Annotated in this window: 96 protein-coding genes and 2 pseudogenes (2 of these 98 cut by a window edge); 64 read left to right on the top strand and 34 right to left on the bottom strand. The window is 39.6% G+C overall.

Annotated features, from left to right (window positions below):
• A protein-coding gene (locus G4Y78_RS24915; RefSeq protein ID WP_163835578.1) for a calcium-binding protein crosses the window boundary here: on the top strand, nucleotides 1-3357 show its final stretch. 3390 nt of this gene lie to the left of the window's left edge; only the last 3357 of its 6747 coding nucleotides appear in the window; the start codon falls outside the window, past its left edge; it ends in the stop codon at nucleotides 3355-3357.
• A 200-nt stretch (nucleotides 3358-3557) separates the two neighbouring features.
• Here the strand turns inward: G4Y78_RS24915 and G4Y78_RS24910 are convergent, their stop codons facing one another.
• Complete coding sequence (locus G4Y78_RS24910; protein WP_163835577.1) at nucleotides 3558-3971, bottom strand: hypothetical protein; 414 nt, start codon at nucleotides 3969-3971, stop codon at nucleotides 3558-3560.
• A gap of 476 nt (nucleotides 3972-4447) precedes the next feature.
• On the opposite strand from G4Y78_RS24910, the gene G4Y78_RS24905 reads away from it, so the two are divergent.
• A complete protein-coding gene (locus tag G4Y78_RS24905) occupies nucleotides 4448-5155 on the top strand; it encodes an autoinducer binding domain-containing protein (protein ID WP_163835576.1) in 708 nt (235 codons plus the stop codon).
• 233 nt (nucleotides 5156-5388) lie between these two features.
• On the opposite strand, the gene G4Y78_RS24900 is transcribed toward G4Y78_RS24905, so the two are convergent.
• From G4Y78_RS24900 to G4Y78_RS24890, 3 genes are all read right to left on the bottom strand, one after another.
• Nucleotides 5389-6378, bottom strand: a complete 990-nt coding sequence (locus G4Y78_RS24900) for an ABC transporter substrate-binding protein (protein ID WP_163835575.1) — start codon at nucleotides 6376-6378, stop codon at nucleotides 5389-5391.
• A gap of 10 nt (nucleotides 6379-6388) precedes the next feature.
• Complete coding sequence (locus G4Y78_RS24895) at nucleotides 6389-7375, bottom strand: ABC transporter substrate-binding protein (protein ID WP_163835574.1); 987 nt, start codon at nucleotides 7373-7375, stop codon at nucleotides 6389-6391.
• 149 nt (nucleotides 7376-7524) lie between these two features.
• Entirely contained in the window at nucleotides 7525-8298 is a 774-nt protein-coding gene (locus G4Y78_RS24890; RefSeq protein ID WP_163835573.1) for a substrate-binding periplasmic protein, read from the bottom strand.
• A 238-nt stretch (nucleotides 8299-8536) separates the two neighbouring features.
• On the opposite strand from G4Y78_RS24890, the gene G4Y78_RS24885 reads away from it, so the two are divergent.
• Genes G4Y78_RS24885 through G4Y78_RS24875 form a run of 3 tightly spaced genes read left to right on the top strand, consistent with a single transcriptional unit; the run spans nucleotide 8537 to nucleotide 10059 of the window.
• Nucleotides 8537-9316, top strand: a complete 780-nt coding sequence (locus G4Y78_RS24885) for a substrate-binding periplasmic protein (protein WP_163835572.1) — start codon at nucleotides 8537-8539, stop codon at nucleotides 9314-9316.
• Nucleotides 9317-9328: 12 nt separating this feature from the next.
• Nucleotides 9329-9523: a hypothetical protein gene (locus G4Y78_RS24880; protein ID WP_163835571.1), complete on the top strand. Its 195-nt coding sequence runs from the start codon at nucleotides 9329-9331 to the stop codon at nucleotides 9521-9523.
• On the top strand, nucleotides 9520-10059 hold the full coding sequence (locus G4Y78_RS24875; RefSeq protein ID WP_163835570.1) for a hypothetical protein: 540 nt from the start codon (nucleotides 9520-9522) through the stop codon (nucleotides 10057-10059). Before G4Y78_RS24880 ends, G4Y78_RS24875 begins: the two co-directional genes overlap by 4 nt.
• 138 nt (nucleotides 10060-10197) lie before the next feature.
• Here the strand turns inward: G4Y78_RS24875 and G4Y78_RS24870 are convergent, their stop codons facing one another.
• The gene (locus G4Y78_RS24870; RefSeq protein WP_163835569.1) at nucleotides 10198-10572 is read right to left on the bottom strand and encodes a Ref family recombination enhancement nuclease; all 375 of its coding nucleotides are present in this window, start codon (nucleotides 10570-10572) and stop codon (nucleotides 10198-10200) included.
• A 466-nt stretch (nucleotides 10573-11038) separates the two neighbouring features.
• Between G4Y78_RS24870 and G4Y78_RS24865 the strand changes: the two genes are divergently transcribed.
• Nucleotides 11039-11842 (top strand): substrate-binding periplasmic protein, encoded by an 804-nt coding sequence (locus G4Y78_RS24865; RefSeq protein WP_163835568.1) that lies wholly within the window; start codon nucleotides 11039-11041, stop codon nucleotides 11840-11842.
• An 89-nt stretch (nucleotides 11843-11931) separates the two neighbouring features.
• Here the strand turns inward: G4Y78_RS24865 and G4Y78_RS24860 are convergent, their stop codons facing one another.
• The 4 genes from G4Y78_RS24860 to argE form a co-directional block, all read right to left on the bottom strand.
• A complete protein-coding gene (locus G4Y78_RS24860) occupies nucleotides 11932-12396 on the bottom strand; it encodes a hypothetical protein (RefSeq protein ID WP_163835567.1) in 465 nt (154 codons plus the stop codon).
• A gap of 131 nt (nucleotides 12397-12527) precedes the next feature.
• Nucleotides 12528-13301, bottom strand: a complete 774-nt coding sequence (locus tag G4Y78_RS24855; protein ID WP_163835566.1) for a substrate-binding periplasmic protein — start codon at nucleotides 13299-13301, stop codon at nucleotides 12528-12530.
• 116 nt (nucleotides 13302-13417) lie between these two features.
• Nucleotides 13418-14731 (bottom strand): amino-acid N-acetyltransferase, encoded by a 1314-nt coding sequence (argA, locus tag G4Y78_RS24850; protein WP_163835565.1) that lies wholly within the window; start codon nucleotides 14729-14731, stop codon nucleotides 13418-13420.
• A gap of 15 nt (nucleotides 14732-14746) precedes the next feature.
• Nucleotides 14747-15892, bottom strand: coding sequence for an acetylornithine deacetylase (argE, locus tag G4Y78_RS24845; protein ID WP_230425645.1), 1146 nt, complete (start codon nucleotides 15890-15892; stop codon nucleotides 14747-14749).
• 180 nt (nucleotides 15893-16072) lie between these two features.
• On the opposite strand from argE, the gene G4Y78_RS24840 reads away from it, so the two are divergent.
• The 3 genes from G4Y78_RS24840 to G4Y78_RS24830 all read left to right on the top strand — a co-directional run bounded on the left by G4Y78_RS24840 (nucleotide 16073) and on the right by G4Y78_RS24830 (nucleotide 20435).
• Nucleotides 16073-18295, top strand: a complete 2223-nt coding sequence (locus G4Y78_RS24840) for a heavy metal translocating P-type ATPase (protein WP_163835564.1) — start codon at nucleotides 16073-16075, stop codon at nucleotides 18293-18295.
• Entirely contained in the window at nucleotides 18292-18678 is a 387-nt protein-coding gene (gene cueR / locus G4Y78_RS24835) for a Cu(I)-responsive transcriptional regulator (protein WP_163835563.1), read from the top strand. The genes G4Y78_RS24840 and cueR overlap by 4 nt, the downstream gene beginning before the upstream one ends.
• Before the next feature lie 482 nt (nucleotides 18679-19160).
• On the top strand, nucleotides 19161-20435 hold the full coding sequence (locus tag G4Y78_RS24830) for a hemolysin family protein (RefSeq protein WP_163835562.1): 1275 nt from the start codon (nucleotides 19161-19163) through the stop codon (nucleotides 20433-20435).
• Between the two features lie 118 nt (nucleotides 20436-20553).
• Here the strand turns inward: G4Y78_RS24830 and G4Y78_RS24825 are convergent, their stop codons facing one another.
• The 3 genes and pseudogenes from G4Y78_RS24825 to G4Y78_RS24820 form a co-directional block, all read right to left on the bottom strand.
• On the bottom strand, nucleotides 20554-21876 hold the full coding sequence (locus G4Y78_RS24825; RefSeq protein ID WP_163835561.1) for a mechanosensitive ion channel family protein: 1323 nt from the start codon (nucleotides 21874-21876) through the stop codon (nucleotides 20554-20556).
• A gap of 44 nt (nucleotides 21877-21920) precedes the next feature.
• Nucleotides 21921-22223 (bottom strand): cation:proton antiporter regulatory subunit, encoded by a 303-nt coding sequence (locus G4Y78_RS31160; protein WP_230425778.1) that lies wholly within the window; start codon nucleotides 22221-22223, stop codon nucleotides 21921-21923.
• 66 nt (nucleotides 22224-22289) lie between these two features.
• Nucleotides 22290-23147: pseudogene (locus G4Y78_RS24820) on the bottom strand (ATP-grasp domain-containing protein); the annotation flags it as partial.
• A 433-nt stretch (nucleotides 23148-23580) separates the two neighbouring features.
• On the opposite strand from G4Y78_RS24820, the pseudogene G4Y78_RS24815 reads away from it, so the two are divergent.
• Nucleotides 23581-23787: pseudogene (locus G4Y78_RS24815) on the top strand (NADAR family protein); the annotation flags it as partial.
• 173 nt (nucleotides 23788-23960) lie between these two features.
• Nucleotides 23961-24374 carry a DUF4349 domain-containing protein gene (locus G4Y78_RS24810; protein WP_163836597.1) on the top strand — a complete coding sequence of 138 codons (414 nt, stop codon included), beginning with the start codon at nucleotides 23961-23963 and terminating at the stop codon, nucleotides 24372-24374.
• A 464-nt stretch (nucleotides 24375-24838) separates the two neighbouring features.
• Here the strand turns inward: G4Y78_RS24810 and G4Y78_RS24805 are convergent, their stop codons facing one another.
• Genes G4Y78_RS24805 through G4Y78_RS24795 form a run of 3 tightly spaced genes read right to left on the bottom strand, consistent with a single transcriptional unit; the run spans nucleotide 24839 to nucleotide 31151 of the window.
• On the bottom strand, nucleotides 24839-26020 hold the full coding sequence (locus tag G4Y78_RS24805; protein WP_222937581.1) for an RHS repeat-associated core domain-containing protein: 1182 nt from the start codon (nucleotides 26018-26020) through the stop codon (nucleotides 24839-24841).
• 5 nt (nucleotides 26021-26025) lie between these two features.
• Complete coding sequence (locus G4Y78_RS24800) at nucleotides 26026-27237, bottom strand: hypothetical protein (RefSeq protein ID WP_163835559.1); 1212 nt, start codon at nucleotides 27235-27237, stop codon at nucleotides 26026-26028.
• Between the two features lie 47 nt (nucleotides 27238-27284).
• Nucleotides 27285-31151 (bottom strand): RHS repeat domain-containing protein, encoded by a 3867-nt coding sequence (locus tag G4Y78_RS24795; protein WP_163835558.1) that lies wholly within the window; start codon nucleotides 31149-31151, stop codon nucleotides 27285-27287.
• A gap of 379 nt (nucleotides 31152-31530) precedes the next feature.
• Here G4Y78_RS24795 and G4Y78_RS24790 point away from each other — a divergent pair, with 379 nt between their 5' ends.
• From G4Y78_RS24790 to G4Y78_RS24780, 3 genes are all read left to right on the top strand, one after another.
• Nucleotides 31531-31746, top strand: coding sequence for a hypothetical protein (locus G4Y78_RS24790; RefSeq protein ID WP_163835557.1), 216 nt, complete (start codon nucleotides 31531-31533; stop codon nucleotides 31744-31746).
• 452 nt (nucleotides 31747-32198) lie between these two features.
• On the top strand, nucleotides 32199-32951 hold the full coding sequence (locus G4Y78_RS24785; protein WP_163835556.1) for an esterase-like activity of phytase family protein: 753 nt from the start codon (nucleotides 32199-32201) through the stop codon (nucleotides 32949-32951).
• A 104-nt stretch (nucleotides 32952-33055) separates the two neighbouring features.
• Nucleotides 33056-34267 carry a cation:proton antiporter gene (locus G4Y78_RS24780; RefSeq protein WP_163835555.1) on the top strand — a complete coding sequence of 404 codons (1212 nt, stop codon included), beginning with the start codon at nucleotides 33056-33058 and terminating at the stop codon, nucleotides 34265-34267.
• Between the two features lie 7 nt (nucleotides 34268-34274).
• On the opposite strand, the gene nhaD is transcribed toward G4Y78_RS24780, so the two are convergent.
• Entirely contained in the window at nucleotides 34275-35534 is a 1260-nt protein-coding gene (gene nhaD, locus G4Y78_RS24775) for a sodium:proton antiporter NhaD (RefSeq protein ID WP_163835554.1), read from the bottom strand.
• A gap of 144 nt (nucleotides 35535-35678) precedes the next feature.
• Nucleotides 35679-36584 (bottom strand): AraC family transcriptional regulator, encoded by a 906-nt coding sequence (locus G4Y78_RS24770; protein ID WP_163835553.1) that lies wholly within the window; start codon nucleotides 36582-36584, stop codon nucleotides 35679-35681.
• Between the two features lie 149 nt (nucleotides 36585-36733).
• On the opposite strand from G4Y78_RS24770, the gene G4Y78_RS24765 reads away from it, so the two are divergent.
• Nucleotides 36734-37147 (top strand): universal stress protein, encoded by a 414-nt coding sequence (locus G4Y78_RS24765; protein WP_163835552.1) that lies wholly within the window; start codon nucleotides 36734-36736, stop codon nucleotides 37145-37147.
• 78 nt (nucleotides 37148-37225) lie between these two features.
• Here the strand turns inward: G4Y78_RS24765 and G4Y78_RS24760 are convergent, their stop codons facing one another.
• Nucleotides 37226-38497, bottom strand: a complete 1272-nt coding sequence (locus G4Y78_RS24760) for an inorganic phosphate transporter (RefSeq protein WP_163835551.1) — start codon at nucleotides 38495-38497, stop codon at nucleotides 37226-37228.
• Between the two features lie 24 nt (nucleotides 38498-38521).
• Nucleotides 38522-39202, bottom strand: coding sequence for a TIGR00153 family protein (locus G4Y78_RS24755; RefSeq protein WP_163835550.1), 681 nt, complete (start codon nucleotides 39200-39202; stop codon nucleotides 38522-38524).
• 459 nt (nucleotides 39203-39661) lie between these two features.
• Between G4Y78_RS24755 and G4Y78_RS24750 the strand changes: the two genes are divergently transcribed.
• The 5 genes from G4Y78_RS24750 to G4Y78_RS24730 all read left to right on the top strand — a co-directional run bounded on the left by G4Y78_RS24750 (nucleotide 39662) and on the right by G4Y78_RS24730 (nucleotide 44893).
• Complete coding sequence (locus G4Y78_RS24750) at nucleotides 39662-40294, top strand: CYTH domain-containing protein (RefSeq protein ID WP_163835549.1); 633 nt, start codon at nucleotides 39662-39664, stop codon at nucleotides 40292-40294.
• 148 nt (nucleotides 40295-40442) lie between these two features.
• Nucleotides 40443-42233, top strand: coding sequence for a GspE/PulE family protein (locus G4Y78_RS24745; protein ID WP_163835548.1), 1791 nt, complete (start codon nucleotides 40443-40445; stop codon nucleotides 42231-42233).
• Nucleotides 42234-42363: 130 nt separating this feature from the next.
• Nucleotides 42364-43275 carry an SPFH domain-containing protein gene (locus G4Y78_RS24740; RefSeq protein WP_163835547.1) on the top strand — a complete coding sequence of 304 codons (912 nt, stop codon included), beginning with the start codon at nucleotides 42364-42366 and terminating at the stop codon, nucleotides 43273-43275.
• Between the two features lie 2 nt (nucleotides 43276-43277).
• Nucleotides 43278-43730 carry an NfeD family protein gene (locus G4Y78_RS24735; RefSeq protein WP_163835546.1) on the top strand — a complete coding sequence of 151 codons (453 nt, stop codon included), beginning with the start codon at nucleotides 43278-43280 and terminating at the stop codon, nucleotides 43728-43730.
• Between the two features lie 332 nt (nucleotides 43731-44062).
• Nucleotides 44063-44893 carry a tetratricopeptide repeat protein gene (locus G4Y78_RS24730; protein ID WP_163835545.1) on the top strand — a complete coding sequence of 277 codons (831 nt, stop codon included), beginning with the start codon at nucleotides 44063-44065 and terminating at the stop codon, nucleotides 44891-44893.
• Nucleotides 44894-45133: 240 nt separating this feature from the next.
• Here the strand turns inward: G4Y78_RS24730 and G4Y78_RS24725 are convergent, their stop codons facing one another.
• Nucleotides 45134-46618 carry a trypsin-like serine protease gene (locus G4Y78_RS24725; RefSeq protein WP_163835544.1) on the bottom strand — a complete coding sequence of 495 codons (1485 nt, stop codon included), beginning with the start codon at nucleotides 46616-46618 and terminating at the stop codon, nucleotides 45134-45136.
• An 849-nt stretch (nucleotides 46619-47467) separates the two neighbouring features.
• Here G4Y78_RS24725 and bamI (G4Y78_RS24720) point away from each other — a divergent pair.
• The 10 genes from bamI (G4Y78_RS24720) to G4Y78_RS24675 all read left to right on the top strand — a co-directional run bounded on the left by bamI (G4Y78_RS24720) (nucleotide 47468) and on the right by G4Y78_RS24675 (nucleotide 58483).
• A complete protein-coding gene (gene bamI / locus G4Y78_RS24720; RefSeq protein ID WP_163835543.1) occupies nucleotides 47468-48184 on the top strand; it encodes a biofilm-associated metzincin protease inhibitor BamI in 717 nt (238 codons plus the stop codon).
• Nucleotides 48185-48222: 38 nt separating this feature from the next.
• Nucleotides 48223-49998, top strand: a complete 1776-nt coding sequence (gene mep72, locus G4Y78_RS24715) for a biofilm-associated metzincin protease Mep72 (protein ID WP_163835542.1) — start codon at nucleotides 48223-48225, stop codon at nucleotides 49996-49998.
• 406 nt (nucleotides 49999-50404) lie between these two features.
• On the top strand, nucleotides 50405-50554 hold the full coding sequence (locus G4Y78_RS24710; RefSeq protein ID WP_163835541.1) for a hypothetical protein: 150 nt from the start codon (nucleotides 50405-50407) through the stop codon (nucleotides 50552-50554).
• Nucleotides 50555-51143: 589 nt separating this feature from the next.
• Nucleotides 51144-51938, top strand: a complete 795-nt coding sequence (locus G4Y78_RS24705; RefSeq protein WP_163835540.1) for a PleD family two-component system response regulator — start codon at nucleotides 51144-51146, stop codon at nucleotides 51936-51938.
• A 378-nt stretch (nucleotides 51939-52316) separates the two neighbouring features.
• Nucleotides 52317-52988 (top strand): biofilm-associated metzincin protease inhibitor BamI, encoded by a 672-nt coding sequence (bamI, locus tag G4Y78_RS24700; protein ID WP_163835539.1) that lies wholly within the window; start codon nucleotides 52317-52319, stop codon nucleotides 52986-52988.
• Between the two features lie 47 nt (nucleotides 52989-53035).
• Nucleotides 53036-55063: a carbohydrate binding domain-containing protein gene (locus G4Y78_RS24695; protein ID WP_163835538.1), complete on the top strand. Its 2028-nt coding sequence runs from the start codon at nucleotides 53036-53038 to the stop codon at nucleotides 55061-55063.
• 223 nt (nucleotides 55064-55286) lie between these two features.
• The gene (locus tag G4Y78_RS24690; RefSeq protein ID WP_163835537.1) at nucleotides 55287-55817 is read left to right on the top strand and encodes a hypothetical protein; all 531 of its coding nucleotides are present in this window, start codon (nucleotides 55287-55289) and stop codon (nucleotides 55815-55817) included.
• Nucleotides 55748-55903 (top strand): PepSY domain-containing protein, encoded by a 156-nt coding sequence (locus tag G4Y78_RS31805; RefSeq protein ID WP_408022079.1) that lies wholly within the window; start codon nucleotides 55748-55750, stop codon nucleotides 55901-55903. Before G4Y78_RS24690 ends, G4Y78_RS31805 begins: the two co-directional genes overlap by 70 nt.
• Nucleotides 55900-56709 (top strand): M4 family metallopeptidase, encoded by an 810-nt coding sequence (locus tag G4Y78_RS31580; RefSeq protein WP_163835535.1) that lies wholly within the window; start codon nucleotides 55900-55902, stop codon nucleotides 56707-56709. Before G4Y78_RS31805 ends, G4Y78_RS31580 begins: the two co-directional genes overlap by 4 nt.
• Nucleotides 56710-56887: 178 nt before the next feature.
• Nucleotides 56888-58483 carry a M20/M25/M40 family metallo-hydrolase gene (locus G4Y78_RS24675; RefSeq protein WP_163835534.1) on the top strand — a complete coding sequence of 532 codons (1596 nt, stop codon included), beginning with the start codon at nucleotides 56888-56890 and terminating at the stop codon, nucleotides 58481-58483.
• Nucleotides 58484-58597: 114 nt separating this feature from the next.
• On the opposite strand, the gene aceF is transcribed toward G4Y78_RS24675, so the two are convergent.
• Both aceF and aceE read right to left on the bottom strand, forming a co-directional pair.
• Nucleotides 58598-60193 (bottom strand): dihydrolipoyllysine-residue acetyltransferase, encoded by a 1596-nt coding sequence (gene aceF, locus G4Y78_RS24670; protein WP_163835533.1) that lies wholly within the window; start codon nucleotides 60191-60193, stop codon nucleotides 58598-58600.
• Between the two features lie 32 nt (nucleotides 60194-60225).
• Complete coding sequence (gene aceE, locus G4Y78_RS24665) at nucleotides 60226-62880, bottom strand: pyruvate dehydrogenase (acetyl-transferring), homodimeric type (protein WP_163836595.1); 2655 nt, start codon at nucleotides 62878-62880, stop codon at nucleotides 60226-60228.
• Nucleotides 62881-63342: 462 nt separating this feature from the next.
• Here aceE and glnE point away from each other — a divergent pair, with 462 nt between their 5' ends.
• The 19 genes from glnE to G4Y78_RS24570 all read left to right on the top strand — a co-directional run bounded on the left by glnE (nucleotide 63343) and on the right by G4Y78_RS24570 (nucleotide 85589).
• Nucleotides 63343-66288, top strand: coding sequence for a bifunctional [glutamate--ammonia ligase]-adenylyl-L-tyrosine phosphorylase/[glutamate--ammonia-ligase] adenylyltransferase (gene glnE / locus G4Y78_RS24660; protein ID WP_163835532.1), 2946 nt, complete (start codon nucleotides 63343-63345; stop codon nucleotides 66286-66288).
• Nucleotides 66289-66341: 53 nt separating this feature from the next.
• Nucleotides 66342-67265: a branched-chain amino acid transaminase gene (locus tag G4Y78_RS24655; protein ID WP_163835531.1), complete on the top strand. Its 924-nt coding sequence runs from the start codon at nucleotides 66342-66344 to the stop codon at nucleotides 67263-67265.
• Between the two features lie 94 nt (nucleotides 67266-67359).
• Nucleotides 67360-68415 (top strand): lipopolysaccharide heptosyltransferase II, encoded by a 1056-nt coding sequence (gene waaF / locus G4Y78_RS24650; protein WP_163835530.1) that lies wholly within the window; start codon nucleotides 67360-67362, stop codon nucleotides 68413-68415.
• Nucleotides 68412-69440, top strand: a complete 1029-nt coding sequence (gene waaC, locus G4Y78_RS24645) for a lipopolysaccharide heptosyltransferase I (RefSeq protein ID WP_163835529.1) — start codon at nucleotides 68412-68414, stop codon at nucleotides 69438-69440. Before waaF ends, waaC begins: the two co-directional genes overlap by 4 nt.
• A 6-nt stretch (nucleotides 69441-69446) precedes the next feature.
• Nucleotides 69447-70574, top strand: coding sequence for a glycosyltransferase family 4 protein (locus G4Y78_RS24640; protein WP_163835528.1), 1128 nt, complete (start codon nucleotides 69447-69449; stop codon nucleotides 70572-70574).
• Nucleotides 70571-71374, top strand: coding sequence for a lipopolysaccharide core heptose(I) kinase RfaP (gene rfaP, locus G4Y78_RS24635; RefSeq protein WP_163835527.1), 804 nt, complete (start codon nucleotides 70571-70573; stop codon nucleotides 71372-71374). The genes G4Y78_RS24640 and rfaP overlap by 4 nt, the downstream gene beginning before the upstream one ends.
• A 7-nt stretch (nucleotides 71375-71381) precedes the next feature.
• Nucleotides 71382-72176, top strand: a complete 795-nt coding sequence (locus tag G4Y78_RS24630) for a lipopolysaccharide kinase InaA family protein (RefSeq protein ID WP_163835526.1) — start codon at nucleotides 71382-71384, stop codon at nucleotides 72174-72176.
• A complete protein-coding gene (locus tag G4Y78_RS24625; RefSeq protein WP_163835525.1) occupies nucleotides 72177-73631 on the top strand; it encodes a lipopolysaccharide kinase InaA family protein in 1455 nt (484 codons plus the stop codon). It abuts the gene before it with no gap.
• 215 nt (nucleotides 73632-73846) lie between these two features.
• Nucleotides 73847-75595, top strand: a complete 1749-nt coding sequence (locus tag G4Y78_RS24620; RefSeq protein WP_163835524.1) for a carbamoyltransferase family protein — start codon at nucleotides 73847-73849, stop codon at nucleotides 75593-75595.
• A gap of 5 nt (nucleotides 75596-75600) precedes the next feature.
• Nucleotides 75601-76728, top strand: a complete 1128-nt coding sequence (locus G4Y78_RS24615; RefSeq protein ID WP_163835523.1) for a glycosyltransferase — start codon at nucleotides 75601-75603, stop codon at nucleotides 76726-76728.
• Nucleotides 76725-77624: a GNAT family N-acetyltransferase gene (locus tag G4Y78_RS24610; protein ID WP_163835522.1), complete on the top strand. Its 900-nt coding sequence runs from the start codon at nucleotides 76725-76727 to the stop codon at nucleotides 77622-77624. Before G4Y78_RS24615 ends, G4Y78_RS24610 begins: the two co-directional genes overlap by 4 nt.
• A 47-nt stretch (nucleotides 77625-77671) precedes the next feature.
• Nucleotides 77672-79063, top strand: a complete 1392-nt coding sequence (locus G4Y78_RS24605) for a PIG-L deacetylase family protein (protein WP_163835521.1) — start codon at nucleotides 77672-77674, stop codon at nucleotides 79061-79063.
• Nucleotides 79060-80016 carry a glycosyltransferase family protein gene (locus G4Y78_RS24600; protein WP_163835520.1) on the top strand — a complete coding sequence of 319 codons (957 nt, stop codon included), beginning with the start codon at nucleotides 79060-79062 and terminating at the stop codon, nucleotides 80014-80016. Before G4Y78_RS24605 ends, G4Y78_RS24600 begins: the two co-directional genes overlap by 4 nt.
• Nucleotides 80013-80879 (top strand): DUF6625 family protein, encoded by an 867-nt coding sequence (locus G4Y78_RS24595; protein ID WP_163835519.1) that lies wholly within the window; start codon nucleotides 80013-80015, stop codon nucleotides 80877-80879. Before G4Y78_RS24600 ends, G4Y78_RS24595 begins: the two co-directional genes overlap by 4 nt.
• Nucleotides 80872-81630: a glycosyltransferase family 2 protein gene (locus G4Y78_RS24590; RefSeq protein WP_163835518.1), complete on the top strand. Its 759-nt coding sequence runs from the start codon at nucleotides 80872-80874 to the stop codon at nucleotides 81628-81630. Before G4Y78_RS24595 ends, G4Y78_RS24590 begins: the two co-directional genes overlap by 8 nt.
• An 18-nt stretch (nucleotides 81631-81648) precedes the next feature.
• A complete protein-coding gene (locus G4Y78_RS24585; RefSeq protein WP_163835517.1) occupies nucleotides 81649-82863 on the top strand; it encodes an O-antigen ligase family protein in 1215 nt (404 codons plus the stop codon).
• 69 nt (nucleotides 82864-82932) lie between these two features.
• Nucleotides 82933-83892 (top strand): 6-hydroxymethylpterin diphosphokinase MptE-like protein, encoded by a 960-nt coding sequence (locus tag G4Y78_RS24580; RefSeq protein ID WP_163835516.1) that lies wholly within the window; start codon nucleotides 82933-82935, stop codon nucleotides 83890-83892.
• Between the two features lie 24 nt (nucleotides 83893-83916).
• A protein-coding gene (locus G4Y78_RS24575; protein ID WP_163835515.1) for an IS5 family transposase occupies nucleotides 83917-84692 on the top strand; the annotation gives its coding sequence in 2 pieces (ribosomal slippage) (nucleotides 83917-84232 and nucleotides 84232-84692; 777 coding nt in all).
• Between the two features lie 30 nt (nucleotides 84693-84722).
• The gene (locus G4Y78_RS24570) at nucleotides 84723-85589 is read left to right on the top strand and encodes a glycosyltransferase (RefSeq protein ID WP_163835514.1); all 867 of its coding nucleotides are present in this window, start codon (nucleotides 84723-84725) and stop codon (nucleotides 85587-85589) included.
• Here the strand turns inward: G4Y78_RS24570 and G4Y78_RS24565 are convergent.
• Entirely contained in the window at nucleotides 85525-86460 is a 936-nt protein-coding gene (locus G4Y78_RS24565; protein ID WP_163830705.1) for an IS1595 family transposase, read from the bottom strand. The two genes, G4Y78_RS24570 and G4Y78_RS24565, sit on opposite strands and share 65 nt — an antisense overlap.
• 305 nt (nucleotides 86461-86765) lie before the next feature.
• Between G4Y78_RS24565 and G4Y78_RS24560 the strand changes: the two genes are divergently transcribed.
• Nucleotides 86766-88067 carry an IS701 family transposase gene (locus tag G4Y78_RS24560; protein ID WP_163831647.1) on the top strand — a complete coding sequence of 434 codons (1302 nt, stop codon included), beginning with the start codon at nucleotides 86766-86768 and terminating at the stop codon, nucleotides 88065-88067.
• Between the two features lie 76 nt (nucleotides 88068-88143).
• On the opposite strand, the gene G4Y78_RS24555 is transcribed toward G4Y78_RS24560, so the two are convergent.
• Both G4Y78_RS24555 and G4Y78_RS24550 read right to left on the bottom strand, forming a co-directional pair.
• Nucleotides 88144-89088 (bottom strand): class I SAM-dependent methyltransferase, encoded by a 945-nt coding sequence (locus tag G4Y78_RS24555; protein WP_163835513.1) that lies wholly within the window; start codon nucleotides 89086-89088, stop codon nucleotides 88144-88146.
• A gap of 66 nt (nucleotides 89089-89154) precedes the next feature.
• A complete protein-coding gene (locus G4Y78_RS24550; protein ID WP_222937580.1) occupies nucleotides 89155-89823 on the bottom strand; it encodes a protein kinase family protein in 669 nt (222 codons plus the stop codon).
• Nucleotides 89824-90147: 324 nt separating this feature from the next.
• Here G4Y78_RS24550 and msbA point away from each other — a divergent pair, with 324 nt between their 5' ends.
• The gene (msbA, locus tag G4Y78_RS24545; protein ID WP_163835512.1) at nucleotides 90148-91911 is read left to right on the top strand and encodes a lipid A export permease/ATP-binding protein MsbA; all 1764 of its coding nucleotides are present in this window, start codon (nucleotides 90148-90150) and stop codon (nucleotides 91909-91911) included.
• Nucleotides 91912-91933: 22 nt separating this feature from the next.
• A complete protein-coding gene (hldE, locus tag G4Y78_RS24540; RefSeq protein WP_163835511.1) occupies nucleotides 91934-93361 on the top strand; it encodes a bifunctional D-glycero-beta-D-manno-heptose-7-phosphate kinase/D-glycero-beta-D-manno-heptose 1-phosphate adenylyltransferase HldE in 1428 nt (475 codons plus the stop codon).
• Between the two features lie 207 nt (nucleotides 93362-93568).
• Here the strand turns inward: hldE and G4Y78_RS24535 are convergent, their stop codons facing one another.
• Genes G4Y78_RS24535 through G4Y78_RS24525 form a run of 3 tightly spaced genes read right to left on the bottom strand, consistent with a single transcriptional unit; the run spans nucleotide 93569 to nucleotide 96462 of the window.
• Entirely contained in the window at nucleotides 93569-94450 is an 882-nt protein-coding gene (locus tag G4Y78_RS24535) for a hypothetical protein (RefSeq protein ID WP_163835510.1), read from the bottom strand.
• Entirely contained in the window at nucleotides 94443-95261 is an 819-nt protein-coding gene (locus G4Y78_RS24530) for an aldo/keto reductase (protein WP_163835509.1), read from the bottom strand. Before G4Y78_RS24530 ends, G4Y78_RS24535 begins: the two co-directional genes overlap by 8 nt.
• A complete protein-coding gene (locus G4Y78_RS24525; protein ID WP_163835508.1) occupies nucleotides 95254-96462 on the bottom strand; it encodes an FAD-dependent oxidoreductase in 1209 nt (402 codons plus the stop codon). Before G4Y78_RS24525 ends, G4Y78_RS24530 begins: the two co-directional genes overlap by 8 nt.
• 315 nt (nucleotides 96463-96777) lie before the next feature.
• Between G4Y78_RS24525 and waaA the strand changes: the two genes are divergently transcribed.
• Entirely contained in the window at nucleotides 96778-98058 is a 1281-nt protein-coding gene (gene waaA, locus G4Y78_RS24520) for a lipid IV(A) 3-deoxy-D-manno-octulosonic acid transferase (RefSeq protein WP_163835507.1), read from the top strand.
• A gap of 32 nt (nucleotides 98059-98090) precedes the next feature.
• Here the strand turns inward: waaA and G4Y78_RS24515 are convergent, their stop codons facing one another.
• Nucleotides 98091-99476 carry a TolC family outer membrane protein gene (locus tag G4Y78_RS24515; RefSeq protein ID WP_163835506.1) on the bottom strand — a complete coding sequence of 462 codons (1386 nt, stop codon included), beginning with the start codon at nucleotides 99474-99476 and terminating at the stop codon, nucleotides 98091-98093.
• 659 nt (nucleotides 99477-100135) lie between these two features.
• On the opposite strand from G4Y78_RS24515, the gene G4Y78_RS24510 reads away from it, so the two are divergent.
• The 5 genes from G4Y78_RS24510 (at nucleotide 100136) to G4Y78_RS24490 (ending at nucleotide 105022) form a co-directional block, all read left to right on the top strand.
• Nucleotides 100136-100579 (top strand): DUF1249 domain-containing protein, encoded by a 444-nt coding sequence (locus G4Y78_RS24510; RefSeq protein ID WP_163835505.1) that lies wholly within the window; start codon nucleotides 100136-100138, stop codon nucleotides 100577-100579.
• A gap of 295 nt (nucleotides 100580-100874) precedes the next feature.
• The gene (gene cpdA, locus G4Y78_RS24505; protein ID WP_230425776.1) at nucleotides 100875-101678 is read left to right on the top strand and encodes a 3',5'-cyclic-AMP phosphodiesterase; all 804 of its coding nucleotides are present in this window, start codon (nucleotides 100875-100877) and stop codon (nucleotides 101676-101678) included.
• A gap of 130 nt (nucleotides 101679-101808) precedes the next feature.
• On the top strand, nucleotides 101809-102438 hold the full coding sequence (locus G4Y78_RS24500) for a YqiA/YcfP family alpha/beta fold hydrolase (protein ID WP_163835503.1): 630 nt from the start codon (nucleotides 101809-101811) through the stop codon (nucleotides 102436-102438).
• A gap of 17 nt (nucleotides 102439-102455) precedes the next feature.
• A complete protein-coding gene (gene parE, locus G4Y78_RS24495; protein ID WP_163835502.1) occupies nucleotides 102456-104339 on the top strand; it encodes a DNA topoisomerase IV subunit B in 1884 nt (627 codons plus the stop codon).
• Between the two features lie 224 nt (nucleotides 104340-104563).
• Nucleotides 104564-105022, top strand: a complete 459-nt coding sequence (locus G4Y78_RS24490) for a hypothetical protein (protein ID WP_163835501.1) — start codon at nucleotides 104564-104566, stop codon at nucleotides 105020-105022.
• Nucleotides 105023-105180: 158 nt separating this feature from the next.
• Here G4Y78_RS24490 and G4Y78_RS24485 read toward each other — a convergent pair whose 3' ends face one another.
• Together G4Y78_RS24485 and G4Y78_RS24480 are read right to left on the bottom strand one after the other, a co-directional pair.
• Entirely contained in the window at nucleotides 105181-105951 is a 771-nt protein-coding gene (locus G4Y78_RS24485; protein WP_163835500.1) for a substrate-binding periplasmic protein, read from the bottom strand.
• A 218-nt stretch (nucleotides 105952-106169) separates the two neighbouring features.
• Nucleotides 106170-106571 carry a hypothetical protein gene (locus G4Y78_RS24480; RefSeq protein WP_163835499.1) on the bottom strand — a complete coding sequence of 134 codons (402 nt, stop codon included), beginning with the start codon at nucleotides 106569-106571 and terminating at the stop codon, nucleotides 106170-106172.
• A 1387-nt stretch (nucleotides 106572-107958) separates the two neighbouring features.
• Between G4Y78_RS24480 and G4Y78_RS24475 the strand changes: the two genes are divergently transcribed.
• Together G4Y78_RS24475 and G4Y78_RS24470 are read left to right on the top strand one after the other, a co-directional pair.
• Nucleotides 107959-108198, top strand: coding sequence for a hypothetical protein (locus tag G4Y78_RS24475; protein ID WP_163835498.1), 240 nt, complete (start codon nucleotides 107959-107961; stop codon nucleotides 108196-108198).
• On the top strand, nucleotides 108179-108355 hold the full coding sequence (locus G4Y78_RS24470; protein WP_163835497.1) for a PEP-CTERM sorting domain-containing protein: 177 nt from the start codon (nucleotides 108179-108181) through the stop codon (nucleotides 108353-108355). Before G4Y78_RS24475 ends, G4Y78_RS24470 begins: the two co-directional genes overlap by 20 nt.
• 18 nt (nucleotides 108356-108373) lie before the next feature.
• Here the strand turns inward: G4Y78_RS24470 and G4Y78_RS24465 are convergent, their stop codons facing one another.
• Nucleotides 108374-110845, bottom strand: a complete 2472-nt coding sequence (locus G4Y78_RS24465) for a DNA polymerase II (protein ID WP_163835496.1) — start codon at nucleotides 110843-110845, stop codon at nucleotides 108374-108376.
• 237 nt (nucleotides 110846-111082) lie between these two features.
• On the opposite strand from G4Y78_RS24465, the gene G4Y78_RS24460 reads away from it, so the two are divergent.
• Together G4Y78_RS24460 and G4Y78_RS24455 are read left to right on the top strand one after the other, a co-directional pair.
• Complete coding sequence (locus tag G4Y78_RS24460) at nucleotides 111083-111418, top strand: hypothetical protein (RefSeq protein ID WP_163835495.1); 336 nt, start codon at nucleotides 111083-111085, stop codon at nucleotides 111416-111418.
• Nucleotides 111419-111490: 72 nt separating this feature from the next.
• On the top strand, nucleotides 111491-112159 hold the full coding sequence (locus G4Y78_RS24455; RefSeq protein ID WP_163835494.1) for a class I SAM-dependent methyltransferase: 669 nt from the start codon (nucleotides 111491-111493) through the stop codon (nucleotides 112157-112159).
• Between the two features lie 49 nt (nucleotides 112160-112208).
• Here G4Y78_RS24455 and G4Y78_RS24450 read toward each other — a convergent pair whose 3' ends face one another.
• Nucleotides 112209-112535, bottom strand: a complete 327-nt coding sequence (locus G4Y78_RS24450) for a type 1 pili tip component (RefSeq protein WP_163835493.1) — start codon at nucleotides 112533-112535, stop codon at nucleotides 112209-112211.
• Between the two features lie 223 nt (nucleotides 112536-112758).
• Between G4Y78_RS24450 and G4Y78_RS24445 the strand changes: the two genes are divergently transcribed.
• Together G4Y78_RS24445 and G4Y78_RS24440 are read left to right on the top strand one after the other, a co-directional pair.
• A complete protein-coding gene (locus G4Y78_RS24445) occupies nucleotides 112759-113970 on the top strand; it encodes a BaiN/RdsA family NAD(P)/FAD-dependent oxidoreductase (RefSeq protein ID WP_163835492.1) in 1212 nt (403 codons plus the stop codon).
• A gap of 200 nt (nucleotides 113971-114170) precedes the next feature.
• A complete protein-coding gene (locus G4Y78_RS24440) occupies nucleotides 114171-115094 on the top strand; it encodes an MBL fold metallo-hydrolase (RefSeq protein WP_163835491.1) in 924 nt (307 codons plus the stop codon).
• A gap of 48 nt (nucleotides 115095-115142) precedes the next feature.
• Here the strand turns inward: G4Y78_RS24440 and pbpC are convergent, their stop codons facing one another.
• A protein-coding gene (gene pbpC, locus G4Y78_RS24435) for a penicillin-binding protein 1C (RefSeq protein WP_163835490.1) crosses the window boundary here: on the bottom strand, nucleotides 115143-115343 show its 3' portion. Its footprint extends 2097 nt past the window's final position; only the last 201 of its 2298 coding nucleotides appear in the window; its start codon lies beyond the right edge, outside the window — the gene reads right to left on this strand; its stop codon occupies nucleotides 115143-115145.

Below are 115343 nucleotides of genomic sequence, written 5' to 3'. Positions count from 1 at the left end.
AGTGATAATGGTGCTAATACTAAAGCTGAAGTATTGCGTCAACGAGCTGAAGCAGTTGTATTGCTTGATCAACAATTGCCATTATTAACAGAGTTAGATCAAAATTTAAGTAAAACAAACCATGCAATAGATGAGCTTAATGCCAGGCAGCAACGTTTATTTGGTACCCAGCAAGCGCCGAATACCCGGCTTAACAAATTAGCCAAAATCTTAAATGGTGTTAACACCCTGATGAGCCTTAGCCGTTTGCCAGGTAATGTTTATCAGACAGTTGATGCCTTTGCTAAAGGTGAAATTAAGCAGGGTGTGCAAAGTTTGGCTGATACTTTAACGGATAATCTGGATATTGCGTTAGATGTATTAGCCAATAGTACCCGTGTGCAAGCTGTATCCAGTCGCTTAGCCAGTGTTGCAGGCAAATTAGGCGCTGCAACCAATTTTGTTGGAGCTGGCTTAGGTATTTGGGCTGCAGTTGATAGCTTTAAAGCAGCAGGTAATGCAACTACGCATGCTGAAAAAGTTGACCATATTATAAATGGCTCTTTCGCTGTAGCTGGTGTAGTGGTTGCAGTAGCAACGGGGATAGCATCATTGGTAACAGCAGTCGCTGGACCCATTGGTGCAGCTATTGGACTGGCTATTGGAATTGCCCAAGGTATTTATAATGCGGTTAAAGTTAGGCAACAACTGTCTGAAGCAGGTATTAGTGGGTCTGATTTAGACCTGGCAGGTGCTGCGGTATTTTTTGGTTTTCCAGTACCAACACGAATTGCCAATAAAGCAGCAACGAACATCGGTACACGCCAATGGGAGGCTGCTCAACAACAGCGTCTAGAAGCATACGCTAAATTAGGTGTAGACAAGTTGGTTTATAGTTCACCTAAGGTATTTACTGCCTATGGAAATATTGGTGGTGTCAGTGAAGGCTATGATTACTATAATTTAACGCCAGCAGAATTAAGAGAATATCAACGAAAAAATCCAGGTGAAGTGGATAGTGGTTGGATGTTCCGCCAGGAGCCAAAAGCGGCTGAAGTGAAAAAACTGGATAGCTATGATGAAGAAAATGGTGTTACCTTAATTCAGCTAGGCAAAGGTTTTGATTGGGCCAGAGGGGATGCTAATCGAAGAAACATATTTTTGGTTGGCCATAACCAGGGTAATTTTGGGCGTCGATATTTTGGTGGTAATAAAGCCGATACTTTTGAAATTCGCTCACCGGATGCGTTTCCACATTTAGATGTCAATGATACGGTTAGAATTGATGGTGGAGCAGGGATTGATACCGTGTCGTTCCGTTCTATGTATGGTCAGAATGGAGTAAAAGTTAATTTAGAACCCACAGAATATCTCAATAATAAAGCAACAATTAAAATGCGTGATGGTCGTGAGCATACGTTTTTAATTGATAATATTGAAAATATTATTGGTAGTGAAAAGAATGATGAAATTTATGGTAATCGTCACTCAAATTTTTTACAGGGTTCAGAAGGTAACGATACATTAAATGGCTCTTATGGTGATGACCATTTAGTTGGTGGAACAGGCAGTGATTATTTAGAAGGCAGTGAAGGATCTGATAGCTATACAGTTACTGCTGATGACTGGTTAGTATCAGATGATCTGGATACCATTAATAACTACTCAGATTTAGGTTTAAAAACTTACCGAACAAGACTTGAGTATTTAGCTAATAACCCTGGTGCAACCGATGATGAAGCAATTCGTTATAGTATGAGTAATACGAGTGATGAGCTTTCAGTTGATCAGTTAATTACTAACTTTGGTGATTTCTCAGGTTATCAAGATGGTGGCCACTTAATGCTGTCAGTTAGCCGGGGTTGGCTAAATAGTTTACGGCTGGCTAAAAAACTTTTTACCAGCAAAGATGAATTTACTAGTGAAAAGTTAGCTTCGTTTGCTCAGGAGTTCGGTTTGCCACAAGGAAGGAGTAATCCACTCAATAACTTAACTGAAGTGTTAGATAACAGTAGTTCTCATTGGGATCTACTGCATTCAGATGCTTATAAAACAGTTTTAAATCAGCTGGAAAATACCCTGCCTGAACGAGTCGATGTATTAAAAATCGAGAACTATTATAAATCTGAACTTTACCAGCACTTACAGTTTAGAGACTTATTGGGCAATGCTTATATAGCAACAGCCAAAGGTAATCAAGTTGAGCTTGATACTATGGTATTGAAAACACCTGATTCAGGTGTTCATAAAGTAGAGTTAGATAAAAGACGGATCAGAGTTTTAGGTTCCAGTGACAGTACTCCTTTTAGCTTAGTTAGTTTATTGTCAAAAAAGCTGCTTAACGTAGTGGGCTCCAAAGCAGATGATAGTATTTATGGTAATGAGCTAGATAATGTCATTGATGGTGGTGCTGGGTTTGATCATCTTTCTGGTGGTGATGGTAATGATATTTTAATTGCTGGTGAAGATGGTGGTTTATTATCTGGTGGGCGGGGCAAAGACACTTATATTGTCGGTGCTAACCAAAACCAAGTCGTGTTAACGGGTTTCGAAACCACTAATAGAAAAGGTGTTGAGATAGCAAAAGATGACTTACGGGATACTCTTGAGTTGAATGCAGGTTATCAAGGATTCAGTAGTCAAATTAATGGAGGAAGTATTAGTGCTAGCTATCAAGGAACACAAATTGTTTTTGGTGGTGTTTATCAACAAGATTTAGCTAAGAGATTAGCTCTCGTTTTTTATGATAATAAAAATACTAAGCTTGGTCATCAGTATGGTGTACTTAGTCAGCAAGGAAAGCTATCACTAACAGAAATCGATTTTAGTCATAATGATGAAACTAATTACCAAATTAATTTAAATACCAATCGATATCAATGGGCAGAAGGAAGTGCTGAAATAATTAGTAAACATCAATCTGTTCATCGTGTTCAAACTGGAAATGGTAACGATACACTAGTCATTGGTGCCAATAAGGAAGTCACTCAAGCCAATTTAGGTGGTGGTCTGAATGTATTAGATATTCAAGGAAATAGCTCTATTGTGCATTTAACCCATCAGGCTGGTAATGGTTTAAGAGTGAACTGGCGAGGGCTTGAGTGGCAAAAGCTTAAAGTGCTTTACAAGGGGGGACAATTATCCTTACTTAATACGGCTACTGAAGACCAGGCAATAGTATTGGCTAATGCAAATGAGCTAAAATCTGAGCAAGTCACCATTCAAGATAAATCAGGTGAGAGCCATCAGCTTAATATTGATTTGTTAATTCAAACGGCAAGTCAAATGTCAACGGATGGGGCAAGTAGTAGCTTTTTAGCAAGTAATAGTGAGTTGGTAAATCACGACATAGTTGCTTCCTCTGGTTTGACTGGTTAGTAAACTTTTTATGCTGACTATAAAATACAGAAAACAAAGGGTTATACTTAATATCGTTTTTAGAGTTTGTTGTCATTGACCATCAAGGATAGTCGAAATGTAGTATATATAGGAGCACTCTGTTGCCTTTACCCCATTCATGACACAGCAAAGATGAATGGGGTATTTAATACTTATTAAGAAATAACTCTGATTTCCAATTAATGAACAGTTTTGTGCTCCATAATTACACCAACAGTTTGACGGTCTCCCTCTCGTGCCTCATAACCGGTAACTGAATAAAAAGGATACATTGCGCCAGTTGCACTGCTATCACCATTTACATAGTAGTGAAAAGCAGCAATGTTATTTTGACGAGCTAATCTAATAGCATCATCAAAATTACCTACATAAGCTGGCCAACCAAAACGTTTATCTGGCTTTCCTTGAAAGGCAACATGAGACAATACAAAGTAACGCCCAGTTGGTGTTGGTGTGCTTAAATTATTATTTTCAGTAATTTCATTTAGGTTTTCAGAGAGAGTATCTTCTTCAGATAGAGAGCTGGCACTTACACTTTGAACTGCTGCTAAAGATAAGCTTACAGCTGCAAATAATAGGGGTAGCTTTTTCATATTATTTTCTCTTGTTAAGTTAAATTATTAATTACGGTGTTTAGCTTAATTCAATTATTTACAATAAAAGGCCTTAGTAGATTACTCTAATATCACTGATACTATAAGTTATAGCTAATTAATTTCTACAATTTGTACAAATATGTATCTTACTACTACTTGCAATACTATTTCATTCTTGCCTTTAATTTGGAAGTGTAGTGAAGTTTCTAAAAAGAAAAACCCACATCTGTGGGTTGACGAATTCAATGAGTTTGTATCAAGCAGTGAAGCTGACTTTGGTTTGTTAATGTTTATATATGATAAAGTTTTTGTTTTATTTGTACTATGTTAATTGATCATAAAATTCATAAAAATTTAATAGAAGATCTACTGACATATACTTTTGTCTAAGGCCAAGAATCTGCTGGGTGTTATAAAATTTATCTAAATATTTATCAACTTTACAAAACTGATCATTAATAAAGAATGAGTCTATGAGTGAATTACATCCTCTATCATGGTTTGATGAGTTAGCTGCTATTAATGAGTACTCTGAAATTGAAGGCTGGTTATTCAAACAGTTAGAACAATATGGGTTTCCATTATTGCTGTTTGGGAACTTATCTAACCCAGGATCAGGAATGATAACTAACTTTCCTGATGAATGGATGCAGCGCTTTGCAAAAAAAGACTACATATATCAGGATGCCCCAGCTCAGCATTGCTTCAAATCTATTACACCAATTATATGGCAAGAAGCTTACGATATGCCTCAAGCAACTATTACAGCTAAAAAAATTCTTAATGAAGCAGAGAGTTTTGGCTTGAGAAACGGACTATCTATTCCAGTGGTTGCTAATAGTAACCGAAGTGTATTAAGTATTTGCTATGATGGGAAAAATATAGATTTTAGATATTTTATTTCAAAGTCTATTCTTACCTTAATAGGGTTGACTCAAACTTTTCAGTGGAAATTACTTAATAGCTTCTCGACAGAATTTTTTGATTTACCTAAGTTAAATAAGCGGCAGATAGATTGTTTACATTATTTGTCTAATGGATATACGAATAAAGAAATAGCTTCTTTTATGAAGCTATCTCATTACACAGTAACTGATATCATATGTGAGTTGCTAAAAGTTCTTAATGCTTCTAATAGAACAGAAGCAGTAATGCTGGCAATAAAGCAAGGAATTATTTGAACGTTGCAAACTAGGCTTGTATGGTTTTAATAGGTAATTTTGAATAACTATTAATAAGAAAGTTTGACATGCTTAAAATTTTATGAAAGATCTGTTTCTCGTATATTGGTAACTACTGGAGGCTAATGTAATGCATCTGCTGTAAATAGCAAGTGTTATAGTTTTAGTTAAAATAATAGGGAGTAATCATAAGTATATCGAAAACTCCCATAAGGTGCAGTATCAGTATCTTATTAGTCAATATATTCTGTTTTATCTGCAATATCTGGTGGTAATGTAAGCTTCCACTTATCAAGTAGTGCTTTACTGAATAAAAATTTACCTTTTTCACCAATAACAGGTCTAATATCAGTAGGGTTATCTCCCTTTAAAATACGTTTGGCAATGCCTGCAGCTTTTTCACCTTGACTATACCCTTCTAATACCATGCCACCTATGGCTTTATCTGTTCCGACAGTAAAACTCCAAAAGGCAAATAATGGAACAGGCGTATTTTGAGAAGTCCACTTGATCAGCGTTTCAGCATTGACGCTCTTGTTATCATTATCAATGAGAGTATGGTATAAGCCAATGATAATTGCATCAAAACCATCATTTTTCGCTGAATGAATAGTTGACTCCCATAAGTCTTTTTTACCTATCTGTTTTAATTCAACTTTTAAACCAGATATTTTTAGTGATGTTTTTCCTTTAAAAGCTTCTTCAACTGCGTGCATAGAAGTATTACCACTGTCAAACAAAACTAATATTTGCTTAGCTTTAGGCATTATTTTTTTGATTTCCACTACTGATTTTTTAAACAAAGGTCTTTCCAAAACACCTGTTATATTTTTACTGAGCTTCATCCTACGAGGATTGGAATTGATGCCTAAGTACACTACAGGTGTATCTGTGGTTGCAAATTTATCTGCTAGGAACTTTAAAGCATTGTCATCACCCAGAAACACGAGTTTTGGTTTTATGCTTTGATAAAATTGCCAGGCTTCGTCTGCTTTTTTCTGATAGTCTGACTTTGGAATACGTTTCGTATCCATTTGAAAGCGGTGAACTTTATATTCGCTGCCTTCAAAGTTCTTACTAATACCATTAACATAACTGGCATCCCAAGGGTATTCAGCATGATAACTTTCAATAATCAGTAAGTCAGTTTCAGCTGCTATTGAAACATTGAATGATAGTAAAGCTGAGGTGATGTATAGTGAAAAAGAATTTATTTTTTTCATAACGAAAGCCCTATTTAAGTAGAATTGAGTTTAATTTTATTGTTTCAGGAAGAGTTATTTTCCATTTTTTTAGTTGGGTTTTACTATAAATTAATTCACCTTTCTTGGGTATTTGAGGAAGAATATTTTCAGGTTTAGTACCATTTAATATATCTTTTGCAATTTTTGCTGCTGCATACCCTTGAGACCTACCTGTCATTACTAAACCGCCAATAGCTTTTTCTTTGCCTACTGCAAAATCCCAAAAAGCAAATAATGGTAATGTTGAATGGGTTGAAATCCAATGTATAACATCATTACTATTGACATGCTTTCCACTTTCATCATTCAGTGTAAAATAAAGACCGGGCCAGATAGCTTGATAACCTTTTTGTTTGGCTTGCCTTATACTTTCTTGCCAGTATTCAAAATTATTGGATATTAATAAATGAGTTTCTATATTGCCTATAGTTTGTACGGGTTTGTTTTGAAAAAAATCCTGCATAGTATGGTGAGATGTTGTGCTGTCATCGAATAACAAAAGTACTTTCTTCAAGTTAGGCAAAATTCTTTTGGCAGTAATTAGCGAACGCTTTAATAAGGGCCTTTCTAAAACACCTGTGATGTTTTTATATTTATAAATACCAGTATTTCTAGGGTTGGAGTTAATACCCAAATAGACAGCTGGATAATTTGTCTCACTTATTTTATGAGATAAATATTGGAGAGCATTATCATCTCCTAAAAAAATTAAAATAGGGTCAATAGCTTGTATTACCTTCCAGGCTTTATCTGCTCTTGCTGGGTATATGACAGGAGGAAGTCTTTTGGTATCCATTTGAAAGTGTTGGACTGTGAATTCAGGAAGGCTTTCAGAGATAGCCTTGACATAATCACGGCTCCATTTAAAACCTGAATGATAGCTTTCAATGATTAATATATCTCTACTGTCAGCAGATGGCTGGAGAGAATATAGCAATGATACTATCAGTAAAGATTGTATTAACCGATGTACCATGACATGGCTCTTCAGTGTATTATAGATATTCACTAGTAGAATAGAGTATAGGGTCATATTCATTGTCATAATTTATCATAAAAATATAAGATATATTCAAAAAAGTTATTTCGATTACAAGTAGAGGTCTGTTTAATAAAGTATTGAGATTAAGGGTTATTTTTAAGTTGGATGCTACGGTAGTTTTTTAAGATTGACTGATATGTTCCATCCTTTAAAATGGCTTGATATCCTTTATTAAAAGCATCAATTTTTTGTTTTACATTGGGAATTTTACGACTGAACATAACATACAATTTGTGAACATACAGTGGGGGGAGCATAAATTCAAGTTTTTCTTTTAAGTGTGGGTATTTCGTATTTATGTAGTAAATGCCTACATATTTGTCTAATGGGGCAAGGTCAATTCTTTTTAGTGCTATTTTTTGAAGATTTGTTGTTTCATCAGGTATTTCTATTTTATAAAGAAATTTAGCTTTATCAAATGCTGGTGAGTAGGCAATGTTAATTCCTATTCCTATTCTATAGGACTGTAAATCTCGTAAAGAGCGCCAGCTTATATTGTTTTTTACATGTTTAAAAAATACTATAGTGCTATCCATAAATGCATCGGAATAATAATATTTTTTTGCTCTTTCTTCTGTATAATAAGCAATTGGTGTTGCATCTATTCTACCTGCTTCAATTTCAATCATACATCTGGCCCAGGTATGAAAGTGAAATTTAACTTTGTAGCCAGATCGTTTATATGCTTCAACAACAATTTTGGAAACCAGTCCATAGTCAGGTAACTCTTCACCATAAAAAGGTTGCCACGGGCTACCTGCAACTGAGACTATTTTTTCTTCTTGTTGCGATCTGGCTTCACTTACCAGGCTTATGAGTAAGCCTACAAGAATAAAAATGTTGAGTAATCTAGGCATTAGACCTGTAACCGAAAACTAGTCATAGGGTGATTATACATGATGGACTGATAGGTATATGAATATTTATTCAGTTTATACGAGTATATTCACCATTAATAATATATTAATGTCTACTTCAATACAGTAATTACTATTTTTCTATTATAACAAAGTTATATACAAGCAATATGTGGTGTAAGTTAATTGTAGATATACTTTATAGATAATTATTCAAAACTGGTAATAAGGAGTTGTTATGTATAAGTTCATACTGGCGATGAATGTTGGGTTATCGTTATTATTCTCAACAGTCGTAAGCGCAGCACAGACTGTAAATGTTATGGCTGATGAAGCCTATCCTCCTTACTCTTACAAAAAAGATGGTAAAATGACAGGCATTTATACAGATGTGCTATCTATGATTTTTTCTAAAATGCCTGATTTTGAGGTAAAAATAGAGAGTGTTCCTTGGAAAAGAGGCCTAAAAGCTATGGAAGCAGGGGATGGCTTTGCACTTTATCCGCCATATAAACGTGAAGATAGGCCTTATATGGACTATACTGCCCCCATTTTAGCAGAAGAGTCTGCTGCTTACTGTACAGAAAAAATACTATCAAAATCAAGACCTAAGTGGCCTGACGATTATTATGGTCTAAATATAGGTAACAACTCTGGGTTTGCAGTGGGAGGGGCTGTTTTTGATAGGGCTGTTAAGGATGGCTTGATCAAAGTTAGTGAAGCAAAAGGAAATGATAAAAATTTATTAAAACTAATTAATGGAAGAATTGATTGTTATATAAACGATGCTTTATCAATTGAGTGGGAGCTAAATCGTCTTAAGCAGAAAGGAAAATACAAAGGTTCTGGTATTGTTAGAGGAGCAACTATTAGTGGTGAGTTTGGTTACCTGGGATTTACCAAAAAAGCAGATAAATACCCTTATTTGGAAAAATTTAAAGAGCAATATCATAATCAGTTAAAAGTAATGAGAGACAGTGGTGAAATAGATAAACTGATAGAAAAATATACTAAGTAGGGTGTGGCTTGAATGCACCTTTTTACATTTTGTTTGTGCTTTATTTTTTTAGGATTACAGGCTGAAGAAATAACAGAAATTATTTATCCTCCTCGCGAGTCAACAAATGATACTCGTGATAATGATATTGTAAGCTTTTTAGAAAAAATATTGAAAGTAACTGAAAATGATTATGGAAAATATAAAATGCGTCAGCAACTAGAATGAATGAAGCAAGGTATACTGAGCTTTTAGTAGAAGGGAAGTTGCTTACTCTAATTTGGACTAGTGTTACAGAAGATATAGAAAAACAATTGCTGCCAATTCGTATTCCAGTTAGAAAAGGTATATTAGGTTATCGTATATTTTTAATTAGAGTGCAAGATAAAGATAAATTTGAAGCTATATCCAACTTGAATCAACTAAAAAAAATGAAAGTAGGCCAGGGGCATTTCTGGAATGACGTAAAGGTTTTTAAGGCTAATGGTATTAAGGTTGTGACTGGATCAAATTATGAAGGTTTATTCGGAATGCTCTCTGAAGGGAGGTTTGACTATTTTTCTCGTGGCTTTAATGAAGCCCCAATAGAATATGAGGCAAGAAAGCATAAATATCCAAATTTACATATTGAGCAGAAGCTGCTTTTATATTATCCGTGGCCAAAGTTTTCTATGTTTCGCCAACTAATAAGAAAATCGCTGAGAGAGTTAAACATAGATTTGAAAAACTCATGGAAAATGGTGAATATGAAAAATGGTTTTTAAAACATAACAAAGCGGCCATAGATTGAGCAAATTTACATGGCCGCCGCTTGTTTAAGCTACATAATCCATTACTACCTACTACATTCCTCTTGATAAAAAGAGTTTGTGGTTTGATCCACTAAGTAGTGCTGATTAGCATTAGTCCCGATGGGTAACTCTATTTAGCCATTGTTTTAAACCGTAAGGCAATTGTACTTCAAAATGATCAAGAATTGTTAAACTTTGAATATATAGTTCATGTTGAGTGCCATAGCGTCTTTCGAAGTTTTCTTTAAATGGGTGAACAGCAAACCATTTCAGGCTTTCATGTCCCTCACCATGTTTATGATGACCTGAGCATAGTGGTAATACATACCAATGGCCATTATTTGACTTCTTACTATTAATATGGTGAATAGTTACCCAGTTTGAAAATGTACCTGCTTGGCGGCATGCTATACAACCAACGTATTCTACAAGTGCATAGTAAAAGTTTTTCTGCTCCTTATTGACTAAAGATGTTCTTGCTAACATAAGAATCTCCTATCGAAGGCTAATACCTTTGATATTGATTATTTAATGTATACCTTTCGTGAATGACTTTTGGGATTTATTTTCGTCGATCAATATCATTCACTTTTGATATATTGTTTTATTAAAAGCACATAGTTAATTTAATGGTTTTGATCAGCTTGATTATCTTACGCAACCTTAATGCCAAAAAAATAACCCTTATTTTTCAGCTGATTACTAGAAGAGTCAGCGGAAAGTGTTAAATAATTAGTCAGGGGGGCTGTGTTTTTTATTCTGAGATATTATTAAGTTAAATATTTATTTAAATAATATGTAATAATTGTTAATGCTGTGTTAGTTTGGTATAGGGTAAAAGCGAATAATTGAAATGCATCATCTTTATGAAAAGATGATAGTTTGCTATTAGGAGCTACACTAGAGATAAACAGAAATAATATGTTCTTATCACTGTTATCTTGGGTTCCTTATGAAAAATAATATAGTATCGCTATTTTTTAATTTTGTATTTTCTAGCATTTTATATGCAGAAGAAGTAAAAAAATCAGGAGAAATAGTTACTTTAACAACAGGCGACTGGCCACCATATGTATCTAAATCAAAATTGAAACATCAAGGTGTCATAGCTCGTATTGTTAAGGAAGCATTTGCTGAAGTAGGGGTTGTAGTTAAATTTGATTTTCAGCCGTGGAAACGATCAATGGAGACTGCGCGTGAAGGAAAAGCGGATGGAACGTTTATATGGAGTCGAAAACCTGAAAGGGAAAAAGACTTTTATTATTCTGAGCCACTGGGGGCTAGTGGTTACTGGTTTTTTCATCGTAAAGATCTGGTTATTCGTGGAAATAAATTTGATTGGAAAAACTGGGGTGACTTGAAAGGAATACAAATTGGAGCAACATTAGGTTATAATTATGGGCCTACTTTTTTTGCTGCAGAAAAGGCAGGAGAAATTAAGGTCAATTGGCTGCCTAAGGATAAGCAAAATATCGGAATGCTTATTAATAAGCGTATTCAGATTTTTCCACAAGATATTGATGCTGGTTATGAGCAAATTTTAACAAATTTTCCTCCAGCTGAGGCAAGTTTAGTTACGCATCATCCTAAAGAAGTTAAACCTGCTACCCCTTTTCATCTACTAATGGCTAAAGTGGTTAAAAAAAGTCCACAAATATTAAAGTTATTCAACAAAGGACTAACTGTATTGAAACAAAGTGGTAAATTTGATAAGTACTATAACGAGTCTAGACGAGGAGAGTATAAGATCAAATAATCGATAGTGAAAACAAGTTTTGCTTTAAGATATTTTGCTCGATAGTACCTAATAGGTACTATCGAAAACAGTTGCTAATAGAAAATATATTAATGATAAACCTGAATCGATTTTAATATAGCAAATTCATTTGGTTTACTTAATAACCCATCAGCTTCTACAACAATTGAAGATACAGTGCTATAAACAGGTACACTTAAACGGCCAACAGGGTTTTGTGGGTGTTTGCACTTTGAAGCGTAGTTACTTCCACAGACTTTATCAAGATAGGTGAAAAACTGTTTGTAACCAATCAGCCGTCCTTTTTCTCCATTATTTGCCTCATAAACACGAATTTCTGTTGGACGCTTTTGCCACCAGTCTGTTAAAAAGCCAACAGATGAAACTAATTGCTCAGTGCCAAGATCAATAGTTTTGCTAAAATGAGTGTTTGAGTCAGGATACATACGTTCATCAACATTTACTTCTGTAATTAATTCACTTGCAAATGTTGCAGTACTAACAGTAGCTAAGCAAAGAGCAGAGAACATTAAACGAGCTTTTTTAAATAGCATGGGTATTCCCTCACTAGTTGTAGTTGTTATTATGAATAACCAATTGAGAAGGTAATCTAAAAATACATACTAATCAATATGTTATAAGACAATTTTTATGTTTGTGATTATTTGCTGTCAAGTTTATTTTTTTAAAACTTTCTATTGATATATGCTCGTAGGTAGCTCTCGTAAGGCTCAGCGTTAGAAAGTACTTGCTCATAATTTTTAATGTACTTAGAATCTATTTTTTTTGAAAATACAGTATAAAGCCCAACTTTGGGCTCAGGTAAAGGTATGATTTTTATATCGTTATAAAAATCATACACTCTTGCTGTATAAATAAGCTCATAACTATCGGGAGAGTATACCGCATCGAGCCTTTGTCTCTTCATTATTTTGTAGTTGCGAAAAATAACATTGTTACCACTAAGAGATTTAGTTGTTAGACGTTTATCTCTCATTAATGGTGATAAAAAGCCTTTTTTATATATACCTATGTTCATTAATAATATATCTTGAACAGAATGAAAATAACTATAATGAGAAGTTCTTAAAACCATAAACGAAGGTTGCATAAGCAGAAAAGCTTTTGATGGATAGGAAAATTTTTTTGCTCTTTCAGGACTTTTACCTAACGCAACGGCTATGTCAATTTTACCCGATTCAAGTGCATGCAATAAACGAGAAAGAGGGTAGGGTTTTGCAGGTATATTAAGCTTAGATACTCCTGATTTCTTCATTACTTCCTGAAGGTAGCTAATGGCTGGTCCTGTTGCTGGAGTATCATTTGTACTTTCTTCTATATGAGGTACTAAATTAAAATAACCCGCTTTTAGGCTTTTGGACCAAGTGTTGATAGGTGTGAAGAGTAAGTACAGGCAACTTGGCAAAATGAGCCAATGTTTTAATAGATAAGTATTCATATCACTAAAGTTATACTTTTTGTAGATATTGAGTAAGTAGCTTGACCTAATTTAACAGTGCAAGATACTTACTCAATTAGTTAATGCTCTAACAAATAAGTATACATTGTGTTTGACTATAGTTGCTTAACAAATACCTTAGATCCTCGTTTAGGATTATATGTATTTTTTTTAGTAGCAGGTAATGCCTCAAGGGTGGTTTCTTCAAACCCCCTTTCTAAAAACCAGTGAGCGGTTTTGGTGGTAAGCACAAAAAGTGCCTTAATCCCTTGCTTTCTAGCGGCTTCTTCGTTGTGTTGAAGCAATAAATCCCCTCGTTCACTGCCCCGATAATCTTGCTGAACTGCAACGCAGGCCAGCTCAGCACTGTCGCTATCTGGGTAAGGATGGAATGCTGCACACCCAATAATTGTTCCGTCTCGCTCTATTATTGTAAATAGATTAATTTCCTGTTCAATTTGTTTTCTTGACCGTCGTACTAATACCCCTTGTTTTTCTAACGGTTGAATTAATTTTAAAATACCACCAACGTCTTCGATCGTACCTTGGCGGATTTCTTCATAACCAGCATGAGTAATCAAGGTGCCAGAACCGTCTCGGGTGAACAGTTCTTGTAATAAAGCCCCATCTTGTTGGTGGCTAATAATATGAGCTCGTGGAGTGCCATTTTTACAAGCGGTCAAAGCGGCTAATAATAAGCGTTTGGTTTCATGGGATTGGGTTTGTTTTAAAATGCGTAGTGCTTCTGATGGCTTCATGGTTCTGATCAGCTGATTACTTTTATTTTTGATGCCAGGCTGAGAGCCAAAAATAATCAGTTTTTCTGCACCAAGGGCAATAGCCGTCTGGGTAGCGACATCTTCGGTAGCCAAGTTAAATACTTCACCTGTTGGCGAAGAGCCAAGACAAGACAACAATACAACATAACCGTCATCCAGTTGTTGAGCAACAGCCTTGCGGTCGACACGGCGTACTTCGCCCGAATGTAAAAAGTCTACGCCATCTACTACGCCAATGGGCTTGGCAGTAACAAAGTTACCTCCAATTACCCGAATTCTAGCGTTATACATAGGAGAATTAGCCAGCCCCATAGACAGCATGGATTCGATTTTAATTCTTAAATTACCTACTGCATCTTTAACGCTTTCAAGTACAACTTTATCAGTGATGCGTTGATGCTGATGATATTCACATGTTATTTGTCGTTCTTTAAGGTATTGGTCTATTTGTGGTCTAGCACCAAATACAACAACCAGTCTAACCCCTAAACTATTCAGCAAGGCAATGTCATGAATAATATTGCCAAAATTACTATCAGCAATGGCTTCGCCACCAATCATTAGCACAAAAGTGCGGCCTCGGTGGGCATTAATATAGGGTGAGGAGTGGCGAAAAAAACTTACATATTCAGGGGAAGAAAAGTCAACCATGTCACTACATCTACGCTAACAACAAAATTTACTAATTAACTGTTGAAGTAACTTAACAGTTGGTTTTACGGTATCCATTGATAAATACTCATCGGGCTGATGGGCTTGATCAATATTACCAGGTCCTAGTACCACTGTTTCCATTCCTAGTTGTTGCAAAAAAGGTGCTTCAGTGGCAAAGGCAACTGATTCTGCATGATGCCCGGTTAATGTTTCAACTGTTTTTATTAATGTACTGTCTTTACCTGTTGAAAATGCCTCTACACCTGGAAAAATTGCCTCAACGCTAATCGGTACCTGGTAGTCATGGCTGATAGGTGCGACTCTGGCTCTTAGCATTTCACGTAGCTCATCACAATAAAGGCCTGGTAGTGGGCGTAAATCATATTCTAAAGTACACTCACCACAAATTCGGTTGGGATTATCTCCACCGTGAATACAGCCTAAATTAAGCGTAGGTACAGGTACTTCAAATATTGGGTTATTGTAGCGAGTAGCCAACTCACTGCGAAAACTTAAAATTGTATCAATAACTTGATGCATGACTTCAATGGCATTTACTCCGAGAGCAGGGTTGCTTGAGTGCCCTGACTTTCCCTTAATGCGGACCTTCTCCATCATAATGCCTTTATGCATATAAATAGGCTTTAAGCCGGTTGGCTCACCAATGACTGCATAACGGGCTTTAGGCTTAGCTGCTTCTACTAATGCGCGAGCACCATCCATCGAAGATTCTTCATCTGCTGTGGCAAGAATAATTAGTGGTTGTTTTAGTTCTTTATCCAGAAAAGGTTTAATAGCTTCAATGGCTAAGGCAAAAAAACCTTTCATATCGCAAATGCCAAGGCCAAACCATTTGTTCCCTGCTTCGGTTAGTTTAAAAGGATCATATTGCCAGCGCTGTTCATCATAGGGGACAGTATCTGTATGACCAGCAAGCACTAAACCGCCTGGGCCACTACCTAATGTGGCGATTAAATTGGCTTTATTGGGTTGATTGGGTAAGGGAAGAATTTCAATACTAAAACCAAGGTCAGTTAGCCAACTGGCTAATAAATCAATAACCGGTTTGTTACTTTGGTCTAGCTTAGGATTAGTACAGCTGATAGAGGGGACTTCTATCAAATTGGTCAACATGGTTGTAAGTTGAAGTTTAGACACCTGGTTTTATCCTTTTTATTGTCCTGGTAAAGCCGCTGGATACTAATATAGCTGGCTAGTCTCTAATTGGTTAACTGGTAATGACACATAGGCTTTACATTCTAGCGACTGGAACCTTTATAGTCTGTTTCATAGAAGCTCACTTCAAGTAAATATTGTCAGACCTAAGAGGGATGATACATGACTGAAGCTGCATTAAATGAATACCAAATTGCTGTTATTGGCATGCGTTGCCAGGGGTGCGCAAATAAAGTCCAGAGGGAAATTCAACAATTGCCTCAAGTGGATCATGCAGCTGTTAACTTTGCAAGTGGGCTATTGTCTGTCGCTGTAACGGAAGAGGCGTTATCTCAGGTTGTAGATAAGGTGAAGGGGCTTGGTTATCAAGCAGTACTATCGGATTTTGCTAGCAATCGGCAGCGACAGCAGGCACAACAACAGCAAACCAAGAATGAACAACAGCAACAGCGAATTAATCTGCTGGGCAGCTGGATTTTAGCATTTCCACTATTAATCAACATGATATCTATGTTGCTTTTTGAACAGCCTCTGTTTTCAGAGTGGTGGCAGCTGTTTTTGGCTACTCCAGTGCAATGGTGGTTTGGTCGCCAGTTTTATTTGGGAGCAATTAAAGCAGCCAAAGCCCGTTACACCAATATGGATGTGTTAATCACCTTAGGTACGGCAACAGCCTACAGCTACAGTTTAGTGGTGTTATTGGGTGGCTTAGAACAGCCGGTTTATTTTGAAGGGGCAGCTTTGGTTATTAGCTTTGTTTTATTAGGCAATTGGTTGGAAAGCCGTGCAACTATAAAAACTACTTCTGCCTTAACTCGTTTACTGGAATTACAGCCAGAAACAGTCAACAAACTGGATGCAAATCAGCAAGTAACAGAGCAGCCATTAATCAGTGTCAGAGTAGGGGATTTATTGCTGGTTAAACCAGGTGAGAAAGTACCTGTTGATGGAGAAGTAGTGAGTGGTACCAGTGAACTGGATGAGTCAATAGTTACTGGTGAAAGTATGCCAGTGGTAAAGCAGGCTGGAGATGAACTCATTACTGGCAGTATTAATGGTGGACAAGCACTAACCATGCAGGCAACGAGAGTAGGTGATGATACTACTCTGGCAAAAATTATAAATTGGATTGAGCAAGTGCAATCGAATAAAGCTCCTGTGCAGCGATTGGTTGATAAAGTCAGTCAGTATTTTGTGCCGGTAGTTTGTGTAATAGCGATAACAGCTGGACTAGTTTGGTGGCTTGGCGCTGGAGATGTTAATCAAGCCATTTTAGCGCTGGTTGCCGTATTAGTAATTGCTTGCCCGTGTGCGTTAGGATTAGCTACCCCTGTTGCCATAATGTCAGGTACCGGAGCAGCGGCAAAAGCAGGGATATTAATTAAGGATATTGCCGTGCTGGAGCAAAGTCGCCAAGTAAATAAGGTAGTGTTTGATAAAACTGGCACATTAACCCAAGGTAGGCCTGCTGTATCAAAAGTGATTGTTAACTTTTACAAAGAAGGTGAAATCACTCAACAACAAGTGATGGGTATCGCTGCAAGCGCCCAGCAAGCTAGTGAGCATTTGCTTGCAAAAGCGACCATTGAATATGCAAAAAAACATGATTTAGCCTTTAAGCCAGTTGAGCAGCTAGATAATTATCCAGGAGAAGGCATTGCTGCAGCTGTAGAGGGGCAGCAAGTGATTGTAGGTAACAGCAAGTTGCTTGATCGGTTTGGGTTGACGTGCCCAGAACAGCTAGTTAATCAAGTGAGTCAAGAGAGCGCTTCAGTGGCTTATGTTGCTGTTGATGATCAAATAATAGGTGCTTATCTGCTAACCGACCCAATACAACTAAGTGCCAACCAAGCTGTTAGCCAACTACAACAGCTAGGCTGCCAGTCTGAATTGTTAAGCGGAGATGGTAAGCGGGTGGTTGCTAATGTCGCAAAAGAATTAGCGATCAATGAATGGCAGGCGGAAGTATCGCCTGAGCAAAAAGCCCTGCGAGTCACTGCTCTAAGAGAATCAGGCAATTGTGTGGCCATGGTAGGTGATGGCGTTAATGATGCACCTGCATTAGCAGCTGCTGATATTGGCATTGCGATGGGGAGCGGGACTGATGTAGCGAAAGAAACTGCCGCAGTGACGTTATTAAGACCAGATCCAATCCTGGTACCAGCTACCTTGGAAATTGCCCGAAAAACCTATTGGAAGATCCGCCAAAATCTATTTTGGGCTTTTTTCTTTAATAGCCTGGCAATTCCTGTGGCTGCACTGGGTTATTTAAACCCGGCAGTTGCTGGTGCCGCAATGGCATTTAGCAGCTTGTTTGTAGTCACAAACTCGTTGTTCTTGCAGCAATGGAGACCAGCTAATAAGGTAGGAGTGTCAGGTGTATGAATATCAGTGAAGTAGCTAAAGCTTCAGGTTTAACAGCAAAAACCATTCGTTACTATGAAAGTATTGGGCTGATAAAGCCAGCCCGACGTTTACATAATGGCTATCGATCATATACACAGGAAGATGTTGGTAGTTTGAAATTTATCCATCAGTTGCGAGAGTTTGGCTTTTCGTTAGCAGAATGCGAGGATCTGTTTGCCTTATATAAAAAGCCAGACAGGCAAAGCCGAGATATAAAAGCCAAAGTAACAACTAGGTTGGAGCAAGTCAGAACTAAAATTAAAGAACTTGAGCAATTGGCTGACTCGCTGGAACAAATGCTGGCAAGTTGTGCAGGTGATGATCAGCCAGAATGTGGGATTATTAATCGGTTGGTTGAGTAGAATAATAGACGACAATTATTGTTAGAATCTTCAGTCGGTTCCCTTCAGAATATGCATCAAGAAATAAGAGAGCGCAAAAAATCTTTAAAGATAAATGAAAATAGCCTTATTTGCATAACGCTCTTGAAAGAGCCGAGAGGTTCCTTGCACGCTTTGATCATGAGCGCCTTATACTAGCTGTTTATAAAAAAAGTGAAAAAGAGCTTGATACTTCTGATGTCTTATAGTTAACAAGTCAATGCACTGACCTGTCAAATAGATGATTTTAACCAGTTGCAAAACTCCCTTAAACTACTGAAACTGAAAAACATGGCAGGAAATTTAAGCACTTATTTCGTATAGCACTAGATCATTTACTCCGAATAGACGTGGAATAAAGTGCTAAACTACAGTGACTTCAGCACTTCCTGATATACATAGGGGGTAAAAAATGGGAAGTCATACGCTTAGTTTGCTATCCATTATTTTATTACTGGCGGCTAATGGCTTTTTTTGTTGCTGCAGAGTTTGCACTTGTGAAGGCTAAAGCCTTTCGAATTGAATCAATGGCTAGTGAAAGCATATCTTCTGCAAAACTAGTTGTCAGGATCCAAGATAATCTTGAAGCCTATTTAGCTGCTTGCCAATTAGGTATTACGATGGCATCTCTTGGGCTTGGTTGGGTTGGAGAGCCTGCTGTTGAAGCTTTGTTGCTACCGTTGTTTAATTACATTGGAATACCTGATCCAATGATACACACTAGTGCATTTATAATTGGTTTTCTATTTTTTTCTTCATTGCATATTGTTGTTGGCGAGCAAGTTCCTAAAACCTTTGCGATCAGAAAATCTGAGCCAGTTTCTCTATGGGTGGCATATCCACTGCATATAACTTATCTTTTATCCTACCCATTAAATTGGCTGCTGAATAATGCTTCCAGAGCGATTTTATCTTGGTTTAAGGTTGAAGAAGCATCGCTTGAAGATATTTATACTGGCGATGAATTGAGAGGTTTGGTAACAACTTCTGAAGAACATGGAGAACTAGAAACAGACCGGGCTACTATGCTGAGAAATCTTTTTGATTTTGACCAGCGCTTAGTTGGGCGGGTTATGATTCCTAGAACGGAATTGAAAGTACTTGATGTTTCGCTTAGCCCTGAAGAAAATCTAAAAGTAATTAAAGACAGTGGTCACTCTCGATTTCCTTTAATTGATAGTAAAAATAGTAAAGATGAAATTGTTGGAATTATCCTGGTGAAAGACCTCTATGCAAAAATTTTAGAAGGTGAATCATCCCCTTGGAAAGATCTTCATAAGTTTGCTAGGGAAGCCTTGGTTGTTCCAGAAATGCAAAGGGTAGCTGATATTTTTGATGCAATGCGAGAACGTCGAGCGCATATTTCAATAGTGGTTGATGAATATGGAAAACTTGCTGGGTTAGTAACACTAGAAGACCTGTTAGAGGAAATCGTTGGTGATATTGAAGACGAGACTGACACAAATAATGTTGGTAATGAGATTGTTCAATTGAGTGACAATCTATGGGAGGTTGACGGATTATTATCTATCTCTGATGCTTCCAGGCTTATTGGTGTGGAGGTTCCTGATGAATTGGATGCGAATACGCTATCAGGGCTATGTATTCTTGAGCTAGGAAGGATGCCTGTAGTGGATGATGTTGTTGAAAAATACAATTATCGATTTACAGTCAAAACTGTTGATGGACACCGTATTGGTAAATTATTAGTTGAGAAAATTATTGAGCCTGATAAGTAATGCAGCTTACACAATTACGAAGAACGCTAAAAATTTAAATTCAGGTAATTTGAAGTTTGGGTTCAAGTGTATAACTCCTGAGAATTTATGTAGGGGGGAGATATCATGAAAGCAATAATTAATCTGTCGGCAGTTTAGAGTTTTTATCATCAAGTATCCGCACTTCGCGCTGGGGAAATGGTATTTCAATACCATTTTCTTGAAGGGTTTCGAGGATAATTAGCAGCAGATCGCCGCCCACTCGATTACGGCCATCATCAATCCCCTCCATCCAGAACTCAACAAACATATTGATGCCAGAATCACCAAAACTATCGATTTCACAATCGGGGCGTTCTTCAAAGGGAATATTATCTCCACTGATTACCTGAGGATGCCCTGCTACAGCAGTTTTAACCAGCTCGACCATATTACGAACATCGGTTTTATAGGCAACTGAAAAATCAACACGGTAACGCTGCTTAGTGTTTTTGTGAGTCCAGTTGGTGAATGAACTAGTAATAAATTTTTCATTGGGTACAACGATATCTTTTCCATCGAAGGTCTCCAATGTGGTCGAGCGCATGTTCAACTGGGTAACGATACCGGTTCGGCCGTCCTCTAGTTCTATATAATCACCAACTGATACTGAGCGATCCAGCAGAATAATCACTCCGGAGATAAAGTTGGAGGCAATTGCCTGCAGCCCAAATCCCAAGCCAACCCCAACCGCTCCACCAAATACTGCCAGAGCCGTAAGATTAATACCCATGACCTGTAGCATTAACAGGAATATTATGAAGAAAAGAGAAATTTCGAATAGTTTGGCCAGTACTTCACGCGTACGAAAATCTAACGATTGTTGTTTGCGAATAAGCGTCTGGCCTGTGGAATTAGAAACCCGCCCTAACCAAAATAACAGTGAGCCAAATAGGATAACTCTTACCACCCCATAGGCTGACAGATTGATATTTCCAACTTTAATAGCAATGGACTCAAGAACCTGAACAATATCATCCAAAATGCCAATCAAGTGTAGAAATAAAATGGGTAGACCAATCCAACGGAATATCTGTGCTACAAGTTTGTGAGTGATAACAAGATTTACGAATGAGTTGAATAGCAACAATATGGCTGCAACTAAGGCGAACTTCATTACCCAGCCGTCTTCCAGTACCAGTTGGCTGAACTCTAATGTCAATCGTAATAGTAATATTGCAAATAACGGAAATAGTAGTTTCCCAAAGCGGAAAAACAGGTCATGGATTGGGAAACTTTCAGGGGGTGTTGGCCTCTGTTTAAAGATAGGGATATGTTTGCGAAGCCTACTGGCAAGCATGTAAGCTAGTGTATAGACCAAGATAATAACGGCGATTTCGCTATAGGTTTCAATCCGCGAGACCGTATCAATGACTTTATTCAGGCTACCATTGAGTAGGGTAAATAACTCTTCCTGATTCATGCCACCCTTATTTTCTTCAGTGAATTATCAATGACCTGATATAGCTATCCTGCTTGCTGATGATGATGAACCTCTTCAGCAATATCCAAAGCCTCTTTGGGTAACTTTTTAGGTTTGGCCTTCTGTTTACGTTGGTTTTTTACTGGAATCATTGAGCGCATTGATTCCAATTTACCAAAACATAACAACTTGTCGTCTGCCTCAAGTTGACGACTGGATTTAGGGTTAGGAATAACTTTATTGCCTCGGTATAGAGTCAGTACGTTAATATCCTGCTCGGGTAAACCTGATTCTGATATGGTCTGCCCAATATATTGTGAGCCTTCTGGAATATAAAGCTCACTCACACCGTAGCCTTTGCTCACGGTTAGGCGTTGGCGTATATCAATCTCGGGGAAATCTACCTGGGCAGATATATAGTCGATAATTGAACCTGCAATATCCAGTTTGGTACAGGTTTCAATCCCTTCTAAGCCGGGGGAAGAATTAACCTCCATTATTTGAGGTCCATCGGCACCTTCAAGCATATCTACGCCAGCCACCTGTAACCCCATAATTTGTGCAGCGCGAACGGCTGCTTCTTTATAATGGTCATTCAATTCGACTGCTTCGGTAATACCACCACGGTGAACGTTACTGCGAAATTCTTGTCCTTGGGCTACCCGGCGCATGGCAGCCACAACTTGGTTACCTACCACGAAAGCGCGAATATCCTTGCCTTTGCTTTCTGCTACAAATTTTTGCACAAGAACGTTTTGTTTCTGGCTCTGTAGCAATTCGATTAAAGCTTCTGCAGATTTGGTACTCTCTGCCAATAAGACGCCAATGCCTTGAGTACCCTCGATAAGCTTAATAATGACAGGTGCATTACCCACCCGTGAAATGGCTGGCAACACATCCTTTTTATCTCGCACATAGTTAGTTTTTGGAATGCCGATATGATGTCGGCTTAGCAATTGAAGGCTGCGCAGTTTATCTCGTGAATTAAGGATACCATGTGCTGTATTTGCGCAGAAAACGTTCATCTCCTGAAACTGTCGTACAACAGCTGTGCCGAAATAAGTAATAGAGGCTCCAATGCGTGGTAGTACGGCATCAATGCCAGTTAACTCACGTTGTCTGTAGTAGAGGCTGGGTGAGCCTCTTTCCAGATCAATCGCAAATTTCAGGGTGTTCATCACTTTAACATCATGCCCACGATCCAAAGCTGACTCTTTTAATCGACGGGTGCTATAGCATTTTGGCCCACAGGAGAGGATGGCAAGATTCATCAAAATATCCAATGTAGTTATTTTCTTTTAAGCCTTGTATATTCTGATTAAAATGCAAGTAAAACCCCTTAAGAATAGGGTGTGTCATCTAACTGTCAAATAGGTAGTATCTCATTAGTGTGCCTACTCTCATACTTGTAAAGCCCAAGCTCATAACGGCTAATAAAAAGCTCTATGACAATATCATGCTGTTTGGTGACTTTAGAGAAAAAATTGTTTTTCTTTGCAGCGAGCAGTTTATGATCATATTTGGTCACACTTTGTATTGAATAAACCTTCTGAGTTAATAAGTGTGAAAACTAACTAAGAGTTTGTATCAAGCTTATTAATTACTCAGTTTTATGAGTCTTTGCTGGTAGCAAAAGCCAAAGCGCCTATGGAAGCTGCTCGAAAAGGGCGGGATAGGAAGAAAAATCTATGAAAAAACTGGGAATCAATGAAAGATAATATCATGCGAGAAGCTGTAATGGCAAAATTTTCTCAGCATGAGGACTTAAAGTCATTGTTGTTATCGACTGGTGATGCTCACATCATTGAGCATACTGAAAATGATGCATATTGGGGGGATGGTGGCGATGGTAGTGGTAAAAACATGTTAGGTAAAATTTTGGTTGAAACACGTGAAAGATTGAAAGCATAATCTGCTAATAGTTATTTAAAAATTTTGGATTGACAGATATTGGTGTATATTTAGAGCATTATTGAGTGTTGTATTATTTGCACTATTAGTTAGTAGGGTGTGCAAACACAGGAGCATATAAAAGAGCTTCTGTTTCTAGTTTTGATGATAGTAGTAGCCAGAGGGATAGGTTTATTATTAAGTCTGCTGATATTGAATTTGATGTAAAAGAGCCTGCTACTGCTGCCGAAAAGGTGAAAGAAATGGTAGCACAGGAATCTGGTTATACTGATAATATTCGAGATTACAATCAAGAAGATATCTCGATGGTTGTGAAGGTTCCTGAAAGGAAGCTAGAGTTGTTTGTAGAGCAAATTTCTTCATTAGGTAACGTTACTTCAAAATCATTTAACTCTGAAGATGTAACAGAAGAGATGATTAATATAGAAGCTAATATAGCTAACTTATCAGCACTTAGAGAAAGATTTTGGTCTCTATTAAATAAAGCCACAGAAGCAAACGATATTCTAAAAATTGAAAAAGAGCTGAATCGAATCCAGACTGAGTTAGATTCAATTGAAGGCCGTCGTAAGAGTTTGAAAAACTGAGTAGCTTTTTCAAGAGTTGATATAACTCTAAACCAAGAAACCATATATGGTCCTTTAGGTTATCTTGGTAAAGGCTTTATTTGGATAGTTAGAAAGCTTTTTGTAATTAAATAAGTTAATGGTCTTATTGAAAATAAGTGGTGTTAAACTGGTTAATGAAGCATGAACTCAACTTACACTGTGTTTAAAATTACAAAATAGTAAATAATTCCTTAGGTTATTAACAAAGTTTTACAACAATAAGCATTGATCAATCAAAATAGGCAGATGCTTAATTGATCCAATAATATGACATAAGCTGATTGTATTAGCTGCCGCAATTAGATCGTTTATTTTCTGACTCCACAATACAACTAAAGTCGGTTATTAATTACATGAAATTAGCAGCAAGTGTTTTGTTGAACCCTGTGATAATTGAAATGTAGTATTTACCCAAATATCACGCTCACCACAGGGAGATTTGTTTATTCTACCAATAATGATCTACCGATCATGCCACTTGAGTACATTACCCGGGATACGCCAAAAAAACGAGCGGGTGTCCACATTGGACTTTTGGTAATGGCTGTGGATGCATTAATAATGCTTGGTACACTGCTGGCTCTTCTCGACTGTGGTATAGCAGCGCTTCCTTTGCGGGCAAGTTCGATAACCTGTTTTCCTGTTTGGTTAGATAATTGCTGAGCATATGAGTTTGCTAAAAAGTTTGTTCCTCTGAATAAAGCGGGCGCTCTATCACCTGTGATGGCAATACGTTGGAAGGGTTCGCTACTATGAAATGCTCGATGAAGAGATTTTGCAACAAACCTTGGGTTATAGCGGGCGATGCTATCTGTTAATTTTAAGGTGACTTGCCCAGAATTAGGGGAGGTAATTAAACTGGGATTTAGTGGACTTCTAATGAGTTGACCGCTAGCATTTGCTGCCACTTTTGCGCCGGCAATAAGTGAGCCAATACCGGAAACAGCAGATGTAATTCCAAATGCTAGAGCTGCATAGCCTAATTGTGATGAAACTGTAGGGTTTGCTTCTTCAATTGCGCCAGAGGCAATACCTAATCCACCACTAATCATGCCTGTTACGCCTGATGTAACTGCTAAGCCCGCTTTGAATGCGGCAGCTGTTGTAATAGCAGCGGCTCCAGTCATTAAGCCTGCTGATGCTGCTATTCCAGCACCAAGGGTAACGACGCCAATCACCAAAGCTAAAACGCCTAGGCCAATGGAAACACCTGCCTGCCAGCTTAAATGTCCGGTTGGATCAACTAAATTAATTGGGTCATTGAGGCAGTAAGAATAACAATTAAACCCACCATCATTAAAAGGACTCAAAGAGTCAATTGAGTGAAACCGCATTAGCCGAGGGTTAAATATACGATAGCCATTGCCTAAATGGTAAACTTGGGCAATGGAATCATAGTGCTCACCAGTAAAGCGAATGGGGTTTTGTAAAATAATTAGCTTTGGTAGTTCACGGTTATTAGCTAGGCTGAGTGCGCCATGAACAGGAATGCTGGTAGTAAATAACGAAGCTGAAGTAACAAATAGGGAAGATTTAATCAAAAATCCCCGTCGTGATAAATTGGGTAAATCTTCCAATGATGTACTTGGCAACTTCTGGTTAAAAAAAATGTTAGTTAACTTCACTGTTATTACTCATCATCTTTAATTTGATAATTATCCCATCCCAAGCCCGCAATAGTATTGCTATCCACTAACTTCAGTTGAGCAGCATTACCAAATTGATCAAATACTTTGAATTTTGGACGAAGGTCATAGTGATAAGAGTCATTACTGGTCAAGTTTACATAATGCCCATTTTGTCGTGTATGACTGCAATGATTTCGTGTTATGTAAATACATGTTTTATAGTCATCATAATTACCTTTTCCTTGCACAAACTTTACATTGCTAGTCGAGATAGGTAGCTCAAAGTGGTAGTCTTCTCGTTTTTTATCTTCAATATTCCAGATACGTACATAGTCACTAATTGTTTGAGGTTCAATAGAGGGTTTATAGGGATAAAGGATTAAAGAGTAAGCAGTTATGTTGCTGTTGTATCTTAGTAAACTACCTCCAGGCCGAAAGTAGTCCATTGCTCTAAAAAAATGGTTACCTTCTTGCAGAGGGTTTTCCCATTCTAAGCCATAAATTTTAATTTGTTTATCTTTGGGAGTGAGCTGCCAATAGCCAACATACCACGTGTCAGTATTTTTTAAGTAATGAAAGTCAAAACTAAAGTCTTCAGCACGGTATTGTAAAGGGTCTATAGAGCTGATAGTTGCATACTCATCATACAACATGTCGCAACTACTAACTGTTACACCATTATTAATAGAAACCTCAGCACATACATGTTTACTGTAGTGTGTTTCGTTTGTTGATACCCAGTAGGTTAGTTGTGACCAACCGCTAGTTAGCCGAGGATTATTACGAATAGTTGTCTCAGATGAGCTAACAGATCTACGAATAATACCTGCTGAACGGGGTACTGTATGTTGGTATTGATTTTCTGTTACAGTATAAAACCAATGTTTATCATATGAATCAGAAAAATACTGATTATAAGTAAAATTTAGTCCTGATTGTTTGCCAAATAAATATGTAGCTGAAATTAATTCATCGGTTGGTATAGTAATAGGTTTTCTTGTTGTAGGGTTAATAGCTTTGACTTTTATATAAACGGGTGCTTGCATTTTACCATTAGCATAAATTTGATAAGCTTGGCCATGAGTAAGGTCTGTTTCTACCCGAATATCTTGAATTTCATAGTGGTCGGCATCTAATGATCCTGCAAAAGCCGCTCCAATGATTATATTACTAATTGCTATTGATAGGATGTTAATTGGTTTTATATAAGCCATAATATTACCTTTTTTTAAATATGAGTTTTTTACTTCATTTATTGTTATTAATAGCTATTACCAAATGGCTGGTAACTTATTTTATTGAGAATATTTCCTTGAATTGAATAAATAGCGCTTTTTTGGTGGTCAGTAACCATAATATCTGCAATTTGCCCAGTTTGACTTTGAACTGTTCTTTGTAGAATTCCATGATTCCCATTTAATCTACGACTAGTCCAGTCGCCTTGAGACTCATTAATTGGTTGATGCTGGGAAAAGAATTGCTGGTGAGGTGGTTGATTAGGTATAACACAGGTGACTTGTTGCCCTAATCCATCATATAAATAGTTCACAACCTGTTGACCATCAGCATTAAATAGCTTGGTAACTTGATTAAGCGCATTATATTGATATTGTACACCTTGCTCATCTTTAATGATGTTGCCATTGTTATCATAACTGATAGCGAGTTTTTCTGCGAAGTTAGTGAGTCGTTCACTGTTGTTAGCTATATCGTGAAGGTTTGTTATAGTTGTATTGCTAGTAATAGATTGTAATTGCCCCAAGCAATTATCGTGGTAAGAAAAATGCTGAGTTTTGATATATGTACAACCATTTTTTAGATACTCTACGATAAACTGATCAGTATCTCCTAAACGGTTGTAGTGATAAATTTGTTTTTGAATCAAACCATCTTTAGTGTCATTGGGATCGTTGTTGTCTTTATATCGAGGAGCATTTGGCCCATGTGAGTGGTATTCACTTAGTCTACCTAGTGAGTCATAGTGATATTGTTCAGTTGTTGTCTTGCCATTTTCATCGGTTAGTTGCTTTTTAATTAATTTATTTTGTGTGTTATAGGTGAATGACTGTCGACAAACAATGACATGATCGATGAGCGATATTTTTTGAGTAAGTCGAGTATACTCATCGTAAAAATATTGATGAATAACTAATTGTCCTGATTGAGTGAACAGTACTTCCTTGTTAACTTGGTCAAACTCATCATAGTAGAACTCAACGATACTTTGATCTTGAATGATTTTTGATAAGCGACCATTTTTGTCATATGCTCGTTGCTCTGTATTTTTAAAAAAGTCTGTTATTGATAGAATATTTCCTTGCCGTGAATACTGATAATTTACTTGATGCTCACCTTGTTTTTCAGCTTTGAGCAAACCGTCTGTTTGATATTCCATACATCTTTGCAAATTGGGATTTGTGACTGACGCTAACTCACCTGTTGGCTTTGTATACTTAAATATGTTATTGATAGATTGATCTGAACTGAGTTCTTTTAGTGGTAACCCAAGAGTAATATCTAACTCTTTTTCAATGATAACTTGGTTTGGGTATTCAGTTCGGGTTGGTTCTGGCCATTGGTGTGCGTATGTAAAATAGGTGGGCGATAATCCCAATTTTGTTTCTGAGCTAATTCTACCTAATTTGTCGTAAGTGCGCTTACCTACCGTAGTGTTATTCACTACTATTTCAATCAGCCACTCATCTAGAGAGTTTGGGTCGTAGTGTTTATCGATAGTTAATATATCATTGATTGATTCTTGAATTAGCCGCCCTTGTACATCATACTTGTAATATACAGGAACATCATAGCGGCCTTGTTCTTCAATCAGTCTTCCGAACCCATCATAAAATTGCTTTATAGTTTGTTCATTGATGTTAATTTCAGTGGGTTGTTGTGATTCATTTAATTGAGTAGTTTTTAACTGTATTCTTTTTCCCTTTACGGATTCTAAGTATTGAGTTAGCGTGTTTGTAACTTTGTCAATTTTCTTTACCTGTGATAGTCCTGTTGGCAGTATTTCCTTATATACTTCTCCCCAAATATCATATTTAAAATGGGTTGTATACTGCTGCTCTTGTTGTTCACTATTTGTATCGTATAACGTAATAGAAGATAATTGGCCTTGTGAATTATAGGTCCTGCTTTCATAAATTTGTAGGATGCCTGAAGCATCCGTTTTCATCACTTGCTTGATTCGACCAAGTCCATCAACAAGAAATTTTTCTATATGAGCTGAAGTGTTTGTAATCGTATAGTATTTTTTATTTTCTTCTAATTTGTAAATATAGTTGCATTCTGATTGATAAGGGCTGTTAACACGAGTTATTTCTTTACTTAGTCGTGATAAAGAGTCGTACGTAAATTTTGTGGTAACGCCATATTTATCAATAGTGACTATTTTTCTACCACTACTTATGTGTTTGAAAATAGTTTCTTGGTATTGTGATTCTCCATCAATAAAACAGTGCAAAATAGTTTGAATACTCTCACCTGTTTTTTGATAAGTATATTGATCAACAGCATTGCGACTTCCTACTAGTAAATTTTCTTTTTCAATACGCCCATGGAGTAAGTGATTATTTGGTGTATTAAAATAAGTAATAGAGCGTTGATATATTGGTAGGCCTTTATTAGTAAAAACTGTTTCTGAGGCTAATAATGCAAATGGTAACGGCTTTGATAAAAAGGCACTGGAAATAGGGTTTTCGTCAATAACAGTAATGCTTGGGAATGGAGTATAACTGTATTTATGAATTAGAATTTCTTCCGTTCCTATCGCATATTTTTCTGATGGGAAGATATGCTTTTGTTTTAAGTAAATTGGGGTTCGAGTAGGAGAGGGTGGGCAGCCATTTTCACCTTGTGCTGAATAATACTCGTAACGTTGAGTAATACCAAAAGGGTCTATTGAAGATACTAAATTGCCATATTTGTCATATTCATAATGGTAAGTTTCTGATCGTTGTTCGCCATTATCATTAAAATAAGTAGTAACATCTCTGATTGGTAGTGCATAGGCTGCTGGCTGTTCATCAAAGGGTTTGGTGCAATCTGCTGTATACTCTATTTGGCGGCGAGCTATAATAATATTCTCATTAGTATCAAGTATTTCTTCTATGATAAGTAAATGAAAGCGATTGTAAATCCGAGTCACTGCTTGATCACCACGTTTTTCTATAGACTGATAACGGTAGTTGTGGGTGCGCTCGTACAAATTATCTTTGTGTTTAACGAATTTTGCTCCTGAGGCAAAGCCAAGGTAATTGTGACGACTATATTCATATGTTGTATTTATAGTAGTAATGTCATTTCCGAAAATACGATGGTGAATCACTGCGGGCAAGGTAGGCAATGGGCTCTCTATTGGAGTTCTTAGCCCTTCAGAATCGTAGGTTAATGATTCAATGGCTCCTAGTGGATGAGTGAGTTGTTTTATTACTCGACAATTACTGATGGTGGTATATTCCAGCTGATAACTAGCATTATCTGCAAGTACAGCACCTATTAATTCATTATGATGAATATGTAATGAGATTACTGTTTGACTGTTTTTAGCGATTTTAACGCCGCTTTCATCATAAGTAAAAGCAAGTGCTTGGCCATGATCATCAGTGATTGATTTGATTCTTCCTCTTCTGATAGGTGAATAATAGTTAATTAAAAGTCTTCTGCCGTCTAACTGTTGAATGTTTTCTAAAAAACCTTCTGGATTTAAGAATTCACATGTTCCTGCTTTGTACTGTATTTTGATACCGCCACTAGCAAGTGCATAGGCTTTAAACTCATGAGAGTTTGCATAAAGTAACTCTAGCTCGATTTCATTGTCATCAGTGATATGGAATGGTAATACATGATAGCTTTGACCTTGTCCTAAATGAAGTTGGCGGTTTTTACGGTCATATCGGGATAAATTATGTAACCAGCCTTCGCCAAATCCTAGGTTTTCATTGGTTAAAAAATGATACTGAATAAAAAAACTAAATTCAGGACCCATTAATAAACTGCCAAGTAGATGGGATAGCTGTATTTGTAGGCGATACATGCCTGTTCGTGGGTCTACCGTGCTACTTAAGTGATTAGAGTATTGAAATGCATTTGTTGTAATAGTGTTCATTTCTTCTGACATTTTGCATTCTCAGTAAATTGCTACTAACTTGGTAATGAGCGTAGTTTTACATCAGTCATAGGTTTTTATTATTTTGAGGTCAGCATACTAATAAAAAAATGATGAAATCAAAGAATTTTTTGTTATTTTTTGTATTTAATATAATGTACTGCGGTGCTATTTTTTGTTTTCAAGATAACTAGAATAAGCCTGTGAAGTTAGTGTAGTATGATTTCGGTTATGATGTTGCGATAGGGTAAACATGCTAGCGATAATTACATAAATAACTATATAAGCTATTTGAGATTTAAATTTGTTGGTTGGTTTTTGTTGGAGCACTAGGTATGCAATTGTATATCAGTTTGATGTGTGTTAGCCATGGAAAGAGGTAGTATGTAAAGTGATTAAAAAAATAGTTATTTTATTTGCTTTGTTTTTAAGTATGAATGTTAAGGCAACTCAAGAGTATATAGTAAGCTCTAAAATAAAACATAATGATAATTTGTTTTCTTCATTTGAGGTGAAACTATCAGAAGGTAACTGGAAAACTGCCCAAAATAGTGATTGCAATTATGCTGCAATTGTAACTAAGCTTTTAAAAAACATTATTAGTTAGATCGAAAGTAACTTGTGGAGGATATTCGTTTCAACCTGAGTTTATTTTGAACGAAAAAGTTATGGAAGCGAACATGATATTTGGTGGGGAGCATGACTTTTGGGAATATTCTATTGCTGTAGTTCTTCAAGAGTAGCAATTGCTATATTTCATTATTATTGCTTTTCAGTTAAAATATTAAACTCTAGCTTTTAGAGAATACTGCTATGTTGATTTTTGTCTCATAAATATTCTTTCTACTACACTTGGTAGGAAAATTTCAATTGCGTAATAAGTAGAGGGTATTTCTACGTTTACGCAAGAGATTTCCAAACTGAATGTAAACCTTATTTTAGTTAATACAAGGGCATGCATTCAGTGTTGTCATATTCGGTACTTTGTTCGTTAATATCCTCTGATGGCAAGTCATCATTAATATAGGGTAATGGAAAAAACTAATAAGGATATCAATCATGAGTAATAACAATGTCTATGCGTCTTATAATGGATCACAAAGAGGATTTACTATCCGTGATTTTCAGCTAAATCAATTGTCTTTTGTTGGTACGGATTTTAACTTTAGTGGCATTGCTGCAGGGCCCAATAATGACGTATATTTGACATCAAATAATCATATATTTCACTATGATAACAATGGGAAGTTAATTAAAGATATGACCTTTCCAGATGGTGGTATTGTCTATACCAGTGTTATTGTAAAGGGGAATAAAGTCTATGCTGCTTATGAAGGCTCCCAGTTGGGTGTAACAGTTCGTGATTTAAACTTGAATCAACAGTCTTATTTTAATACTGGCGTTAAAGCCAGTGGTATTGCTGCAGGCCCTGATAATGATGTGTATGTGACAGCGGCTAATCATATTTATCATTACAGGACAGATGGTACATTGATAAAAGATATGAACTTTCCTGTCAGTTCTATTAATTACACTGATGTTACTGTTATTGGTGATCGGGTTTATGCATCATATAATGGCTCGCAAGAAGGCTTTACCATTCGTGACTTAAACCTAAATCAGTTGTCCTATACAAACACTGGCTTTAACATTAGTGGTATTGCTGCAGGGCCAGAAAATGACTTGTATGTGACTTCTGCAAATCATATTTATAACTACAACACTAATGGTACGCTTATTAAGGATATGACATTCCCTGATAACAGAGTAAATTACACAAGCGTATCCGTTATTTTCACAACATTAACATAAAACTTTCTGTTGTTTTTGGGGAAGGGGTATGAATTGCCCTTTCCCTGTGATTAACCACTGCAAACAGATGATGGCCGTATGAGGGGTTGCCAAAGGAGAAAGGTGTGGAACTAGGTATTTTGGCAATACTGATCAGTGCAATTGCTTATGCAATGGTAGCACGACGAGTTTCAAATACAGTCATCACTGCACCAATGGTATTTCTGACGGTAGGTTTAATGATGGCCTACTCAAATTTAATGCATGTTGATCATGTACAGTACTTATTACATTTAGTGGCGGAAATATCACTAATTATCTTACTTTTTATTGATGCTGCCAGAACAAATTTTGATGCACTGCGCAGGCAAAGTCTTTGGCCAATGCGAATGTTGTTGATTGGTTTACCACTTACTATTGGCTTGGGGTTTTTGCTGGGTATTCCTTTTTTCCCTGACTGGCCATTGCCTCTCATTGCGTTAGTAGCGGCAATAATGGCACCTACTGATGCGGCATTGGGTCAGGCTGTGATCACCCATCCTCATGTTCCCGAACGTGAACGACTAACGCTAACAGTAGAAAGCGGACTTAATGATGGTTTAGCATTACCTGTTATTTTAATGTTGGCTTGTATGGTAACAGGGCTTAGTGCCAGCGATGCAGACCAGACTAATTGGCTACTATTTGGCTTACAGCAAATTACTCTAGGACCAATTGCTGGTGGTTTATTGGGGTGGGTGGGCGCTCAAGTATTTCTTTTCGTTGAATCTCGCAAACTAACAGCACCAACCTATGAGGGTGTTGCGGCGCTTGCGCTTGCTGGCTCATCTTACCTTATTGCAAGCTTAATTGGTGGCAATGGGTTTATAGCTGCATTTGTCGCTGGGCTCTTTTTTGGCCATTTTGTGAAAGGCCGTTGCCGATTTATCTATGAATTTACCGAAAGCGAAGGACAGATGCTGGTGTGGGCTTCATTTGTTTTTATTGGCCTTGGACTGTTACCAAACGCTATCGAATTACTGACTTTGCCAATGGCAATCTACATCATGATGAGTCTATTTGTTGTTCGCCCACTGGCAATTTATCTATCACTTTTAGGCACGCAAACTCAGCAACTAACCCGGCTATTTTTTGGTTGGTTTGGACCTCGTGGTTTGGCCACAGCGTTATTTGCATTAATCGTAACTGAGGAATTGCAGCAAGAGTTTGCTCATTCAGTATTAGTACTTTCAATTAATGCAGTGTGGATGAGTGCTCTGCTCCATGGTATGACAGCTGTACCTGGAGCTGAGTGGTATGCCAGAAAATTTGCCAAAACCAAAAAGGGTTTAGTTTAAAGGCAGGCTACATTACATAATTTGCAAGTAAATATACGCCAATATAGCCAACAGAATAAGCTGACAAAAGGGCGAATCCATAACGAGCATATTTGCCAAAGGTAAGCCCTGGCACTTTTGACATTGCTACTATACCTGCAGCGGAGCCAATAATAAGTAGCGATCCGCCAACACCGACAGCATAGGTTAACCCCAGCCACTCAGCTCTACTCATGGTAATACCGGATTTAAGTAGTGCGGCTGTTAGAGGTACGTTATCAATACAGGCAGATAATAATCCCATTAGATAGTTTGCCACCAAAGGCGACACTAGCGTGTACATTGATAAGAGTGATTCTAATACATTTATTTCTTTTAGCGCTCCAACGAGCAAAAGAATACCCAAGAAAAATAGTAGGGCTTCAAACTCAATGGAGCGTATATATTCGAGAATAGGGTCATTTTCAATATCGTCATTAAAAAATCGAGCGACCAGAAACATAGTTGACAGTCCAAATAGAAAGGTCAGTACAGGTGGAATCTGATAGATAACGTTCAGGATAATTGTCCCTAAAATTGTGCTGAGAAATACACAGGCAATAGCAATATCTACCCTGCGCACACCTGTACGATGTTGTTGTATGGTAACGTTGCCTGACAGCCCTAGGCTTAAAATTGTTGCCATAAACATAACTGCAACAAAGGATGGAAGACTTAACATCAACAAGTCTAAAATATCTACTTTATTCTGCAGGAATATCATCAAAGTAGTCACATCACCAGTGATTAGCGCTACGCCACCTGAGTTGACGGCGAAAACCAGTAGAGCAGCAAACCGAAGAGTTTTGGCTGTATCCATGCGTAAGGAAAGAATAAGTGTAACGGATACTAAGGTTGCAGTGATATTGTCGGCTAGGGACGAAAAAATAAAACAGAATAGGCCAGTTAAAAATAACAGTTTACGTTCTGAAATCTGCTTTGGGAGGAATAGATAGATTAGGTTTTCAATCATCCCCTTTTTGTTAAGGTAAGCAACAAAGGTCATTGCTGATAGCAAGAAAAGCCAAAGGCTGGCTATTTCAGCGATGTTGCTTTCTAGGCCATGAATAATTGCTTCCTGGTTTTCAGGCCCGCCATGACTAGATACAAAGAGTAAAATCCAGGCGAGGGCTCCAAGAAAAAGGGTGATTTTGGCTTTGTTTACGTGTATTACTTCTTCTAGAACAACACCCAGAAGCGCGAGTACTGCTAAACCTATTACTGCATAGTGCAACCACATAAAAACCATTTCCTTTTTCTTGGGAAGTTTTAACCACCAGAATGTAGATTATAAAAAAATAGATAGTTTAAACTAGCTCATCCCTCACTGTAATATTTGTTTTGTTGAAATAAAGACAGTTAACTATCAATCTATCTGGTTTGTGTTGAAATATTAGCTTTTTATGGCTGTACAAAAACTAACATCGGCAATGTGAGTTTGTGGGTCATAGCTGTGGTATAACTCGAAGCATGGCCGGTCGTCTGACTCTAACCCAGATTGAATTAGCTCTTTCATTAAGTCATCCCAGCTAGGGCCATACTGACTTTTGTCAGTAATTGTTTTTCTGATAACACCATAGCTCCCACCAGGAAAATCTTGTAGTTCTACACCACCACTGACCTCTGTTTCGGTTGGAACCATCAGACAAATATCAGTCCGACACTTTTCTGCTGGTGTTATCTCGGGGTTATCATGATAGATGAATATACACTGACTGCCTGTTAGTCCTTTGGCACCCGCCCACTGATAAAGTTTTGTAGCTGCTGGTTCGTAATTTTCACCGTAAGGACCTGTTACTCGAATATAAGCTAATTTACTTGTATCAAACTGTTGTGTGTGCATGGTTACTATGCTCCTGTTTTTGGTTTCAGGAGTAGCATATGGGTTACCAGCATCATCAGCGTTGCCTGTCTTGCTAAGTACGTGTCCAATCTTGCTATTTCTAAACAATGCAGCAAATGCTTCGAGACTTTCGCAATTACGAGTTTCAGTTGGGGTAAGCCCAAAATGTTGGCGAAAAGCTTTAGCAAAGCTTTGTGAACTGGAAAAGCCATAGTTCAATGCAACTTCAGTTACTGTGCTTTGCTTTTTAAATAAGTCATCTGCAGCAGCTTGAAGCCTTAATCGACGGATATACTCAGATAAAGTTTCTCCCATCACGGCTTTGAAAATACGGTGAAAGTGATAAGGACTCAAGCAAGCAATTTTTGCAACTTTTGTAAGGTTTAAAGGCTCGTTGAAATGACTTTCTAGATAACGAATGAGAGGGGTGAGTTTTTGTTGATAATTAATCTTCATTTGATTGGGACCAAAAATTTCATCAAAGCTATAAATGAACCATAAAGTGAATGTTCTTTATTTATAGTGAAATAAGCGGCTTGCCTCTATTCCCCAGGGTATCTACCTTTTAATTAGCACTCTCTGAATTAAGATGGAGGGAGGCAGTCATGTATACCAATATTATGGTGCCTGTTGATCTAGCTCACTTGGATAAAATGGATAAAGCATTACGAGCAGCAGCTGATCTCGCGAAGTTTTATCATGCTGAAATCCATTATGTATCTGTGACTGGCTCTTTGCCTAGTGAACTAGCACGTAACCCGGAGATATTTGCTAAAAAGCTGGATGAGTTTGTTGCTAATCAGGATAGTATCTATGGGGTTAAGGGACAGGCTCATCCTATTACTGCAACAGATCCAACTGCTGATCTCGACCAAATATTGAGTGATGCAGGTGAAGCTGTTGGAGCAGATTTAGTCATCATGGCCGCACATGTCCCTGGGTTATGGCAAAATCTATTTCATAACCATGGTAGTTATGTGGCTAGTCATGCCCATATGTCAGTATTTTTGGTTAGGTGAGAGGTTACAATTGATTGGGTAGGGGAAGCATGCAGCTTTCACTGCATGCATTTAGATTAGTTATTGCAGCTACAAAACTTAAGTAAATATACTTTCAAAAATATAGAAGAATAAAATCGCTAAGCCTGCACCAGCAGGTAGAGTGACTATCCAAGAAATAAAAATATTGCCAATAACCCGTAAGTTTAGTGCACCAATACCTCTTGCAAAACCAACCCCTAATACGGCCCCTACCAATGTGTGAGTGGTAGAAATTGGTAGACCAGTGCCAGAAGCTAATACAACAGTTGTTGCAGCAGCTAATTCAGCAGCAAAGCCACGGCTTGGCGTTAGCTCTGTAATATGTTTACCAATGGTTTGCATAACTCGATAACCATAGGTAGCCAAGCCAACCACAATACCTAAACCACCCAGTAGTAAAATCCACCAGGGCATACTAGTTTTAGCTACGATTTCACCACCAGACTTCACCACGCCAACTACAGCGGCCAATGGGCCAACAGCATTAGCAACGTCGTTTGAGCCATGAGCAAATGCCATTGAGCACGCAGTAAAGATCATTAATACACCAAAGACTTTTTCCACACTGCTGAAATGAAATTTTTCATCAGCTTCGGGATCTTCTTTGATTTTACTAAGCAGTGATTTGCCCAGCAGAGTTACTGCTGCACCAGCCAGTAATGCAATGATCAGACTCTGGCCATAGCTTAGATCTAAGCCAATGTGTTTTAAGCCTTTAACCAGGGTGACCATGGCGATCATAAAGCCCACTAAAAACATATAAATGGGCACATATTTTTTAGCATTTTGGAAGGGGCTATCGGTATTGAGAATAAGCCTCTGCACACTCATAAATATGCCAAATGCGATGGTTCCCGAGAGCAGTGGTGAGACTACCCAGCTAGCGGCGATGGTGCCCACTTTACCCCAATTAACCACTTCTACAGAAATACCCACAGCAGCAAAGCCAACGATTGCCCCAACAATCGAGTGAGTGGTAGAAACTGGCCAACCAAACATGGTAGCAATTAATAACCAGGTTCCTGCTGCCAAAAGTGCAGCCATCATGCCGTATACCAGCAAGTCTGGGTTGGCTAATAGGGCCGGTGTGGAGGGGTCAATAATGCCTTTTCGAATGGTTGAGGTAACTGAGCCGCCAGCTAAATAGGCACCAGCAAACTCAAAAACCATAGCAATTAAAATTGCTTGTTTTACTGTCAGTGCTTTGGAGCCAACTGATGTTCCCATCGCGTTAGCCACATCATTGGCACCAACCCCCCAAGCCATGAAAAAGCCAAAAACGCAGGCCATGCCCATAAATAGCAGGCCGTATTCAGCAATGATTTCCATTGTTTCGTTCCGGTGTCTTAGTGTTTAACGGGCAAGTAATAGCTGTAGGTGGCTACCTACTCTAGAGGCTCTGTCGGCAAGGTCCCCGATCCAGTCAATGATCTTGTACAGAAACATCACATCAACAGGCGGTAGTTGTTTTTCTAATTGGAATAATTTTGCTCTGATGGCGACTTGTATTTTGTCAGTGTCACTTTCAATGGCATCCAAGTCTTCAATCATTTTTTCAACGATATCAACTTCTCTGCCAGAAAAGCCGGTTTCAACCAACTCATCTAACTCGCTCATGGCTTTTAGTGCCTGTGCAGATGTATCTATAGAGCGGGCTACATAATCTTTGAATTCTGGCTGTAGTTCTACAGGAATAGACATTTTGCGGCCAAGCATAAGCCCGGCAATATCTTTAGCCCGGTTAGCGACTTTGTCTTGTACTGTTATGATGTCTAATAAGTCAGTACGAGGTACAGGCAGAAATAAACTTTTAGGCAGTGATAGACGGATTTGTTTTTTGAGTACATCCGCTTCACCTTCCAGATTGGCAATATCTGCTTGAATTTTGGCAGCTTCTTCCCAGTTATCACTCATAGCCGCGCTTACAAAAGGAACCAATTGGGTTGCACACTCGTGTACTTTGGCGATGTGCTGTTGAATTGGCCCTATCGGCGACCGCCCAAACATACTCGATAAAAGGTTTTTTGCTGGCATTTTTACCGATTCCAGGATAAATGTCGGCGCAAGTATACGGAGACTAATCTGACATGACCACCCCTAAATGTCATCAAATCGAAGCATTTTTAACTGACTGGATAGCCGTGATTTGCTGCTGAATTAGCGGCAAATGCAGTCGTATTCAAGTTGTTGGCTATCATTGTACATTATGTGTTGAATGTTTCTATTAACAGTAAGAGACTAATAAATATTCAACATAAGACCATTGGCAGGCCGTTACGAAATTTATGTTTTAAAGGTTAGCCTGAGCAAACTGGTTTTTGAAGATCTACTGAAGTATTCAAGTTAGACGGCTTTAGGCTTGTTTGTGATGCTTGTCAAATATTGAGGTTATTTATTAAAAGATCAACCTATTATCAGTCGAATTGATAATGCTATGCGATTTACCATTCAATAAAACCTGCTAACAAGCGCAGAAGGAATAAAGCGAGCAAAATGGGAACCGAAACTGAAATTAAGCTGGCACTAAATGACACTTTGCCAGAGCAAATCAAGCAAGCGACTTTTTTTGAAGAACATAATGCTGAACTAATAGGTACTAAGCCACTGATTAATATTTACTTTGATACACCAACTGGTGATTTACACCAGCATAAAATGGCGCTGCGAATTCGCCAGTTAGCAGATGGTACATACATTCAAACACTGAAGACCAGAGGGCAAAGTGTTGCTGGATTATCTACCCGAAATGAGTGGGAATGGCCTGTTAGCAATAAAAAGCTGGACTTAGCATTACTTGATGAAGTTTGGCCACAGTCTCTTCATTCTGCGGTAAGAGAACAGTTGGTACCTGTGTTTGAAACAAATTTTGAACGTACCACCTGGTTTTTGGACTGGCATGTTGGGCAAGAAGTGGCCAAGGTTGAATTCGCTCTAGACCAGGGTTTTATAATTGCTGATGATAAGAAGCAGCTGATTAGAGAGTTAGAGTTGGAGCTTAAAGCGGGTAGTCAAGTTGCGCTAGTTCAGCTATCTGAGATGCTTCAAAAGCAGTTTTCATTGCAGCCATATGACCTTAGTAAAGCAGAACGAGGCTATCAGCTGTTAGCAGAAGCTGTTGATCGCTAGCCAGTCTGTTATGTTTGCTGGAGTTTGCACTATCTGAACAGGCTTCAGTAGTACTTAAAGAAAAGCTTAAAAAAATAAACTTATTTTGTTTTCTGGACAGGATGAGTAATTCGGGCCATTTATTTAGTTTAAGTTCAGTCGTTCAAATATGTTTAATGTGCAAACAGCAACCAAACAACAACCTGATCATTATTTAGATCTACGGGGCGTGCTCCATGACTTGGTGCGTGACCACCGTTTGTGTGGCGAGGTGGCAGAGGAGCTGCTATCACGAAGGCGTACACCTGAGCAGGCTAAACTTCACCCCTTAGAGTACATTGCCTCCCAAAACCTGCGAGACGAAGCCAGAGAAGGTAAAGCGCTTAGTCTTGATTGTTTAACAGAATGGTTAGCGATTAAGTCGGATCAGCGCCATTTTCATATTGATCCACTAAAAATTGACGTGCCTTCTGTTACTAAGCAAATGTCCCATGCGTTTGCTGAGCGCCATCAAATTCTGGCAGTTGATGTTGATGATGAAACTGTAACAATAGCCAGTGCTCAGCCTTATGTTCATGCTTGGGAAGAAAACCTACGCCATGTGCTTAGAAAGGAAATCAAGCGGGTTATTGCCAGCCCTGCTGATATTCGCCGTTATACTGTAGAATTCTACAAAATTGCCCAGTCTGTTTCCGGAGCCAGTGGCGATGCTTATGGGGGCTTCTTAACCAACTTTGAGCAAATGCTTGAGTTGGGCAATATGCAAGCGCCTGATGCGAATGATCAACACATCGTTAATATTGTTGATTGGTTATTGCAATATGCCTTTGAGCAGCGGGCCAGTGATATTCATATTGAGCCGCGTCGAGAAAAAGGGCATTTAAGGCTCAGGATTGATGGTGTACTGCATTATGTGTATGAGTTGCCCGCACAAGTTATGGCAGCAGTGACCAGCCGGTTAAAAATTCTGGGGCGAATGGATGTAGCCGAAAAACGGCGTCCACAAGATGGCCGATTAAAAACAGTGAGTCCTGAAGGCAACGAGGTAGAGTTGCGTTTATCCACATTACCTACCGCTTTTGGTGAAAAAATGGTAATGCGGATTTTTGACCCTGATGTTTTACTCAAGAGCTTTGGCGAGCTGGGGTTAATGAAAGAAGACAACCGTCGTTGGCATGATATGATCAGCCAGCCGAATGGTATTGTGTTAGTCACAGGGCCAACAGGTTCTGGTAAGACCACCACTTTGTATTCATCACTTAAAGAATTAGCTACAGAGGAAGTTAATGTTTGCACTATTGAAGACCCCATAGAAATGGTGGAAGCCAGTTTTAACCAAATGCAGGTGCAACATAATATCGACCTGACCTTTGCCAGTGGGGTTCGGGCGTTGTTAAGACAAGACCCGGATATCATTATGATTGGTGAGATTCGTGACTTGGAAACTGCTGAAATGGCGATGCAAGCAGCGTTAACAGGGCACTTGGTATTGTCTACGTTACACACCAATGATGCCCCTTCAGCGATTACTCGCTTGCTTGAGCTAGGTGTACCAGCCTACATGATAAAAGCAACCGTTATTGGCGTTATGGCACAGCGCTTAGTGAGAACCTTGTGTTCAAGCTGCAAGAAAACTGCATTAGTTGATGAGGCTGAGTGGCAGACACTGACACGTCCTTGGTCTGCACCATTGCCAAAAGCAGCTTGCCAGCCAGTGGGTTGTTTGGATTGTCGAGAAACAGGATTCCGTGGTCGTTTAGGGGTATATGAAATTATGCCTCTGTCTGAAGGGCTGAAACATGTTATTGATGATGGGTGTGATGTACAAGAAATTCGCCGCCAGGCCTATAAAGAGGGTATGCGTAGCCTAAGGGTGAGCGGGGCTCAAAAAGTAGCTAGTGGTTTATCCACCATTGCTGAGATTATACGAGTAACCCCAACAACAGAGCGGATGAAATAAAATCAAACTGCTTTTAACCTAAGGGCACCTCTAAAAAGAAAAGTTAGTAGTGATAGAAGTGTCCCTAAATATCGCAAGGCTAATGTTGCTTTTTAAAAAGGCACACCTGAGTAGTTAGTGGAGTAGTCGTATGGAATCCTTATATGTAATTGGCACCATTATCTTTTTCCTGCTAGTGCTGGTGTTTATGGGGGTGAAGTCAGTGCCCCAGGGTTATCAGTGGACAGTGGAGCGGTTTGGGCGATTTACCCGTTCGCTAACGCCAGGTTTAAATATCATTATTCCTTTGATTGATCGCATTGGTCATAAAATGAATATGATGGAAACAGTTCTGGATATTGAACCTCAGGAAGTCATCAGCTCTGATAATGCTATGGTGACAATTGATGCAGTTTGCTTCTATCAAGTGGTCAATGCTGCCCAAGCATCTTATGAAGTGAATAACCTTGAGCGGGCTATTGCTAACTTGGTAGTGACGAATATCAGGACAGCACTAGGCTCAATGGAGTTAGACAGTATTCTGTCTCAAAGGGATCAAATTAATGAGCGGTTACTAAGAATCGTTGATGAAGCCACCAATCCCTGGGGAGTTAAAGTCACTCGTGTTGAAATAAAAGACATTACCCCTCCTGTAGACTTGGTTGAGGCAATGGCCAATCAAATGAAAGCAGAGCGGGAGAAACGAGCTGCAATTCTTGAGGCAGAAGGATTGCGCCAAGCAGAAATTTTAAAAGCAGAAGGAGAAAAGCAAGGCAAAATTCTTAAAGCAGAGGGTGAGCGGCAAGCGGCATTTCTAGAAGCAGAGGCACGGGAACGAGCGGCAGAAGCAGAAGCGAAAGCAACCAAAATGGTTTCAGTAGCAATAGCAGAAGGAGATATTAATGCGATCAATTACTTTGTAGCCCAAAAGTATGTTGAAGCTTTAGGTCAGCTTACTGCATCTGATAACAGTAAGATTATTATGATGCCTTTAGAGGCCAGTAGTGTAGTTGGTTCGGTAGCGGGAATAACTGACATCGTGAAGTCTGTTGATAGGAAGTAACCTTGTTAGAATTAGTTGAAGCACTGAATTTCTGGTTTTGGTTCGGCTTAGGATTCCTGTTGTTAGCTGTAGAAGTGTTTGGTACGGGTGGCTACTTTCTGTGGATAGGTTTGGCAGCCATTGTGGTTGGCATTATCAAGTGGCTAGTACCTGGCTTTAGCTGGCAGTGGCAACTACTGGTTTTTGCAATTTTATCAGTAGTTACTGCGCTTGGCTGGTGGAAATATCTAAAGGTAAACCCGCAAAATACTGAACAGCCTTTACTGAACCAGCGTGGTTTGCAGCATGTGGGTAGAACAACTGTGTTAGTCGATGCGATTAGCAGTGGTCGTGGCCGAATTCGGCTAGATGATAGCTATTGGCAGGTATCAGGAGATGATATGCCAGTAGGCACTCAGGTAAGGGTGGTTGATGTGGATAATCTGGTTTTAAAGGTTGAGAGAGTTAGCACATAATTTAACCTGCTGCTTAGCCACAGCAATGCGATAATAGCAACCAAATAGTCTATCAACGAATACTGCTAACTAAGGATATTTATACTAAGGTGAAAGCAGGCGCTGTTGATAGCCTCACAAGAGGGTCCTACAAAAGCATTAGCTTAGACCCAAAGATGCAGTTTGGTCATAGTCTCTGGGGGACTGATAACTGTTAATAGTCATGGTTTGAATGACAGTCATGATAAAAAATAGATAGCTAAAACCAATACTGCATTCTAAATAAAAGGATAAAACATACAGGTGAGGTAGTGATGAGACTGTATAACAAAAATTGCGGGAACAAATTCAGAATGCTAAAACTAAGCACAATTGCATTTACGGCTATGTTTAGCTGGGCTGTTCAGGGGGCACAACTACCGGCAGAAATTGAGGTTGATCGATACATCCTAGCGGCTGAAAAACATATCAATAATGAAGAGTTTCGTCAGGCTGAAGATTACTTGCAGCGAGCTGTTGCTTTGCAAGTAAGTACGCCAGATAAATTTTATTTTTTATACGGCCAGGTGTTATTGCGTAATGGTAAATTATCCCAAGCTCAGGAAAACCTTGAGCGTTATCTAAAAAAAGCTGGTAAAGAAGGTGAGTTTTATCAGCAAGCATTAGCACTTTATACCGAAGCAGAAGAAAAACTGGCGATAAAAACTAAAGCTAGTCAGCCTACCAGTAAAATCCCTGTTGATGCTATTAAGGCTGGGCCAAGCAAATCTGAAAAACTGGTGACATCACTAAAAAAACTCTATTTAACTGATAATGATGAAGAGGCGTTATTAAGGCATATTAATGCGATTTTAAATAATTATGCTGTGCGTACAGGAAAAATTATTAATCTGAATAAAGAAGCAGATTTGGTTTATTCAGTAACGGCAAATAAACAGGGTGAGTTATTTGTAACTCGTCGTAGCTCATTAGCAGCTGATGCGAATAAACGTTTTTCAAGCTCTAAACTATCCGTTTATGGGGTTGATCCATTTGTTGACTACCAGTGTTCACAAGTGGAAAAAGTTTGCTGGTTAAAGCATCCAGTTGACGGACAACGCTGGTTGGTTATTCGAAAAGATAACCAAGCTATTAAAGACTTAGCTCAAACCATGACAGCATTATTAAGAACCAAACAAAAATAAAATAGTATCGAAACAAAAAAGCCGCTTTTAAAAGCGGCTTTTTTATTATCTGTAAATATAGCCAAAGCAAATGGTTTTTAGGGGCAGCCGTCGAGCAATGAAGCCTCATGAGTTTATGTTTTTATAAATAATTGGGGTGGCAGTTAAATGCTCGATGCATTAACTGCATTTCCACCATCCTTGGTGGTCAAGAGCGACGACAACAAACCCTCAAAATCATTCAAGAGGGGTATAATTAGACTATTTGGCTCTGGCTTTAATAATTAACCCAGCAAAGCCTTGTTCTGCTTTCACGCCGATATACCATACACCTGTTGTAGGATAGTCTATACGGCAGTACTCGCTATTGTTTGCTTTGGTTGAACTACAGTAACTACTACTCTCATTTGGTAATGCTCCAGTGCTAATAAATAGGTCTGCATTGCCTTTGCCATTGCTTGTTTGGACTTCTAGTGCCTTAGTTTGTGCTGGTATATTCACTGTATAATACAGCCAATCACCGGCCTTAGCTGTTAATTGTGTTAAGGCAAACTGCTGACCAGTAGCGGCATTACCTGTGTGTTTTCCTTTATGAGGCCATTGATTACCAGGCCAGTCCGGTTTGGGCCAATCATTAGGCCAGTTAGGTGGTTTGGGCCAGTCAGGATCCTGTGGTGGTTTACATGGGTCATTAGGAGGCATGGGGTCATCACCATCATCAGGGGGTGTAGGCGGTTGTGGTGGATTTGGCTTATCTCCATCATCATCAGGCCAGTCCGGTCCATCGTTGTCATCATCACCAGGAGGTGGTGGAGGATTAGGATTGTCGTCGTCTCCGGGAGGCTTGGGCCAATCAGGACCATTATCATCTGGGTTATCAGGTGGCACTGGCGGTTGGGGAGGGTTGTCATCGCCAGGAGGTTGGTTATCACCTAAATTGACGTATTGTTTCACCCACTCGTAATAATTAGCAGCTTTGGTATAAACCCCAGGGTAACCTGGCCGGGCGCAGCCTCTACCAAAACTGACGATGCCAACTTGATAAACTTTATCGTACCATTTAATAAATAATGGTCCGCCGCTGTCTCCCTGACAGGAATCTTTGCCGCCTTGTTTATAGCCTGCACATACCATGTTTTCGGTAATGCCACCATAAGCTTGGCTGCATTCTTGCTGGCTGACAACGGGAACATCTACTTCCATTAATTTATTAGATAGCATGATGTTTTGTTGAGTATTTCCCCACCCAGCTACCTTTACTTTAGTGCCTGGTTTTATTGCATTATGGTGAATATTAGTATCAGCCAGGTTTATTGGTGTGATATTTAAACTGCTACTAACTGGGCGTTGCAATTTAATTAATGCAATGTCGTTGTCGCTGCTACGTGGATTATATTTTGGATGAATGATTGTTTTTTCTGCCCTGATTACTTCTCCTTCATTGGTCGTGCGATCATAACGACCAACGGTTACCCTAGTACCTGCTTTGGGAGAGCAATGGGCTGCAGTTATCACCCATTGTTGGTTAATCAAACTGCCACCGCAACCACCTAGCCATACCATCCATTTACGTTCTTCAAAATTAGAGGGACGGCCACCAACTATTTCCTGTGTATTATTACCTGCTTCAGGTGAAGGATAATTATCATTTTGTTGAGGGTTTCCATTATTTGCATGGGCAAGCCCTGTTACGGCTAAAAATAGGCTGCTCAGCACAAATATTGGCTTGATATTTTGTTTGTTCATTGTAAATTCCTATTTAAATGGAGTTGTTTGTCATTTTTATTGTGTGACTTGTTTGAGCTTGTTGATTTCTTTGTTTTAAATAAAAAGCTATCAATGCTTTGCTAGAGAATAGCGCTATATTTTTTATTGTATTGATAGTTGATCCACTAAAAATGTCTTATATAAAAATTAATTCTATTACTGGAAGCAGGTGTTGGTTATTTTTTAAAATAAATTAAATCAAAGTTTGATCTTAAATACCCTTTAGTAGTTAATTCATCCAGGTGAAGGGTTAGTCAATAAACTCTTGAATTTAAGTAGGTAAGTTGCTAGCTATGTGGATTGGCCGAGATTGCTTTTATGAGCCCCTCTCAGGGAAATGGTTGAGTGGATATAAGTCGCGCATCGGTTGTGAATAATATTGCAGCTTGTTAACGCATATCAGCTGATAGCTACATATGTGCGAAAATTCGCTTTTTAGCATTGCTTTCCTTTTTATACTCGCTTTCAGTTAATACTGTCGTCAATTTGAACTTAACTATAAATCTGCTATTCAAAGCATAAATGATTGTTTAGCTGTTAATTGATGAAACTAAAATTTAGTTTGTATGTTTCTTCCAGTTAAATGGTTGACATGCTGGATTTTTATTTAGTGATCATTTTGCTTATTGAGTAAACCTTGATTTTTAAAGCTATAGTCAAAGCGAATAATTTTTTAGTGGTGGCCGTCGAGTGACGAAGCCTCATGAGCCTATAAGTAATAGGTGATTGGGGTGAGAAATGAAGATAACAAACCCTAAAAGTCATTCGTGAAGAGTATAAAAGATTTTTACATTAGCCCGAATATTTCATCTTGCAAGAGGAAAAACTATGAAGGGTTCGAAATTATTACTGGGTGTTGGTGCCATGGTTATAGGTGTTGGTGCTGCTGTTGTCATGATGCCTTCTGAGCAATCTACGAGCCAAACAGCTAACCAAGGATCTGCGGTTAATGCTTCCAATGAGGGTCAGTCCGCACAATCAGATACTAGCAATGTAGTAGTTGCTGCGCCTGTTGCAGAAAAAGCTGAGGCCGATACAGCAGCTGAACCTGCCGATATCCCACTACCTGAGCCTGCTCCTGCATTGCCAGAAGTTGATCCTAACGAAACAACCAGTATGTGGAAAACATCTGAGCAAGAGCAAACTGTTGATGAAAATGGGATTCCAACTACCCATTTACAGGTTAATCCACAATTAATTAGCTCGTTACAACTGGGGCAAACGCTAGAGTTTGAAGTACCTGCACTAAATCAGTCTTATCAGGCAGAGCTTACTACAACACATAACCAGTTGGATGATGTTCATGTATTTAAAGGCAAAATTAATAACGGTGCTGAAAATGACAATGTAATTGTGACCCGTGGTGAAGTGGAGACCTATGTCACTGTATCTACCAGCGAAGGTGTTTATTCGGTGCGGATTGATAATGCTTCTGGTAAAGCCACCATGATTAGTGAAGATGATATTGCAAAAACAATCACTAATTTTAATGACGCCATTCCTGCACCAGAAGTGCCAGTTGAACCACCTAAAAATCGTAGTTAACAGTAAAAAAACTTGATCAAAAAGTGGGGTTTGGCTGCATGAAATCACAAAATATATCAGTGCTGGCTGGGTTCAGCCTAGCCTTGTCTGCGTTATTGCCTGGCCAGGTAGCGGCAAAGACAACAGTTGATGTGATGTTGCTATATACGCCAGGTGCAGCAAGTAAAGTAAAAGATATTAATGCTCATATTACTAACCTGGTTGAATATGCAAATCAGAGTTACCTTAATAGTGACGTTAATATGCAGCTAAACGTTGTCCACACGGAAGCAATAGCCAATGACTATGGAAGTGTTTCAGGTGCTACGTTAAAAAAATTTACTGATGATCAAAAAATAGCCGGTTTGCGTAAACAGTATGGCGCCGATTTAGTTACTTTAATTACTCTGCGAAAAGCGGATATTTGCGGTTCGGCATGGGTTCCCCAAGGCGATTCAACAACAGGAAAGTTTAAATCCACTGCCAGCGGATTTGCCTATAGCGTGATTGGAGCTGAGTGTGGTTTGTTAGCTTATGTTCATCAGCTGGGCCATAACATGGGGTTGGGCCATTCCGCTCAAAATGAAAATCCTTCAGGGCGGGTTGGTGGTATCTTTCCTTGGGCTAGAGGGCATGGAATAGATGGCTTGTTCACAACCATCATGGCTTATCCAAAGAACTTTAACGGTGCCAAACATGTTCAGCAGTTTTCAAGCCCTGTACAAATTAAATGTAAAGATCAACCCTGTGGTGTTGATAAAAGTGCCTCAAATGGTGCTAATGCGGTGGAAAATTTAATAATTGTTGCAGAACAAGTAGCTAACTTTGCCGGCTCAGCAAAGCCTGACTCTGATGACGATAAACCAAATTCTGACCTTTGTAAGAAACCTCATATGGCAAATAACCTGATAACTGGAGGGGATTTTAACAATCTCAATCCTTGGGGGTCATACCACAATAGTAGTGTGAGTTTGAGTAAAATTGCGAAGCAAAAACCTTGTGGTAAAGACAATATTTTATCTATTAAAAATCGTAAGGCTTTCTATGACGGGGTTATTCAAGATATTACTGAAAAAGTAAAGCCAGAGGTTGAATATGAAATATCTGCAAAAATGAAAATAGATACTGAGCAGCAAGTAAGAGACACGGCGCGAATAGCACTACAAATAACTGATGAAGTAGGTGTTCATTATCAATATTTGGTTAATGAATCTATTACCAGTAATGAAATGAGTCAGGTAAAAGATAAGTTTAAAATACAGGCGCTTGGCGAAGTAAAAAAGGTTCAGGTGTTGTTGTTTGGCCCTAAAGCAGAGTACGCACTTAATGTAGATGAGGTTAAACTGACTCAAGTAGACAGTGAACCACCTAAACCTGATAAAGATGTCTTTAACCATCACTTTGAGCAAAACCTTCATAACTGGATTCCGTTCTTTGGTGTTGATCAGTTAACCCGGTCGAAAGAAGCTGCCAGTGAAGGTGAATACAGCATGAAGGTAACAGGGCGTAGCCACTGGTATTCTGGGCCAGCTTTAGATGTGAAAGGTATTTTAGAAAGTGGCAGGCAATACCAATTAAGCCTGAATGTCAGGCAGGCCATGAAGCAAAGCAAGGAGCAGTTAATCGATATTCAGCTCTTTTATGTGGATGATGTCGGATACCACTGGCATCGAGTTAAAACGGCTAGTTTGCCTGCAGGCGAGCAGTGGACAACAGTGTCGGGCAATTTAAGCTATCAGGCAAAAGGAGCTGTGAAATTCATTCACTTATATCTGTTTGGTCCTGAGCCTGGAATGGACTTCTTTATTGATAGGGTAAGTGTAAAGAAAAATTAGCAGTAAACTGGCTATTCGGACACTAATTTGCCTGAAAATTAGTGGTTATTCGCAGAAAACCTGAGTAAAGTTTCAAGTTATGCTTGGCTGATTTGGCTAATCTATGGCGTAAAATATCAAGTTTTAATATTTTGAGGCCAATTAGCAGCAAGACTTATTATGGCCAAAGTTGCTTTGGCTGTGAAGATTGGAGCTAATAAACACAAACTTTAAGGGTAATCATTCTTATCTGTTTGTTACAGTGTGTAATTACTCAAATGCTTGAAGCGACCTAAACCACAAAGTGATAAGTTTTTTGACAGCTTGGAGTAAATCTTGTGCGTAGGTTCGCTTTTTTTTGCTAAACAGGCTTCTATAATCATCCCCAGTTACAAGGTAGATACTTATTAATATTGAGGTGGCAAATATGTTTGATAAAAACCTATTGAAAGCCTGTGCCATAATGATCACAGCTGTTTGTGCAGCTTTTATTTTAGGCACAAATGCCGAGTCTGATACTCAAACTCAAGCAACTAATCAAAAGGTTATCGAGTTATCAGTTAATAGTGATCGCTAGGCTCAAGCTCGCACTAAACAGAGCTTGTTGCCTGGCAGCCCTCCATTAAGTTTCAGCCATTTCAGTTGTTAGTCAGCTTCCGCTAGTTACATTTTATAAAGTTTTCTGTGGTTTAATAGTTATAAAAAATGCTACTGCCATTTACTTGGTTGCTTCTTTCTTTACTCCCTAGAACAAACTTACCACCTAACTCTTAGTGCTTGTCGAAAATCTCATAACTTTTTGTTGAATGCTCAATTAAAAATAGTGGGCTATAAATTATTGATCAGAGTCTAAGAATATAAATTAGCTGATTTAAATAGTAAGAATAATGTAGTCTAATGCTAAACCGTAGTGAAGATATGAGTAGTGAAAGTTGCTGACTAACTAGTTTATTATGGAAAAATAAACTACTGCATCAGTGATGTATGAGTTAACCATCTGTAGTTGAATGGTAGTTGGCTTAATAAAATCTTTTAAAGTTATTAGGCTCATAAAGTAAATACTTATATATCTTGTAAAGACAGTATAGGTCTACAAATCAAACGAATTTTTTATTTATTTACTAACTGTAAAAAACTATTATCCTGCTGTTTAAGGGTTATCAAATATGAACTCTAATGCTGATCATAACGAGTTGGGTATATCTAGCTCTAAGCATAAGCAACTTTGGAGTTCTAAACCTGTACTGAAAGGACTGCTAGTTGGGCAGTCTGGAAATACTGCTAAACTGCTCGATAATATGGTTTGTCGTCTTTCTATGGATGCACTGGTTTGCAATGAGCCATTAATGACTACTGTTATGGCAAAGCGCTTTTCTCCCGATATTATCTTAATTAATGCTGACTTGCAGGGGATCACTTGTTTATCACTTATACAACTATTAAGGAGTGATCCAGTTACTTCAAGATTGCCTATAGTTGTTATTAATGAGTGGAATGATCGTTATTTAGGAAAAATGGCAATTAGCTTGGGAGCTCAAGCTTGCCTCTCAATTCCTATTGTTGGACGTGAATTTGTAAACGCAATACAAAAAATATTGCGTATTGAAAAGCCAGCATTAGGCCCAGTTGTAGGATTAATAACAGATACTGATAGAAGCCAGGCAGTGCTTACTAACTTGGTTAAGCAACTTGGTTTCCATGTCGAAACCATTAGGCTTTCAGAAAAGCCTATTTCACCGAATATAATTAAGAACAGGAAAGTTTCAGCCTGGGTTGTTGATATTGTCAGTGACAATAATTTTGACAATATTAATGGTATAATTGACACGCTGTCAGTTCCTGTGTTACTAGGACTAGACCAACCCCCAGAAAAAGGAATTGCCCTGTCGCGTGTTGATCTGCTTAAAATTAATAGTTGGGAAACAAGAATAAAAAATAAACTATTTGCCTTGTTAAGCTAGATCAAGCAATTTATCAAGCTGCTACTGTTTCTCTATTCTCTCCCACTTTACTGTTAATGCACTATCGTTCTTTATTGTGAATTTTATATGGTCATTTGATGACTATTAAGTTGTTAAATGGTTTTCGGTTCGCGATTCATTAAATAATTTTTTTGTGCGCTGCATCTCTTTTTCTAATCTAACTCGACACTATAATTCGCCACACGTTAATTGTTGTATAACTGTAGTTAATGTGCAGCTATCAACACCTCTCGGTTACTAAGACCAGATAGTAAAGGGAGGATAACAAAAGCTCTTGTTGTTTATTAAAAATAACCACAAGAAAGCCAGCACTTTAAAACACATATCTAGTTTATTACCAAGAGGAGACTGAATTTGATGTCTTGGAAACTTGCTGCAGGTTCATTGTTTGCTGTTGCAGGTATTGCCATTGGCTTATGGGTTACTCAAGATGGTAACCAGCAGGTCACCGTTACTCAAGGCAATAGTAAAGATAACCAGCAAGAAATAACAAAAGCAGTTGATGTTGCTGGTAATGATAAAGCCAAACCAGAAGAAGTAGCAGAAAAAGATCGTTTACCTTTACCAAAGAAAAAAGCACCATTACCAAAAATAGATGGAACACCTGTAGTATTTTGGCAGGCAACTGAGAAACTACAAACAGTTGACAAGTTTGATGTACCTGTCCATCACCTTAAAGTAGAACCAGCTTACATTAAAAGTATACAAGTTGGTCAAGTGTTGGAATTCCCTATTCCAGAATTAAATAAGTCATTCATTGCTAAGCTGACCGATACGGCTAACTCATTTAATGGGGTGCATGTTTGGACTGGCATTATGGTGGATGGTGGACCGACTGAAAACGTTATTGTCACTAGGGGGAAAACACAAACCCATATAACGATTTCTTCTCTTGAAGGAATTTATTCAGCTGTGGTTCAAAATGATACAGGTGAAACTCAAATAATAAATGAAAACCACATCAAGGCTGCGGTAGATGAACCTCCAGTAGTATTTAATGGGAACTTACAAGCGCCACCAGAGCGTTAGTTTATAGACAACACTTGACACTTATTACACAAAGGGAGAGCCACCTGATGAATTCATTTGGTCAATTTTTTCTTACTGCCAGCAGTTTGTTAGCTGCTGCAGTAGCTTCAGTAAATGCATCTGCTGCTTATACAGACAACACGACAGATACTGTTATTGACGTTATGGTTCTGTATACAAATGCAGCAACCAAGACTTATAAAGGTCGCGATATTGATGCTCGGATTGCAGCATATATTAATTATGCTAATAAAGCATATGAAAATAGTGGGGCAAAAGTACAGTTGAGATTAGTTCATTCAAAAGAATTTAACTTGTCAGCTACTGAGAAGCAAGCTATCCACAATCAGGAAGAAATATACAAACAAGAATGTTATCAATATAGAGATAATAATCAGAAAAGAAGTTGCCTTAAATCTGTAGAAGATACCTTAGAAAATCCATTAAAAGCTGTTAATGGTATAAATTTAGGTATTTTAAGGTCTAATGAAAATATACAAAAATTAAGAAAAAAACATGGAGCAGATTTAGTAACTTTAGTTAATCTAGCCGAACGAACCAATGATGGCTACATCACTTGTGGTATTGGGTATGTACCTCAAGGCTATGTCTCTCGTTATGACTCTAAAGGCAAGTTTTATTATAACGCTAATACTCAGGCTTATAATTTAGTGGGTGTTGACTGTGGCTATAATACCTTTGTTCACGAGCTTGGTCATAATATGGGGCTGGGGCATTCGGTAAAACAAAAGAGTGTAGGTGGAGTTTATAATTGGGCTAGAGGCTATGGAGAAGTTGGTGATTTCACTACAGTAATGGCTTATCCTCAAGTCTTTGGAGCAGTTGGATTACAACAGTTTTCAAATCCCAAACTATATAAGTGTAACGGACATGCTTGTGGAAAGAAAAAAGATGAATATATAAACTACTATAACCCTGAAACCCAAAAAAATGAAAAAGTTAGTATTGGGTCTGATTCAGCTGATAACCTTAATAAACTGGCTAAGCAAATAGCTGACTTTATGCCTAGTATATACCCACTAGAAAATGACCCTGGTGAAACAAACCCTGGTGGAACGGATACAGGCACTACTCAGCCGACAACTCCTGAGCTTTGTAACAAGCCTCATATGAAAAACAACTTACTATCTCAAGGGGATTTTAACCAAATAAACGAGTGGTCTTTGTTTAGAGGTATTCACGGTGGCTTTTTAGAGCAAATTTCTGATGACAATACTAGTTGTGGTAAAGACAACCGCCTCAAAATTACAAGTCGTCCATATTGGTATACCGGTCCTATGCAAGATGTGACTGGTAAAATTCAGAAAGGCCATGAATATGAAGTCAGCGCTAAAATCAAACTAGTTGGTGATGGTAATTATACCATCCGAGATGATGCGCAAATTACTCTTGAAATCAATGGTGGCCAAGACTTTCAGTATTTAGCTGATGCATCTGTTACCAATAAAGAATTTACCACGTTAAAGAAAAAATTTAAGCTAAAGAGCAGAGCTGTTGTTGAGAAACTAAACTTATTTGCTTATGGGCCTCGCTCAAATCGAGATTTTATTATAGATGAGTTTAAACTGGTTGAAGTCTCCAAGCCTGTTACTCCATCCAATAATCCACTTGTTTTTGAGGAAGGCTTTGAAAAGTGGAATTATAGTGCAATTAGCTTAGATAGTGGCTTTTATAGAACCAGTTATGATGTATCAAAAGGACGTTATAGTTTAAGAAGTTATGGCCGTAATGCATGGTATGCTGGTCCTGGTGTTGATGTAACGGGAAATGTTAAGCCTGGTAAGTCATATAAAGTAACTATGGATGTGAAGTTAGATAATGGTCGTGGGACAGCACAACCAGTTTCTTTGTACTTACTATATACTGACAAAAATAACCCTCGTCGGAATTACTGGCACCGGATTGCTCGGCAGGTGGTATCTCATAGCCGATGGTTTACTTTATCTGGAGTACTTAATGCGCCTGGTTCTAAGTATGTTGATGCTAAGCTGGTTGTAATTGGTCCAGACGGTGGGATGGAATTTAATATTGATAACATTAAAGTGACTCAATAAAATCACTTAAAATAAAAAAAAGCGGCCAATGGCCGCTTTTTTTATATATCTATCATTAATACAATGAGAGTATTCTCGAAAACATTTTTTGTGATATGTTTTGTTTTTAAGCTTGAGCAGGGTCTAATAAATTATATAAAGCTTTATTTAAGATCAACTACCATCTAAAGCGCGTCTAAAATTTAAACTATCTGCCAGCCGAAACTATGTTAAGGAGTGACATATGAATAGTTTAAATTTTGTCAAATTATTAAGCACGAGCACTATAGCTATTGGTTTGCTTTTTCCTGGCATTGGCTTTGCAATCGAAAAAATAAACTTAACAAACCATCTTTTAAATAAAGGATTTAACTCATTATATCAGTCCTCACTCTCTTCAATTTTAGAGTTATCTAACCAGGAAAAATTAGTAGTACTTAATCAGGTCAATTTTAAGTCGGGAAAGTCCATCAGTCGTATTCAGCAACACTATCAGGATATTCCAGTGTGGGGAGTAACGTTGACAGCAACCCAGGCTAGCAGTGGTAATTATGAAAATTTGTCTGGTTTTCAAGTTAAAGGGTTGAAGGAGATGCAGCTAAGTTTAGCACCTAACTTAACTCAAAACCAAGTGATGATTATAGCTAAACAATATATTGGTGCTACTAACATAGTAAATAAAAAGCTAGAAAATAAACAAAAAAATTGTTTATTTATCTTGAAGATGAGGAACCAAAATTGGTTTACGAGGTTTCTTATTATACCGATGCATTAGGTTTTCCTTCACGGCCATTTCTTATTATTGATGCCCACACAGGTGAAGTTATCGATCATTGGGAAGGTCTTGCGCAGGTGGTATGAATGAAGCTTTTTCTGATATGGCAGGTGAAGCGGCAGAGTTTTTCATGCGGGGTAAAGTTGATTGGATTGTAGGAGCAGATATTACCAAGAGTGGTAAAGGTATACGTAACTTTCCTAACCCCAGTAAGCATGGAGGATCTATAGAGCATATTAAAGACTATCGTAATGGTATGAATGTACACTATTCTAGCGGTATTTTTAATAAAGCTTTTTACCAATTAGCAGAAGTCAAAGGCTGGGGTATTCGCAAAGCTTTTGATGTAATGGTATTAGCCAATCAGGTTTATTGGCAGAGAAATTCTACCTTTGAACAAGGTGCTTGTGATGTAATGAAAGCAGCCAAAGACAAAGGCTATTCTGTTGCAGATGCCAAAGCTGCATTTACTGTAGTAGGAGTCGGTGACAGTTGTAAAGTTGACCCGCCAGACCCAACGGATAAATACAAGCCATTACAGTCAGGTGCTGGCTACTGCTTAACAGCTAGTGGAAATGCAGTTACTGTATCTACTTGTAATAATTCCGATAGTCAACATTGGTTGCTTGATGATCAAGGGCATTTAATGGTTAAGTCTGTTAGCAACTCTTGTTTGTCAGTAGGAAGTAATCCTAAACGGGGTAACCAAGCTATGTTAAGCAGTTGTAATAATGAGGATTATCAGCGCTGGCAGTTTAGTGGCAATGTTATTCAAAACGTAAAAGATTCTAGTTTACGTTTAACCAGTTGGGGATCTCGTAATGGAGCAAGAGTGGGTGTTTGGACTTCACTTAATAATCATCCGATCCAGCAATGGTGGTGGAAAAACTGAAGGGTAGTGTTAAAAATTATTCGCACAAGATGTAACCAGCTACACTTAGTTGTACTGAGCAACTTACTGACGTAATCAATAAGTTGCTTTTGTTTAATTAAAATTATAATAAAGCGTCACTTAATTTAATGTATCAAATCTATAGCCAAAGGGTATAGTTCACATGGAAGGTGAATCAATGAAAAAATTTTTATTACTTTCAAGTTTAGCGAGTGCTTTAGCTTTATCGAATATTAGTCAGGCTGATGAAAAAGTGTGGGTGACCATTGGAAAAGATGGTTACGATTTATTAAAGCAGCAAATGCCGGGGTTAATGCAAGAGAAAAAATCGTTTGATTTAGCTAATGATAAAGTGAGTTTAGTCAAAGTGCATGAAAAATATTTACCGCTATTAAGCATGTATATGCACAAGCAATTTAAGCGCTGTGGTGGTTATATGGTTCATGAAAATGAGCAAGCGGCTTATTCATCTATTCAAGCATTTATGGATAATAGACCTCAAGCATTGATAGATTATAAAATTGACCAACAAGGCGTCATTAATCCATTACTTCCACAAATCAAAGAGTCTGAAATTAGAAGCTTTATTATTGAGTTATCTGATTTTAATAATCGTTATTACCGTAGTACAACTGGTGTTAATGCTGCGAAGCGTATTCGTGATAAATGGGCTGAGTTGTCGGCAGGTCGTTCAGATGTATCGGTTGAGTTATACGGTCATAGTGGTTGGAATCAGGACTCAGTGGTAATGACTGTTCAAGGTAATGAGTTAGCTGATGAAATTGTAGTTATCGGTGGCCATTTAGATTCAATAAATCAATATAGCAGTGATCGAATTAATGCTCGTGCACCAGGTGCTGATGATAATGCATCAGGTATTGCGACTATTACGGAAGTGATTAGGGTATTAATGAATAATGACTACAAACCAAGTCGTACCTTGAAATTTATGGGATATGCAGCAGAAGAGGTAGGCTTAAAAGGCTCTCAAGAAATTGCCAAAGCCCACAAAAACCAAGGAAAAAATGTGGTTGGTGTGTTGCAGCTAGACATGACTAATTATCAAGGGGATGCGGTTGATGCGGCAATTATTACTGACTATACCAGCAGTGCACAAAATAACTTTTTTAAAGAAGTTGCTAACTACTATGCACCTGAACTAAATATTGGCACAACTCAATGTGGATATGCTTGCTCTGATCATGCCTCTTGGCACAACCAGGGCTTCCCTGCCACCATGCCGTCAGAAGCGCCATTTGGTAAGCATAACCAAGCATTACATACTACAGGTGATACCATTAGCAAGTCAGGCGATAATGCTAACCATGCTTATAAATTTGCCAAAATGGCAGCTTCGTTTGCTGTGGAAATGGCTAAAACTGCGGGTTCTGATCCTGACCCCGATCCAGGTGATTATAAACAACTAAAATCAGTCACAGGTTATTGTCTGTCGGTAAATACTTCTAATCAGGCCGAACTAGCTAACTGTGCAATGAATAATAAACAGTTGTGGCAGCATGATGACCAGGGTCGGTTAAAACACAAATCAGGAAATTGTTTATCTGTGAGTGATATAGCCAATCGAGGTGACCGTGCTGTATTAAGAAGTTGTGGCAGTGGTAAAGGCCAAAAATGGAAAATGGAAGGCCAGCGGGTAATTAATGGTGCAAGTGATAGTTTGCTATTAACAGCCTGGGGAAGAAATGCAGGCGTTCAAGTCGGCGTTTGGAGTTCGCTGTTTGGACATCCAATTCAAAGTTGGGATTGGAAATAAATATACCCTTCGCTGTGAGTATGTAGATTATATTGTTGGGTGTGAATCTTTTGTCTTTAAATTAAAAAAGCCCCAAATATGGGGCTTTTTTTGTAGGGTAAGCGTTTCGCAAATTTACAGCAATAACTGCCGTATATCGCTTAATAAGTCGCTTAAAACAGCAGTAAAGCGTGCTGCATCTGCACCGTTGATTGCTCTGTGGTCGTATGATAAACACAAAGGCAACATTAGGCGTGGTTCAAACTCTTTACCATTCCAGACTGGTTTCATGGACGACTTGGAAACTCCTAAAATACCCACTTCTGGTGTATTAACGATTGGAGTAAAGGCGGTGCCCCCTATGCTTCCTAAGCTGGAAATTGTAAAACAAGCGCCTTGCATTTCTGCAGGCGATAGCTTTTTGTCTTTAGCTTTGCCTGCTAGTTCGATGGTTTCTTTAGCGAGTTCGACTAAGCCTTTTTTATCAGCGTCGCGAATGACTGGTACTAGTAAGCCGTCTGGAGTATCAACCGCAATACCGATATGTACATAGTCTTTATAAACCAGCCCATCACCAGTAGCATTTAGTGAAGCATTAAAGTTTGGCAATGCTCTTAGTGCTTGGGCGCAAGCTTTGACCAAGAAGGGAAGGGGGGTCATTTTAACGCCCTTCGCTTTTTGCGATTGCCTGAAGGCTTCCAGCTCGGTGATATCAGCCTCATCAAATTGGGTAACGTGAGGCACGTTCAACCAAGCTCGATGTAGGTTGAAGCCAGCCACTTTGCGCAATCGTGACATTGGTTCTTCACGAACAGGTCCAAACTGTGAGAAATCAATAGCTGGTACTTCAGGAATACCAGCACCACCTGTTGCACCAGCAGGTTGGGTTTTGGCCTTTTTCAGCTGCTCGCTAACATAGGCTTGTACGTCTTCTTTGAGAATCCGAGTACGTGGTCCAGAGCCTTTGACTAGTGCTAAGTCCACTCCAAATTCACGGGCCAGTTTTCTAACGGCTGGACCAGCGTGAACATTTTGGCTTGGCTTATCTAATGTCGCAGAGTTTTGTGTCTGTGGAGTAGCTGCTTTTGCTGGGGCAGCAGCTTGTTGTGCTGGCTGAGCAGCAGGCGCAGCGGGTTGCTCTGCTACAGGTGCTGTAGACGTGGTTTCTAGTTCTAAGATTAAGTCACCCATAGAAACCGTATCGCCTTCTTTCACTTTCAGGCTTTTAACAATGCCGGCTTTTGGGGCAGGTACTTCCATGGTGGCTTTATCAGACTCAAGCACGATGATTGAATCTTCTTCAGCAATCTCATCACCTTCTTTTACGCATACTTCAATAACAGGCACGTTTTCACTGCCAATATCAGGCACTTTAATTGGCTCGATAGCTGAAGCAGTTGGTGCTTGGGCAGCTGGTTGCTGAGTTGGAGCAGGTTCTTCAGCTGTCGCTTCTTTTGTGGTAGGTGCTGGCTCCGCAGGCGCTTCAGTAGCACCTTCTGCGGCTAATACAACAATTTCACTGCCTTCAGAGACTTTATCACCTACTTGCACTAGCAGCTTTTGTACAGTCCCTCCTTTTGGGCAGGGAATTTCCATGGTGGCTTTGTCAGACTCAAGCACGATTAATGAGTCTTCTTCTGCTACTGTATCGCCAGCTTGGACGCATACTTCGATGATTTCGACGTCTTCGCTACCACCAATATCGGGGACTTTAATGATTTCTTCTGACATAGTTTACCCTTTAATCTACTGACACCTATTGGTTAGCAATACAGTGGATTGGCTTTGGTTGGATCGATGTTGAATTTCTTCATTGCATCAGCCACTAGTTTGCTATCAACTTTGCCTTCTTCTTTTAAGGCATGTAAGGCAGCAACAGTGATGTAGTATCGATCAACCTCGAAAAACTCGCGCAATTTCTGTCTAGAATCACTGCGACCAAAACCATCGGTGCCAAGGGTGATATAAGTAGTTGGAACAAAGTCTCGGATCTGATCTGCATACAACTTCATGTAGTCAGTTGCAGCAATGACTGGGCCCTGACGATTGGTGAAGCACTCTGTTACATAGGGTACTCTTTGCTCGGCTTCAGGGTTAAGCATGTTCCAGCGTTTAGCATCTAAGCCTTCACGGCGTAATTCGTTGAAGCTAGTGGCACTCCATATATCGGATTCCACTTTAAACTCTTTGCGTAGGATATCTGCAGCAGCACGAACTTCTTCCAAAATAGTACCGCAACCAACTAACTGCACTTTGAGCTTAGCTTTCTTAGAATTTTGCTCAAAGCAATACAGGCCTTTGATAATGCCTTGAATAACTTCATCGCCTTCAGGCAGGGCTGGTTGCTTGTAGTTTTCATTCATAGTGGTGATGTAATAGAACACGCTTTCTTGTTCTTCATACATCCGACGTAAGCCGTCTTGAATGATTACAGCTAGCTCATAGCCATAAGTTGGGTCATAACTGACGCAGTTTGGAATAGTGGAAGCTAGGATATGACTGTGACCATCCTGGTGCTGTAGGCCTTCACCATTTAGGGTGGTTCTACCAGCAGTGGCACCGATTAAGAAACCACGTGCTTGAATATCTCCTGATGCCCAAGCTAAGTCGCCAGTCCGCTGGAAGCCGAACATAGAGTAGAAGGCGTAGAATGGAATCATTGGTGTGTTGTTGAAGCTGTAAGAAGTACCAGCTGCTACCCACGCTGCATGAGAGCCAGCTTCGTTGATACCTTCCTGAAGGATTTGACCTTTTTTGTCTTCTTTGTAAAACATCACTTGGTCGGAATCCATCGGTGTATAAAGCTGACCTTTGGATGAGTAGATACCTAGCTGACGGAACATGCCTTCCATGCCAAAGGTACGAGCTTCATCTGGCACAATGGGTACAACGTTTTTTCCAAAGTTTTTGTCTTTAACCAGAGCACCTAAAATTCTAACAAACGCCATGGTGGTAGAAATTTCGCGTTCACCACTACCTTTGGTTACTGCTTCGAATGCTTTTAAGTCAGGTGCAGGCAGTGATTTAGATCGAGTTCTGCGCTGAGGTACATAACCACCTAAAGACTCACGACGCTTGCGCATGTAAACCATTTCTGGGCTGTCTGCATCTGGGCGGTAGTAGGGAACTTTATCCAAGTCATCATCTTTGACAGGGATATCAAAGCGATCACGGAATGACTTCAGGTCTTCTAATGCTAGCTTCTTAACTGAGTGAGTAATGTTGGCGGAAGCTGAGGAACCGGTAGCATAACCTTTAACAGTCTTGGCTAAGATCACTGTTGGCTGGCCAGTGTGATTTACCGCAGCATGATAGGCTGCATAGACTTTATATGGGTCGTGGCCGCCGCGGTTTAACTTATAGATATCATCGTCAGATAGGTGCTGTACCATATCTAAGAGCTCAGGGTGCTTACCAAAGAAGTGTTCTCGTGTATAAGCACCGCCCTTAGCTTTGTAGTTTTGGTAGTCACCATCAACGCATTCATCCATGCGTTGCTGCATCAAGCCATCTTTATCTTCAGCAAATAATGGGTCCCAATGACGCCCCCAAACTACTTTGATGACATTCCAGCCTGCGCCGCGGAACTGGCCTTCAAGCTCTTGAATGATTTTTCCATTACCACGAACAGGGCCATCTAGACGCTGTAAGTTACAGTTCACTACAAAAATCAGGTTATCAAGTTTTTCACGGCCAGCTAGACCGATAGCACCCATTGACTCTGGCTCATCCATCTCGCCATCACCAAGGAAGGCCCAGACCTTACGGTTGTTAGCAGGAGCCATACCGCGGTTGTCTAGATACTTCATAAAGTGGGCTTGGTAGATGGCCTGTAGTGGCCCTAACCCCATTGATACTGTTGGGAATTGCCAGAAGTCAGGCATTAGCCAAGGGTGAGGGTAAGAAGATAAACCTTTGCCATCCACCTCCTGACGGAAGTTGTCTAATTGGTCTTCGGTTAGGCGCCCTTCTAAGAATGCACGACTGTAGATGCCTGGTGCAGTGTGGCCCTGGAAGTAAACCAAATCCCCTTCGGAATCTTCAGTAGGGCCTTTAAAAAAGTAGTTGAAGCCAATGTCATAAAGAGTAGCGCTAGACTGGAAGCTGGAAATGTGGCCGCCTAAGTCTGCATCGCTTTTGTTAGCACGCATCACCATTGCCATGGCATTCCAACGAACGATAGAGCGAATCCGGCGCTCCATAAATAAGTCGCCAGGCATTCTTGCTTCACGAGAAGATGGAATAGTGTTGCGATAAGGGGTTGTGATGGAGTAGGGCAGTTGAGTACCGGCTCTGCTGGCATAGCGAGCCAGGCGAGTCAGTAAATAGTGGGCCCGGTCTTCCCCTTCTTTTTCCAGCACCGAATCTAGTGCCTCAAGCCACTCTTGGGTTTCTATTGGATCAACATCATTCTGCATATTCATTTGCTCCAGGTCAGAAGGGCCTTGAGATTAGGCGTATAATGATTATAGCCGCTACCCTTTTAGTGCCATTTTAAATAAGCGCCAATAATATTAGGGGGCCATTGTAATTGTTTATATGTAGTAATACTACACAGATTAACGGTTTTACCTGAGTTTTTCCGTTACAAATGTAGTAAAGCTACAAAATGCGTTTGAAAGTCAATGTTTGTTTTAGTGGTGCTGCTGATGAGTCAGCAGTGCCTACTAGTGCTGTTAAGCCTTGATTTTTCTAGTTTTAATGGATTTAAAGTAGCGTGCAGCGCTAGCATCAGACAATCACTATCAGTTATGGTTTATCTTTCATTTTATTGATATATGTCATCTGGGTAGATCGACAATGGTAACGAGCCGAAAATATTACCAGCTATCTGCCTTATACCTAACTTGCCTTTGTAACATTTTTATTAATTGGAAATCATGGACTTAGCAGCGTTATCAGGGCTCCCAAGCATACTGCAAAATACCGTACAAGGCTATTGGGAACGCTTTAAAGAAACAGCGATGGCTCACCAGCTTGAGCAGAAGTTTGCTTTGTTTGATCAGGCTACTATGAATCAGCTGTGTCAGGTTTGGGCTGTTAGTGACTATGTTGCTCAACAAAACAGCTGTAACCCAGGGCTACTGTTTGAGTTGATAGAGAATAGTCGCTTTGCGAGCCCTACCAGTAAAAAACAGCTGGCCTTATCACTCGCTCAGCGCTTTGGAAGCGTGGCAAGCGAGGCTGATTTGCTTCGTGAGCTTAGGCAGTTTCGGCATCAGGAGATGGTTACCATTATTTGGCGAGATGTCACTGGCCAGGCCTCCTTAACTGAAACCATGTATCACTTGAGTGCTCTGGCAGACGTTTGTATTGATAGGGCCTATCGTTGGCTGTATCAAGATTTGACTCAGGGGCTGGGAGTGCCAACGGGTAAAAAAGACAATAAGCCGCAGCATATGGTAGTGCTGGGAATGGGTAAGCTGGGTGCTTGTGAACTTAACCTTTCTTCAGATATCGATTTGATGTTTGTTTACCCTTCACAGGGGGAAACCCAAGGGGGGCGTCGCTCGATTAGCAATCAGGAATTTTTTATTCGGCTTGGTCAGCGATTGATTAAGGCACTAGACACAGTTACGGCAGATGGTTTTGCGTTTAGGGTAGATATGAGGCTTCGGCCCTATGGGCATAGCGGAGCTTTAGCTCTTAGTTTTGGTGCGATGGAGCAATACTATGAAGATCAGGGGCGAGATTGGGAGCGCTATGCGCTGATTAAAGCCCGAGTCGTTGGTGGAGATCCACGTCAAGGTCGTAACTTGCTAGAGAGACTAAAGCCATTTGTTTATCGCCGCTATCTTGATTTTAGTGCAGTCGATGCCTTGCGCGACATGAAACAGTTAATTCAACGGCAGGTACGCCGGAAGGGCATGGAGGCAAATATCAAGCTGGGTCCAGGAGGAATACGAGAGATTGAGTTTATTGCCCAAGCATTCCAGTTGATTCATGGTGGGCGGGATCGAGCCCTTCAGCAGCATGCTTTGCTAAAGGTGTTAGAGGTTATTGAGGGGGAAGGTTATTTGCCAGTACAGGTGGTAACTGAACTCAGGGAGGCTTACCAATTTCTCCGTCGATTAGAGCATTTTATTCAAGCTCAGGCTGATCAGCAAAGTCAAACTTTACCAAGCTCATCTATTAAGCAGCAGCGACTGGCTTTAGCTATGGGCTATCAACACTGGGAAGAACTGAATAAACAGTTGATGCATCATCGTCAGCGAGTGAATTACCACTTTCAGCAAATGGTGGCAGAGCCACATAAACCTACTTCAAGCCAGCTTTCTGGGCAGGAAAGCTGGAAAGCTTATTGGATAGGCAGTGTCGATCAGGAAGAGGCGCACGAATTATTTGCTAAGCAGGGCTTTCAGCAGCCTGAGGAGGCTGACCGGCAGCTGCGTGCTTTGCAAAGTAGTCAATCGATGAAGCAGGCTCAGCGCACGGGCAAAGACCGCATTGATCAGTTTATGCCTTTTATGTTGTCAATGGCTACTGAACAAGAATCACCTGATGACTGTTTGTTCAATGTATTGCCCTTTATTGAAAGTGTTTTGCGGCGAACGGCTTACTTGGTGCTATTGATAGAAAACCCTCATGCCTTGGAGCAACTGCTTAAGCTTTGTGTCGCTAGCCCCTGGATTGCTGAAACCATTGCAAAATACCCTATGTTGCTTGATGAGTTGCTGGATGTAGGTACTTTGTACTCGCCGCCAGATAAAGATGAGTTGGCTGACGAACTCAGGCAGCAGCTGATGCGCATCCCTGAGGAAGATATTGAGCAGCAAATGGAAACCCTGCGTTACTTCAAGCTTGCTCATGTGCTGCAAGTGGCTGCTTCTGAAGTTGCAGAAACTTTACCATTAATGAAAGTGAGTGATTACTTGACATGGATTGCCGAAGTGGTGCTGGATCAGGTGTTGCATATTGCTTATCAGTACCTAATTGCCAAGCATGGTTTACCTGAGGGGTATCCTGACAAGAAAGCAGCTTTTACTATTCTTGGCTATGGTAAGGTGGGCGGCATTGAGTTGGGCCATAGCTCAGACCTGGATTTGGTCTTTATTTATGATGCGCCACCCAACAGCATGACTGATGGACCTAAGCCAATCCAAAGCAGTATGTTTTATACCCGCCTGGGACAGCGGATTATTCATATTCTATCCACCCAAACCCCGTCAGGCCAGCTTTATGAAGTAGACATGCGTTTGCGGCCATCTGGGGCATCTGGGTTATTGGTTTCTTCTTTAAGTGCTTTTGAGCAGTATCAATTAAATCAAGCTTGGACCTGGGAGCATCAGGCATTGGTCCGTGCCAGGTCACTTGCGGGGAGCAAAAGACTGGCAGAAGACTTTGTGGCCATCAGGGCAAAAGTGCTGGGGCGGCCAAGGGAGCTGGGCAAGTTAAGGCAAGAAATTATCGAAATGCGCCAGAAAATGCGAGATAGCCTGGCTACGAAAGCCACCCAGGGAGGGACGGCAGATAATGCTTGGGAGGCTGCGCAACCGTTTGATCTCAAGCATGATTATGGCGGTATCGTTGACATTGAATTTATGGTCCAATATGGGGTTCTAGCCTGGTCACACCAGCATCCGGAGCTACTTAACTACACAGATAATATTCGGGTGCTAGAAAAACTTGAGCAAGCCGGCCTAATGACACCTGAAGCTGCCGGTCTTTTCCGTGAAGCCTACAAGGCTTACCGGGCTGCCGCTCACCGTTTAGCCCTGCAAAAGCACGCGGGTGTAGTCAGCGGTGATACCTTTCATGAGTATCGTCGAGGAGTGATTGAAGTTTGGCAGCAGTGGCTAGAGAGTACACCGCTGGCAAGCGAATAGGCTTTTTCTAAGCGTAAAAATCAACGAATAACTGAAAGTTGAAGGAGTCTCTAATGTCTATGGCCGATCGTGATGGATTGATTTGGTTTGATGGGGAAATGGTACCCTGGCGGGAGGCCAAAACCCATGTGCTTACTCATACCCTGCATTATGGGATGGGGGTGTTTGAAGGTGTCCGTGCTTATAGCACACCCAATGGGCCTTGTATTTTTCGGCTGAAAGAGCACACCGACCGGCTATTTAATAGTGCCCATATTCTGAATATGCAAATGCCTTTTAGTAAAGAGCAGCTAAACGAAGCACAGCGTGCAGTAGTGCGTGAAAATAAACTGGATAGTGCTTATCTACGCCCAATGTGTTTTTACGGTTCTGAAGGAATGGGACTACGAGCAGATTCACTACAAACCCATGTGATTGTTGCTGCTTGGGAGTGGCCCTCTTATATGGCGCCAGAAGCGAAAGAGTTAGGCATCAAGATTCGTACATCATCTTATACCCGTCATCACGTTAACATCACCATGTGCAAGGCGAAAGCCAATGGTAATTACATTAACTCTATGCTGGCGTTAAAAGAAGCGCTGGACTGTGGTTGTGAAGAGGCGTTGTTATTGGATAATGAAGGTTATGTTGCAGAAGGGAGTGGTGAAAATATCTTTATTGTCACTGATGGAGTTATCTATACCCCTGAGTTGACCTCCTGCTTAAAAGGGATTACCCGCGACACGATCATTCAATTTGCTACTCAGCTTGGCTATCAAGTGGTTGAAAAACGGATTACCCGTGATGAAGTATACGTTGCGGATGAAGCCTTTTTCACTGGTACGGCAGCTGAAGTATTGCCGATTCGTGAGCATGATGGCCGGAAGATTGGCAGTGGTCGCCGTGGTCCGGTTACTGAAAAGCTTCAGCAAATGTATTTTGATCAAGTGACCGGTCAAAGTAAGGATTATCCCGAGTGGCTAACTCCTGTGCTGTAAGGTAAAATCCCTCCCCTTTTGACTCTTACCAAACAAAGGTAGTAAGAAGTACTTGCTGCCTTTGTTCGTGATTAGATTGGGGTGACGTTTCGTAGTGAAAGTACTGGTAGTTGGGCCTTCTTGGGTAGGTGATATGGTCATGGCGCAGCCATTGTTTATGACCATTAAGCAACACTATCCCTCAGCAGATATCGATGTGCTAGCACCAGACTGGAGTCGGCCGCTGCTGGAGCGAATGCCTGAAGTCAGAAACGAAATTGTTATGCCTGTAGGGCACGGTTCCCTAAATCTAAAAGGCCGGAAGCAGTTAGGCCTTTCTCTTCGGGCTGAGAATTACAATCAAGCCATCGTTTTACCCAACTCCTTTAAGTCTGCACTAGTCCCTGCTTGGGCAAAAATTCCATTACGAACCGGCTGGCGTGGTGAAATGCGTTATGGATTGCTTAATGATCTGCGTGTACTAGATAAACAACGTTACCCCCTGATGGTAGAACGTTTTGTCGCGTTAGGCCTACCTAAAAACAGCCCACTACCTGAAAACCTGCCTGCCCCTAAACTGGTTGTCAATCAAGCCAATGTCACGGCATCTTTAGAGCGCTATCAGCTCAATACTGATAAGCCAGTATTAGCATTGTGCCCAGGTGCAGAGTTTGGACCTGCTAAACGTTGGCCTGAACAACACTATGCGGCAGTTGCCAGCGAGTGGTTAGCGAAAGGCTGGCAAGTGTGGTTGTTTGGTTCTGCAAAAGATCAGCCTGTGGCAGAACTAATCAAACAAGCAGTGCCTGCTCAGCACCAAGATCAAGTGATTAGCCTGGCAGGCAATACCAGCTTAGCGGATGCCGTTGATTTGTTATCTCTGGCCAGCGCAGTTGTCAGTAATGACTCTGGTTTGATGCATATTGCCGCCGCGCTAGAGCACCCACTAGTTGTTGTATATGGTTCTACTTCACCTGACTTTACGCCACCATTAAGTAAGCAGAAAGAAATTGTGCGGTTAGGGCTTTCTTGTAGCCCCTGTTTCAAGCGTGAATGCCCATTAGAGCATCTTAACTGCCTTAAAGAACTAATGCCTGACCAGGTAAATCAAGCGCTTAATCTAGTGATAGAAAAAAGCCAGACAGTGCCGGTTGAGGTGGTTACGCCATGAAAGTACTGGTGATTAAAACCTCTTCGATGGGGGATGTGATTCACACTTTACCTGCACTGACCGATGCCCAAGCACAGATTCCTAATATTCAGTTTGATTGGGTGGTGGAAGAAGCTTTCGCAGAAATCCCCCACTGGCATAAAGCCGTTAATAAGGTGATTCCTGTTGCCATTCGCCGTTGGCGTAAACAACTTTGGCAAACCTGGATGAGTGGTGAGTGGAAACAGTTTAAGCAACAGTTAAAAGCAGAGCAGTATGATTGTGTGATTGATGCTCAAGGGCTGCTAAAAAGTGCTTGGTTAACTCGGCTGGCGAATGGCCCTAAGTTTGGTCTAGATAAGCAGTCTGCTCGTGAGCAGATCAGTGCTCGATTTTACGACAACCCAGTCGCAGTAGCTAAAGATCAACATGCAGTTGAGCGTGTACGCCAATTGTTTGCTCAAGCGCTAGGTTATCCAGCCCCCAATTCAATGGGTCACTTCAGTTTAGATAAGACCCGCTTTCCGAAGCAGCAATGTACTGACCAGCCTTATGTCGTATTTATTCATGGTACCACCTGGCCCACTAAGCACTATCCAGTGCCTTACTGGCAAGCACTGGCAGATCAAGTGGTGAAAGCAGGCTTTCAGGTATTGTTGCCTTGGGGCAATGCTGTAGAAAAGCAACGGGCGGATACGATTGCAGCGTCAGTGACTGATAAATCAATGGGTAGTGGCATAAAAGTCCTACCAAAAATGAAGCTGGCTGAATTGGCGGGTGTCATTGCTGAGGCAACGGCGGTGGTAGCAGTAGATACTGGGCTTGGTCATTTAACTTCAGCTTTAGAAGTGCCTGCGGTTTCTTTATATGGTCCTACCTCTCCCAAATTAGTCGGGGCCTATGGCACTAATCAAGTGCACTTATGTGCCAGTGATCTTGAGCAGTCAACGGATGGGGCTGAACAAACTATTGAGCCTGCAATTTTTAAGGGGCTTACGCCTGATGTGGTGTGGCAGTCGTTAACTCAGCAGCTAGGTGTGGCTTAGTAATTTATGACGTTGGCGTTTATCCTTTTTAAATATTTCCCATTTGGTGGCTTGCAGCGAGACTTTTTACGAATTGCTTTAGCCTGTTTAGAGCGTGGCCATCAAATTCGTGTTTACACTATGGGTTGGCAAGGAGATCAGCCAGCTGAATTTGATGTTCGATTAATTAGTAACAAAGCGTTATCTGCTCATAAACGTGACCAAGCTTTTCAGCAAGCGGTGATGGCTGATATTAAGAAAAACCCAGTCGATTTAGTGGTGGGCTTTAATAAAATGCCAGGGCTGGATGTTTATTATGCTGCTGATCCCTGCTACGAAGAAAAAGCCCGGCACTCTCGAGGTTGGTTGTATCGGCAAGGGGCTCGTTATAAACATTTTAATCATTTTGAGTCAGCGGTTTTTAACGCGCAAAGTCACACTCATATTTTAATGATTGCTGAGCGGCAAATTGCAATTTATCAGCAGTATTATCAAACCCCGCAAAATCGATTTCATCTGCTACCCCCTGGTATCGCAAAAGACCGAAAACGGCCTGCTAATGCGAATTCTATTCGTGCAGCGCTTCGACAAGAGTTTGGCTTGGCTGATCAGGATAAGTTGTTGTTAATGGTAGGCTCAGGCTTTAAAACCAAGGGTTTAGACAGAGCTTTATTAGCACTAGAGGCATTACCTGCTGAACAAAGGCAAACAACCAAGCTATTTGTGATTGGCCAGGATAATTTCAAACCGTTTGAGCGGATGGCCAATAAGCTTGGTGTAAGCAATCAGGTTCGCTTTTTTGCTGGGCGTGATGATATTCCCCGGTTTTTATTGGGTGCTGACTTACTAATTCACCCGGCTTATCACGAAAATACAGGTACTGTCTTGCTTGAAGCCGTCGTTGCTGGTTTACCGGTATTAGTAACTGATGTGTGTGGTTATGCCCGCTATATACAACAAGCTGAAGCTGGCCTACTAGTCACAAGCCCCTTTAGTCAGCAACAGTTTAATCACTTGCTGTTAGAGATGTTGCAGTCTGATAAGCATTCAGAGTGGCGAGCCAATGGGCTCAGTTTTGCTGAACAGGCTGATATTTACAGTATGCCTGAGCGGGCTGCGGAGCAAATTGAGCAGCAAGTGGGGCAACTGTTATGAAATTAAATTTGCGTGAAGACTTTTCCTGCTGGTGGCAGGGTAAAGATCCTTTTACTCAAGTGCGCCAGTTGCAAGGAGAAATATTTCGAGAGCTGGAAGCTCGCCGTACATTGCGTTTTGAGCATAATGGTAAAGGCTTTTTTGCCAAGCTGCATTTTGGTGTTGGTTGGCGAGATATTGTCGATAATTTAATTCGGTTTCGCTGGCCAGTATTAGGTGCGACTAATGAATGGCAAGCGATTAAGCGTTTACAGCAGCTTGGGGTAAAAACAATGACTCCAGTTGCTTTTGGCGTTAAAGGCTGTAATCCTGCAACACAACAGTCGTTTATTATTACTGAAGAGCTGCAAGATATGATAAGCCTTGAGGATTTATCATTAAATTGGCAGCAATTTCCATCACCATTAAAGCTAAAGCGTAATTTAATTGCTCAGGTTGCGAAGATAACTCGAACGATTCATGAGAACGGGTTAAATCATCGCGATTATTATATTTGCCATTTTCTTTTATCACCTGAGCTACCAGCCGATTTAAACCCTGATCTATGGTTGATTGACTTACATCGTGCTCAGGTGCGTAACCACACACCACGTCGTTGGATAAATAAAGATCTAGCCGCGTTGTATTTTTCGGTGATGGATATAGGACTTTGCCGTAATGATTTATTCCGCTTTATCAAGATATACACAGGCAAGCCTTTAAAACAAGCACTTAAAGATAAATCCAGCACTTGGCGTATGTTGGCGAAAAAAGCAGAAAAACTATATGCTCGCAAGCAACGCAAAGGTGACGCAATTTAAGGTGAATATGCTCAGTTTTTTGAAGTCTGCTGTTTGGCCTAAATCGGGTTTTTGGACTGTGACTCAGCCCTACCAGCATACCCCTGTTGCTGATGTGTTTGGTAGCTTGTATAAAGTATTTAAATTACCAGGTGAACAGATTACCAGTGATCCTTTGAGTAAAGTTTATAAAGTCACATCTGCAGGTAAGGTTTTTTATGTAAAGCGCTATACGGGTGGTGGTAAAGGCTTGCGTCGTTATATTGGTCGCAGTCGAGTCCGTGCAGAATGGAAAAACCTTTTGTTGTTCCGTCATTTAGGGTTACCAACTGCCAATTTAGTTGCGTATGGAGAGCAAAAGCTGTTTAGCATGATGCTAAAAGGCGCTTTAATTACTGAAGAGCTGGAAAATACCATTGACTTATCAGAGGTAATAGAAGAGTACCCGAATTATTTAACTGATCGAAACTGGTTATTACCAGTGATTGATCAGGTGGCGTGGGCTGCTCGGGTATTACATGCCTACCGGTTTGTTCATAACGATTTAAAGTGGCGCAATATTCTGGTTTCTCGGGATAAAACCAATCCGCAGATATTTCTGATTGACTGTCCTGGTGGTTTTAGGTGGTTTGGCCCGATGCTGCAATATCGAATTGTTAAAGATCTGGCTTGCTTGGATAAACTGGGTAAATACCATTTATCACGCACGATGCGGATGCGCTTTTACAAGCTATATCGAGGCAATAGTCTTGCTCATCGACTTACCAGTAAAGACAAACAGCAAATCAGGCAAGTGCTGGACTTTTTTGAGGGGCGTGAGTAAGTGACGGTAGCTATTCCACAAGTCACTTTAGCAGGGCTGCGTAGTCAAGGCCGAGAGGTTATCGCTCCATTTAGTCTACTGCTTGATAATGAGCAAGTCGAACTTGTCGTACATAAAACCCTCCGTGTATTGCCAGGTAAACGGGTGGTTGGTTATGGGGTATATCAAGGCCAGCCAGTATTAGCCAAACTGTTTATTGCCCCGAATAAAGCAAAGTGGCATGCCCAGCGAGAGTTAAAAGGTACCCGCTGGTTAGAGGATGCTGGCGTAGCTACTCAGCAGCTAGTAGCGTCAGATACCTTTGAGCAGCAAGGTCATGTGGTACTTTTTGAGTGGCTGGAAAATAACCAAAGTTTGGCAGAGCTCTGGCAACAAGCTAGTAGTAATGAGCAGCGACTACAGTTGTTTTTGCCTTCCTTTGGCCTGCTAGCCCAGATGCACAAGGCTGGCCTGAAGCAAGATGATATTCATCTGAATAACTTTTTAGTTCATCAGGGTAACATGCTTGCCATTGATGGTGATGGGGTGGATGGCTCTCAACAAGGTAGCCTGCTACCCAGACAGAATATTTTGGATAACTTGGCGATTTATTTGGCTCAGTTGCCTCCTTATTATGATCGCTTTGTATCACAAGTCGTTGCAGACTATAATGCCCGCCAGCCCGAAATGCAGCCAATCACTGAAGTAGAACTACAGGCTTTAACAGTCCGTTGGCGGAAGTGGCGAGTGGCGAATTACTTACGTAAAGTGACTCGCGACTGTAGTGAATTTGTGGTGAATAAAAGTTGGTCTCGCCTGGAAGTTTATCGAAGAGAGTGGGATTGCGAACAGTGGCATGGCTTTTTACAAAACCTTGACAATTGTCTGGTTGATGACTCGAACCGACTAAAAAGTGGGAATACTGCAACCGTTGGAGTAGCTGAGTATAACGGCCAGCCACTGGTGATTAAGCGGTATAACATAAAAAGTTTTCAGCATCGTTTATCACGCTGCTGGCGACCAAGCCGGGCTTGGGTATCTTGGCTGAATGCCTATCGCTTGGGTTTGTTGGGTATTCAAACGCCGCAACCCATAGCATTTATTGAAGAGCGTTGTGGACCTCTTCGTGGCAGAGCATTTTTGATTTTAGAGTATATCGCTGGGCCAGACTGTTTATCGCATTTCTTAGCGGTAACTGACTCGTCTGAGGTTGAGAGTTGGTTGCCAGCGTTTAGCCAGTTATTTGAAACCATGGAGAAATATCAAATTTCTCATGGTGATTTAAAAGCCAATAACCTGCTTTTGGCAGATTCAGGGCTGCAAATTATTGACCTGGATGCTATGCAACAGCATGATCGCCCAGGTTCATTTCAGGTTGCATTTCAACGGGATTTGCAGCGTTTTAATAAAAACTGGCTAAATGCGTCGCCGAATGTAAAGCAGGTATTCGAGCAGTTGGTAAGTCGGTTTAGCTAATATAGCCAAAGCGAATGGTTTTTAGGGGCGGCCGTCGAGCGATGAAGCCCCATGAGTTTATGTTTCTATAAATGATTGGGGTGAAGAGCGACGACAACAAACCCTAAAATTCATTCGGGAAGGGTATAGAAAGATACAATCTCAATGTTTTCTAGGACTGTTGCAATACGCCTTTGGTATAAGCAACAGTTGTAGCTGAAAAGAAGAGGTGTTAAGTGGCATTAACAATTTTAGGTTTATCTGGCGCATTGAGCCATGATCCTTCAGCAGCATTGTATATAGATGGCAAGTTGGTTGCTGCAGCTGAAGAGGAGCGCTTTCTTCGGGATAAACACGCCAAAAATAAAATGCCGCTAGAGGCTACAAAGTTTTGCTTAAAGCAAGCGGGTATCTCTGCTAAAGATGTTGATGTCATTGCTGTGCCTTTTGCACCTATTAGTTTGTCCAGTCCTGCTCGTTGGCATTATGCAAAGCGGTATTGGTATGCCCCTGACCGAGCCTTAGGTGTGTTGTTTAATGGTAATCGCCGTTATCGTCGTTATGTAGGGCAGATTCGTGAAATGCTTGAGTCCATCGGTTTTGACTGGCAAAAAATTGAGTTTGAACCAGTTGAACATCATTTAGCCCACGCTTCCAGTGCTTATCACCTAAGTGGTTTTAAAGAAAAAACAGCCATTATGGGGATTGACGGAAAAGGAGAGTATGCCACAACATTTTTTGGCTACGGCGAAAATGGCAAAATTCATAAAATTAAAGAATTTTATGATCCAGACTCATTGGGTGGCTTGTATGGTGCTATCACTGAATATCTTGGTTTTGAGATGCTTGATGGTGAATATAAAGTGATGGGCATGGCGCCCTATGGTGATCCTAGCAAATACGATTTATCAAAGCTTATTGATTTTGATGGTAAAGAATTTCGAGTTAATACTGATTACGTCAATGTGGTTGGACTACGCCGTTATAAAGAAAATGGCAAAGGCTTTTATTTTACTAAGAAATTAATTGAGTGGCTGGGGCCTCGTCGGAAAGGTGATGTGGCAGATGATCCTTATATTCACTATGCTGCAAGCATTCAGCAATTATATGAGACAGTTGCCCTAAAATTAATGGATTATTATTTAGGGGATATTATTAAGGAAACGGGCTTATTAGCTTTTTCTGGTGGTGGTGCGTTAAACGTAAAACTCAACCAGAAAATTGTCTCTCGTCCAGAATTAAAAGAGTTATTTGTACAGCCTGCCTCTGGAGATGCTGGAACTGCCATTGGTGCAGCTTCTTTTGCTTCTGAAAAGCGTGGAGTTGCTGTTGAAAAAATGGAGCATGTCTATTTAGGCCCTTCATTTACTAATGAGCAAGTTACTGAAGCCTGTCAAAACCACCCTGATAAACCGAAATTCAAGCAAATTGATCAAGTTCCAGAGCGTATTGCCAAAGTGCTTGCTGAAGGTAATCCAGTTGCTTGGTTCCAAGGGCGCATGGAGTTTGGTCCACGGGCATTAGGTCGGCGTAGTATTTTAGGTTGCCCCAGTGTGAAAGGGGTTGCTGACCGAATTAATGAGCAAATTAAATTCCGCGAGCGTTGGAGGCCATTCTGCCCTAGTATGCTGGATCGAGTGGCACCAGAAATGTTTAAAGTGGACCACCCCGCGCCTTTTATGACTTTTACCTTTGAAGTTAAAGAGGAATGGAAAGAGCGTGTGCCTGAGGTAGTACATGAAGATGGTACTGCCAGGGCGCAAGCGGTTAAGCGGGAAGTAAACCCACGTTATTATGATTTAATGTTGGAAATGGAAAAATTCACTGGCAATGGCGTAGTGTTGAATACTTCATTAAACCGCCGTGGTGAGCCAGTTGTATGTACGCCTACTGATGCATTGAATATGTTTTTTGGCTCAGACTTACAGTATTTAATTATGGAAGATATTTTAGTCGTGAAAGGCGACTTTCCTGAGGGTTGCTAATTACAATGAACCAACCCCATGTACTACAGCTCTGTCACGGATATGAGCCACCTTTTTTAGATGTGGCTCGACAATATGCAGGGCTGTTTGCTGATACACCTTATAAAGTGACAACCGTTTATTTAACAGGCGAGTTCTCTGATCAAGTGGCAAATGAGTCTGCTTCTGATGAAGTGTTTTTTCTGGAAAACACGTCTAAAGATGTGCGCGGCTTGAAGCGAAAACAAATTAAACAGTTACAGCGTATATGTGAGCAAAGACAGTTTAGTTTTGCCATTGCCCACCGGTTTAAGCCTTTATATATCTGTTCTCATATTCCGGATTTATTTACCGTCGGTGTTCATCATGCATTTGGTGATTATCAGCGAAAAACCCGGCGTTGGTTTGTTAACCGACGCCAACAACGTTTAGCATTGCTTGGTGTGTCCGATGCGGTAAGAGATGATATTCGCAGCTGCTTGCCACACTGGCCTGCGGACCACATTCAAACCCTTTATAATCGGGTTGACTATAATCAACTAAAAGCTAATTTGGTTGAACGCGAAGCTGCCCGAAAATTTTTAGGTTTAACACAAGACCAGTATGTTTTTGCTAATGTAGGGCGATTACACCCAGATAAAGACCAGGCAACCTTATTAAAAGCATTTGCTTTAGTTGCAGGACAGTTGCCGAATGCAGTATTAGCAATTTTAGGTCAAGGCAGGCTAGAGGGTGAATTAAAGCAGCTAGCTCAGTCTCTTGGTATTGCAAAGCAAGTGTTGTTTTTAGGAATGGTACTTGAGGCTGCTCAATACTATAAAGCCTTTGATAGTTTTGTTTTAACGTCTGATCATGAGCCTTTTGGTATGGTATTACTGGAGGCTATGGCTGCTGGTTTGCCGATCATTGCTACCGATTGTGGTGGTGGTAAAGAGGTGGTTGAGGGTTGTGGCCAGTTGTTTCCATTAGGGGATGCACAACAGCTGGCTGCACACATGATCCAAATTTACAGCCTTTCTAGCCAAGACAAAACTGCTCTGGCAAATAAAATGGATGCTAAAGTTACTCAAAATTTTAGCTACTCAGTCGTTAAAGACCACTTTTGGCAGTTGCCTTTTATCAAGCCTTACGCCATGACAATGGGGGTTGCATGAGTTTACTCGCGAAATGGCAAACCCGTCATTGGCAACCTTTAACTGCTGGTCAATATGAAGAGGCTTACCAACAGTGGGGCGGTAGCTTTATTACTCACCCAGAAGTGATTGGAGTGGTTTCGTCATTATTAGATATCCCACTGGAGTTTAGTGGCCGTTATCAAGATGGCCAGCTTATTGCTGCGATTCCTGTGTGGGAAAACTATGTCGCGGGGAGTAAGCAAGCTTTAAAAAAACTCGGTAAAAGAGGCTTAGTGGATACAGGTAATGCGGAAATTATATTGCCCATTGCTGAAAATGCCCAACTTGAATTGCCTTATAAAGCAGAATTAATTTCGAATTTGCATGAACCCCAGTTGACCAATCTGAAGGATAAAGATAAACAGATATGTTTAGCTAAAGGCTTTCAACCTGGGGGTTACTCTAAAAAGTTTAAGTACAACCATCGCCGTGAATTAAGGTTGTTTCAAGAGGCGGGTGGTGAGTTGCATCCTATCAGTGAGCTATCTGCAGATCAGATATGTGAGTTTTATTTGACATTATTTGAGTTAAGGTGGGGCTTTGCAGCCAAAGGTACATCCTTGATGGGGGAATTACTGAGTAGACTACAAAACTATTTAGTTGGCTCAGTGCTGTATTTTGATAAACGCCCAGTTGCGATTCAGCTGGTATATCAGGCTGAATCAGAGAAATGGTTGTCTGTAGAATATATCAATGGTGGGGTTGATCCATCTGTAAAAGAGTTTAGTCCTGGTAGTATGCTTAGCTTTTTGAATGTGCAGGAAGCTCAGGAGGCGGCTGATAAGCAAAATAAGCAGCTACGTTATTCATTTGGTTTAGCTGATAACGAGTATAAAGACCGTTGGTGTAGCAGAGTGTCAGTATACTCAACGTAATAAGTATTATGAAAACAAAAAATAACCCATATTTAAAAAAGAAGAAGATGACAAACCAAATAAAAGCGTTAGTTTTTATTTGCTTGGCGCTTCTTGGGCTTTTGATGGGTTGGTACTGGCAAACTTTAATTTTTGCAGTCATTTTTTATATTGCCCATGAAGTGTTGTGGTCTGATCATATTTTTTATGACCCCAAGTCAGATTACCAATACCAGTTTGAAAATGCAGTAGAGCTTCTGTTAACGATAGAAAATAATCAACTTCATTGTGTAGAAAAGCCTGACAGTGATTTATCGCTGGATACAGGATTGGTTGCTATTAAAATTCAAGCTAATTGGTTGGGTAGTATTTTTGACCCTTATGTTGAAATTAACGATGGTAATACTACAAATAGACAGTATTTTGAACGCTCTGTAAATGGATTGCGCTATTTGAATATAAGTGATGGTTTAACAACATTATTAACTGGTAAAAATTTAATCCTCGACTTCAAACACTGCCAGCCAATAACTGATAACAACCATAAATTAACCCTATTTGGCTTTTCTAACCCAGACATCATCAACAAACGCATAATGATTATTGCTCCTCATGCTGACGATGCAGAGTTGGCTGCCTATGGTCTTTATAGCCAGGCGAAAGATGTTAGCATTGTTACCTTAACGGCTGGCGAAGTAGAGCAGAAGGATTTTCAACATGTCTATCCAGAACCTCAACAGGCATCTATATTAAAGGGTCGTTTAAGAGTATTTGATAGCATTGCAGTACCTGCTTGGGGTGGTGTTACAAAAGAACAGGTTGTTAATCTGGGTTACTTTTGTCTATGTCTCAAAGACATGTATGAAGAGCAAGCCAAACTAGTGAGCTCTAAGACTGCGGGTGTTGATACCACAATTGTATTCAGAGAGTTTAATAGCTTTCCACTACCTACTGATGGTGATAATAAAGCCACAGGCAAAAATCTGTTAAAAGACCTTCAGTTCTTAGTAGAAAAATATCAGCCTGAAGTTATAGTCACACCACACTTACAGTTGGACCCTCACCAAGACCACTATTATGCAACGCAATTTATTCACCAAGCAGTGAGTGAGGTGAGTTACTCTAGAATAAAGTGCTGGCTGTACTATGCAAACCATTACGTTCACACGGATATGCACCCATTTGGTCCGCCCCATGCAACAGCATCATTAGCACCCAACTTTAATGCAGAGGTTAAAACGTCAGGGGTATTATCTGTTCCTTTATCAGAAAAGCAACAGAAAGATAAAGTGTATGCATTGGAGATGATGCATGATTTGAAAGTAAATGTATCAGTTAAAAAGAAACTTAGAAAATTACTCCGGCAGTTGCTAATTAGAAAAGGCTGGGTTGAGTACGGTGAGGATGAGTACTTTAGGAAAAATATAAAAAGCCATGAATTATTTTTTGTGAACAAATGAAAATACTTTTTTTAGTACAAAAACATCAACGTATTATTTTGGATTCATTTTATGAAGCCATTGACCAGAATGTTGAGTTATGTGACTTAAGATGGCTCGATTCTGATGAACAGGGAAATTTGAAACGCTACTTTCAAAATAACGTTGATGTTGCGAAGTACGATAGAATTTTATGTTTTTTAAGATTTAAAAAAGAGCTTAAGCAGGCAAAATTTTTTCGGTCATTACCAAATCTTATTTTTCTTGAGCATGATGCTTACCAAAATTATATTGATTGTAAATACAAAGGAAAATTTAGTAAGCATTATAAGCGAATTCCTGGGGTTAGGGTGCTTAGCTCTGGCTTCAATGTAGTCCAAGGTTTAAAGGATGAAGGCGTTGATGCTGTTTTTGTGCCAAAAGGGTATGACAATAAGCTCTTGTACGATTTGCAGCAGCAAAGGGATATTGAGCTAGGTTTTGTTGGTAGCGTGAAAAGTAAAACTTACTCAAAACGTTTGGAGCTACTTAATGCGCTTGCTGAAAAAGAATCATTACTAATTACCAGAACCAACTCTGGTGAAGAATACCTTCAAACCCTTAATCGGATCCGGTTTTTTGTGAGTGCGGATGTGGGGATGGGAGAGTATATGATCAAAAATTTTGAAGCAATGGCTTGTGGTTGTCTTGTTTTTGCTTTTAACCAAGGAGAGAGAGAAAATCAAGCTTTGGGCTTTGAAGATATGCAAAACATTGTTTTATATAAAGACTTGGACGAGTTAATTAAGAAGCTGCATTATTTACGTAAAAACTCAAATGAAGCAGATGCAATTGCATCTGCCGGGCAGCAACATGTCGAGAGTAATTTTACATGGGAAAAAGTTGGTAAACTAGCCGTGGATGCGATGAGTGAACCATTGAAACAGCCAGCGAATAAAAAAAATAATTGGCTTTTCTTTAAAGGACTAATATGAGTGACTCAGTTTGTATAATTATTGCTTATTTTGGTTATTGGCCTGCATGGATAAATTATTTTTTGTGTTCATGTGGCTATAATTCTTCGTTTAACTGGCTTATCTACACGGATTGCGCTCAGCTTGATAATGTACCAGCTAATGTCAAAATAAAACAAATTAGTTTTAATGACTATATTGCTTTGGTGAGTGATAAGTTAGCACTAAAATTTTTAGCAGTATCATATTATAAGCTTTGTGATATTAAGCCTATGCTGGGTTATATCCATCAAGATGAAGTTGAAGACTATGATTACTGGGGGTTTGGAGATATTGATGTCATATATGGTGACCTCAGCAAATACTATCAACCATTACTAAGTAAATATCAATGTGTATCAACCCATTCAACCAGGATATCTGGGCATCTTTGCTTGTTAAAAAATAATCAACAGATGCAGGAAGTGTTTAAAAAAATTCCAGATTGGCAGGATATAGTTGCTGACCCTGAGCATAGGGCGTTTGATGAAAGACACTTTAGTCGTTTGTTTATTCGTTACAAGAACTTTCCAGCTTGGTTGAGGAATGGTTTGCTGGCTCTTCATTCTCATGCAAGATATGCATGTTTACATGAGGCTTATACAACCCCTAATTGTCGTATCCCTTGGATGGATGGCAGTTATAGTTTTCCTGAAGAATGGTATTGGTCTCGGGGGCAGTTATCTTATTCAGGTGATAAGCCACAACAAACTCCTTATTTGCATTTTATGTACTGGAAAGAAAACTGGTGTAAAGAAAGTATTGATCAGTTTGCTATTAAAAAATTAAGCCAGGCAAACTGGATTGTTTCTAAACATGGTATTCGAGTAGCTAGTCATGTTTGATGATAATAGTGATGTAACAGTAGTGATAACCAGTTGTGGTCGGTTTGATCTTTTGCAAAAAACCTTAGAAAGTTTTGTAAAGTATAATACTTATCCAATTAATAAGATCATTATTACTGAAGATTCAGGGTTGGATGAGGTGCATTCTGCTATACCTGAGTCAATGGAAAAGTATTGTGAGATAATTGTAAATCGACCAAAACTTGGCCAGATCGCGTCTATTGACTTAGCTTACGCAAAAGTTGAGACCTCCTATGTCTTTCATTGTGAGGATGATTGGGAGTTTTATCGTCCAGGTTTTATAGAGGACTCTAAGCTTGTTCTTGAGCAGCGGCCGGATGTATTGCAAGTGTGGTTGCGTAGTTATTATCACGACATAGCCATTCATAGTGGTTATCATTATCTTGGTGAAAGAGAGTTAGTTGAAGGTATTCCATGCTATCATGTGCTTTCTACCAAAGAAGGCTGGCATGGCTTCTCTTTCAATCCTGGGCTTAAACGGCTAAGTGATTATAAACAAATAGGTTGGTATGGACAGTTTGGTGGTGAAAAAGCATTGTCTATTGAGTATCACCAAAGAGGTATGAAGGTACTAACGTTAGAAAATGATGCTGTTGCCCATATTGGTTTTGGTAGTCATGTTGAAGATATCAGGGAGAAAGAAAAGAAAAAAAGAAGAAGAAAGAAAGAGGCATTATTAAAAGTGTCTTTGCTGGCTTTTGGTTTTATCACTGGCGCTTTAATATTTTAATTCTGATGAGGTTTGGGGATGGGTTTTAGTAAACTGACTAGAAGTGCTGTTGACCCTTTAAAAGGGGGGCAATGGCTAGTCTATTGTTTGTATTTTTTTGTAGCAAGCTATGCTGTGTTTGCTACATCTAAAACAGTAAACAATATTTTTTATATTTTTTTGTTGGCGCCTGCTGTATTTATTTTTCCACTTAAGATATATAAAAGTTTAATAAAAACCAAAGACTGCTTTTTGTATGTAGTAGCTGTAATGACTCTCTTTTTCGCAGTAAGTGGTTTATGGGGAGATGATGTTAGCTATAAGTATTTAAAGTATGTATTGTACATAGTAGGCTTTATACTATTGGTCAACTTTTTAATTGTTGAAGAATATCTTGACCCTCAACAGCTGATAAAAGTTTGTGTTTGGGTGACATTTTTATATTTGGTTTATGCTTTTATAGATACCTACTTAGTTCAAAATAAAGGCTTTCCTGCGGGAAGAATAAACCCTTTGCCATCTAGAATTGATAATCCAATTTATACCTCTATCTGGTTGGTCTCGGTCTTCTTTTGCTACTTGGGGTACGGTATTGCTGAAAAAAATGGTGGGCTGAAGTGGCAACACTTGTGTTTACTATTGGTACTTGTTTTCTTTCTTTACTTAATTCGCTCAAGATCAGGGTTCGTTGTATTATTTTGTGGAGCGGGGTTAATTGCGCTCTCCGTTATCATAAATCGAAATAGTAAGAAGCAATTATGGCAGTTTGGGGCTGTAGCGCTTGCTATTATTGTGTTTTTTGTCGTGGGTTATAGTTTTGGTTTGTTTGATTCAATGATTGCCAGAGCAGATTCTTACCGGTTCCAGGTATGGCAACAAGTTTTAAAAGAGTACTCTGAATGTGGTTATCTATTAGGCTGTGGATATGGCTATGACATTATATCGAGTGTAGATGGTGGTGGAGTACCTATTGCCCATCCACATAATATCTTTATCGCTCATCTGCTTTACTCTGGTGTTGTTGGGTTAATACTCTTAGTTGCTGTAACACTCATAGCTCTTTATCGAGCTTGTAAAATTTGGTCTCCTTGGGGTGTTTACTTGGTATTGGCTTGTATAGGGCTTCTATTTGATGGTGATAAAATATTAACTAGCCCAAGCGAGGTTTGGCTTTTATATATATTACCACTATCTGTTATTTGTGGTGAGTATAATAAAGAGTTACTAAATAAAAAATTAGTTGATATTAATTAGAAATCGATGTCTCTGGATTGGCTTCAGGCCAGTCCAGAGAAAGGACTTAATTAGAATTTTGGGTTTGATATGGATTTTGGGCGGCTATTAAGATTGGGTGTCTATGCAGCTTTTTCTGGTAAGTATAAACATATGAGCTACATTCATCCTAGTTTTCACTTGTCTAGAGTCCTTAGTGATGGAAGTAGGCAAATTTTATGGAATGATAAGTTAGCCTATAAGTTGAGGCCACTAACTAACTTGAAAGCAAAACACTCAGGTGCATGTTTTTTGCTAGCAACAGGCCCATCAATTAATAATGTAGACTTGTCTAAAATTTCTAACACTCCGATTATAGCTGTAAATGGAGCTGTTAAAATATTAAATCAATATAATATAAAGCCGCAATACTATATGATCAATGACGTTAGCTTTTTCAGGGATAGATTTGATTATGTTGAAGAAGTAATCGATTTAAATACTACTTGCTTTTTCTCCGCGCCTGGTTTGTCTGAAATATGTAATAAAAATATAAATTTATTGGCTAAGGCAGATGTATTTCTGATGGAGAAAGTCAATCACCAATATGGTCGTGCAAGGTTGACTAGGCGGCAGCTTAATAAAAAAATTATAACTGATCCAGATTGTTTTGCTAATCCAAATTTTATTGATAAAAAACAGCAAAATATTGCTTTTAGTAAGAATATTGAAAAAGGATTTTTTGAAGGAAGGACTATTGTATATTTTGCTTTGCAGGCGGCTTATTACTTGGGATTTAGTGAAGTATATATATTAGGAATGGATTTGGGGCCAAATACAGAAGGAAAAATAAGAGCTTATGATGAGGAAGATAATCCTTGTCCTTCTGGGCTTGTAAGTCACTTTGATAACCATATTAAACCTGCTTTTGAAACAGTTAATGGACTTTCAAAAGTGGAAGAGTTTTCGGTTTATAATCTTTCTGAAAATAGTTTGCTACCAAGCTCTATAATACCGAAGGTGTCTTTTGAAAAGGTCATTGAAAAACTGACGCGAGCTAGGGCCTGTTAACACTAATGTTGTTACAATAGGCTCATGGAGATTACAGCACAACAATTTAAAATGATCGAACACTTGCTGCCTGTCCAGCGCGGCAATGTAAAACTATCGAATATACAAGTACTCAACGCTGTTCTCTATGTTGCCGAGCATGGTTGTAAGTGGCGAGGGTTACCGAAATATTTTGGCAACTGGCACAGCATTTATACCCGCGTTAATCGATGGGCCAAAAAAGGTGTTTTAGATGATGTTTTTTCTGTTTTACAAGAAGCTGATGTCATCAATATCCAGGTTGATCTTGTGTCGCTCGATAGTACAATCATACAAGTTCGTCCTGATGGTACAGGCGCGTTAAAAAAAACGGTCCACAAGCGATTGGTAAATCAAGAGGAGGATGGTCAACTAAAATTCATCTGGTAGCAGCAGATGATCAAACGGCGGTCACTTTTTCATTATCTCCAGGTCAAGCAGGTGATGCACCGGAAGGTAGAAAGCGATTAAAAAGGCTTGAAAACTGTGGCTGGGAAGGTACGCACGTCATTATGGATAAAGCCTACGAAGGTGACGAAACCAGGCATCTCGTATTTGATTTAAATATGGAGCCTGTGGTTCCGCCAAAAAGTAATCGGTTATCACCTTGGAAGTATGATCGTGAAATGTACAAGAAACGTAATGAAGTTGAACGCTTATTTCGTAGGCTAAAAGGCTTTAGACGTATATTCTCTCGATTTGAAAAATTAGACACTGTTTTTCGCTTTTTTATTCACTTTGCACTTATCGTCGACAAACTAATTAGTGTTAACAGGCCCTAGTTGACTAGAGAGAAAGGGGGATGAATATGAGTGAGAAAGTTTTTTTTTATAGGTGCCGATATACCTGAGTGGCTTCCTATGCAAGTTTTGATGTTTTCGATAAGACGACACTCTTCAAGGGATGTTGAGTTTTGTGAAATAAATAATACACTAGCTCCAGAAGTAACTGACCCTCGATACTTGCCTTATACTAACTTTTCCTTTGGGCGGTTTGCAATACCAAAACTAAAAGAATATAAAGGGAAAGCAATATATCTTGATTCAGATATGTTAGTTTTTCGTGATATAGCTGAACTTTGGAATAATCCTTTTAATAAAGCAAAAATATTGACAGTAAATCCTGGTGATGAAGGTGGTAGTTCTAAAAAAACAGCAGTCATGCTAATGGGCTGTGAGCAATTACCCTGGGATCCTGAAATAATAATTGCTAATTTAGGTGATCAGTATGACTATCAAGAACTAATGTCATTTTCTCCATTAGTGGAAGCTGAGTTTATTCAGCCTGGAATTTGTTATGGCTGGAATTGTCTTGACACATTTAATCAAGAGACTAGGTTATTGCATTATATGGATATTACTACTCAGCCATGGGTATCAGTAAATAGCCCATGGCGGAACCTGTGGGTTAACGAATTAGGCTTAATGATCAATGAAAATAAAATGCATATAGATGAGATTGAGTCTGAAGTTACAAAAGGTCATATTCGTCCTTCATTGTTGCATGAGTTGGGTTTTAAAGGTGAGCAAGTTACTGCTAAAGAAGTACTGCAAAGTATAGATGATTCTCATGCTTATGAGCCTCATAAAAAACTTTACCTAATTATCATCATACCTAAGCTATATTTAGTAGCTTACCTGGTAGTGGAGGTGTTCTCAGTGCTACAAATGCTAGCCTAGGAATAAATTCTACTAAGCTAAATCTTCGATTAAATCGATACTGAAATTCAGCAAGATAACGTTGTGCATATTTAGCGCGAATAGCATGATAAGTACTACGTAAAGCACTTTTTAAGTTTCCAAGGATGGTGTTAACCCAATAAAATTCAGGTTCCTCTACTGATGCACGACCACCACCGCATACAATTTTATCATGAAGACAACCTGCTTCTATGACACCATTAAAACAGGCCAGTCCATCGGAGATTACGGTACTGCCCTTGGCCAAATTCTGCCTACTCCAAGCCGTTATCTCTTCTTTATTAAACCCTTTTAAAATGCTCAGTTTAATTCGTGTCGGTTGACCTTGTTTTGTTGTTTCTACGGCTGCTACAAAAGGTATTTTCCCATCTGCTCCCCTACCTCTTTTGCAACCTGTACGCTCACCACCAAGATAGGCATCATCAATTTCAATAAAACCCGACAATTGCTTGGTGCCTTCTCTTTCTTGCATCACTTTCATGAGCTTATGTTTCATTCTCCAGGCAGCTTGATAGGAAATACCTAAATGGCGATGTAATTCTATGGCTGATATACCTTTTTTGTCTTGGGAGATCAAATACATCCCTTGGAACCAAGTCTTTAATGGTAATTTGGTTGATTCAAAGATAGTACCTGCAGTTACAGATGTTTGCTGGTGACATTTATAGCACTGCTGAAGCTTTCTAGTAGTGAGTTGACAGCATTTGTCGTATCCACAATTGGGGCACTGAAAACCTTCTGGCCATCGCAATTTGTATAAGGTATTAAAGCATTGTTCTTCTGTACCATATTGTTTGAGAAACTCGTTTAAACTCAGGCCTTTTTGAAATTGAACTTTGTTGATAGCCATTATTTATACCTTCTCAATTAAGTTTCCATGCTGTTCAAATATACAGCAGTTAATGGCTTAGGTATAGTGATAATTAGGAAACTTTATGAGGCTCATAAGCAACAAAAGAATATGAGCGTAACTTAGATCCTGAGAGTTATAGAAAAAATATATAAGGAAGCATTACGAGGGTTTTACTTGTACCCGATAAATTTTTTTCTTAAGTTTAGATACTTAACTGAAGTTTCACCATTCCAGTAACAAAAAAGCCCCTTTTTTGATATGTTAGTTTTCGCCAAAAAACAACACCCAAAAAAGAGGCTTCAGTGCAAAGTTTAATCGATCTTCTTAAGGAATTGCAAACTCAAATTAAGCAAAATGGAGAAAGAAAGGCACTATTTGTTTATACTTTGATCGCCATTATGCTACCAGTAATAGGTTCCAGAGCTTCACATATCTACCGAGCAATAACAAAGCTCTTTAAATATAACGTCACCCTCCGTCGATTCTATGGATTTATGGCTTCTCCTAAGTTAGCTTGGGATAAATTATGGCCAATTGTCTGGCAAAAAATATTACCCTTAAATCAGACAGAAGGACCTATTCTGCTTGCCACAGATGATTCTATGTTGCCTAAAACTGGAAGAAACATATTTGCTTGTGGCAAACACTTTGATCATGCAGCTAAACAAAATCAGTCGCGTTATATCTGGGGGCAAAATATTGTCAAACTGAGCTGCTTAAAAAATATTCACGGTCGTTGGGCTAGTTTACCTCTAAACTTTCGTTTTTATCAGCTGAATAAAGATGTCGCTAAAAAAGACTTTCAAACACGGATTGATCAAGCAATTACCATGATATTACGTGTAGTTAAAGTATGTGGCCATCGCTCAGTATTGTTAGTCTGTGATAACTGGTTTGGTAACGGGTCATTATATTTGCCTTTGAAAAAAGCACTTGGCGAACAGTTTCATCTCCTCTCTCGATTGCGTTCGAATAGTGTCTTATATGATCAGCCTACTCAACCCAAGAAAAGAAAAAGAGGAGCGCCTAGAAAGTACGGCAAGCGTCGTGGCAATGTAGCAACTCTGGCAAGGCGACATAAAAGAAATGCAACAACGTATCAGGTTAAGCTCTACGGTAAGACCCGCGCGGTACAGGCTTATACTGAGCTAGTGATGAGTCAATCGTTAAAAACACAGATTAGAGTCGTGTGGATTTATTCCGGACGAGCTTCTTGGGTTGCTCTCTACTCAACAGATACCTCTTTAACGGTGACTCAAATAATTGAATGGTACGGTGCACGCTGGAAGATTGAAGCTGGGTTTAAAGAGTTAAAACAGGAATTAGGGAGCTTATCTTGTCAGGCTAGAACAGAGCATGCCGTGACGAACCATCTCCATTTTTGTATGATGGCCATGTCATTGCTTTGGTTTTATGTGGCACAACAGTCTAGTAAACCTACTCGTCGCCACTCTGTTGCAAACCGGAGCTCTTTCGCTTTTTCTGATATCCGCCGTCTCTTTGCGGAAGAAACTGAACAGGAAAAATTCAGCAAGGGTTTGGGGATATTTACCAAAACCCATAATAATAATTTAATTAGTACTATGCTTCAGTTAGTGGCTTAAATGTTTTGGTGAAACTTTAGATACTTAAAACACCTGCAAAAAAAAATTATTTTATATTTATGTTAACAGGTAAGCGTTAACGCTTGCCTGTTAACCAGAATTTTACTTTCTTTTTTAGTGGCATTCGCCATAGTTTTTTTAGCCGTTTAGAGACTTTTTCAGCATCAATCTCAGGTATCTTTAAGATTTTTTCTGACTGAGGTAATTTTTTTGCAATTACTTGTAGTGTCCATGGTTTTCTGTATTTTGGTGGTGCACCAGTAAGGTTGTCTCGGTACTGAATGACATCAAATCCGTGGTTTCTAAGTAAAGCGGAAATAGTTGTCAAACTGTAGTGATAGACATGTGCTACATGTAGATATCGTATGCCACTTTTTTTACATTCAGCATTAGGCACATCAATAAATAACAAACCATTAGTGTTTAGTCGGTTATAACATTCATCTAAAAATTCATTTGGTTCTAGAATGTGCTCAAATACATGGCCAGTATGTACTAAGTCAAACTTGTCATTTCTATTTAGCGCACTTGGGAATGGTCCAGTAATTATATTCTGTAGATTGAACTCTTTTCGTGCAAAATCAGCAAATAATGGATTTGGTTCAATTCCTGTTAACTGCCAATTGGGCTTGGATTGTTGGAATAGCCTTAAAAAGTTTCCTTCTGAAGCACCAATATCGAGAACTGCTCCTTTTGCTTCAAGGTAGGGGGAAAGTAATTCAATGTTTGAGGAGTGTTTGTGTAAACTTTCTTTCGAGTTTGCATATTCTAAAGTTGGAGTATCAATATCATCATAAAACTGGCGGAAATGCTTTTCGTAAAAATTGTTATACCATTCTTTCTTAGGTCGGGGATTTGTAAATACTAAACTACATGTTTTGCATACAACGGTCTGTAAGGGTAAAAAATTACGCTCAATTTTTGATATAATATGAAAGTCCTTATTTTTGCAGAGAGAGCATGCAAGAAACTCCATTTCTTTAGTATGAGGAAAATCAATTTGCTTTAGTTTAGAGTCCATATTAGTAAAGATCCATTATTGGTTGACTACTATTTTTAAAATAGCATTGTTGTGTTTAATGAATAATCATTGACGTGTTGGTTGTAGTAGTTGAAAAAACTTTGTATAGATGACTTGGTAATCATTATTATTTAAACTACTAAAGTATCCGTCTATAAAGGCACTTGAACACTTTTCCGTTAGCAAATTGGCGTCTTTCTTGTATCTAAACATGTGTCTAAAGTTTCTGATTTTTTGAGAAGTTGATAGTTTTGAATAAAACTTCATATCAGAAATGTCAATTAGCCCTAATGTACCTGTTTTGGTTAGGACTACATTACCTAAATGCAATGATCTGAAATACACTCCTTTTTCGTGTAGCTCAGCAATGAAACTACCAAGTTGTTTAATTAGATCATTGCTAAGTCCGTTATTTTGGACTTTGGCAATATTTCTTAAGGTTTCACCATGGAGTGGCTGGTAATGAACAATATCCCTGTTAGGGTCTTTTATTTTATACAAGTTTATAACAGAAACTGTTTCGAAACCTAGCTCTTTCAGCTTGCTCGCATTCCTTGAAAATCGTTTAGCATAAGGGTATAGGACAGCTGATGATATCAGCCGCTTGGTGCGAAAGAACTTTAAGAAGCTACCATTTGTAAGCCTTGCCACCTTCCAGCCATAGGCATCTTCTTCGATGACTTCAATGATATCTTTACGAAGCTGATCAAACTCTTCCTGGGTTAGTACTTTCATTTAACTTCCGTTACGAGCTGGAAAGTGGATATCATAATACAATACTCATTGTTCGGCTTTTGGGTAAAATGCATTTTTAGTTAGTGGTGAAAGTACTTTAAAGTACCCAGCAAACAAGAGACCTCTTTTAAAATCCCAAAGTAATAGCAGGTTTAAGCTGCTGGGTGCAAAGCAGCAATTATAGCAAGCCTATAGAAAGGGGTGAAGGGCAGCTAAGGCTATGTTTAGCCTAACTCAATCTCTTACTTAAGGTTCTTTTTATTGCAGCCAGGAAGTCTGCTACTATAGCCATCCTTTTTGCTTTGGATGGTTAATGTATTTGATATGAGTGACCCGAAGCCGACAGTTGAAAGTGGTATTGGCGCTTACCTCCGCCTCCTAGGTTATGTAAAACCCTATTGGGGGTTATTTGCTATCAGTATTTTTGGTTATATTTTGTTCGCGCTGACTCAGCCAGGGTTTGCCTGGTTGATGGAGTATTTTGTGAAAGGGTTGGAAGGGGAGTCTGACCAACTTATCTATTTTGTGCCTATGGCTGCCGTGACTATTGCTGTGTTACGCGGCCTGGGCTCGTTTATTGGTAACTTTTATATTGCGAAAGTGGCCAACAATGTTGTGCATGTTTTGCGGTGTGACTTGTTTAATAAGCTAGTTACCCTGCCAAACAGTTATTTTGATAACCACAACTCAGGTCATTTGATTTCACGTATTACTTATAATGTCACTCTTGTGACTGGTGCGGCTACTGATGCACTGAAAGTCGTGATTCGTGAAGGCTTTACTGTTATTTTCCTGTTGGGCTTGCTGTTTTGGACTAACTGGAAGCTCACTATTATTTTCATCTTGATTGCGCCTATTATTGCAGGGCTGGTGAGCTATGTGGGGCGAAAGCTAAGAAAGCTCAGCCACAAGATTCAGGATGCAATGGGTGATGTCACCCATGTGGCCTCTGAAACCATCAATGGTTACCGGGTGGTTCGTAGTTTTGGGGGTGAGGACTATGAGCGCAACCGGTTTTTGGATGCAAGCAATCAAAACCTCAAACAATCACTCAAGTTGGTAAAGGTTTCTGCTATTAACACGCCAATACTGCAGCTGTTGGTTATTCTGGCAATGGCAGTCATCATGTTTTTAGTGTTGTATATGCGCGAAACCTCAACTGTCGCTGAGTTGATTGCTTATGTGGTGGCAGCAGGTATGCTGCCTAAGCCAATCCGCCAGTTGAGTGAGGTTTATGGCAATATCCAAAAAGGAATCGCTGCAGCAGAAAACATCTTTGAGCAACTTGATGAAGTGCAGGAGCAGGACTCAGGCTCATATGAGGTAGAGCGTGTTGCAGGCAAGCTGGAAATTCGCCAGTTAACTTTTCAATACCCAGGTGCTGAAAACCCAGTACTAAAAGATATTAACCTTGTAGTACAGCCGGGTGAAACAGTTGCTTTTGTTGGGCACTCTGGGAGTGGTAAATCAACACTGGTGAGTTTAATTCCGCGATTTTACTGCCATGAAAAAGGTGAGATTCTGTTGGATGGAGTGCCACTAGAAGATTACAAACTCACTAACCTGCGCCAGCAAATTGCATTGGTTAACCAGCAAGTTACCTTATTTAATGACACAGTTGCTAACAATATTGCTTATGGAGCGCTGCAAACTAAAACTGAGGATGATATTCACCTCGCAGCTCAAGCTGCCTACGCCTTCGATTTTATTGCTGAACAAGAGAATGGTTTTAACACCATTGTTGGTGAAAATGGTGTGAAGCTGTCAGGTGGGCAGCGTCAGCGACTCGCAATTGCTCGAGCAATCCTGAAAGATGCACCTGTTTTAATCCTGGATGAGGCTACTTCAGCTTTAGATACTCAGGCAGAGCGAAATATTCAGGCCGCGCTTGATGAAGTGATGAAAGGCAGGACAACTTTAGTCATTGCTCATCGTTTATCCACTATCGAAAACGCTGACAAAATTGTTGTAATGGATAAAGGGGTAATTGTTGAAGTAGGTAGTCATCGGGAGCTACTGGAAAAACAGGGGCATTATGCACGCCTACACAGACTTCAATTTAAAGAAGAACAACCTTTATCAGCTTAATTTTACGGGATGGCAAAATATAATGAAGCTGCTAACAACCCCTCGATTTGACCAAGCAAAGGTATTAGTCATAGGCGACATTATGCTGGATCGTTACTGGCATGGTGCCACTTCGCGTATTTCTCCAGAGGCTCCGGTGCCAGTTGTTAAGGTTGGTCAAATTGAAGACCGGCCAGGTGGGGCAGGTAACGTTGCTTTGAATATTGCTTCTCTTGGCGGAGCAGCTTTTCTGGCAGGGCCAACGGGTAATGATGAGTCTGCTGATATTTTGACCAAGCGATTAGCCGCTGCTGGAGTGCATTGTGCTTTTACTCGGGTAAATGACGAGCCTACTATTACTAAACTGCGTGTTATCAGCCAACACCAACAACTTATTCGACTAGATTTTGAAGAAGCATTTAATTCACTTGAGCCTGGCCAACTTGTGCAAGAAGTGGAAGCTATTATTGAGCAAGCTGAAGTTGTTGTATTATCTGACTATAAAAAAGGCGCTTTAAAAGATCCTCAACAACTGATTCAACTGGCAAAGTCAAAGGGAAAGCCGGTTTTAGTTGACCCTAAAGGCTCTGATTTCAGTCAGTATCGCGGTGCTACATTAATTACCCCTAACTTAAACGAGTTTGAGACAGTGATGGGTGCTTGCAAGGATGAGGCAGAGTTAGTTACTAAAGGCCAGCAGCTACTAAAAGAGCTTGAGCTAAAAGCATTATTGATTACACGTGGTGAGCATGGCATGACATTGCTACGGCCTGATCAGCCTGAACTTCATTTGCCTGCTAGAGCTAGAGAAGTCTTTGATGTCACAGGAGCAGGCGATACGGTTATTTCTGTACTTGCGGCCTCATTGGCAGCAGGAGAAAAGTTACCAACCGCTGTAGCATTAGCTAACTTAGCTGCTGGTATTGTGGTTGGCAAGCTGGGTACTGCGGCGATTAGTGCGCCTGAGTTACGTCGTGCTGTGTCTGCGGAGCAGGGAGCTGGGCGAGGTGTCATGACAGCGAGTCAATTATTGATTGCGATTGAAGATGCCAAGGCCCAAGGTGAAAAGATCGTTTTCACTAATGGTTGTTTTGATATTCTCCACGCCGGCCATGTTGGTTACCTTGAGCAAGCCCGTGCTCATGGGGATAGACTAATTGTGGCAGTGAACAGTGATGAGTCAGTGCATCGTTTGAAGGGGGATGGTAGGCCAGTTAACCCAGTCGATCGGCGAATGACTGTGTTAGCCGGGTTAGAAGCAGTAGATTGGGTGGTTTCTTTTGCTGAAGATACCCCAGAAGAATTATTGGAACTGGTAAAACCTGATGTATTAGTTAAAGGTGGTGACTACTCTGTTGAGCAAGTGGTTGGTGCACCCATCGTGCAAAGTTATGGCGGTGAAGTCGCTGTATTGGATTTTTTAGATAATTGCTCTACTACAGCAATTGTTGAAAAAATTAAAGAACAATAACTAAGCTGCTGACTTGCTTCATTTAGGGGGAGACAAAAAGGGTTGGAAAATAAATATGGAGTAACAGGGAATTCTTCCACCGCTCTACAAGGCCATCCATGGCCTTTAGAGCTTTTGCTGTTCCAGACAGCAGCTCCAGAACACACTGTTACTCCATATTTCCCCAGCTTATGTGGCAGCCTTCTGATGGAAAACTCTACGATGTCCTTATAAGACAGTATGATTATCAAAAACCATAATCCCCTTCCGCTGACAAAAATACTCTGAGAAAAGCGGATTTTTTAAATCTACAGCCTTTAGTTGACCTGCCTCAAGCTGAAAAAATGTTCCTGTGAATTGATTAAATTGCAGTTCAGCAAAGTAGCACTTATCTGATTTATCCCAAGTAGTTTCTAAACGCTGAGTTTCTTGATTATAAATCTCGTCTACAAAATAACAGCTCAATTCATTTAAATCCCGAATAGTAGTGCGCCAGTGGTAAACCAGTTGTAGTGAGTTGGTAGGAACATGAAGATAACTGGTTACATGGGGTTCGCATTGCGCGGCACCAAGGGCAATTTGCTGTGGAGTAGCCATTAAATCAGGTGCTAGGGTTAAGGTTTTGTCTTTGTTAATAGTCAGGCCTTGATATTCAGGATCAGGTAATGCCTGTTCAGTATGGTCTTGCCAGCAAGCCAGTTGATCTTCATAAACCATTAGGCATTCCTGGGTAATTTCATCAGCAATGGCCTGCTTGGGGTAGTAGCTATATTCAGAGGAAACATAACCAGAAATCAGCTTCAGCACTTTATCTTTAAAATCATGCCTTTTCTGTTCGACCAATACTAAGTAATCAACTCCATTAATCTGAAAAACTAGGTGGGCTGAAACGCCTAAGTTATTTACCGTAAGGTTGATTTCTGAACTGGAACTGGTCATCAGTAGCGAATTATTGCGTTTAACTTGTAGCTCCTCAAAAGAACAAGGAGCGTCTATCGGTAATATTTGTAACTGCCACTGTCGACTATAAGTGTTGAAATGGCCCATCACCTGGTAAGGGTTGAATTGAATGTGCTCCGAAGGGTGGGACTTCAATAGCTGTTTATTCATTACGACTTCTCAGCAGAGCGTGTTGGGCGCACTTAACATTATGGCTCATATGCTCTGGGTTGATAGTGCCTAAAATAATGCTGGTTACACCAGAGTGAGCAAAAATAAAATCCATACTGGCTTGTACCGGGTCATCATAGGTTTCCGAGCAGATATGCCCACTGGCCAAGGCTTTTTTTATAAAGATAGCTTTATTGTGCCCTGCAGCATAATCCAACACTTCAATTTCGCCAGAATACGACAGGTTATGGGTTGCCATTACTGCATCAGCTTGTTTTAGTGCAGCAAGTCCGCCTTCAACGGTTTTAGTGGACATACCTATAGCTTTGATTTTGCCTTGTTTTTTTAGGTCGGATAGAACTTCTAAGGTGCCATATTGCTCAATAATGGCTAAATCATTCCCGTCAGAATGGACCAGGACAATATCTAAATAATCGGTATTTAGCCGCTGTAAACTTCGCTCAATGCTTTTGATAGTGTGCTCAGGCGTAAAATTAAAACTGGATTGGCCATCGATAAATTCTTCGCCAGTTTTAGTGCAAATTACCCAGTCATGGCGCTGGCCTTTTAGTAGTGGACCTAAACGTTCTTCGCTATTGCCGTAAGCTGGGGCTGTATCAATCAAATTAATACCCAGATTTTTTGCGTGTTGTAGCAGTTGTTTGGCTTCTTGGTCGCTGGGTATTTTAAAGGTAGTAGGGTACTTAACCCCTTGGTTTCTTCCCAGTTTTACAGTGCCCAAGCCAATGGCAGAAACACTGATATTTGTGTCTGCCAGTTTGTTTTTTAGTAATAGCTCAGAGTTATTCATCAAAATACTCCTGCCAGAACGGAGCACTCACAATAGGTGAATTTGGCCAATCTGGTAATACAGCAGGTGTGGTACTTGGCTGAATAGAAAGTGCTTTAAGTTGTTCAACTATCTGATCAGCAAGGTTTGGTGCTAAAGCCAGTTTGGTAGGCCAGCAGACAGAAACATTGCTTTGGGTTTGGCTGTAAGCTGCATCAGGACGGACTAGGCTACTTTGCTTCGGCTCAGCACGATTGACTCTAAAAGTAGCCCATTGCGCTTGCGAAAAATCCACCCAAGGTAATAACTGTTGTATTTGTTGTTTGGCTGTAGCAATTTGTTCTTCAGTTGATTTATCCAAACCATTTTCAGCAATAGCGCCACCTAAATACCATACCCATTGGCCATCAGGAGTAGGATGGCTGGTAATAGTCATTTTGGGGAGTGCCTGGGCACCAATGCAGTGAGCATAAATAGGATGGGGGTGAGGGTGTTTTATCATCACCATATGCAGCGGGCGCAGCTGCATTTGCGGGGTAGAGAAATTAAGTTGATTTAGAATATCTTGGGTGCCTTCCCCTGCCGTTAACACGAAATGCTGTGCAGATATAGCTAATTGGTGATTCTGATCATTGATGATAATTTTGTTTAAAGTGCCCTGTTCATTCACTTGCCAGTTTATCTGGGCATTTTTGGTTAATTGAATAGCAGATTGTTGAATTAGCTTAATTAAGGCCTGAATGACAGTGGGGACATCCAGCACCACTTCATCCAGCTGATACAAATCCCCTTTGAAGGCAGGGTTTTGAAATACGGTAGGATACTCTTTTTTGCTGAGCTTATTGACCCGGCCGCGTAGAGCCTTGCTGGCAAAAAAGGTGGTTAATTTAGAGCCCAACCCTTGGGTGGACCACATATAATGGTGTTGGGATAATACTTTAACGCTGGTGAGATCAATTTCCCCTTCACCTGCCAGACACTGTCGCCAACGGCTGGGCATTTGTGAAATGGCTTCGGCTGACTTAGTCAAAGTGCCAGTGAGTGTGTATTTGGCACCACCATGAATAATCCCCTGGGATTTAACCGTTTGGCCACCACCAAAACTTCCTTTTTCTAAAATGAGGCAATTATAACCTAGTTGCTGCAAGCGATTAGCTAACCACAGGCCAGCAATACCACCACCAATAATTACAATGTCTGTTTTGATCGAGTCAGTAGTCATAAACAACTAATAATACAAACTAAGTCTTATAAACAACAAGATTGTCATAAAAGTTAGAGGATATGGGGTAGCAGGCTATTCTGTAGCAGCGACATGGATGTCGCTTTAGTTCTTGATGGGATAGGGATGACCCTTCAAGAGCGGAGTAAGAATAGCCTGTTATGCCATATCAAGCACTAAGCTTACTTTTTGCACCTTAAATGACATTTTCACAGCGCCATTAATGCATAACAAATGCCGTCAGTATAAGAGGGATCACTTCAATTGACTATGCTATGATTCGGCCTCTCCAAAAACTACATCATTTTGGCTGTTATGAACCGATTTTGGTATACATTGCTTTTTTATTGTTTGCTCCCTTTTGTCTTGCTAAGACTTTGCTATCGAGGACTAAAAGCACCTGCATATCGTAAGCGTTGGGGTGAGCGGTTTGGCTTTTTTACGAAACCACAATTAGCACAACAGCCTATTTGGGTGCATGCAGTTTCTGTGGGGGAAACCATTGCGGCGATCCCTCTGATTAAACAAATCCAACAGCAATATCCTGAACGTCCACTGGTAGTTACCACCATGACGCCAACTGGCTCAGAGCGAGTAAAAACCTTATTAGGGAATAGTATTTTTCATGTTTATGCTCCTTATGACTTGCCAGGGGCAGTCAATCGTTTCTTGGAAAAAGCAAACCCTTGTTTAGCTGTAATTATGGAAACAGAGCTGTGGCCAAACCTTATTCATGGCTGTGCTAATAAAAATATACCAGTGGTAGTTGCTAATGCACGGTTATCAGAGCGTTCTGCGAAAGGTTATGGACGTTTCAGAAAGCTGGTGGAACCCATGCTGACTGAAATTACTCAGTTAGCCGCTCAAGATCAGGCAACTGCGGATCGCTTTTTATCTTTAGGCTTAAGCCGGGATCAGCTAAAAGTAACAGGCAGCATTAAGTTTGATATTGATGCAGACCCGGCAGAACAACAACAAGGCGATGCTCTACGACAGTCGTGGCTAGTAAGTGGCTCTCGTGCTATTTGGATTGCAGCCAGTACTCATAGTGGTGAAGATGAAATTGTCATAACGGCTCATCAACAATTACTCAGTAAACTCCCAAGTGCATTATTAGTACTGGTGCCTCGTCATCCAGAGCGATTTGATGAAGTAGCTAGGTTAATTGAGCAGCAGCAACTGTCTTATATTCGACGGAGTGCTAACCAGCAGGTGTCTTCCGATACACAAGTGATTTTGGGAGACACTATGGGAGAGCTTAAAGCATTATATGTTGCGGCAGATGTAGCATTAATTGGTGGAAGTTTACTTGAAGGTGGTGGTGGGCATAATATGCTGGAAGCTGCGGTATGGGGTAAACCTTTGCTGTCTGGGCCAAATGTAATCAATTTTCAGGAAATCACTGACAAGCTGGTGAATGCTGGAGGGATGAAATTAGTCAGTAATGCTAATGAGATTACTGAGCAGCTAACAAATCTACTAACTGATGAAAATGAAAGTAAATCAGTAGGCATTAATGCATTACAGGTTGTTGAAGAAAATCGCGGGGCGTTACGGAGCTTACTAGGCTTGGTAAGTCAAAATATAAAACATTAGCGCTAGCCTTGCGAAGCCAGCGCAATGTACTTTTAAAGCTTTTCACTGTCCTTAATTGCTGGCAACAACTCAGTATCGTCTGACTTGCTAATCCACTTATTAAGTTCAGTTAAGTCATCAGGGCTTAAGGTGCCTGCCTGCTGTTTTAACTTCAGAGTATTGATGATGAAGTCATAACGGGCATTTAAATAATCTTGTTGTGAATTATAGAGGTTAGATTGAGCCTCTAACACATCAATAATGTTCCGGGTACCAACTTCATAACCACTTTCCGTAGCTTCCAATGCACTAGCTGATGAGATAGTGCTTTGCCACCTGGCATCAACTCGCTGTACATCTGAATTTACGGTATTAAAAAAGTTTCGGGTTTGTTGGTAGGTGGTTCTTACTTGAAAGTCTTTATCATGCATGGCTTTTGCCAGTAATGAAGAGGCTTCACGGGATTGTGAGCTGGTTAAACCACCGCTATAGATTGGGAAATTAAAGTTTAAACTGTAAGTGGTGGTATTGGTTTTGCCATTACTATCAGTGAACGCTGAACGAGTGCTGGGTTGTGCTAGGTGACCATATTCTGCTTTAGCATTAACCGTTGGAGCATGACCAGCCTTTTGCCGTTTAACTTCCTCTTCTGCTACTTTTGCTGCCTCATTTGCTACCTGAACAGCTAAGTTGCTCTTTAATGCTGTTTTTACCCAGCTTTCAATTTTGGCTGGAGTGGGAGCTTTTACGGGCATATTTTTGTCTAGCTTGCCTAAGTCTCCAGGAAGCTGATTAGTTATAGTGCGAATGGCCTCATAGCTAACTTCCACATCATTTTCGGCTGTGATTCGAGTAACTCGGGCATTGTCGTAAACCGCTTTGGCTTCCAATACATCTGTTTTGGCAATTAAGCCAACTTCAAAGCGTTGTTGTGCCTGCTCATATTGGCGTTTAAACGCTGTCTCGCGGGCTTTCGCAGTCTCAAGGCTATCTTCAGCCCTTAAGGCGTTAAAGTAGGCTTCTGCTACTCGTAAAATCAGTGATTGTGTTTCTAAACTGAGTTGCTTTTCTGCCTGGCTAACTACTTTTTTCGATTTGGTATAGTTAAACCAGCTGCTTAGCTGAAAAATAGGTTGTTGCAGTGTAGCCCCCCAGCCATGCGTATTTCCGCCGCCAGTGCGGCCTGAAATACCATTTTGGAGTTGCACAGACTTGCTATTGGAAGTGCTGGCGGACAGGTTGATTTGAGGAAGCAAGCCAGCCAACCCTTGGTCATCTGCTTCTTGGCTTGCATTAAACTGCTCCCGAGCAGATGCAAACTGCGCATCATTTTCTAAAGCCAGCTTGTAAATAGATAGTAAGTCTGCTTTTTCAGCTATCGCTAATGGGCTGACAAGCAAAGATACTAATAATGTAGTAGAAAAAGGTTTCAATGCCATAAATCGAATCCCTTGAGTCGCCTGGATACTTAAATGCAATTATTTTTTTACAGTGTTTTTTTACTTGATGTGCTCTCACCTAAGCATCAACAAAAAGTAAACTAGCCTTAAAGCAGTTGTTGTGTGACTGAATAGTCTTTATACACAACGAGATGTTTTAAATTTAGCTTTGCCTAATATTAGTGCCTGCTTTTTTAATGTGGCGCATAGTGTAACAAAACAAAACTATAAATGGGTGAGTTTTTGAATTCGATACTGGCATTTCAAGTTATAATTTACAAACTTTCTGCTATCTATTTTGCAACTATTCAATTAGTAATAATTAACTTGCTTGAATTGTTGGTAGTTATAACTCACCTGTTTCCCCATAATCAATTGGTATAATTGTAAAGATTAGCGCTAATATGTTTAGTTGTTTTTGTGGCTGTTGTAGGAAAATAACTAGAAACATATAAAAGCTAAGAATCACTTGGTTTTATAGCTTGATTTAGAAAACTCAAAGGCTGATTTAGTACTTTTTCTCATTTCAGTAGTTTGAAAACTTAGCTCTTCTGCCCATTTCACAGAGCGAAAGCGTCAGCTATTTTGCCAATAGGTGGAATCAAGTGTAATGTAAGTTAGTCTAAGGTCTTAAGTAACGTCGTGGAAAGGTATGTAGCATGAGGAAAATGGGCTATAAAGTGGACTTGGTCAACCAGCAGGCAGTCTGCGAGGCCAACTACTTTAGGCTATGCAAGCTGCTACCTGGGGATACAGATGATCTGCGGCGGATAGCCGTTTCTCAAGGTAACTATCAGGGTATCCTGACGCTTAAGGTTGTTGAGCGCTGTAAATATACTTCAGTGATAAGCCTGATCCATGATGCGGAATGGGGAGAATGGGCCGTCACCCCATTAATGAGTGTGCGTGTCTATCATGATGTCCAAATGGCTGAAGTTATAAGCGTTCAAAAGCAGCGTCACTTTGCTGCCAAGTACAGTTACCCTAACCCGCACATGTTCCATCCAGATGAAAAAGCACAGTTGAATCGGTTTTTGGCTGATTGGCTGGCATTTTGCCTTGAGCAAGGGCATCTTTATGAGCCAGTGACATTGTCTTCTTAAGCTGGGTTCCTTCCAGGTGGTGATTTTGATATAGCAAAAGCATTAAATGTGATCTGGTTTTAAAAAATAACATAGGGCCTGAAATATCAAAATACTCACTGCTATAGTTACAAATATTGGTTATGACTAAATTGAGCATTACGAATATTAAGCATAGGAAAATACGACCTATAACTCTACCCAAAGTGAAGGGTATAAACAGAGTGTTTTTAAATTCTCAGCGCTTTACTGAAGCGTTAACCTTAAAACAAGTTTATCAGCCTTATTAAGAGCAAGCAGGACTTTACTTTTGTCAGTGAATACAGCATCTCAGGTGGCATTGCGAATTTTACAAGTAACAGATAGTCACCTTTATGCAAGTCAACAGGGACAGCTCCTCGGTATCAACACCCAGGATAGCTTAAAAGCAGTTCTTGTCGCATTTTCTCAGTTACAGCAAGAAGTAGATTTAATGCTTGTTACTGGTGATATTTCTCAGGATGGTACGCCAGAATCATACCAGCGCTTTATTGATTCCACTGCATCTTTTAAGATTCCTCAGCGATGGATTGCAGGCAATCATGACGAATATGCTTTAATGCAACAGTTGTATAAAAATAGTCCTTGTTTAAATAGGTCTTTTGTTGCTGAAAACTGGCAGGTATTGATGCTTAACTCCAATGTACCAGGTAAGGTTTATGGAGTGTTAACAGATGATGAGCTGAACTATCTAAAGCAGCAGTTAGATAATTCGGCTGCAAAATATACCATGGTTTGCCTTCATCACCATACACTGCCGGTGGGTTGTCAATGGTTAGATAATATTGGTCTTAGAAATGCAGATAAGTTTAACCAGTTAATTGATCAATATGACCAGGTAAAGTTAGTATTGTGTGGTCATATTCATCAAGAGCTTGATCGTAACGATTTCCATACTCGTTATTTGGGCTCTCCATCCACTTGTATTCAGTTTGCCAAGCATAGTGACGAGTTTAAACTGGATAGCTTGGCACCTGGTTTTCGCCTAATTAACTTAATGCAAAATGGCGACGTGGTAACCAGCATTCACCGAGCAGATCAGTTTAGCTTTCAAATTGATGAGACAGCTGCTGGTTATTAATAACCAAGCTGAAAATAAAACTCGCCCAAGCAACCAAGCTGATTAGTTGTTATTATCACCTGCTTTAATTGATGTTTCGTGAATGATTATCAGTGGTTAAACCCTGATAATCCCATTTTGGGCTATATCCATGATTAATGAAAACACTGTAGCCAACCCTTTGATTCTTTATATTCATGGCTTTTGTAGCTCTCCTGTCTCAACTAAAGCACAAATATTAATCAAGTCGCTAAAGAGCCAGTCTTTTTCCCATGAATGTTGGGTACCAGCATTACCCCATGGACCTGAGCAGGCGATTGATTTATTGTGGTCTCGCCTTCAGTCGGAAAGCATGCAAAGATCCATTTATTTAATCGGTAGTTCTTTAGGCGGCTACTATGGTACTTGGCTTTATCAACAGTTATCCCAATATCAGCAAGACAGTCACCACGAAACTAAACTGGTATTAGTGAACCCAGCAGTTAGGCCCTATGAAATGATGGCTAATTACTTGGGTGAACATACAAACTATTATACAAGTGAACAGTTTATTTTGACTGAGGAACATGTTGAGCAGTTGAAGGCACTACAGGTTTCGGCTATTACGAATCCAGACAATTGTCTATTACTGGTACAAACAGGTGATGAAACTTTAGACTACCGAAAAGCTGTTAGTTATTACCATACGTGTCCATCCTGGGTCATCCCTGGAGGTAACCATGGGTTTGAAGGATTTGTGGAGTATTTGCCGCTAATCTATAAATTTTTCGGTCTACTTTAACCACTGTATAGAATGTAATGAGTAAATATAACGCTGAATCTATTGAAGTATTAAGCGGTCTGGACCCAGTTCGGAAAAGGCCGGGGATGTACACAGACACTACTCGCCCTAACCACCTTGCCCAGGAGGTTATTGATAATAGTGTCGATGAGGCCTTGGCAGGTTTTGCTAACCAAATTGTGGTTACTCTTTATAAAGATAATTCACTGTCAGTGTCGGATAATGGCCGTGGCATGCCGGTGGATATACATCCAGAAGAGGGTATCAGCGGGGTTGAATTAATACTGACCCGGCTGCATGCGGGCGGTAAATTCTCCAATAAAAACTATCAGTTTTCTGGTGGTTTGCATGGAGTGGGGGTGTCTGTTGTAAACGCACTATCCAGCCACTTAGAGGTGACTATTAAACGTGGTGGTCAGGTTTATCGAATGGGCTTTTTAGGTGGTGAAAAAGCCAGTAACCTGAAAGCAGCAGCTGAATGTAAAAAGCGGGATACAGGAACAACTGTACGCTTTTTACCTGACCCGAAATATTTTGACTCCCACAAATTTTCAGTGGTTCGACTGAAGCATGTATTAAGAGCCAAAGCGGTACTCTGCCCCGGATTGGAAATTGTCTTTAATGACCAGGCTGCTAATGAAACTGAGCATTGGTATTATGAAGATGGCTTGCAGGACTACTTAAAGCAGGCTACAGAGGCATTTGAAACACTGCCACCAACTCCATTTGTTGGTTCTATGAAAGGTAATACTGAAGCAGTTGATTGGGCTGTGCAGTGGCTGCCAGAAGGTGGGGATATAGTTGCAGAGAGTTACGTCAATCTGATCCCTACTGCTCAGGGTGGTACTCATGTTAATGGGTTACGTACTGGTTTATTAGAAGCGATGCGTGAGTTTTGCGAGTTTCGTAACTTGTTACCAAGAGGAGTCAAACTAAGTCCTGATGATATCTGGGAGCGTTGCAGCTATGTGCTATCAGCTAAATTGCAAGACCCGCAGTTCTCTGGGCAAACCAAAGAAAGGTTGTCTTCCCGTGAGTGCGCTGCATTTGTTTCAGGTGTAGCAAAAGATGCTTTTAGCTTATGGTTAAACCAGCATACGGCAGAAGCTGAGCAATTGGCAGAATTATGTATTAATAATGCACAACGGCGCTTAAAAGCCAGTAAAAAGGTAGCACGTAAAAAAGTTACCACTGGTCCAGCCTTGCCAGGTAAATTAGCTGACTGCTCCAGTCAAGATCCAGACCGTACTGAACTATTTTTAGTAGAGGGTGATTCTGCTGGCGGTTCTGCTAAACAAGCGCGAGACCGAGAGTTTCAGGCAATTATGCCGCTTAGAGGTAAAATCCTGAACTCTTGGGAAGTAGAGTCAGGCGATATATTAGCGTCCCAAGAAATCCATGATATTTCTGTAGCCCTTGGCATAGATCCAGCCAGTAGTGATTTGAGTGGCTTAAGATACGGCAAAATTTGTATTCTTGCCGATGCTGATTCAGATGGACTGCATATAGCCACATTATTGTGCGCGCTATTTGTACGTCACTTCAAGCCTTTAGTGGAAGCTGGTCATGTTTATGTCGCTATGCCGCCACTATACCGTATTGATATTGGTAAAGAGGTTTATTATGCCCTTGATGAAGCAGAAAAACAGGGTATTTTAGACCGTATCAGCGCTGAAAAGAAGAAAGGTAAAGTTAATGTTCAGCGTTTTAAAGGTCTAGGTGAAATGAACCCAATGCAATTACGGGAAACCACCATGGCACTCGATACTCGCCGATTAGTGCAATTAACTCTCGATGATGATGAGGCCACTTTTGAAACAATGGATATGTTGCTAGCGAAAAAACGCTCCAGCGATCGCAAACAATGGCTAGAGCGATTTGGAAATTTGGCAGAAGTTTAGTTTTTTATCAAAAAGGCATAATGCACAATAATTGAAGCCTATAGGGGCTTGTATTACCTTTAGGTTAATATAAGCTCTTTTTAACAATTGTTCATTAAATGGCTATTAATTATGAATCTTTGAAACCAGCTGCAAGTGTTGTTAATGTTAGTTTCTGTGACAGTTTTGTATTGATAAAAATATCTCCTGCTTTGTTAGGGTTAATAAGTTGAGTATTTAGGCTAATGAAAAAAGCTAGTAAGTTTTTAATTGTTGTAAGTATATTTCTATCCCACTTAGTATCGGCTGAACAGCTAGAGTTATTACAAGTAAAAACTGCTAAAGCTGACGTTTGTAAAAAAGCATTTTCTTCAAACTCAGTCCCTAATGATAAAATACAGGTTGTATCGACAGGTGTTGTTAATGTAACAGTAGATGATAGTAATGAATTCAATTTTATTCGAAGCATCAAAGGAGCTGAAGTTCGCTTAAAAGGGAGACTTGAATCTCAAGCTGGTAAATCTGAGCATAAGATATTACCAATGGTGCTAGAAGTAAGACGTGAAACAGGGGTTTCTATGCAAACTGCTACTACACTTTTAGTGACTGACAAAAAGCCAGTACTAATCTCTGGAACTTGTAACTTTGTTGAAGAAAGAAATGGCAAAACTTCTGAGTTATGGTTTATAAAGCTAACTAAATAATCACGGCCCGAAGGGTTATGACAGTAAAAGCATGACTCATTGTTGCTAGTTGCTCATTTAGAAGAACAACTAAGTTTTTCTTTTCGCCCCTTGGTTAGTGCTTTTACAGTCACAACAGTGATATTCAAATAGTGTTAAACAGGCTCTTTTCTTGCCTGTCATTTACTATGCTCAATGTTGCTTGTCATAAGCTTGTTCATGAATTTATATTCTTCAAATACTCGGTCATAAGTGCCGTCTTTAATTGTTTCAGCAATGACAAAATTAAAAGACTCCATTAATTTTGCTCCTTCAGTTGATATTTGAAAGCGATATGCAGTGAACCGTTTTAATACTGACTTTCCAATATGAAATTTAGGTAAGTTATAGTTATCTTTATGAATCCAGTTGATATATCCGTATGCCCGTTTACTTTCTAGCATCTGATAAGCTTGTTCTACTGAATCGACCTCTATGAGGTTAATGAGACTTTTTTTATGATGTTGAAGTTCTGGAGGTTTCATTATTCCTCGAATCATCACCACATTTCTGTTATTTAAATCTTTTATAAAGTCTAATTTGGGGCTGGTTTTTAGAGTAAATATAGCCTGGTTTGTCATTAAGATTGGCATTCCTGTCATGCCTTCTTGAGAGTCATCTTTAATTAGCTCAGGAAACAAAACATCAGCTTTTCCAGTATTAAACTCCAAATTGGCTCTTGCCCAAGGATACATTTTTAGTTCAAATTTGTAGCCTTTTTTTCGTAATCTTTTTATTATCTCTCTAGTAAATAAAGTTCCTAAACCTTCATTTAATGAATCTGTAAGAAACCTTACTGGTCCTAACAGGATGATATATTTTTTATCTTTATACTGATCTCGACTAGAAGAGGCTAGTATATTGGTTGAAAGTAAAATTGATAGTAGTATTATCAATATAGTTAGCTTCATGGTTTTATCAATTATATGACTTACTAGTACTATTATTATAATAGTAGACTAAGAAAGTCTCTTTGACTTTGATAAACTGTTTTACTCCTAAAACTGGTCTGTATGTTCTGACTAATAGAAAGAAGAGAGAGCACATAGACTTGAAACATAAGAATGCTTGAAATGCCCCCTTTGGGGGCTTAAAGTACCTTCTAAAAAGGTAGGGTGCTTCTTTTAAATTAAAAGCCTGATAAGTCAGGGATTACTCGATAATTATAAGAAAAATTGCATCTAGTCCAGCCTCTACCAGTGGCTATTCCACCAGGACTTTTAGCATGAGCTTTTATTATTATACTAGTTGGAACCTCAATACCAAATCCAATATTTTTATAGCCACCTAGTTCATAATTGCATCTATTATCTGCACCATTGCTAGAGGCGATTTGGAAGGAAGGTGCAGGTTGTTTTGTTATAAAATATCCACTTGGTGCGTTATATGTTTCACTTGAATCACAAGTGTGTCTTTTTCCTACAATACTAGTTCCTTTAGTTGTGCACTCAACATCTTCATTAACAACAACTTGGGAGAATGCTGGCATAGCAATTAAGGCAGATAAACCCATTAATAGCCTTTTTTTCATAAGACATCCTTTTTAGTAGTAATAGATTTGTTTCTATCATAACCACCATAATTAATTAAAATAGTGGTTTGATAAAAATGGTTATTTTCTTGTGCTATATATTTTGATTGTATTAATTACTTATCCTTTGTGAGGAAAGTAATTAATACAATCAATTCAGTATGGGAAAAATAAGCTCATGACTTACTTGACTCCCAATACTTAATGAATAGCTTGACAGAGAAATAGATTAAACTGACCTCTGCTTGGCGGAGGGTAAATATATAGTGTTACTCTACTAAGCATATTAGACCTTAGTGGAGTTGAAGTAGATGCTAACCAGGGTTCTGTTGTTTGACGCTATCAGGTATGTAGTTTTATTTTTGCAAACAAAATACAAATTGGTGTTTACTTTTTTGAATGGTTAAATATAACTCAAATATTTATGTGATGGTGGTTTGCGAGACTATACCCTACGCTTTGGGTGCATGTTTGTGCAGTTGAGAAGTAAGGACAATAATAGGGTAGATAGCGCTCTCACATAGCACACTCAGTGGAGTGGTGAGTCTTTATTGCTAGTTTACGGGCATTAAGTATAGGAAATAAGGTGTTGAAAGAGGAATAAAAGCCTTAAAACTCTGCTTTAAGGCTTACCCCAAACCTAATGGTCTTTTGTGGACCGTTATCTCTTGAATAACTGGCCTGCATTATAGTGCTCTTCTTTAGGAATTAGTCCCCAGTCAGGTGTCTTGATGTTCACAAAGTTTCTGTGATCATAGTTGCAGTTTGGACATCCGCTACGGTTGTATACGTTTGTATTAACGATTGAAAAACACTTTGGACATTTTACTTCTGGATCATCTTGATGCATATCTATTACCCCCTACCAAGTTTCCTTGTGGGTATTTTAGAGTGTTTAGTAAATTGAAATGCTTTATAAATCACATTTAAATTTCGTTACACGAATACATTATTTGTGATGTTGAGATTCGGGAAATAGTTATAAGTTTTTTACAACACTATTCCACACTTTTCTGGTTCGCGAAGTGGAATTAAGCTTATAAATAAAGGGGTTGCTTGTGAAATAGATATAGAGCCTTTGTGTAAAAAATAAACGACATATACGAAAGAAAGTTATTGTATTTAGGTGAAGTGTTTGGGTTGGGGCAGTAAGCTGACTGCATGAGTCTTTAGGTATGGATGGAAAATACTATATTGGAACGCTGTGGTGATAAAAAGCTGTTATGTTACGGGTTTACTTATGATGTTGATAACAGATCCTAGGAGAGCTGGGTGAAAAATATACTGTTGATAAAGCTATTACTGCACAGAATGTGCGCAAAGTCTGCTTAATAATCCCCCATTATAGCCTACATTGGTTAATGCCTAACTTGGTGCATATCGTTATGTGTCTACCACTGAGCAAAGCAATGCTGTACTTACTGCTTATAAATCTGCATTTGGTTCATCTTATTATTTATTGGCTAAATTATCACAAGATTTTTTTAATGTTGTAGCTGCTCCTTTTCTTTATGAAGGTAAGGATTTTAGAAGAGATAAAGCTAAAGCAGCTGAATTTTATCAGCGTTTTTATGATACTCCTATTGAAAAAACAGAAAAGAAAGCAATTGTTTCAGCGAGAAGTTGAAACGGGACAAAAAGATATTACTACACCAACTGATATGTTTTCGGTGCAGTCAGAACCAGAAGAATGGCTGTTAATGGGTATAGTTGCTATTATGCTGGGGGTTGTTTATTTTAGGCGAAGACGGGCTGAAGTGAGCTATCAACCACTAGCAATGTAATAATCACGAGTAAAGGGATTAAAACAACCCAATCTGCCTATCTATAATTTCACTAAACGAAGTATCTAAAAAATGCAGAATACTATCAGCAATCGGCATGATTTGCCGCTCAATATAAAGGTCATAGTTCAGTTGCGATTGCAAATATTCAACTGGCTCTGGCCCGCTGGTAGTTAAACAATACTCAATCCAGCCACCTCGGTTATACTTTGGTGGCTTATTTTCTTGTTGTCTTCTTAACTCTGCTAGTTTAGCGGCTTGTACATGAGGTGGAATATTTTTTTGATAGTCAACTAAGCGGCGGCGAATACGTTTTCTATAGATAAGTAGCTGATTTTTTTGTCCGTCATAAATATCAGCGACTAATGAGCGTATATAGTCTTGATACGGTTCGTCATTAAATATACGGCGGTACAGTTCCCGCTGAAACTCTCTGGCGAGTGGTGTCCAGTCTGTTCTAACGGTTTCTAACCCTTTAAAGATCAGTTCTGGCTGATTGCTCTCATTGATGGATAAGCCTGCATAACGTTTTTTGCTACCTTTTTCAGAGCCGCGAATGGTTGGCATAATAAAACGCTTGAAGTAAGTTTCGAATTGGATTTCTAAATAGCTTTTTATTTGATACTCCTGATAAAGGTAATCTGACCACCACTGATTCAGTTCTTTGGCTAATTGTCTGCCAATCTCTTTGATGGTTTCTGAAGCAATATTGGGGTGATAACCTTTTAGCGATACAAATACTGAGTCTGTATCACCATAAATTACCTGATAGCCTTTTTGTTCTATCAAGGCTTTGGTTTTATACAAAATAAAGTGACCACGTAAGGTAATTGAGCTGGGTAAACGGTAATCAAAAAAACGACAGCCTGGGGTGCCCAGCACACCATAAAAGGAATTCATTAGTATTTTAATAGCTTGGGACATGGCCGTATGATTATGTTGTTTAGCATCGTCTCTTGCTGCCCAAAGCTCACCAATAATATCTGGTAAGATATTATTTTGTTTGGAAAAAATAGCGCCATTAAAACCTGGGATAAAGTTTTCTTTATCTTTTACTAATGTTTCTGATTTATCAGTTTTTGGTGTGGTCTGGCAGCTATCAATACCTTTAATCAGTCCTAAAGGGTCAATTTTGAAAGTGCGGATTATACTGGGGTACAGGCTTTTAAAGTCTAACACAAGCACATGATTGTATATCCCAGGATAGGAATCCATAACATAACCACCAGGGCTGCCAACCCCGTGAGGATTGTCAGGGATATTAGGAGCAACATAACCAGCACGATGTAAGCGAGGTAAATAACGATTATCAAAAGCGGCAACCGAGCCGCCAAAACGGTCCATTGCGAGCCCAGTTAATTGAGCGCGTTCAATAGCAAATTCAATCAGTTCTGTTACTTGGAAGATATCCCATACTAATTGACAGTCTTCTAAATTATAGGCGGCAAGTGCCTTCTTATCATCATTAAACAGTCGGGTAATTTCTTTGCCTCGGTGTTCTTCTGTTTGAATTAGTTTACCTCGTTGTAATACTTTATTAGCGACACTTTCTAACGAGAAACTTTCAAAACTATAAGTAGCTGATTTAAGGGTATCGATGCCATCTAATACTAAACGGCCTGGTAGCATCAGTGTATAGTGTTCACTATTGGTTCGGGATTGTCGCCAGTCCAATAAAGTGTTTCCTCTACCCAGTTTTAGAGGTAGATGTAATCGATCAGCAACTCGCTGTAAGAAACGCAAATCAAAGTTGATGACATTCCAGCCAATAACAATGTCTGGATCTATTTTTTTCAGTTTGTTAATAAACTGAGTCATTAACTCTGTTTCATCATGACAAAAGTAAAGGTAGTCTGGCTTTATTGTTTGGCTATCATTGTTGCCAATCATAAACACATACTGCTGTATTTGTTGTGGCTTGGCACTATTGGTTGCTATCAAGGCAATTGAATAAAGCTGATTACCACTCATTGCTGTTTCAATATCTAGAGATAAAATACTATAACTAGGCTGATAGCAGGAGGGCTTTACTTTTGGGTTAATCACTTCCAGAAAGCCATTCTGTTGTATAAAAGGGCCATTGACAGAAAAAGCGCCTGTAATAAAGCGTTCCATTAAAAATCGATCAGTTGGTTGAATGTCGGCTTCCAGTGGTGTTATTCCCTGTTCTTTTAAATGTTTTCTGACATCGTATAAGGTTCGCTGTTGGATAAAATAAACAGCGTAAATTGCATGGCCTTGAAAATTTTTCAGGGTAATAGGCTTGTCATACCAGTAATTTGTTGGAACATGGCTGGCTATGACTGCTCTGGCTTGCTCTATCTGGTGTGCATCAATAAAGAATATGGCTTGTTGGTTTGTATAACGTATCCGTACAGGACCTTGTTGAGTCGTTATCCAAAAACTCAATTGTAAGTGTGTATTACCCATGGTGTCGGTAATATCACTCCATTGTCTAGTGATTAAAAAGCCATCAAGCGTGTCTATCATCTCTAAATCACACGGGTTATTTGCTTCTATTTTGGCATGATGCAAAGTTAATGACTAGGAGAGGGGCATACTAACGGCTTCAGAATGCTTTGGGATTGAGTAATTAACACCTAAGTTTAAGATCACTCTATTATTAAAAACTACTTTGTTAATATATTATGTCATAGTTTTATTAGGCACTTTTACCTAAATCTACTATGCTAAAACAATAGTTTTATTAGTATACTGATGCTATAAATGATGAGTAGTTCTGTTCCGGAAGATAAAAAATTAACCGTTATTGTTCGAGTGGAACCTGGTTGTCTTGGACCAGAAGGGATGAGCCACATCGAAGACTTTTGTAAGTTTGTTTATTCCAAAGAAGCTGCGCTTAATTATCATTTTGTTAATTGGTCATTTATTCCACGATATGATAAGGCACTACCTGAGTTTGCATTTCAGATAGGTAGTCGAGATATTTCGTCTGATATGGCTGATAAATATTTACGAATATTTTCCAGAGAATTAGATGCATTTGAGGATGAATTGCACGATCATTTAGCCAACTATATAGAAGAGTATCTAGCAGCTTGAGGCTAATAAACTTATTCAAAAAGTATATTATAATGCCAGAAGAAATTCCTGAGAATTAGCATGACTTCTAGCATGAATGAAGATGAAAAGATAAATCATCAAGTCAAAAAATCCCAAAAGTATTTTAATAAATTAAGTTTGTTTTTTTATGACTGGGTACTCTATGGTATTATTTCAAAATATGCTTGGGGTTGTTCAACAAAACGGCTGGATGATCACTATGCGAATTATATAAGCAATAATCATCTTGAGGTCGGGGTAGGAACAGGCTATTTATTAAACAGGGTAAGGTTTCAGTCAGAAAAACTACGTTTGGGCTTGATGGATTTAAGTCAAAGCTGCTTGCAAAAAACAGCAAAAGCAGTCGCTCGTTATCAACCAGAAATTTACCAGCAAAATCTACTTGAACCAATAACAGAGTCAATAGCATCTTTCGATTCTATCAGTATTAATTATGTTATGCATTGTGTGCCCGGAAGCTTTAAAGAAAAAGGTGTTGCTTTCAAACACTTGAAATCGTTGCTAAATGAAAATGGTGTTTTATTTGGCACTACGGTATTGTACCAAGATGTACCAAAAGGACTACTTGCAAGGTTGGTGCTAGCTATCATGAATAGACTTGGAGTATTTAACAACAAACAAGATAGCTTAGAGGAACTACGAAATTGCTTGTCATCCAACTTTAGTCATGTTGAATTACAGGTAGAAGGTTGTACGGCAATATTTTCTGTTAGACCTTGATTTCTATCCTATCTGACTTACAAATTTATAGCTAGCGCAAATGGTATACTTATTCTGATTGCATGTTTGCTAAGTGCCGCTTAGTCAGTGATATAAACTGAGGGGTTAAGCCAACATCTTCGTAAATTGGGTTTCCATCTTCATCATAAGCTACCACTTTTGATCCAGACTGGTAAGGAAAAGCTTCTTCCAGCTCATCTAATGCGGCAGATAATAAATCAGTTATTATTTGCTGTTCTGAACGGCCTTTATATAAGTCAGCAATGGCAGCAATTTTGGCGGCATCGTGCTGGGTCAAGCGAATTTCATAAAACTTGCGAGTGCGCTGTTCCTTGTCTGGGCTACCCCATAGTTCAAGTAAGTCACGGATTTTCATAGTAATTTCCCTATTCGAAAGTAGCTTGCTTGGTATTAATAGTAGACAAGAGTTGATCAAGCCAGCTAGTGGATTGATTGTTTTCTTCAAGAACTGCATTTTCTATTCTCTGGTTACTCGACTTAGAGTCTGTATTCACTGATAATTTGCCCTGTTAGATTAAATTAAAGTGAGTGTTTGCTGGTCTTGCTTTACTAATTAGTAGCTTTAGGTGAGCAATTGAATGCGTTCAAAAGATGTTGTAATAATTGGTGCAGGTGCAGCAGGCTTGATGTGTGCGGCTGAGGCTGGAGCCAGAAGTAGATCCGTTCTGGTAATTGACCATGCCAACAAGCCTGGCAAGAAAATTTTAATGTCTGGTGGTGGGCGTTGTAATTTTACCAACCTCTATGTTGAACCTGATTGTTTTTTATCCAGCAACCCACACTTTTGTAAGTCAGCATTGAAGGGATATGATCAGTGGGCCTTTATTGCTCAGGTTGATCAGCATCAGATACCTTGGCATGAAAAAGAAGAAGGCCAGCTGTTTTGTGATAATAGCAGTAAAGACATTCTTGATATGTTACTGACAGAAGTAACAAAAGTGAATGCTACAGTTGAAGTGCTAACACAGTTAAAATCGGTGGAAAAACAGACTAAAGGCTTCAAATTAGGACTTGAAAAAATAGATAAAAAGAAAAACGTCATTAGTACTGAAGTGATAGAGTGTCAGTCACTCGTTATTGCAACGGGTGGACTTTCAATACCTACCTTGGGAGCAACGGGGTTTGGTTTTGAGCTGGCAGAGCAGTTTGACCATAAAGTGCATACCTATCGTGCTTCATTAGTCCCATTTACTTGGAATAATGAAGATAAAACTTGGTTTTCTGAATTATCAGGTATTTCCTTACCAGTTTCGATTACTGCAAAGTCAGGTAAACAATTCAAAAATCAACTACTATTTACCCATCGTGGTATTAGTGGGCCCTCAGTACTACAAATTAGTAACTATTGGAGACCTGGAGAAGCGGTAACAATTAATTTATGTCCACAAATAGGTGTGCTTGATGAATTAAAAGAACGCAAGCAAACCGATGGTAAAATCCAGTTGAAAACAGTTTTAAATCAATGGCTACCTAAACGGCTTACTGATAAGTTAATGGAGCGTTATTTTACCAATAAAAAATTAGCTGAGCTAAGCAGTAAAGAGGTAGAATCCATTGCTAATCAATTAAATCATTGGCAGTTTATGCCAGGTGGAACAGAAGGCTATCGGACGGCAGAAGTCACCTTGGGTGGTGTCGATACAAATGATGTGTCTTCAAAAACCATGGAAAGCAAGCTAGTAGAAGGTCTATATTTTGTAGGAGAAGTTTTGGATGTTACAGGGCACTTAGGTGGCTTTAACTTCCAATGGGCATGGGCTTCAGGCTATGCTGCTGGGAAGTATGTATAAAAGACTAGGAAACTAAAGAGAGTAAAGGGATTTAGTTAGTTGTTTTGGTGAAATTTGGAAAATACATATCTTGCTATAAAATTAACTCCTTTCGATTAAGCCATACATAATTGGTGCTTGTATTGACACAGTTGAAAGTGTTTAGCACTATTATTTTTAATAAGTTTGTGTCTTTTAATTATGGACTTTAAAGGCTTTTTATGAATATTTTTCAAAAATATAGTGCAATATTGTTACTGAGTATGAACTTAAGTGTTGGTGTTGTTGCTGCTGAATGTGACAAAACCAATTTAGCTGTTCAAGTATTAGGATCTGGAGGGCCAATTGCTGATGATGAGCGTGCAAGTTCTGGATACTTGATCTGGCATAACAACAAGTCAATTGCCTTAGTTGATATGGGAGGGGGAGTTTTTCAGCGGTTTGGTGAAGCCCAAGGAAAAATAGAAGACTTAGAACTGATAGGGATAACCCATTTTCATACTGATCATGTGGCTGATTTGCCTGCTTTACTAAAAAGTGGCTTTTTTATTAATCGGAAAGATAGTCTACTCATTTCTGGTCCTGCAGGTGGATCACGCTTTCCAGGTTTGATTGAATTTATGGATGCATTGTTTAACCCGAAGTCTGGTGCATTTCGATATTTATCTGGTTACCTCAGTGGTAAAGGTGGGTTATTTAAAACAGAGCTGTTGGAAGTAGACAACAAATCAGAGCAACCTACCTCTGTCCTAAAGGAAGATGGTTTAAAAGTTTCAAGTGTAGGGGTTAATCATTGGGCAATTCCAACGGTCGGTTATTTAGTGGAAATTAATGGTAAAAAAATAGCTTTTAGTGGTGATCAAAATGGTGATAACCCCGCTTTCCTTAAACTAATTCAGGGAGCCGATATTCTGTTTATGGCTCATGCGGTGCCAGAAAAAGCAGATCGAGTGGCAGGGCGATTACATGCTAGTCCGTCTGTAATAGGTAAACTGGCTAACGAGGCTAAAGTAAAACGGTTAGTGCTGTCTCATTTTATGAAAAGAAGTTTGGATACCCTGGATGAAAACATAAAAATAATTGAGAAAAATTATTCTGGGATAATTGAGCTAGCAGAAGATCTGGAGTGTTTTAATTTGAATTAAAAAGCTGTTTTGGAAAGCGCCAGGAGAGGGTATTACTCCTTATTCACTCTATAGCTTAACTTTCACCGCTACCATATCTGTAGTACCAAGACTATCTACAACACTAATCTGGTATTTACCTGCTTTGGAAAATTCATATTGAAAGGCTTGTTTGGGTGTGGTTTCTGCAATTAACTGTCCATTGATAAACCACAGGTGTTTGCCAATGCCTCCATTGGCAGACAAATTAATAGATATTTGGCTTGCATT

It is taken from the genome of Spartinivicinus ruber (assembly GCF_011009015.1).
Classification (GTDB): domain Bacteria; phylum Pseudomonadota; class Gammaproteobacteria; order Pseudomonadales; family Zooshikellaceae; genus Spartinivicinus; species Spartinivicinus ruber.
The sequence above is the reverse complement of the archived record's forward strand: the minus strand, read 5'-3'. Positions and strand labels throughout refer to the sequence as shown.

Bases quoted from the DNA above. Each gene is read 5' to 3' on its own strand.
- G4Y78_RS24910 (WP_163835577.1), bottom strand. From the start codon at position 3,971: ATGAAAAAGCTACCCCTATTATTTGCAGCTGTAAGCTTATCTTTAGCA.
- G4Y78_RS24905 (WP_163835576.1), top strand. From the start codon at position 4,448: ATGAGTGAATTACATCCTCTATCATGGTTTGATGAGTTAGCTGCTATT.
- G4Y78_RS24900 (WP_163835575.1), bottom strand. From the start codon at position 6,378: ATGAAAAAAATAAATTCTTTTTCACTATACATCACCTCAGCTTTACTA.
- G4Y78_RS24895 (WP_163835574.1), bottom strand. From the start codon at position 7,375: ATGGTACATCGGTTAATACAATCTTTACTGATAGTATCATTGCTATAT.
- G4Y78_RS24890 (WP_163835573.1), bottom strand. From the start codon at position 8,298: ATGCCTAGATTACTCAACATTTTTATTCTTGTAGGCTTACTCATAAGC.
- G4Y78_RS24885 (WP_163835572.1), top strand. From the start codon at position 8,537: ATGTATAAGTTCATACTGGCGATGAATGTTGGGTTATCGTTATTATTC.
- G4Y78_RS24880 (WP_163835571.1), top strand. From the start codon at position 9,329: ATGCACCTTTTTACATTTTGTTTGTGCTTTATTTTTTTAGGATTACAG.
- G4Y78_RS24875 (WP_163835570.1), top strand. From the start codon at position 9,520: ATGAATGAAGCAAGGTATACTGAGCTTTTAGTAGAAGGGAAGTTGCTT.
- G4Y78_RS24870 (WP_163835569.1), bottom strand. From the start codon at position 10,572: ATGTTAGCAAGAACATCTTTAGTCAATAAGGAGCAGAAAAACTTTTAC.
- G4Y78_RS24865 (WP_163835568.1), top strand. From the start codon at position 11,039: ATGAAAAATAATATAGTATCGCTATTTTTTAATTTTGTATTTTCTAGC.
- G4Y78_RS24860 (WP_163835567.1), bottom strand. From the start codon at position 12,396: ATGCTATTTAAAAAAGCTCGTTTAATGTTCTCTGCTCTTTGCTTAGCT.
- G4Y78_RS24855 (WP_163835566.1), bottom strand. From the start codon at position 13,301: ATGAATACTTATCTATTAAAACATTGGCTCATTTTGCCAAGTTGCCTG.
- argA (WP_163835565.1), bottom strand. From the start codon at position 14,731: ATGGTTGACTTTTCTTCCCCTGAATATGTAAGTTTTTTTCGCCACTCC.
- G4Y78_RS24840 (WP_163835564.1), top strand. From the start codon at position 16,073: ATGACTGAAGCTGCATTAAATGAATACCAAATTGCTGTTATTGGCATG.
- cueR (WP_163835563.1), top strand. From the start codon at position 18,292: ATGAATATCAGTGAAGTAGCTAAAGCTTCAGGTTTAACAGCAAAAACC.
- G4Y78_RS24830 (WP_163835562.1), top strand. From the start codon at position 19,161: ATGGCTTTTTTTGTTGCTGCAGAGTTTGCACTTGTGAAGGCTAAAGCC.
- G4Y78_RS24825 (WP_163835561.1), bottom strand. From the start codon at position 21,876: ATGAATCAGGAAGAGTTATTTACCCTACTCAATGGTAGCCTGAATAAA.
- G4Y78_RS24800 (WP_163835559.1), bottom strand. From the start codon at position 27,237: ATGGCTTATATAAAACCAATTAACATCCTATCAATAGCAATTAGTAAT.
- G4Y78_RS24795 (WP_163835558.1), bottom strand. From the start codon at position 31,151: ATGTCAGAAGAAATGAACACTATTACAACAAATGCATTTCAATACTCT.
- G4Y78_RS24785 (WP_163835556.1), top strand. From the start codon at position 32,199: ATGAGTAATAACAATGTCTATGCGTCTTATAATGGATCACAAAGAGGA.
- nhaD (WP_163835554.1), bottom strand. From the start codon at position 35,534: ATGGTTTTTATGTGGTTGCACTATGCAGTAATAGGTTTAGCAGTACTC.
- G4Y78_RS24770 (WP_163835553.1), bottom strand. From the start codon at position 36,584: ATGAAGATTAATTATCAACAAAAACTCACCCCTCTCATTCGTTATCTA.
- G4Y78_RS24765 (WP_163835552.1), top strand. From the start codon at position 36,734: ATGTATACCAATATTATGGTGCCTGTTGATCTAGCTCACTTGGATAAA.
- G4Y78_RS24760 (WP_163835551.1), bottom strand. From the start codon at position 38,497: ATGGAAATCATTGCTGAATACGGCCTGCTATTTATGGGCATGGCCTGC.
- G4Y78_RS24755 (WP_163835550.1), bottom strand. From the start codon at position 39,202: ATGCCAGCAAAAAACCTTTTATCGAGTATGTTTGGGCGGTCGCCGATA.
- G4Y78_RS24750 (WP_163835549.1), top strand. From the start codon at position 39,662: ATGGGAACCGAAACTGAAATTAAGCTGGCACTAAATGACACTTTGCCA.
- G4Y78_RS24745 (WP_163835548.1), top strand. From the start codon at position 40,443: ATGTTTAATGTGCAAACAGCAACCAAACAACAACCTGATCATTATTTA.
- G4Y78_RS24740 (WP_163835547.1), top strand. From the start codon at position 42,364: ATGGAATCCTTATATGTAATTGGCACCATTATCTTTTTCCTGCTAGTG.
- G4Y78_RS24730 (WP_163835545.1), top strand. From the start codon at position 44,063: ATGCTAAAACTAAGCACAATTGCATTTACGGCTATGTTTAGCTGGGCT.
- G4Y78_RS24725 (WP_163835544.1), bottom strand. From the start codon at position 46,618: ATGAACAAACAAAATATCAAGCCAATATTTGTGCTGAGCAGCCTATTT.
- bamI (WP_163835543.1), top strand. From the start codon at position 47,468: ATGAAGGGTTCGAAATTATTACTGGGTGTTGGTGCCATGGTTATAGGT.
- mep72 (WP_163835542.1), top strand. From the start codon at position 48,223: ATGAAATCACAAAATATATCAGTGCTGGCTGGGTTCAGCCTAGCCTTG.
- G4Y78_RS24710 (WP_163835541.1), top strand. From the start codon at position 50,405: ATGTTTGATAAAAACCTATTGAAAGCCTGTGCCATAATGATCACAGCT.
- G4Y78_RS24705 (WP_163835540.1), top strand. From the start codon at position 51,144: ATGAACTCTAATGCTGATCATAACGAGTTGGGTATATCTAGCTCTAAG.
- bamI (WP_163835539.1), top strand. From the start codon at position 52,317: ATGTCTTGGAAACTTGCTGCAGGTTCATTGTTTGCTGTTGCAGGTATT.
- G4Y78_RS24695 (WP_163835538.1), top strand. From the start codon at position 53,036: ATGAATTCATTTGGTCAATTTTTTCTTACTGCCAGCAGTTTGTTAGCT.
- G4Y78_RS24690 (WP_163835537.1), top strand. From the start codon at position 55,287: ATGAATAGTTTAAATTTTGTCAAATTATTAAGCACGAGCACTATAGCT.
- G4Y78_RS31580 (WP_163835535.1), top strand. From the start codon at position 55,900: ATGAATGAAGCTTTTTCTGATATGGCAGGTGAAGCGGCAGAGTTTTTC.
- G4Y78_RS24675 (WP_163835534.1), top strand. From the start codon at position 56,888: ATGAAAAAATTTTTATTACTTTCAAGTTTAGCGAGTGCTTTAGCTTTA.
- aceF (WP_163835533.1), bottom strand. From the start codon at position 60,193: ATGTCAGAAGAAATCATTAAAGTCCCCGATATTGGTGGTAGCGAAGAC.
- aceE (WP_163836595.1), bottom strand. From the start codon at position 62,880: ATGCAGAATGATGTTGATCCAATAGAAACCCAAGAGTGGCTTGAGGCA.
- glnE (WP_163835532.1), top strand. From the start codon at position 63,343: ATGGACTTAGCAGCGTTATCAGGGCTCCCAAGCATACTGCAAAATACC.
- G4Y78_RS24655 (WP_163835531.1), top strand. From the start codon at position 66,342: ATGTCTATGGCCGATCGTGATGGATTGATTTGGTTTGATGGGGAAATG.
- waaC (WP_163835529.1), top strand. From the start codon at position 68,412: ATGAAAGTACTGGTGATTAAAACCTCTTCGATGGGGGATGTGATTCAC.
- G4Y78_RS24640 (WP_163835528.1), top strand. From the start codon at position 69,447: ATGACGTTGGCGTTTATCCTTTTTAAATATTTCCCATTTGGTGGCTTG.
- rfaP (WP_163835527.1), top strand. From the start codon at position 70,571: ATGAAATTAAATTTGCGTGAAGACTTTTCCTGCTGGTGGCAGGGTAAA.
- G4Y78_RS24630 (WP_163835526.1), top strand. From the start codon at position 71,382: ATGCTCAGTTTTTTGAAGTCTGCTGTTTGGCCTAAATCGGGTTTTTGG.
- G4Y78_RS24615 (WP_163835523.1), top strand. From the start codon at position 75,601: ATGAACCAACCCCATGTACTACAGCTCTGTCACGGATATGAGCCACCT.
- G4Y78_RS24610 (WP_163835522.1), top strand. From the start codon at position 76,725: ATGAGTTTACTCGCGAAATGGCAAACCCGTCATTGGCAACCTTTAACT.
- G4Y78_RS24605 (WP_163835521.1), top strand. From the start codon at position 77,672: ATGACAAACCAAATAAAAGCGTTAGTTTTTATTTGCTTGGCGCTTCTT.
- G4Y78_RS24600 (WP_163835520.1), top strand. From the start codon at position 79,060: ATGAAAATACTTTTTTTAGTACAAAAACATCAACGTATTATTTTGGAT.
- G4Y78_RS24595 (WP_163835519.1), top strand. From the start codon at position 80,013: ATGAGTGACTCAGTTTGTATAATTATTGCTTATTTTGGTTATTGGCCT.
- G4Y78_RS24590 (WP_163835518.1), top strand. From the start codon at position 80,872: ATGTTTGATGATAATAGTGATGTAACAGTAGTGATAACCAGTTGTGGT.
- G4Y78_RS24585 (WP_163835517.1), top strand. From the start codon at position 81,649: ATGGGTTTTAGTAAACTGACTAGAAGTGCTGTTGACCCTTTAAAAGGG.
- G4Y78_RS24580 (WP_163835516.1), top strand. From the start codon at position 82,933: ATGGATTTTGGGCGGCTATTAAGATTGGGTGTCTATGCAGCTTTTTCT.
- G4Y78_RS24565 (WP_163830705.1), bottom strand. From the start codon at position 86,460: ATGGCTATCAACAAAGTTCAATTTCAAAAAGGCCTGAGTTTAAACGAG.
- G4Y78_RS24555 (WP_163835513.1), bottom strand. From the start codon at position 89,088: ATGGACTCTAAACTAAAGCAAATTGATTTTCCTCATACTAAAGAAATG.
- G4Y78_RS24550 (WP_222937580.1), bottom strand. From the start codon at position 89,823: ATGAAAGTACTAACCCAGGAAGAGTTTGATCAGCTTCGTAAAGATATC.
- msbA (WP_163835512.1), top strand. From the start codon at position 90,148: ATGAGTGACCCGAAGCCGACAGTTGAAAGTGGTATTGGCGCTTACCTC.
- hldE (WP_163835511.1), top strand. From the start codon at position 91,934: ATGAAGCTGCTAACAACCCCTCGATTTGACCAAGCAAAGGTATTAGTC.
- G4Y78_RS24535 (WP_163835510.1), bottom strand. From the start codon at position 94,450: ATGAATAAACAGCTATTGAAGTCCCACCCTTCGGAGCACATTCAATTC.
- G4Y78_RS24530 (WP_163835509.1), bottom strand. From the start codon at position 95,261: ATGAATAACTCTGAGCTATTACTAAAAAACAAACTGGCAGACACAAAT.
- G4Y78_RS24525 (WP_163835508.1), bottom strand. From the start codon at position 96,462: ATGACTACTGACTCGATCAAAACAGACATTGTAATTATTGGTGGTGGT.
- waaA (WP_163835507.1), top strand. From the start codon at position 96,778: ATGAACCGATTTTGGTATACATTGCTTTTTTATTGTTTGCTCCCTTTT.
- G4Y78_RS24515 (WP_163835506.1), bottom strand. From the start codon at position 99,476: ATGGCATTGAAACCTTTTTCTACTACATTATTAGTATCTTTGCTTGTC.
- G4Y78_RS24510 (WP_163835505.1), top strand. From the start codon at position 100,136: ATGAGGAAAATGGGCTATAAAGTGGACTTGGTCAACCAGCAGGCAGTC.
- G4Y78_RS24500 (WP_163835503.1), top strand. From the start codon at position 101,809: ATGATTAATGAAAACACTGTAGCCAACCCTTTGATTCTTTATATTCAT.
- parE (WP_163835502.1), top strand. From the start codon at position 102,456: ATGAGTAAATATAACGCTGAATCTATTGAAGTATTAAGCGGTCTGGAC.
- G4Y78_RS24490 (WP_163835501.1), top strand. From the start codon at position 104,564: ATGAAAAAAGCTAGTAAGTTTTTAATTGTTGTAAGTATATTTCTATCC.
- G4Y78_RS24485 (WP_163835500.1), bottom strand. From the start codon at position 105,951: ATGAAGCTAACTATATTGATAATACTACTATCAATTTTACTTTCAACC.
- G4Y78_RS24480 (WP_163835499.1), bottom strand. From the start codon at position 106,571: ATGAAAAAAAGGCTATTAATGGGTTTATCTGCCTTAATTGCTATGCCA.
- G4Y78_RS24465 (WP_163835496.1), bottom strand. From the start codon at position 110,845: ATGATAGACACGCTTGATGGCTTTTTAATCACTAGACAATGGAGTGAT.
- G4Y78_RS24460 (WP_163835495.1), top strand. From the start codon at position 111,083: ATGATGAGTAGTTCTGTTCCGGAAGATAAAAAATTAACCGTTATTGTT.
- G4Y78_RS24455 (WP_163835494.1), top strand. From the start codon at position 111,491: ATGAATGAAGATGAAAAGATAAATCATCAAGTCAAAAAATCCCAAAAG.
- G4Y78_RS24450 (WP_163835493.1), bottom strand. From the start codon at position 112,535: ATGAAAATCCGTGACTTACTTGAACTATGGGGTAGCCCAGACAAGGAA.
- G4Y78_RS24445 (WP_163835492.1), top strand. From the start codon at position 112,759: ATGCGTTCAAAAGATGTTGTAATAATTGGTGCAGGTGCAGCAGGCTTG.
- G4Y78_RS24440 (WP_163835491.1), top strand. From the start codon at position 114,171: ATGAATATTTTTCAAAAATATAGTGCAATATTGTTACTGAGTATGAAC.